General features: G+C 69.9%; 99 protein-coding genes, 2 tRNA genes and 3 pseudogenes (2 of these 104 running past the window's edge). 58 read left to right on the top strand and 46 right to left on the bottom strand.

All coding sequences use genetic code 11. The annotated features are described in order from the left end of the window. From EG812_RS20100 to EG812_RS20090, 3 genes are all read left to right on the top strand, one after another. Positions 1 to 526, top strand: the 3' end of a protein-coding gene (locus tag EG812_RS20100; protein ID WP_126712457.1) for a UvrD-helicase domain-containing protein. 2,669 nt of this gene lie to the left of the window's left edge; only the last 526 of its 3,195 coding nucleotides appear in the window; the start codon falls outside the window, past its left edge; its stop codon occupies positions 524 to 526. Between the two features lie 399 nt (positions 527 to 925). Further along, positions 926 to 1,420 carry an LppU/SCO3897 family protein gene (locus tag EG812_RS30325; RefSeq protein WP_043726118.1) on the top strand — a complete coding sequence of 165 codons (495 nt, stop codon included), beginning with the start codon at positions 926 to 928 and terminating at the stop codon, positions 1,418 to 1,420. Positions 1,421 to 1,599: 179 nt separating this feature from the next. Beyond that, on the top strand, positions 1,600 to 2,841 hold the full coding sequence (locus EG812_RS20090; protein ID WP_126712456.1) for an ATP-binding protein: 1,242 nt from the start codon (positions 1,600 to 1,602) through the stop codon (positions 2,839 to 2,841). A 27-nt stretch (positions 2,842 to 2,868) separates the two neighbouring features. Here the strand turns inward: EG812_RS20090 and EG812_RS20085 are convergent, their stop codons facing one another. Both EG812_RS20085 and EG812_RS20080 read right to left on the bottom strand, forming a co-directional pair. Continuing rightward, entirely contained in the window at positions 2,869 to 3,063 is a 195-nt protein-coding gene (locus EG812_RS20085; protein WP_126712455.1) for a DUF397 domain-containing protein, read from the bottom strand. Further along, a complete protein-coding gene (locus EG812_RS20080; protein ID WP_126712454.1) occupies positions 3,060 to 3,827 on the bottom strand; it encodes a DUF5753 domain-containing protein in 768 nt (255 codons plus the stop codon). Before EG812_RS20080 ends, EG812_RS20085 begins: the two co-directional genes overlap by 4 nt. A 229-nt stretch (positions 3,828 to 4,056) precedes the next feature. Between EG812_RS20080 and EG812_RS20075 the strand changes: the two genes are divergently transcribed. Continuing rightward, the gene (locus tag EG812_RS20075; RefSeq protein ID WP_043722403.1) at positions 4,057 to 4,347 is read left to right on the top strand and encodes a hypothetical protein; all 291 of its coding nucleotides are present in this window, start codon (positions 4,057 to 4,059) and stop codon (positions 4,345 to 4,347) included. 20 nt (positions 4,348 to 4,367) lie between these two features. Here EG812_RS20075 and EG812_RS20070 read toward each other — a convergent pair whose 3' ends face one another. After that, positions 4,368 to 4,913 (bottom strand): GNAT family N-acetyltransferase, encoded by a 546-nt coding sequence (locus EG812_RS20070; protein ID WP_013736560.1) that lies wholly within the window; start codon positions 4,911 to 4,913, stop codon positions 4,368 to 4,370. Between the two features lie 134 nt (positions 4,914 to 5,047). Between EG812_RS20070 and EG812_RS20065 the strand changes: the two genes are divergently transcribed. Both EG812_RS20065 and EG812_RS20060 read left to right on the top strand, forming a co-directional pair. Further along, the gene (locus EG812_RS20065; RefSeq protein ID WP_126712453.1) at positions 5,048 to 5,593 is read left to right on the top strand and encodes a DoxX family protein; all 546 of its coding nucleotides are present in this window, start codon (positions 5,048 to 5,050) and stop codon (positions 5,591 to 5,593) included. A 204-nt stretch (positions 5,594 to 5,797) separates the two neighbouring features. Beyond that, on the top strand, positions 5,798 to 7,240 hold the full coding sequence (locus EG812_RS20060) for a glycosyltransferase 87 family protein (RefSeq protein ID WP_043722408.1): 1,443 nt from the start codon (positions 5,798 to 5,800) through the stop codon (positions 7,238 to 7,240). Positions 7,241 to 7,244: 4 nt separating this feature from the next. On the opposite strand, the gene EG812_RS20055 is transcribed toward EG812_RS20060, so the two are convergent. The 5 genes from EG812_RS20055 to EG812_RS20035 all read right to left on the bottom strand — a co-directional run bounded on the left by EG812_RS20055 (position 7,245) and on the right by EG812_RS20035 (position 13,197). Beyond that, complete coding sequence (locus EG812_RS20055) at positions 7,245 to 7,664, bottom strand: molybdenum cofactor biosynthesis protein MoaE (RefSeq protein ID WP_013736563.1); 420 nt, start codon at positions 7,662 to 7,664, stop codon at positions 7,245 to 7,247. Then, complete coding sequence (locus EG812_RS20050) at positions 7,658 to 8,866, bottom strand: molybdopterin molybdotransferase MoeA (RefSeq protein WP_126712496.1); 1,209 nt, start codon at positions 8,864 to 8,866, stop codon at positions 7,658 to 7,660. The genes EG812_RS20055 and EG812_RS20050 overlap by 7 nt, the downstream gene beginning before the upstream one ends. Positions 8,867 to 8,927: 61 nt before the next feature. Further along, positions 8,928 to 9,398, bottom strand: a complete 471-nt coding sequence (locus tag EG812_RS20045) for a MogA/MoaB family molybdenum cofactor biosynthesis protein (protein ID WP_013736565.1) — start codon at positions 9,396 to 9,398, stop codon at positions 8,928 to 8,930. Beyond that, entirely contained in the window at positions 9,395 to 9,886 is a 492-nt protein-coding gene (gene moaC / locus EG812_RS20040; RefSeq protein WP_013736566.1) for a cyclic pyranopterin monophosphate synthase MoaC, read from the bottom strand. Before moaC ends, EG812_RS20045 begins: the two co-directional genes overlap by 4 nt. A gap of 260 nt (positions 9,887 to 10,146) precedes the next feature. After that, positions 10,147 to 13,197: an AfsR/SARP family transcriptional regulator gene (locus EG812_RS20035; RefSeq protein WP_126712452.1), complete on the bottom strand. Its 3,051-nt coding sequence runs from the start codon at positions 13,195 to 13,197 to the stop codon at positions 10,147 to 10,149. Between the two features lie 443 nt (positions 13,198 to 13,640). On the opposite strand from EG812_RS20035, the gene EG812_RS20030 reads away from it, so the two are divergent. The 4 genes from EG812_RS20030 to EG812_RS20015 are packed head-to-tail and all read left to right on the top strand — an operon-like array spanning position 13,641 to position 18,516. Next, positions 13,641 to 16,151 (top strand): putative bifunctional diguanylate cyclase/phosphodiesterase, encoded by a 2,511-nt coding sequence (locus tag EG812_RS20030; protein WP_126712451.1) that lies wholly within the window; start codon positions 13,641 to 13,643, stop codon positions 16,149 to 16,151. Positions 16,152 to 16,164: 13 nt separating this feature from the next. Then, the gene (locus EG812_RS20025; RefSeq protein ID WP_126712450.1) at positions 16,165 to 17,484 is read left to right on the top strand and encodes a glycosyltransferase 87 family protein; all 1,320 of its coding nucleotides are present in this window, start codon (positions 16,165 to 16,167) and stop codon (positions 17,482 to 17,484) included. Further along, entirely contained in the window at positions 17,481 to 18,113 is a 633-nt protein-coding gene (locus EG812_RS20020) for a phosphoribosyltransferase (protein WP_126712449.1), read from the top strand. Before EG812_RS20025 ends, EG812_RS20020 begins: the two co-directional genes overlap by 4 nt. Before the next feature lie 19 nt (positions 18,114 to 18,132). Continuing rightward, a complete protein-coding gene (locus EG812_RS20015; protein WP_126712448.1) occupies positions 18,133 to 18,516 on the top strand; it encodes a TFIIB-type zinc ribbon-containing protein in 384 nt (127 codons plus the stop codon). A gap of 79 nt (positions 18,517 to 18,595) precedes the next feature. Here EG812_RS20015 and dnaB read toward each other — a convergent pair whose 3' ends face one another. Further along, positions 18,596 to 21,508, bottom strand: coding sequence for a replicative DNA helicase (gene dnaB / locus EG812_RS20010; RefSeq protein WP_353505308.1), 2,913 nt, complete (start codon positions 21,506 to 21,508; stop codon positions 18,596 to 18,598). Positions 21,509 to 23,137: 1,629 nt separating this feature from the next. Between dnaB and EG812_RS29695 the strand changes: the two genes are divergently transcribed. Continuing rightward, a complete protein-coding gene (locus EG812_RS29695; RefSeq protein WP_232510872.1) occupies positions 23,138 to 23,569 on the top strand; it encodes a hypothetical protein in 432 nt (143 codons plus the stop codon). A gap of 203 nt (positions 23,570 to 23,772) precedes the next feature. On the opposite strand, the gene rplI is transcribed toward EG812_RS29695, so the two are convergent. The 4 genes from rplI to rpsF form a co-directional block, all read right to left on the bottom strand. Next, entirely contained in the window at positions 23,773 to 24,219 is a 447-nt protein-coding gene (rplI, locus tag EG812_RS20000) for a 50S ribosomal protein L9 (RefSeq protein ID WP_013736574.1), read from the bottom strand. A 14-nt stretch (positions 24,220 to 24,233) separates the two neighbouring features. After that, on the bottom strand, positions 24,234 to 24,473 hold the full coding sequence (gene rpsR, locus EG812_RS19995; protein WP_007073789.1) for a 30S ribosomal protein S18: 240 nt from the start codon (positions 24,471 to 24,473) through the stop codon (positions 24,234 to 24,236). Positions 24,474 to 24,514: 41 nt separating this feature from the next. Next, the gene (locus EG812_RS19990; protein ID WP_013736575.1) at positions 24,515 to 25,045 is read right to left on the bottom strand and encodes a single-stranded DNA-binding protein; all 531 of its coding nucleotides are present in this window, start codon (positions 25,043 to 25,045) and stop codon (positions 24,515 to 24,517) included. Between the two features lie 79 nt (positions 25,046 to 25,124). Continuing rightward, positions 25,125 to 25,415: a 30S ribosomal protein S6 gene (gene rpsF / locus EG812_RS19985; protein WP_013736576.1), complete on the bottom strand. Its 291-nt coding sequence runs from the start codon at positions 25,413 to 25,415 to the stop codon at positions 25,125 to 25,127. Positions 25,416 to 25,913: 498 nt separating this feature from the next. On the opposite strand from rpsF, the gene EG812_RS19980 reads away from it, so the two are divergent. Together EG812_RS19980 and EG812_RS19975 are read left to right on the top strand one after the other, a co-directional pair. Then, the gene (locus EG812_RS19980) at positions 25,914 to 26,705 is read left to right on the top strand and encodes a deoxyribonuclease IV (protein WP_126712446.1); all 792 of its coding nucleotides are present in this window, start codon (positions 25,914 to 25,916) and stop codon (positions 26,703 to 26,705) included. Beyond that, the gene (locus tag EG812_RS19975) at positions 26,702 to 28,864 is read left to right on the top strand and encodes a putative glycosyltransferase family protein (protein WP_126712445.1); all 2,163 of its coding nucleotides are present in this window, start codon (positions 26,702 to 26,704) and stop codon (positions 28,862 to 28,864) included. The genes EG812_RS19980 and EG812_RS19975 overlap by 4 nt, the downstream gene beginning before the upstream one ends. 35 nt (positions 28,865 to 28,899) lie before the next feature. Here EG812_RS19975 and EG812_RS19970 read toward each other — a convergent pair whose 3' ends face one another. The 3 genes from EG812_RS19970 to EG812_RS19960 all read right to left on the bottom strand — a co-directional run bounded on the left by EG812_RS19970 (position 28,900) and on the right by EG812_RS19960 (position 34,135). Then, positions 28,900 to 30,423, bottom strand: coding sequence for a glycosyltransferase family 87 protein (locus EG812_RS19970; RefSeq protein ID WP_013736579.1), 1,524 nt, complete (start codon positions 30,421 to 30,423; stop codon positions 28,900 to 28,902). A gap of 150 nt (positions 30,424 to 30,573) precedes the next feature. Next, on the bottom strand, positions 30,574 to 33,480 hold the full coding sequence (locus EG812_RS19965) for a transglycosylase domain-containing protein (protein ID WP_081476223.1): 2,907 nt from the start codon (positions 33,478 to 33,480) through the stop codon (positions 30,574 to 30,576). 196 nt (positions 33,481 to 33,676) lie between these two features. Then, positions 33,677 to 34,135, bottom strand: coding sequence for a DUF5318 family protein (locus tag EG812_RS19960; protein WP_013736581.1), 459 nt, complete (start codon positions 34,133 to 34,135; stop codon positions 33,677 to 33,679). 190 nt (positions 34,136 to 34,325) lie between these two features. On the opposite strand from EG812_RS19960, the gene EG812_RS19955 reads away from it, so the two are divergent. From EG812_RS19955 to EG812_RS19945, 3 genes are all read left to right on the top strand, one after another. Next, positions 34,326 to 34,964, top strand: coding sequence for a PadR family transcriptional regulator (locus EG812_RS19955; protein ID WP_013736582.1), 639 nt, complete (start codon positions 34,326 to 34,328; stop codon positions 34,962 to 34,964). Between the two features lie 23 nt (positions 34,965 to 34,987). Continuing rightward, entirely contained in the window at positions 34,988 to 36,067 is a 1,080-nt protein-coding gene (locus EG812_RS19950) for an inositol-3-phosphate synthase (RefSeq protein WP_013736583.1), read from the top strand. Between the two features lie 294 nt (positions 36,068 to 36,361). Next, positions 36,362 to 36,973 (top strand): hypothetical protein, encoded by a 612-nt coding sequence (locus EG812_RS19945; protein WP_126712444.1) that lies wholly within the window; start codon positions 36,362 to 36,364, stop codon positions 36,971 to 36,973. Positions 36,974 to 37,111: 138 nt separating this feature from the next. Here the strand turns inward: EG812_RS19945 and EG812_RS19940 are convergent, their stop codons facing one another. The 3 genes from EG812_RS19940 to EG812_RS19930 form a co-directional block, all read right to left on the bottom strand. After that, positions 37,112 to 37,591, bottom strand: a complete 480-nt coding sequence (locus EG812_RS19940; RefSeq protein WP_126712443.1) for a methylated-DNA--[protein]-cysteine S-methyltransferase — start codon at positions 37,589 to 37,591, stop codon at positions 37,112 to 37,114. A gap of 380 nt (positions 37,592 to 37,971) precedes the next feature. Then, the gene (locus EG812_RS19935; RefSeq protein ID WP_126712442.1) at positions 37,972 to 40,053 is read right to left on the bottom strand and encodes a S8 family serine peptidase; all 2,082 of its coding nucleotides are present in this window, start codon (positions 40,051 to 40,053) and stop codon (positions 37,972 to 37,974) included. Between the two features lie 210 nt (positions 40,054 to 40,263). Next, positions 40,264 to 41,724 carry a CCA tRNA nucleotidyltransferase gene (locus tag EG812_RS19930; protein WP_013736587.1) on the bottom strand — a complete coding sequence of 487 codons (1,461 nt, stop codon included), beginning with the start codon at positions 41,722 to 41,724 and terminating at the stop codon, positions 40,264 to 40,266. 126 nt (positions 41,725 to 41,850) lie between these two features. Here EG812_RS19930 and murJ point away from each other — a divergent pair, with 126 nt between their 5' ends. The 7 genes from murJ to EG812_RS19895 all read left to right on the top strand — a co-directional run bounded on the left by murJ (position 41,851) and on the right by EG812_RS19895 (position 50,291). Next, positions 41,851 to 43,596, top strand: a complete 1,746-nt coding sequence (gene murJ / locus EG812_RS19925; protein ID WP_013736588.1) for a murein biosynthesis integral membrane protein MurJ — start codon at positions 41,851 to 41,853, stop codon at positions 43,594 to 43,596. A gap of 428 nt (positions 43,597 to 44,024) precedes the next feature. Further along, a complete protein-coding gene (locus EG812_RS19920; RefSeq protein WP_013736589.1) occupies positions 44,025 to 45,626 on the top strand; it encodes a protein kinase family protein in 1,602 nt (533 codons plus the stop codon). A gap of 40 nt (positions 45,627 to 45,666) precedes the next feature. Further along, a complete protein-coding gene (gene sigM, locus EG812_RS19915; protein WP_502697204.1) occupies positions 45,667 to 46,404 on the top strand; it encodes an RNA polymerase sigma factor SigM in 738 nt (245 codons plus the stop codon). After that, entirely contained in the window at positions 46,401 to 47,447 is a 1,047-nt protein-coding gene (locus EG812_RS19910; protein WP_126712440.1) for an RsmA family anti-sigma factor, read from the top strand. The genes sigM and EG812_RS19910 overlap by 4 nt, the downstream gene beginning before the upstream one ends. A 174-nt stretch (positions 47,448 to 47,621) precedes the next feature. Then, positions 47,622 to 48,572, top strand: a complete 951-nt coding sequence (gene trxB / locus EG812_RS19905) for a thioredoxin-disulfide reductase (RefSeq protein ID WP_013736592.1) — start codon at positions 47,622 to 47,624, stop codon at positions 48,570 to 48,572. 32 nt (positions 48,573 to 48,604) lie between these two features. After that, the gene (gene trxA / locus EG812_RS19900) at positions 48,605 to 48,928 is read left to right on the top strand and encodes a thioredoxin (RefSeq protein ID WP_126712439.1); all 324 of its coding nucleotides are present in this window, start codon (positions 48,605 to 48,607) and stop codon (positions 48,926 to 48,928) included. Between the two features lie 196 nt (positions 48,929 to 49,124). Further along, positions 49,125 to 50,291, top strand: a complete 1,167-nt coding sequence (locus EG812_RS19895; RefSeq protein WP_013736594.1) for an N-acetylmuramoyl-L-alanine amidase — start codon at positions 49,125 to 49,127, stop codon at positions 50,289 to 50,291. Between the two features lie 47 nt (positions 50,292 to 50,338). On the opposite strand, the gene EG812_RS19890 is transcribed toward EG812_RS19895, so the two are convergent. Then, the gene (locus tag EG812_RS19890) at positions 50,339 to 51,004 is read right to left on the bottom strand and encodes a GNAT family N-acetyltransferase (RefSeq protein WP_013736595.1); all 666 of its coding nucleotides are present in this window, start codon (positions 51,002 to 51,004) and stop codon (positions 50,339 to 50,341) included. Positions 51,005 to 51,296: 292 nt separating this feature from the next. Between EG812_RS19890 and EG812_RS19885 the strand changes: the two genes are divergently transcribed. Together EG812_RS19885 and EG812_RS19880 are read left to right on the top strand one after the other, a co-directional pair. Further along, complete coding sequence (locus tag EG812_RS19885) at positions 51,297 to 52,610, top strand: aminotransferase-like domain-containing protein (RefSeq protein WP_126712438.1); 1,314 nt, start codon at positions 51,297 to 51,299, stop codon at positions 52,608 to 52,610. Between the two features lie 8 nt (positions 52,611 to 52,618). After that, a complete protein-coding gene (locus EG812_RS19880) occupies positions 52,619 to 53,611 on the top strand; it encodes a D-alanine--D-alanine ligase family protein (protein ID WP_043722426.1) in 993 nt (330 codons plus the stop codon). On the opposite strand, the gene EG812_RS19875 is transcribed toward EG812_RS19880, so the two are convergent. From EG812_RS19875 to rpmH, 9 genes are all read right to left on the bottom strand, one after another. Continuing rightward, the gene (locus tag EG812_RS19875; RefSeq protein ID WP_126712437.1) at positions 53,598 to 54,557 is read right to left on the bottom strand and encodes a hypothetical protein; all 960 of its coding nucleotides are present in this window, start codon (positions 54,555 to 54,557) and stop codon (positions 53,598 to 53,600) included. The two genes, EG812_RS19880 and EG812_RS19875, sit on opposite strands and share 14 nt — an antisense overlap. 1,226 nt (positions 54,558 to 55,783) lie before the next feature. Beyond that, the gene (locus EG812_RS19870) at positions 55,784 to 56,794 is read right to left on the bottom strand and encodes a ParB/RepB/Spo0J family partition protein (protein ID WP_126712436.1); all 1,011 of its coding nucleotides are present in this window, start codon (positions 56,792 to 56,794) and stop codon (positions 55,784 to 55,786) included. A 27-nt stretch (positions 56,795 to 56,821) separates the two neighbouring features. Then, positions 56,822 to 58,096 (bottom strand): ParA family protein, encoded by a 1,275-nt coding sequence (locus EG812_RS29335; protein WP_126712435.1) that lies wholly within the window; start codon positions 58,094 to 58,096, stop codon positions 56,822 to 56,824. A 245-nt stretch (positions 58,097 to 58,341) separates the two neighbouring features. Next, positions 58,342 to 59,052 carry a 16S rRNA (guanine(527)-N(7))-methyltransferase RsmG gene (gene rsmG, locus EG812_RS19860; protein ID WP_126712434.1) on the bottom strand — a complete coding sequence of 237 codons (711 nt, stop codon included), beginning with the start codon at positions 59,050 to 59,052 and terminating at the stop codon, positions 58,342 to 58,344. 100 nt (positions 59,053 to 59,152) lie between these two features. Further along, positions 59,153 to 59,725: a Jag family protein gene (locus EG812_RS19855; RefSeq protein WP_013736602.1), complete on the bottom strand. Its 573-nt coding sequence runs from the start codon at positions 59,723 to 59,725 to the stop codon at positions 59,153 to 59,155. A 213-nt stretch (positions 59,726 to 59,938) separates the two neighbouring features. Then, positions 59,939 to 60,916, bottom strand: coding sequence for a membrane protein insertase YidC (gene yidC / locus EG812_RS19850; protein WP_013736603.1), 978 nt, complete (start codon positions 60,914 to 60,916; stop codon positions 59,939 to 59,941). Continuing rightward, positions 60,917 to 61,156, bottom strand: coding sequence for a membrane protein insertion efficiency factor YidD (gene yidD, locus EG812_RS19845; RefSeq protein WP_204292969.1), 240 nt, complete (start codon positions 61,154 to 61,156; stop codon positions 60,917 to 60,919). 44 nt (positions 61,157 to 61,200) lie between these two features. After that, entirely contained in the window at positions 61,201 to 61,614 is a 414-nt protein-coding gene (gene rnpA, locus EG812_RS19840; protein WP_013736605.1) for a ribonuclease P protein component, read from the bottom strand. A gap of 34 nt (positions 61,615 to 61,648) precedes the next feature. Continuing rightward, positions 61,649 to 61,786, bottom strand: coding sequence for a 50S ribosomal protein L34 (gene rpmH, locus EG812_RS19835; RefSeq protein ID WP_013736606.1), 138 nt, complete (start codon positions 61,784 to 61,786; stop codon positions 61,649 to 61,651). A 645-nt stretch (positions 61,787 to 62,431) separates the two neighbouring features. Between rpmH and EG812_RS30320 the strand changes: the two are divergent. The 6 genes and pseudogenes from EG812_RS30320 to EG812_RS19810 all read left to right on the top strand — a co-directional run. Then, positions 62,432 to 62,744: pseudogene (locus tag EG812_RS30320) on the top strand (DnaA N-terminal domain-containing protein); the annotation flags it as partial. Between the two features lie 317 nt (positions 62,745 to 63,061). Continuing rightward, a pseudogene (dnaA, locus tag EG812_RS19830) lies at positions 63,062 to 64,255 on the top strand (chromosomal replication initiator protein DnaA); the annotation flags it as partial. Between the two features lie 765 nt (positions 64,256 to 65,020). Beyond that, positions 65,021 to 66,154 carry a DNA polymerase III subunit beta gene (gene dnaN / locus EG812_RS19825; protein ID WP_043722439.1) on the top strand — a complete coding sequence of 378 codons (1,134 nt, stop codon included), beginning with the start codon at positions 65,021 to 65,023 and terminating at the stop codon, positions 66,152 to 66,154. Positions 66,155 to 66,192: 38 nt separating this feature from the next. Next, positions 66,193 to 67,065, top strand: coding sequence for a phosphogluconate dehydrogenase (NAD(+)-dependent, decarboxylating) (gene gnd / locus EG812_RS19820; protein WP_013736609.1), 873 nt, complete (start codon positions 66,193 to 66,195; stop codon positions 67,063 to 67,065). A 16-nt stretch (positions 67,066 to 67,081) separates the two neighbouring features. After that, on the top strand, positions 67,082 to 68,215 hold the full coding sequence (gene recF / locus EG812_RS19815; protein WP_013736610.1) for a DNA replication/repair protein RecF: 1,134 nt from the start codon (positions 67,082 to 67,084) through the stop codon (positions 68,213 to 68,215). Beyond that, entirely contained in the window at positions 68,205 to 68,807 is a 603-nt protein-coding gene (locus tag EG812_RS19810; RefSeq protein WP_126712433.1) for a DciA family protein, read from the top strand. Before recF ends, EG812_RS19810 begins: the two co-directional genes overlap by 11 nt. A 14-nt stretch (positions 68,808 to 68,821) precedes the next feature. Here the strand turns inward: EG812_RS19810 and EG812_RS19805 are convergent, their stop codons facing one another. Further along, positions 68,822 to 69,403 carry a hypothetical protein gene (locus EG812_RS19805; protein ID WP_013736612.1) on the bottom strand — a complete coding sequence of 194 codons (582 nt, stop codon included), beginning with the start codon at positions 69,401 to 69,403 and terminating at the stop codon, positions 68,822 to 68,824. Positions 69,404 to 69,944: 541 nt separating this feature from the next. On the opposite strand from EG812_RS19805, the gene gyrB reads away from it, so the two are divergent. The 6 genes from gyrB to EG812_RS19780 all read left to right on the top strand — a co-directional run bounded on the left by gyrB (position 69,945) and on the right by EG812_RS19780 (position 76,131). Further along, positions 69,945 to 71,891, top strand: coding sequence for a DNA topoisomerase (ATP-hydrolyzing) subunit B (gene gyrB / locus EG812_RS19800; RefSeq protein ID WP_013736613.1), 1,947 nt, complete (start codon positions 69,945 to 69,947; stop codon positions 71,889 to 71,891). A gap of 129 nt (positions 71,892 to 72,020) precedes the next feature. After that, entirely contained in the window at positions 72,021 to 74,540 is a 2,520-nt protein-coding gene (gyrA, locus tag EG812_RS19795) for a DNA gyrase subunit A (protein ID WP_013730701.1), read from the top strand. Positions 74,541 to 74,544: 4 nt separating this feature from the next. Then, entirely contained in the window at positions 74,545 to 75,450 is a 906-nt protein-coding gene (locus EG812_RS19790; RefSeq protein ID WP_013730702.1) for a DUF3566 domain-containing protein, read from the top strand. 319 nt (positions 75,451 to 75,769) lie between these two features. Next, a tRNA-Ile gene (locus EG812_RS19785) sits at positions 75,770 to 75,843 on the top strand. A 45-nt stretch (positions 75,844 to 75,888) separates the two neighbouring features. Beyond that, positions 75,889 to 76,017 (top strand): DLW-39 family protein, encoded by a 129-nt coding sequence (locus EG812_RS29690; protein ID WP_013730703.1) that lies wholly within the window; start codon positions 75,889 to 75,891, stop codon positions 76,015 to 76,017. A 38-nt stretch (positions 76,018 to 76,055) separates the two neighbouring features. After that, positions 76,056 to 76,131 (top strand) — tRNA-Ala (locus EG812_RS19780). A gap of 297 nt (positions 76,132 to 76,428) precedes the next feature. Here EG812_RS19780 and EG812_RS19770 read toward each other — a convergent pair. Next, positions 76,429 to 77,343, bottom strand: coding sequence for a MerR family transcriptional regulator (locus EG812_RS19770; RefSeq protein ID WP_043719161.1), 915 nt, complete (start codon positions 77,341 to 77,343; stop codon positions 76,429 to 76,431). Positions 77,344 to 77,435: 92 nt separating this feature from the next. Here EG812_RS19770 and EG812_RS19765 point away from each other — a divergent pair, with 92 nt between their 5' ends. Then, positions 77,436 to 78,200 carry a class I SAM-dependent methyltransferase gene (locus EG812_RS19765; protein ID WP_126712432.1) on the top strand — a complete coding sequence of 255 codons (765 nt, stop codon included), beginning with the start codon at positions 77,436 to 77,438 and terminating at the stop codon, positions 78,198 to 78,200. Positions 78,201 to 78,253: 53 nt separating this feature from the next. On the opposite strand, the gene EG812_RS19760 is transcribed toward EG812_RS19765, so the two are convergent. Continuing rightward, positions 78,254 to 82,711 (bottom strand): cation-translocating P-type ATPase, encoded by a 4,458-nt coding sequence (locus tag EG812_RS19760; RefSeq protein ID WP_126712431.1) that lies wholly within the window; start codon positions 82,709 to 82,711, stop codon positions 78,254 to 78,256. Positions 82,712 to 82,963: 252 nt separating this feature from the next. Between EG812_RS19760 and EG812_RS19755 the strand changes: the two genes are divergently transcribed. The 3 genes from EG812_RS19755 to EG812_RS19745 all read left to right on the top strand — a co-directional run bounded on the left by EG812_RS19755 (position 82,964) and on the right by EG812_RS19745 (position 84,511). Continuing rightward, on the top strand, positions 82,964 to 83,599 hold the full coding sequence (locus EG812_RS19755; protein WP_233579553.1) for a GAP family protein: 636 nt from the start codon (positions 82,964 to 82,966) through the stop codon (positions 83,597 to 83,599). Positions 83,600 to 83,674: 75 nt separating this feature from the next. Next, positions 83,675 to 83,872 carry a hypothetical protein gene (locus EG812_RS19750; protein WP_013730726.1) on the top strand — a complete coding sequence of 66 codons (198 nt, stop codon included), beginning with the start codon at positions 83,675 to 83,677 and terminating at the stop codon, positions 83,870 to 83,872. 90 nt (positions 83,873 to 83,962) lie between these two features. Further along, positions 83,963 to 84,511, top strand: a complete 549-nt coding sequence (locus EG812_RS19745) for a YbaK/EbsC family protein (protein ID WP_013730727.1) — start codon at positions 83,963 to 83,965, stop codon at positions 84,509 to 84,511. 47 nt (positions 84,512 to 84,558) lie between these two features. On the opposite strand, the gene EG812_RS19740 is transcribed toward EG812_RS19745, so the two are convergent. From EG812_RS19740 to EG812_RS19715, 6 genes are all read right to left on the bottom strand, one after another. Next, entirely contained in the window at positions 84,559 to 85,194 is a 636-nt protein-coding gene (locus EG812_RS19740; RefSeq protein WP_126712430.1) for a DsbA family oxidoreductase, read from the bottom strand. 8 nt (positions 85,195 to 85,202) lie between these two features. Further along, on the bottom strand, positions 85,203 to 85,643 hold the full coding sequence (locus EG812_RS19735) for a SufE family protein (protein ID WP_126712429.1): 441 nt from the start codon (positions 85,641 to 85,643) through the stop codon (positions 85,203 to 85,205). Between the two features lie 26 nt (positions 85,644 to 85,669). Then, positions 85,670 to 86,095, bottom strand: a complete 426-nt coding sequence (locus tag EG812_RS19730) for a CBS domain-containing protein (protein ID WP_013730730.1) — start codon at positions 86,093 to 86,095, stop codon at positions 85,670 to 85,672. 80 nt (positions 86,096 to 86,175) lie between these two features. Continuing rightward, a complete protein-coding gene (locus EG812_RS19725) occupies positions 86,176 to 87,927 on the bottom strand; it encodes a proline--tRNA ligase (RefSeq protein ID WP_126712428.1) in 1,752 nt (583 codons plus the stop codon). Between the two features lie 48 nt (positions 87,928 to 87,975). Continuing rightward, positions 87,976 to 88,641: a response regulator gene (locus tag EG812_RS19720; RefSeq protein ID WP_013730732.1), complete on the bottom strand. Its 666-nt coding sequence runs from the start codon at positions 88,639 to 88,641 to the stop codon at positions 87,976 to 87,978. Then, a complete protein-coding gene (locus EG812_RS19715) occupies positions 88,638 to 89,813 on the bottom strand; it encodes a sensor histidine kinase (protein WP_126712427.1) in 1,176 nt (391 codons plus the stop codon). The genes EG812_RS19720 and EG812_RS19715 overlap by 4 nt, the downstream gene beginning before the upstream one ends. 177 nt (positions 89,814 to 89,990) lie before the next feature. Between EG812_RS19715 and EG812_RS19710 the strand changes: the two genes are divergently transcribed. Next, a complete protein-coding gene (locus tag EG812_RS19710) occupies positions 89,991 to 90,440 on the top strand; it encodes a hypothetical protein (RefSeq protein ID WP_126712426.1) in 450 nt (149 codons plus the stop codon). 69 nt (positions 90,441 to 90,509) lie between these two features. On the opposite strand, the gene EG812_RS19705 is transcribed toward EG812_RS19710, so the two are convergent. After that, complete coding sequence (locus tag EG812_RS19705) at positions 90,510 to 91,112, bottom strand: hypothetical protein (RefSeq protein ID WP_126712425.1); 603 nt, start codon at positions 91,110 to 91,112, stop codon at positions 90,510 to 90,512. Positions 91,113 to 91,186: 74 nt separating this feature from the next. Beyond that, positions 91,187 to 91,825, bottom strand: coding sequence for a formylglycine-generating enzyme family protein (locus EG812_RS19700; protein ID WP_126712494.1), 639 nt, complete (start codon positions 91,823 to 91,825; stop codon positions 91,187 to 91,189). A gap of 188 nt (positions 91,826 to 92,013) precedes the next feature. Here EG812_RS19700 and EG812_RS19695 point away from each other — a divergent pair, with 188 nt between their 5' ends. After that, positions 92,014 to 92,793, top strand: a complete 780-nt coding sequence (locus EG812_RS19695; protein WP_043722454.1) for an SGNH/GDSL hydrolase family protein — start codon at positions 92,014 to 92,016, stop codon at positions 92,791 to 92,793. A gap of 54 nt (positions 92,794 to 92,847) precedes the next feature. On the opposite strand, the gene EG812_RS19690 is transcribed toward EG812_RS19695, so the two are convergent. Continuing rightward, positions 92,848 to 94,065, bottom strand: a complete 1,218-nt coding sequence (locus EG812_RS19690; RefSeq protein ID WP_158632525.1) for an LPXTG cell wall anchor domain-containing protein — start codon at positions 94,063 to 94,065, stop codon at positions 92,848 to 92,850. Between the two features lie 122 nt (positions 94,066 to 94,187). Between EG812_RS19690 and EG812_RS19685 the strand changes: the two genes are divergently transcribed. The 7 genes and pseudogenes from EG812_RS19685 to EG812_RS19655 all read left to right on the top strand — a co-directional run. Further along, positions 94,188 to 95,078, top strand: coding sequence for a sulfurtransferase (locus EG812_RS19685; protein ID WP_126712423.1), 891 nt, complete (start codon positions 94,188 to 94,190; stop codon positions 95,076 to 95,078). Positions 95,079 to 95,325: 247 nt separating this feature from the next. After that, the gene (locus EG812_RS19680; protein WP_013730740.1) at positions 95,326 to 95,952 is read left to right on the top strand and encodes a TetR/AcrR family transcriptional regulator; all 627 of its coding nucleotides are present in this window, start codon (positions 95,326 to 95,328) and stop codon (positions 95,950 to 95,952) included. A 256-nt stretch (positions 95,953 to 96,208) separates the two neighbouring features. Then, positions 96,209 to 97,546, top strand: a complete 1,338-nt coding sequence (locus EG812_RS19675; protein ID WP_126712422.1) for an acetyl-CoA carboxylase biotin carboxylase subunit — start codon at positions 96,209 to 96,211, stop codon at positions 97,544 to 97,546. A gap of 86 nt (positions 97,547 to 97,632) precedes the next feature. Continuing rightward, positions 97,633 to 98,541, top strand: coding sequence for a hydroxymethylglutaryl-CoA lyase (locus EG812_RS19670; protein ID WP_199743916.1), 909 nt, complete (start codon positions 97,633 to 97,635; stop codon positions 98,539 to 98,541). Between the two features lie 217 nt (positions 98,542 to 98,758). Next, positions 98,759 to 100,291: an acyl-CoA carboxylase subunit beta gene (locus EG812_RS19665; RefSeq protein WP_043722467.1), complete on the top strand. Its 1,533-nt coding sequence runs from the start codon at positions 98,759 to 98,761 to the stop codon at positions 100,289 to 100,291. An 86-nt stretch (positions 100,292 to 100,377) separates the two neighbouring features. After that, entirely contained in the window at positions 100,378 to 101,526 is a 1,149-nt protein-coding gene (locus EG812_RS19660) for an acyl-CoA dehydrogenase family protein (protein ID WP_126712420.1), read from the top strand. A 112-nt stretch (positions 101,527 to 101,638) separates the two neighbouring features. Next, positions 101,639 to 103,378: pseudogene (locus EG812_RS19655) on the top strand (ATP-binding protein); the annotation flags it as partial. Positions 103,379 to 103,650: 272 nt separating this feature from the next. On the opposite strand, the gene EG812_RS19650 reads toward EG812_RS19655, so the two are convergent. Next, entirely contained in the window at positions 103,651 to 104,163 is a 513-nt protein-coding gene (locus tag EG812_RS19650; RefSeq protein WP_013730746.1) for a MarR family winged helix-turn-helix transcriptional regulator, read from the bottom strand. Between the two features lie 103 nt (positions 104,164 to 104,266). Between EG812_RS19650 and EG812_RS19645 the strand changes: the two genes are divergently transcribed. Both EG812_RS19645 and EG812_RS19640 read left to right on the top strand, forming a co-directional pair. After that, positions 104,267 to 104,848, top strand: a complete 582-nt coding sequence (locus EG812_RS19645) for a YceI family protein (RefSeq protein WP_013730747.1) — start codon at positions 104,267 to 104,269, stop codon at positions 104,846 to 104,848. 338 nt (positions 104,849 to 105,186) lie between these two features. Then, a complete protein-coding gene (locus EG812_RS19640) occupies positions 105,187 to 106,665 on the top strand; it encodes a glutamate-cysteine ligase family protein (protein WP_126712418.1) in 1,479 nt (492 codons plus the stop codon). Positions 106,666 to 106,669: 4 nt separating this feature from the next. On the opposite strand, the gene EG812_RS19635 is transcribed toward EG812_RS19640, so the two are convergent. Beyond that, on the bottom strand, positions 106,670 to 108,061 hold the full coding sequence (locus EG812_RS19635) for a hypothetical protein (RefSeq protein WP_126712417.1): 1,392 nt from the start codon (positions 108,059 to 108,061) through the stop codon (positions 106,670 to 106,672). A gap of 121 nt (positions 108,062 to 108,182) precedes the next feature. Between EG812_RS19635 and EG812_RS19630 the strand changes: the two genes are divergently transcribed. Beyond that, positions 108,183 to 108,857, top strand: coding sequence for a PASTA domain-containing protein (locus EG812_RS19630; RefSeq protein WP_158632524.1), 675 nt, complete (start codon positions 108,183 to 108,185; stop codon positions 108,855 to 108,857). 72 nt (positions 108,858 to 108,929) lie between these two features. Then, on the top strand, positions 108,930 to 109,682 hold the full coding sequence (locus EG812_RS19625) for a PASTA domain-containing protein (protein WP_126712415.1): 753 nt from the start codon (positions 108,930 to 108,932) through the stop codon (positions 109,680 to 109,682). A gap of 8 nt (positions 109,683 to 109,690) precedes the next feature. On the opposite strand, the gene EG812_RS19620 is transcribed toward EG812_RS19625, so the two are convergent. Then, the gene (locus EG812_RS19620) at positions 109,691 to 110,158 is read right to left on the bottom strand and encodes a hypothetical protein (RefSeq protein ID WP_043722481.1); all 468 of its coding nucleotides are present in this window, start codon (positions 110,156 to 110,158) and stop codon (positions 109,691 to 109,693) included. A gap of 102 nt (positions 110,159 to 110,260) precedes the next feature. Next, positions 110,261 to 110,548 carry a hypothetical protein gene (locus EG812_RS19615; RefSeq protein ID WP_013730753.1) on the bottom strand — a complete coding sequence of 96 codons (288 nt, stop codon included), beginning with the start codon at positions 110,546 to 110,548 and terminating at the stop codon, positions 110,261 to 110,263. 565 nt (positions 110,549 to 111,113) lie between these two features. Here EG812_RS19615 and EG812_RS19610 point away from each other — a divergent pair. The 3 genes from EG812_RS19610 (at position 111,114) to EG812_RS19600 (ending at position 112,790) form a co-directional block, all read left to right on the top strand. Then, a complete protein-coding gene (locus tag EG812_RS19610) occupies positions 111,114 to 111,995 on the top strand; it encodes a helix-turn-helix domain-containing protein (protein WP_013730754.1) in 882 nt (293 codons plus the stop codon). Beyond that, positions 111,965 to 112,186 (top strand): DUF397 domain-containing protein, encoded by a 222-nt coding sequence (locus tag EG812_RS19605; protein WP_043719173.1) that lies wholly within the window; start codon positions 111,965 to 111,967, stop codon positions 112,184 to 112,186. Before EG812_RS19610 ends, EG812_RS19605 begins: the two co-directional genes overlap by 31 nt. 199 nt (positions 112,187 to 112,385) lie before the next feature. Further along, a complete protein-coding gene (locus EG812_RS19600) occupies positions 112,386 to 112,790 on the top strand; it encodes a hypothetical protein (RefSeq protein WP_013730756.1) in 405 nt (134 codons plus the stop codon). Here EG812_RS19600 and EG812_RS19595 read toward each other — a convergent pair. Then, entirely contained in the window at positions 112,758 to 113,360 is a 603-nt protein-coding gene (locus EG812_RS19595) for a hypothetical protein (RefSeq protein ID WP_013730757.1), read from the bottom strand. The genes EG812_RS19600 and EG812_RS19595 overlap by 33 nt on opposite strands. Before the next feature lie 219 nt (positions 113,361 to 113,579). Between EG812_RS19595 and EG812_RS19590 the strand changes: the two genes are divergently transcribed. Next, positions 113,580 to 115,343, top strand: the 5' portion of a protein-coding gene (locus tag EG812_RS19590) for a S8 family peptidase (protein ID WP_043719178.1). The gene runs 111 nt beyond the window's last position; only the first 1,764 of its 1,875 coding nucleotides appear in the window; its start codon is at positions 113,580 to 113,582; its stop codon lies off the right edge, out of view.

The following is a 115,343-nucleotide window of genomic DNA, read 5'->3' as shown; positions in this document are numbered from 1 at the left end:
CGGGCAGGTCCTCGCCGAACGCTTCGCCATCCCCACCCTGGACGGTTCCGGCGGGGTCCGCCCGGAGGACGTGCGGACCGCCGTCGACCTGCTCACGCCGCTGGCCCGCCGGTGCGGCGACGACCTGGAGACGTTCCTGTCCCAGCTCGCCACCGGCGCGGAGGTGGACGCCCTCGATCCGCGCGCCGAGGCGGTCACCCTGCTGACCCTGCACGCCGCGAAGGGCCTGGAGTTCCCGGTGGTCTTCCTGGTCGGTGCCGAGGACGGGCTGCTGCCGCTGCGCTGGCCGGGCTCGACGCCCGACGACGACGCGGTCGCCGAGGAACGCCGGTTGTTCTTCGTCGGCCTGACCCGGGCGCAGGATCGGCTCTACGTCAGCCACGCGGCCCGTCGGGTCCGGCACGGCTCGGAGCACGACTGCCGACCGTCGCCGTTCCTTGATGTGATCGATCCGGGTCTGTTCGAGCGACTCGGCGACAGTGACGCACCTCGCCGGCCGAAGGACCGCCAACTACGGCTCATCTGACCCACCTGCGAAGAGTTGACCGGCTGCCTTCCGGGCCGAGCCGAAGCGGCGCACGCGCTACCGTGACGTGGGTGACGGAGGAGGGCGTGCATGGCGAACTACGGACCACCGGGCGGCGGCCCGCAACCGTGGCACGAGCCGCGACCCGGCGAGGTGCAGGGCCAGGTGTACGGCTCCGGCCAGACCTACGAACCCGGCCAGGCGTACGACTCCGGCCACGTCTACGGCTCCGGTCAGATGTACGGCTCCGGCCAGGGCGGCTACGAGGCTGGGCAGAGTTACGGCGCTGGGCAGAGTTACGGCGCTGGGCAGGGCTATGAGGCTGGGCAGGGCTATGAGGCTGGGCAGGGCTACGGCGGGTATCCGCAGGGCGGCCGGGCCTTCCAGAATGACGCGGGGGTGGCCGCGTACGCCGGGCAACCCACGCCACCGCCGGAGCGTCGGCGCGGTCGTACGCCGATGATCGCCGCACTGGTGTCGGTGCTGGTGCTGGCCGCCGGCGGGGTGGCGTTCTACCTGCTCGGGCAGGACGAGTCGACTCCCACTGCGGTGGCCGCGCCGACCCAGGATCCGGTGCCTACCGCCGATCCGACAGGCGACGAGGAAGACCCCGGGGCAGGCGTCCCGACCGCCAACTCGTCCACCGATCCCCGGTTCGTCGAGCAGGGACAGTGCGTGCGCAACGACGCGCCGACCGGCGGCAAGCCCAAGCTGCTGATCACCGACTGCGGCCCCTCGGCGTACGAGGTGTTGCAGCGCTTCGACGGCAAGACCAGCGGGGAGAAGGACGCCGAGGCGAAGTGCGCCAAGGTCGACGGCTACACGAACTGGTACTTCTACGACAGCGAGTTGGACTCGCTCGACTTCGTCCTCTGCCTGAAGCAGCGCGGCTGAAGCAGCGCGGGCTGAAGCGGCGCGGTCGGATCAGCCGCGGCTGAGTCGACGATCGGTAAAACTAGTGCTGTCTAGCGTGGATGCTAGACAGCACTAGTTTTATGTCGACGGTCGACACGCCGTAGCCTGCTCTACCGATGTCTAGCTCCTCGGCTAGACGGCCCGATACTCTGCGATTCGTGGATCCGGTCCGCAACCCGTACGCTCCGGGCGCCGGTCAGCGCCCGCCCGAACTCGCCGGGCGGGGGCGGGAACTGGACGTCTTCGACATCGTCCTGGAACGGATCGCGCGCGGCCGACCGGAACGCAGCCTGATGCTCACCGGCCTGCGGGGCGTCGGCAAGACCGTACTGCTCAACACGCTTCGATCGCAGGCCATCAACCGGCTCTGGGGCAGCGGCAAGATCGAGGCCCGGCCGGATCAGTCGCTGCGCCGACCGATCGCCGCCGCCCTGCACATGGCCGTCCGGGAACTCGCCCCCCGGCACCGGGCACCGGACCGCATCGACGCCTTCCTCGGGGTACTCAAAGCCTTCGCCCAACGGGGTGCCCCGACCGGCCGGGGCGGTGCCACCCCCAAGCTGCGGGACCGCTGGCAGCCCGGCATCGACGTACCGGCGGCCAGCGGGCGCGCCGACTCCGGCGACATCGAGATCGACCTGGTGGAGTTGCTCACCGACGCCGCCTCGGTCGCCAGCGACGTCGGCACCGGCGTGGCCATCTTCATCGACGAGATGCAGGATCTCGGGCCGGAGGAGGTCTCCGCGCTCTGCGCCGCCTGCCACGAGCTGTCCCAACTCGGCGCGCCGCTGATCGTGGTCGGCGCAGGCCTGCCGCACCTGCCGGCGGTGCTGAGCGCGGCCAAGTCGTACTCCGAGCGGCTGTTCCGCTACCAACGCATCGACCGGCTCGACCGGATCGCCGCCGACCAGGCACTCTGCGCCCCGGCCGAGCGCGAGGACGTGGAGTACGAGGCGAAGGCGCTCGACCTGCTCTACGAGAAGTCCGGCGGCTACCCGTACTTCGTCCAGGCGTACGGCAAGGCGACCTGGGATCACGCGCCCCGATCACCGATCACCGCCGCCGACGTACGGGTGGCCGCTCCGGAGGCCGAGGCGGAGTTGGCGGTGGGCTTCTTCGGCTCCCGCTTCGAGCGGGCCACCCCGGCGGAACGGGAGTACATGCGGGCGATGGCCGCCCTCTCCCTGGTCGAGGGGGCAGCGGACGGCGGCGGACGGGACGACATGGACGCGGCGGTGCCGACCGCCGAGATCGCCCGTGCCCTCGGTCGTAAGCCCGCCAGCCTCTCCCCGGCCCGCGACGCCCTGATCAAGAAGGGCCTGATCTACTCCGGAGAACGCGGCACTGTCGCCTTCACCGTCCCCCACTTCGGCCGCTACCTGCGCACCCAACCCGCCTGACTGTCGGCCGGCTTCGGTTGAAGGGTGTCAGGCGGTCGGGCTGCCGGCCTTGGCCAGCTCGACGAAGCAGTGCCAGGCCGCTGGCTCGAAGGCGAGCGTCCCGCCGTCGCGGTCCTTGCTGTCCCGGACGAGGACGACGCCGGGGAGGTTGTCGGCGACCTCGACGCAGGCACCGCCGTTGTTGCCGCTCTTGCTGCTCTTACGCCACTGGGCGCCGGTCATGTCCATGATGCTGCCGCTTCCCTGATCAGCTCCAGGGACTGCGTCCGCGACAGGGCCTCGCCACGGATGCGTTCCCACCTGCGGCCCAGGGTAGCAACGTCCGCAGGGTTATCGATGATCTTCGCCTCGGTCTGACTGTCGGCATGGCCGAGCACGCTGCCGTCGTCCAGTTCGGCGAGGATGAAGGGTCCGCCCAGACCGGGGTACATGCCGACCGACGCGGGCACGACGTGGATCGTCGTGGTGGGGTGGCTGCCGCACGCCACCAGGTGCTCACACTGTTCCCGCATCAGGGCCCGGTCACCGTAGGCGGACCGACGCAGCACCAACTCGTCGAGCACCACGACCAGCATCGGTGGGTTGTCCCGCCGCAGGATGGCCTGCCGCTGAAGGCGGGCCTCCACTAATCGTCCGACATCGTCGGTGGTCAGCTTCTCCCCGGCCAGCGTCGCCCGCGCGTACGCCTCGGTCTGGAGCAGACCCGGCACCCAGGTCAGCTCGAACCAGCGCAGCGCCACCGCCTCGCGCTCGATGTCCACCCACCGCCGGAACCACGCCGGCTCGCGCCGCTTGAGAACGTCTGGCCACAGCTCGGTCACCTCGCGACCGAGGACCGCGGCGACCCTCCTGCGTGTCTGCGGACGCGGGATGCGTCCATGGCTCGCCCACCGCGCGGCGGTCTTCGGGTCGACACCGACCTGCGCCGCGAGGGTGTCGGCGGTCTCGCCCGCCTCGGTCATGGCTGCTACAACGGCACGGTTCACTCTGCGGTCCCTCCTGGACGTCCCGGGACACTCAGTCTCCACTCCGATACGGGGTGTATGGGGCAGGCAATCGCCGGAAAGGTGGAAATCAGGACGGCGCTGCCAGTGGAGGACCCGAACCCGCTGGTCGCGCTGTCGGGGCCGCCCCGACCCGGCGAGCACCTCCGGGGCGGCCCCTTCCATCTCTGTTGGCAGCCGAGGAGGCACCCGTGTCCGACCGCGATGCCCGGTGACCGGCCGTCGGGAGGACGGGACTCCGCGGGTGAGCCCCGGCGTCTACCTGCTGAACCGGGACGCGTCTCCGCAGTTCCACGTGCCGATCCTGGTCCGCGTGATCCGCGAACTGACCGACCGCCACCCGCCGTACGGCTGGACGTGGATCGACTGCTACCAGCTCGACCGGCACGGAGACGCGACCGAGAAGCGCCAGTTGTTCGTGATGCCGGAGGGGATCCGCCCGGTGCGCGTCGCACCGGTCCCGTACCCCGCTCGACGCGCTCCGGCGCGGACCAGCCGGTGAGGTGTCCGCACGGGGAACGGTCAGACCTTGGACCAGGGTGGCGGGAAAACGACTTCGCCCTGCGGCGGGGCGGGCTCGCCACTCGTCGACGGCGGCAGCACCAGGGCCTGCCACGGCTCACCCAGCCCCGACCAGGGGCTGGTCAGACCCATCCGGTCGGCCCGGCTGAACCCGAAACGCCGGTAGTACGCCGGGTCACCGAGCACCACGACCAGTCGCTCACCGAGTTCCGTGGCCGCCTCCAGGCCGGCCTGCACCACGGAGGTGCCGAGCCCGATCCGCTGACGGTGCGGTGCCACCGCCACCGGGCCGAGGGCCAGCGCCGGGGCGGTGTGCTCGTCCGCGGACACGACGACCCGGGTGAACAAGGCGTAGCCGACGATCTCACCGCCGTACTCGGCGACCATCGCCAACTCCGGCAGCCAGGCGTCGCCGTCGCGCAACTCCTCGACGAGGCGTACCTCTGGCGGGGTTGCCACGTCCGGCCGGGCGAAGGCCGCAGCCAGCACCCGCCGGACCGCGCCGGTGTCGGCCGGCTCCTCGGGTCGTAGCCGCAGCGTCGTCACGCCGCGAGGTTACCGCCTGTGGCCCGTCCATCCGAGATGGTCGTTGGAATCGGCGCGCCGTCCGGCATCACCCGGTCGATCGAGATCGGCCGTTGTGGCGAGTGACCACGGCCCGAAGAGGGTATGACTGGTCCATGACGCCCGTACGGTTCATCGCCCGCGCCATGCTCAGCGGCATCTTCGTGGCCAGCGGCGCTCGCAATTTCACCCACCCGGAGCGCCTGGTACCCGTAGCCAAGCCCATCACCGATCGAATGACGCCCCTGCTGCAGCGGGCTGATCCTCGCATCCCCACCGACACCACGACGCTGATCCGCGCCAACGCCGCCGTTCAGGTCGGTGCCGGCCTGATGCTCGCCACCGGGCGGTTCACCCGGCCGGCGGCGCTGGTCCTGGCGGGCACCCTGGTCCCGGTGACCCTGGCCGGGCACCCCTTCTGGCGTCAGGAGGACCCGGCACAGCGCCACAACCACCAGACCCACTTCCTGAAGAACGTCGGTCTCTTCGGTGGGTTGCTGCTCGCCGCCGCCGACACTCAGGGAAAGCCAGGGCTGCGCTGGCGAGCCGGGCACCGCATCGACCACTCTCGACGGTCGGTGAGTCGCGCCGTGCGTACCGCCCGCCGCGAGGCCCGCATCGCCGCCCTCTCCGCAGCCACCGCCCGTCGGCTTCCCGGCTGACCTGCGATTACCGGCCCCCACCCCCCGCTAAGGCCGCGAATCACCTGAACCGCCCGCGAGGCGTTAACGCGGTGGAAATGTCAAAAGAATGTGTGGGATCGGACACGGTCGCATAACGCGGGAGGCACTGACGTGAGGCGCCGTTCTAGGCTCCCTACCGGACCTGGACGGGTAGGACGACCTTGGTACGGGGGTGGCCACGCCATGCCGACGAATGTCGGTAGAAGGCTGGACCGCCTCGCCGCAGTCCGTCGCGTAACGCGTGGGATCGATCGAAGAACAGTCGTACGGACCGGCATCGTGGCCGCCGTCGCCTATGCCGCTTGGCTTGCCATCGGCGCATTCGGGCGGCCGTACAACTTCTTCGACATGAAGATCTACCACGGTGCGGTGGTCTGGTGGGCGAGCGGTCATGAGCTGTACGAGTTTGTCGCACCCGACACCACATTGGGCTTCACCTATCCACCGTTCGCGGGGCTGGCCATGCTGCCCATGGCGCACCTGCCGGTGACCATGGCCGGTCTGGTGAACGCGCTGATGAGCATCGCCGCCCTGGCCGTGGTACTGGCCGCGCTGCTGCGCCCGATCGTCGACCGGATGGGCTGGCCACTGTGGTACACGGTGGCCATCGCCACGCCGCTGGCCACCGCCATCGAGCCGGTCCGGGAGACCCTCGGCTACGGGCAGGTCAACCTGCTGCTGTTCGCCCTGATCATGGCGGACATGGTGGCCCTGCGCTGGCGGTCCCGTCGCGGTACGCACCAGGCCGACACCGACGGCCCACTGCTGCGGTTCATCTACAGCGGCGCCTGGGCCGGCGTGGGCATCGGCCTGGCCACGGCGGTCAAGCTGACCCCGGCGCTGTTCATCTTCTATCTGATCATCACTCGACAGTGGCGGGTGGCCTGGACGGCCATCGGCACCACGGTCGGCGTCACCATCGGCAGCTTCGGCATCGTCGGGGCCGAGTCCCGGGCCTACTTCGGCAGCGTGCTCTGGCAGACCGAGCGGGTGGGTGCCGCCGACATGACGCCCAACCAGTCGCTGGCCGGGCTCCTGGCCCGACTCTACGACTCGATCGAGACCCCCGGCCTGCTCTGGCTCGCGTTCGCCGTACTGGTGCTCACCCTCGGTCTGTCCCGGGCCGCCAACGCGCACTCCGACGGCGACGAACTGACCGCCTTCACCCTGGTCGGGTTGACCGCCAACGTGATCAGCCCGATCTCCTGGACGCACCACCTCGTCTGGGTGATTCCGGCGATCATCGTGCTGGCCGACGCGGCGATCCGCCGCCGCGACGCGAGTCGGGGACTTGTCGCCCGAGCCACGGCAGGGCCGTACGGCGGCCCTCCGGCAGTGGCCGCGCTACGCCCGCCGATCTGGTACCCGACGTTGACCGGGATCCGGCACGGCATCGCCGCCGTCGGGCTCTACCTGCTCTTCCTGATCTCGCCGATCTGGCCGTACGAACACCAACTGCCGGAGGTCTCGCACTACGCCGACGGCCTGTTCGGTGCCGTGATGGAGAACTCCCTGATCCTGGCTCTGATCGTGCTGGTCGCCGCACTGCCGTGGCGGCCGGGTGCCGAGCCGGCCTTCCTGACCGACCGGATGGCCCGCAACGCCATCCTGTACGGCCGGCGGTAGGGCGTCAGGGGCAGTTCACCCACTCCTCGGTGCCGTCGGTGAAGACCTGCCGCTTCCAGATCGGCAGGCGGGCCTTCACCTCGTCCACCAGACGGGCGCAGGCGGCGAACGCAGCGGCCCGGTGCGCGGTGCTGACCGCCGCCACCAGGGCCGCGTCACCGATGGCCAGTGGGCCGATCCGGTGCGACACCGCCACCGCGTACACCTCGGGGTCCGCGGCGATCTCGGCGGCCACCTCCCGCAGCACCCGCTCGGCGCTCGGATGGCCCTCGTACTCCAGGCTGGCCACCGCCCGCCCGTGGTCGTGGTCGCGGACCACCCCGGCGAACGAGACCACCGCGCCGGCCCGATGGTCGGCCACCGCGGCCTCGTGCGCGGCAAGATCCAACGGCTGTTCGGTGACGGCTCCGATCAGGATCACCATGTCCGCTCCCCGGGCAGCAACGGCAACGGTACGACAGGCACCCGATCCCCGGCCGCTCCGGAGCTGCCGGGCGCGATCACCGCGAACCCGTCGGCCCCGGACAGCCCCCGCAACATCGCCGAACCGACGTGCCGCACCGGATGCGCGGTCCCGGCCACCCGGTCGAGCCGGACCAGGGCCAGGTGGGTGTGGTTGCCCCGACCCGGAATCGGCTCGGCGAGCATGGCGTGCGGAAGCACCGGCATCGGCCGGCCGGCGAGACCCGCCAGCAACGGCGCGACGAGCGAGACGAGGGCGATGACGGCGGACTGCGGATTGCCCGGCAGGCCCGCCACGAATCGACTCCGCCCGTCAGGGCCGGTCACCCGGGCCAGCAGCATGGGAAAGCCGGGCCGCACCGCGACGGTGTTGACCACGTAGTCCGCGCCGAGTGCCGCCAGCGCCGGGTGCAGGTGGTCGACCGGGCCGTGCATGGTGCCGCCGGTGGTGCAGACGAGGTCGACCTCGACCAACGCGCTGCGCAGCGCCGCCTCATGGGCGGGCAGCGTGTCGGCGACCGGCCCGACCACATCGGTCGTACGCACCTGGCAGCCGTACCGCCGCAGCCAGCCCGGCACGGCCGGGCCGAGCGCGTCGCGGATCCGGCCGTCGGCGGGCGGACCGGCGGTCAGCAGCTCGTCGCCGAAGACCAGCAGCGCGGCCCGAGGCTGCGCACGTACCCGCAGGGTGTCGTGCCCGCAGGAGGCGGCGAGACCGATCACCGACGGATCGACCGGGGTCCCGACCCGCAGCAGCTCCTCGCCGGCGGCAGCCTCCTCGCCGGGCAGCCGCCACTCCGGCGCCGGTCGCGGCACACCGTCGACAAACCCCTCAGGCGTACGCGTCGACTCCTCCACCCGCAGCACCGCCGACGCCCCCGGAGGCACCATCGCCCCCGTCGCGATCTCGACGGTCGTCCCGTCCTCGGTCAACGGCGCCGGCGTCGTGCCGGCCAGCACCCGCCCGACGATCCGCCACGGGCCGGGGCCGCGTACCGCCCAGCCGTCCACACTGGACGTGGTGAACGCCGGCAGATCGGTCCGGGGCGCCAACGGCTCGGCGAGAGTGTGCCCGTCGGCGTCGGCGAGCAGTACGTCGACGGTGGGAAGCGCGGCGGCCAGGCCGACCGCGTACGCCCGCGACCGCGCCTGTGCCCAGCCCATCGGCCCGGACCCGGCGGCGTCTGCGGTTCTCGTGCTCACCAGCGAGAGCCTATCGGTTCGGTCAGTGGTCGCCACCGCGCAACTGTTCGACCGCGTGCGTGAGGATCGGCCCCAGCACGGCGAGGCCGTCCCGCGCTCCGCCGGTCGAGCCGGGCAGGTTCACCACGAGCGTTCGACCCGCCACCCCGGCCACCGCCCGGGACAGCGCCGCCGTGGGCACCTTGTCGCGGCTGTGGGCGCGGATCGCCTCGGCGATGCCGGGAATCTCGTAGTCGAGCAGCGCCCGGGTCACGTCCGGGGTCCGGTCGGTCGGGGTGATTCCCGTCCCGCCGCTTGTCAACACCACGTCGACGGCATCCGCCACGGCCTGTCGGATCGCCAGACCGACCGGCTCGCCGTCGGGCACCACCACCGGTTCGTCCACCGCGCAGCCCCACTCGCGCAGTCCCGCGACGAGCAGCGGACCACTCGTGTCCGCGTAGACACCGGAGGCGGCCCGGTTGGACGCCACCACCACCCGGGCCCGGATCACGGTCGGTCCTGCGGACGCTGCCACAGGCCGGTCTTGCCGCCCTCCTTGCGCAGCACCCGTACCGCCTCGACACTTGCCGCCGGATCCACCGCCTTGACCATGTCGACCAGGGCCAACCCGGCGACGGCGACCGCGGTCAACGCCTCCATCTCGACGCCGGTACGGTCGGCGGTGCGAGCGGTCGCGGTGATCTCCACCGTGTCCGTGGTCAGGGACAGGTCGACCGTGACGCCGTGCAGCGCGATCGGATGGCACAGCGGAATCAGGTCCGGCGTACGTTTCGCGCCCATGATCCCGGCCAACCGCCCGACCGCCAGCGCATCCCCCTTGGGCAGCCCGTCGCGGCGCAACAACTCGATCACCTCAGCGGTGGTACGCAACCGACCGGCGGCAACCGCCAGGCGGCCGGTGACCTCCTTGGCGGAGACATCGACCATGCGGGCCGCGCCGGTCTCGTCGACATGGCTGAGTTCGGCGGGTTGGGTCACGCTGGCGAGCCTATCTGTGCGCGTCGTCCCTGCGCTGAGGGAAGGGGCGGCACCCACAGAGCCGCCCCCTCCTCACCGGCCCGCCGTCAGGTAGCTGGGGTCACCTGACGGCGGTGGTCGCGACAAGATCCTGCGTCAGCGGAATCTCCCCCGTCGCCGAACAGTCGGACGCTATCGAACTAGGCGATAAAAATTCGATAAGAACCTTTCCCGGGGGATCGTGGGCCGGAACGCCGCTCGCATCGACGCACCCGGACGGTTCAGCTCCCCTGATCCGTCTGGGCCAGCCGGCGTTCCACCTCCGACTGCTCCGGCACTCCCATCCGCCGGAAGATCGCCAGTGCCCGCTCCCAGTGCCGGCGCGCCTCCGCCGGATCGGTGGCCAGCAGATGCTCCGCCAACCCAGCCAACGCCCGCCCCTGCTCGTACGGGCTGTCGATCTGGATCGCTCGGGCGAGCGCTCGCTGGTGTGCCTGCTGCGCCAGACTGTCGTCGCCCCCGGCAGCCAACGTCAGGCCAAGTTCATTCCACGCCGCGGCTTCCGCTTGTCGTTCCGCCGAGTCAGCAATGAACTCCAAGGCGAGTTCGTGCTGTTGTCGCGCCTCCGCGAGCATGCCCGCATTGCGATACGCAATTCCCATCACGTTCCGCGCGTCGGCCTCGCCGTAGCGATGACCGGTCCGCTTGTACAGCACCATGGCGGATCTCAGCAAGCGCAGGGCCTGTTGGTGCATCCCTTGGCGCACACGGACTGCGGCGATATGACTGAAGGCGTTCGCCACGTGGTAGGGGTCGCCCTCCAGACGAGCCCAGAAGAGGTGGGCCCGATGCGCGCGCAGTGCTTCTTTGTAACGACCCATGGAGGCCAGGGCAAGGCCGATGTTCGGCAGGTGTATCCGTACTCGACTCATGTATTTGAGCGGCAGGTCGCGTAACGCGACCTCGCCCAGCTCCGCAGCACGCGCAAAGTCACCCTTCGCCCAGTAGACGACGCTGAGATTTCCTCTCAGCTTGGCCACCTCGCTCCTGTTGTTCTGCTTTTCAGCAAGCATCAGGGACGCTTCAAGGCATCTGATCGCCCGGCGATAGGAGCCCGTTTTGGTCAACGCAGAGGCCAGGTAGTTGTTCATGGAACTGATCGCTGACATGCTTCCGGCCCGCTCGGCGGCAGACAACCCCAATTCATGTGTTCGCAGAATGTCCTCGAAGTACCCACGAACATAGAAGAAGCGCCACAGCACCCGGGCAATTCGCCAGGTGTAGTCGTCGAATCCATTCTCTGCGGCCATCTCGATCAGCAGAATCAGGTTGCTGCGCTCCCGCTCCAACCAATCGACATCGACTGGGTCAACACCCTCGACGAGGTCCGGGCGTTCAGGTGCCGCACTGCCGATGTCATCTCGGACGTCCACGAGCCGGTTCAGTGTCTCCGCAGCTCTGATCGATCGATGCAGCACAAGATCAAACAAGCCGGCCAGGGCAGTGTGACGCGCCGGGGCCCGGTCGGTCTCCAGGCATCGCTCCCGCGCATACTGCCGCACCAGGTCATGCATGCGGTACCGACCGCTCTCCGCCTCTTCGACAAGATTCCGATCGACCAGGTCGTCGAGGATCTGTCCGGCAGTGGCGTACGGCAGCCCGGCCATGGCGGCGACCATTGCCACGTCGTAGTAGCCGGCGTGCATGCCGAGCAGCCGGAACACCCGCTTGGCCACGTCGTTCAACGGCTCGTACGAGGCACCGAACGCCGAAACGACGCTGCGATCGCCCATCCCGAAGGTCACCAGGCCCGGCTCCGTCACTGCCAACTGTTGCGCCAACTCGCTCAGACGGCGACTACGCCGATGGGCCAGGCGCGAGCCGACCAACCGGATCGCCAGCGGCAGGTAGCCACAACGCCGGACTATCTCCGCCGCCGACTCCGGCTCGGCACGCACCCGCTCTGCACCAGCACTGGCTGCGAGCAGGCACAGCCCTTCCTCGGGTGACAGGACGGCCAACGACTCCGGCGGCCCGACGTCCAGATCAACAAGCCGCCGTCGGGAGGTGACCAGCACCACCGCACTGGAGGCGACAGGTAGCAGGGGGATCACCTGCTGGCTGTCTGCCGCGTTGTCGAGCACGATCACGACCCGCCGGGCGGCCAGTTCACGCCGCCACAGGCCGCGGCGCTCATCCACATCGATCGGAATTCGACCAGCCGGTACGCCGAGTTGGCGCAGCAGGACCACAAGTGCGGTGGCCGAGTCCACGAGATTGTCCTGGTGCCCCCGAAGGTCGATGAAGAGTTGACCGTCCGGGTACGCCCCCAGCAGTTGTCGAGCCACATGGACCGCGAGGGTGGTCTTGCCGCTGCCCGGCATCCCGTCGATCAGTTGGATCACCGGCTGCCGCTCGCCGGCCGCCCGAATCTTGGCAATCATCCGGTTCACCACGTCGTTGCGACCGACGAAGTCCGGGACCGGCCTGGGCAACCAGTCCCACTGCGGCTCATCACCAGGCGTTGCGCTGGCCGACAGTACGTCCGCAGGCGTGTCCGTCCGGCTCACCCGATGTCCTGTCGATGCGAGCTGCTGATCAGTCATCTCGTGGTAGAGCTCGCGCAGCTCCGCTCCGGGATCGACTCCGAGCTCTGCCCGCATCGAGCGCGCAGCATGGCGGTAGACGGCGATCGCCCCTGCGGCATCACCGCGCTGGCGCAACGCCCGCATCAGCAGGAGCAACGCCGGCTCACGCAACGGGTGAGCCGCGACCGTGCTACGCAACAAGGGAACAGCTTCGTCAGCCCGGCCCGTCTCCAAGGCGATGGCAGCGGAAAGCTCGACGGCCATCAGGTGCTGCTCCTCGGCGGCTGCGACCTGGGCACTCAGGGACGGACCCAGCAGAACGCCGGCCAGTGGCGGTCCAAGCCACCGCGACATCGCCCGGTTAAGCAGCGATCGCACCATTTCGGCCTGGCCGCGGGGAGCCAGTTGTCGGGCCTGCTCGATCTCCTCGAGAGATCTGAACAGGTCCACCTGTCGCGCGGTCACATCCAGCCGGTAGCCGTTGCCCTGTCGAACAAGGAGACCTCTCCCGGTTTCATGAGCCTCAAAGGCACGTCTCAAGTTGGCGGCATATGTCCGAACGTTCGGCACCGCCGAGCGGGGAGGACTATCCGGCCAGATCTCGTCGACCAACTCATCCATGCCGACCGTGCGTCCTGGACGCATTGCCAGCACGGCCAGAACGGTTCGCTGCTTCGGCGTTCCCAGATCGACCGCTGATGCCTGCGACGACACCCGTAGGCCGCCAAGCATCTCAATCTTCACGTCGGTCGCGCTCCCCCGTCAGGAACATTTGTGTGTTCGGGACTTAACAATGTGCAGCCAACCGTCAGCCTCGCAACAAACGCGAGGCTGGCGGTAGCCTCACCCAGACTCCAGTACGCGATTCGCAGTATGCCCCTGCAGTGAATCCCGGATACCCGGCAGGCACGCCAGGTTCGATGCACTCCGCATGACCACCATAACGGAAAGTCATGAATCGTCATCCAATTGGCTAATTCTGCGTAATGTCACATTTATTCTGGATGACCCAGACTGCTGCGCTTTATCGTCTTTCTCGTCATCAAACAAGATCTCCTCGGGCTGGGGCTTGAGATTTCAAGGAGGGCTTGGCATGCGCGGCAACGACTGGACCTGATCTGTGTCTCGGGGCTTCGCCTCAGACGACGCTAGGCTGTCACCACGGTGCGGCAGCCGTCAGGAGTGGCATGATCCACGTCTGGAAACGAGACAATGAGACCGATCGGCGGCTGACGCTGCTAGTCGGTCTCGTCGTCGTGTGCGCGGCGATAGCAGTGATCGTCTCTACCCTTGTCGCGTCCGCGTCGTCACTGACGAGCCCACTCAACGACCTGTCCGTGCTGGCAATGTTGATCTTCATGAGCGCGGTCGGCACTCTGGCCCAAACGCCGATTCGGATCAGATCGACGGGACACTCGATCAGCTGGAACGAAACCGCGGTCGTCATCTCCCTCGCGCTCGCGCCAACGTCATGGGTGGTGTTGTGCACCGCCGCAGGAGTTGCGCTGGCCTCACTGCAACGCCCGCCGATCAAGCTCATCTTCGGCGTAGGAAAGAACGTCCTGATGGCGGTTGGCGCCGGCGCCGCCCTCGAGATGGCCGGTTGGGACGGCCTCGCGGGTCACCCGGGACAGCTCATTCCGCCACTGGCGGTCGCCTACCTCGTCGCGGTCCTGCTCGACGAAGTCCTGGCAATACCCGTGATCGCCCTGGCTTCGGGGACCCCCATCGCCGCGCGCTTCCGGGCCAACCTCGACCTGCGGATCGCGGGTTACCTCGTACGCTTCTGCGTCGCCCTGGCCAGCCTGCTCATCCTTGAGGCAGATCCCCGGCTCCTGCTCGCCGTACCGCCGCTCGTGCTCAGCCTGCACCTCGCCTACTCCACCAGAATCCGCGAACGCACGGAGCAGCAGGCGTGGCAGCGGCTCGCCCAGACCACCGACGCGCTAAACGTCGTCGAGCTGGACGAGGTCCTCACCACCGCCGTCACCCGGGCCGCCGAACTCTTCTCCGCCGACGAGGTGGAGGTGGAACTGCGCGACGCCGCCCGGCTCGTCCGGGGCAACTCCGACGGCATCAGCTACGACGGCCCCACCGCCGAGGCCCCCGACGCGACAGGCGCGGTCGTGCCCGCGCCCCTGGAGGGGCACGACCGATCCATCGACGTGGGCGTACTGCGGCTGCGCTTCCGAGGGTCGGTCCAGCTCAACGAACGGGAGCGGTACACCCTGCGTACCTTTGCCTCGGCGCTGTGCACGGCGGTGCGCAACGCCCAGGCGTACGCCGAACTCGCCCGGGTGGCGCAGGCCCACGCCCACGCCGCCGCCCACGACGCGCTCACCGGGCTGGCCAACCGGCGGCACCTGCTCGACGAAGGCAACGAGCAACTGCACAAACGACACGCCGACGGGGTCACCGCGCTGGTGCTCATCGACCTCAACCATTTCAAGGAAGTCAACGACACCCTCGGGCACGCCGCCGGCGACCAGATGCTGATCCGGGTTGCCGAACGGCTCCGCGCCGCAGCCCGCACCGACGACCTGGTTGCCCGGCTCGGCGGCGACGAGTTCGCCGTACTGTTGCGCGCCCTGCCTGCCCCCGCGGTGGCCGCGCACCGGGCCGAGACCCTGCTGGCGGCGCTGCACGAGCCGTTCGACATCGAAGGCATGCAGATAAGCGTCGAGGCCAGCGGAGGTATCGCCATCGCGCCGGCCGCCGGCGGGATGGTCGAGCTGCTGCGCCGCGCCGACGTGGCGATGTACCAGGCCAAACGGGCCGGGCAACGGGTCGCCACGTACGCACCCGCCCGGGACACCGCCGACCTCGGCCGACTCGCCCTCGGAGGTGAACTGCCCCGCGCCGTCGCCGACCAGGAATTCGTCGTCAACTTCCAGCCAATCGTCGACCTCGGCACCGGCGAGGTGATCGCCGCCGAGGCGTTGGCCCGCTGGCGTCACCCCACCCACGGCATGATCGACCCACTCCGGTTCCTGGAGACCGTCGAACGGTCCGGCCTGCTCCCCGCATTCGCCGAGGCGATCCTCGACCAGGCACTGATCGCCGCCAGCACCTGGCGCGACGCCGGATTCGACGTACCGGTGGCGGTGAACGTCTCCCCCCGCAGCCTGCTCGACGCCCGCTTCCCCGGCGCCGTCCTGGCCCGGCTGCGCGCCCACGACCTACCGCCCGACCGGCTGATGCTGGAACTCACCGAGACCCTCACCCTCAGCCAACTCGACGTGGTCGACCAGGTGCTCACTCGACTCCGCGACTCCGGCGTCCGGCTCGCGCTGGACGACTTCGGCACCGGCTACTCCTCGCTCTCGCTGCTCTCCCGAATCCCGGTGCACGAACTGAAGATCGACCGCAGCTTCGTCACCGCCATGGAGTCCTCCGCCGAAGCCGCCGCCATTGTCCGATCCACTCTCGACCTCGGCCGGAGTCTCGATCTCGCCGTGGTGGCCGAAGGGGTGGAACGGGACCCGCAGCGCCTCGCCCTCTGGGAACTCGGCTGCGTCGCAGGTCAGGGCCACCTCTTCGCCCGCCCACTGGCCGCCGGCGCCCTGCTCGCGGCGCTGCAACGCGGCACCGCCGGTCGCCCCGGCCACCTCGCGACCGCACTGCACGACGCCGGCGCGGTGGTCCGACTACCACCCGGACGCCGTCAGGGGGGCCGAGGCCGACACCAACCGGCCTGACACACTGACCCGGATGAGCAACGCCGATGCGACCGCCCCCCGCCCCGCATGGTGGCACCGGCTCGACGCCACCGGCGGCGGACTCGGCCTCGACCTCGGCATCTACGCCGGCTCAGCCGCGTTCGCGACGATCACCGCCGCAACCTCCACCCTGGTCACGCACCGCCACTGGGGCAGCCTCGCCGCCGTCGGCTACCTCGCCGCCGCGCTGCTGGTCACCGGTCAACTGCTCATCCGTCGCCGACGTCCCGACTCCGCCCTGAGCGGCGTACCGGCACGCTGGCTGGTCGCCAGCCTCACCTGGTCCACAGTCACCCTGCTGCCACTGACCTGGCAGAGCATCCAGCGGGCAGCCGGGCGAAACGACCGGGCACAGGAGGAGGTGCTTGTCGTCGAGGATTCGGGCCGCCGCCTGCTGGAGACCGGCACCCCGTACCTCGCCCCCGACGCGATCGCCGCCCTGCCAGCGGGCGAGCAGTTGCTCGGCTACACCCCGTACCAGCCGGGGATGGCCCTGTTCGGGCTGCCCCGCGCCGTGCACGACAGCTGGTGGACCGACGCCCGGGTCTGGTTCGCCGTCGGCACCGCCCTGGCCCTCGTCCTGGCCGCGCGCCTCCTGCGCCCGACCCCCGGACTGCCGGCCCGGAACCGGGCCACCCTGCTCCGCGGCATGCAGGCCGCCACCGTACTCCCGGTCTGTGCACTGACCCTCGCCACCGGCGGGGACGACCTGCCCGTACTCGCGCTCTGCCTGCTGGCGCTCGCCTGCGCCGGCACCGCACGACCCGGCTGGGCCGGCATCGCCGTTGGCGTGGCCGGCGCGCTCAAGCTGTTCGCCTGGCCGGTCGCGATGGTGCTGGTCATCTGGGGCTTTACCCGACGCGCCGGCCTGCGGGTCGCCGCCGGAGCGTTCGGAATCCCCGCCCTCGCTCTGCTGCCCGTCCTGCTTGTCGACCACGAAGCCCTCGTGGAGAACGTGCTGCGGTTCCCGCTCGGACACGGCCTGGTCGCCAGCCCCGCCCAGTCGCCGTTCCCCGGCTACCTGATCGCGGCCAACCTACCGGCCGGCCGCGCCGTCGCCGCCGCGCTGCTCGTCGCGGCCGGGCTGGCCATCGCCGTCCGACTCGCCCGCCGACCGCCCCGCACCGCCCGGACCATCAGCCTGATCTGCGCGTACGGGCTACTCGCGGCCATCCTGCTGATGCCCACCACCCGCTTCGGTTACCTGCTGTACCCGATCGCGTTTCTCGTCTGGGCCCCCGCGCTCGACCTTCCCCGGATCGGGCAACCGGCGGGCGAAGAGGCCCGGCAAGGCGTACACCTGAGGGCATGACCACCTACCGCGATCGCAGCGAGGCCGGCCGGGCACTCGCCGACCGGCTCGCTGCCCTGAGCGGCCGACCGGACGTCACCGTGCTCGGCCTGGTACGCGGCGGAGTGCCCGTCGCCAAGGTCGTCGCCGACCGGCTCGGCGCACCGCTGGACGTGCTCGTGGTCCGGAAACTCGGCATGCCCTGGGCACCCGAGGTGGCGTTCGGCGCCCTCGGTCCCGGCGGCGTACGCGTACTCAACGACCTGGTCGCCGGCCAACTCGATGCCGACGACATCACCGAGGTCCAGCGCCGGGAGCAGGCAGAACTCGACCGACGGGAACAGCTCTACCGGGCCGGCCGCCCACCGCTGGACCTGACCGGTCGTACCGCCCTGATCGTCGACGACGGCCTGGCCACCGGCGCGACCGCCCGAGCCGCCGTCCAGGTCGCCCGGCACCTCGGCGCTCGCCGCGTCGTGCTCGCCGTGCCGGTCGGCGCGCAGGAGGCCTGCGAGATGCTGGCCGCCGAGGCCGACGAGGCGATCTGCGCCCAACGGCCTGCCAACTTCGGCGCGGTGGGGGCCTACTACGACGACTTCCACGAGGTCTCCGACGACGAGGTCACCGAGGCGCTGACCGCCACCGCGTGAATCGACCAGGTACCTTCGGATGATGAGCCTGACCTGTCCCAAGTGTCACGGAGAGATGCGCCAGTACGAGCGCAGTGGCGTCGTCATCGACCAGTGCGGCGAATGCCGGGGCATCTTCCTCGACCGCGGTGAGCTGGAGAAGCTGTTCGAGGCGGAAGCCAACTGGAACGCCAAGCAGACCCCGCCGGCCCCGCAGCCGCCCCAGCACGTCGCCCAGCCGGGCGGCTACCCGCCGCCCGCGCCCGCCCCGCACCAGCCGGGCTACGGCGCAGTGCCGCCGCCCCCGCCGCCCGGCTACCCCGCGCCGGCACCGGCGTACGGCCACGGGCAGCAGCACTACGGCTACCACGGGCACTACCGGCGCAAGAAGCGCAAGAGCTTTCTCGACGACATGTTCGGCTGAGCCTGTGCGGTCTCCGCTCCGGCGTCGGATCAGACCGCGCCGGAGCGGGGAAACCGTGCCACAGTCGACGGCCCTCGGGTCAGACGATGGCCATGTCCACGAAGCGCGACAGGTGCAACTGAGCCGCCACGGTCACCGTGTCGGTCGGCCCATTTCTGTGCTTGGCCACGATGAAATCCGCCTCCCCCGCCCGTGGCGACTCCTTGTCGTAGTAGTCGTCACGATGCAGCAGGATGACAACGTCGGCATCTTGCTCAATTGAGCCAGATTCGCGCAGATCTGACAGCTGTGGCCGCTTGTCGGTACGTTGCTCCGGGCCACGGTTCAGCTGACTCACCGCGATGACCGGGCACTCGACCTCCTTGGCCAGCAGCTTGAGCCCTCGGGACAGGTCCGCGACCTCCTGCTGCCGGCTCTCGGTGCGTTTGGGTGAGGTCATCAGCTGGAGGTAGTCGACCACGATCAGCTTGAGGTCGTGTCGCTGCTTGAGGCGGCGGGCCTTGGCCCGGATCTCCATCAGGTTCATGCTCGGCGTGTCGTCCACGAACAGCGGTGCCTCACTGATCTCGCCCATGCAGCGGGCCAGCTTGGTCCAGTCGTCGTCGGAGAGCTGCCCGCTGCGCAGCACGTGCAGGGGTACGCGCGCCTCGGCCGAGAGCAGTCGCATGACGATCTCGACCTTGCTCATTTCCAGCGAGAAGATGGCCGCCGCCTGATTGGCCCTGATTGCCGCATTCCGGGCAAAGTCCATGCTCGCAGTGCTGTTGTGCGTCGGGATCATCGACCGACCGGCCAGGTACAGGTGGTCATCGTTGTCGACGGTCACGCAGCGGACCGGGACACTGGGCACCGGCCGGACCGCAACGATGTACCGGTGGCCAGTGCGGACGGCCGTCCCGTCATGCCGCCGCTGCGCGTGGGCCTGACGCTTGCGGGCCAACCGGAACACGTCGTCGGCTGTGCTGAAGTTGAGGTTGTACGCCACCGACGACTCCGGGCGGCGGCCCTTGACCGACCTGCGGGAGATGGAGCACCGATACCCGAGGCTGACGACGAGTTCGTTCACGTCGTCGGCTAGACGGGCCGACGTGGTTGTGAACTGGACGCTGCCACCGTTGGTGACGGTGCCGTCAGTGTCAAGAAGGCCGGCCAGCAACGCCCGCCGCTGGTCCTCGGATGCACGCAGGTACATCGGTGGGATGTGCTTGTTCCCAAGGACGCCTGCGGACCTCAGTAGGCCAGTGAATGACCCACGTGCCGAATGGCAGGCTTGGCAACTCCGAGATGAACCTGACATGTACTTGAACGCCCTGCCGCAGAACGAACAGCGGGCGCGGGCTGCGGCGTCCACCAGACCTCTTGACTTTCCGCCGCACGACCTTCCGCATGCCCAAATGCCAGAGCCCTTGGGTGTGAACCGGGTGCCGCAGACGACGCACTCGCGGTCGGTCAGCGGCGGAGCCTTCGGAAGTTTGAGGGCGTAACGGAAGCGTGCTGCCGACGACTCCACGACATAGCCATCCGACTCGATGAGCGCCAGGAGTTCGGGGTCTGCTGTGGTGAAGGAAGACCCAGCAGAGGTTCCGTCCCCCAGCCACGCACCCAGCGTATACGGCTCTACCGGCAGGTCTCGTGTCGGCAGCACCAGCGCACGGGTGTTCTCGACGGCATGGTTGAGCCGCCCGTCGGCCGGGTGGCGCAGCGTCGCTGCGATGTGTTCCGTGGTCACCGCCCCGTCATGGTTGGCGGTCGTTTCGGTGTTCATCTGCCGGTTCACCCGGTCGAGCAGGGCGCCGAACAGCATGTGAGTCGAGTAGGCGTCGATGGTGCGATGCCACGGCTGGCCGCGCCTGACGTACTCCCGCCGGACCTTCCCTGATACGCCAACCCGATGGCCGACGGCGTGCAGGACGTAACGAAATCGGTCGCCCGCTATCTCGACCGCCTCCCGGTAGGTCATTAGCCGATCGGGGGCGGCCATGACCGCCCGGTGTGCAGCGGCAGCAGCGGCTCGCGCGTCCTCGGCCCATTGGTAAGACGATCGTGCCTCCGCGCGCTGCCGGCGTGAGGCGCGGGTGGTGGTCTTCCACAGATGCTCAGCGTCAGCAACGATGACGGAGCCGTCGGAGAACTCGACCTCGTAGCAGGGGCGACCGTGGCGGACCTCGAAGGCGTGCGTGACGGTGGTGGGTCGGCCGTCCGCACCGATCAGCTGATCGCCTACCTGCACCTCGCCCATCGTCGTCCAGCCGGTCGGGGTGGGCAGGGGGGTGTCGAGCGCGAGTGCCTTACCGAGACCGGGTCGGCCCGCCACGATGATCAATTGGCCGGCGTGCAGGCCGTTGAGCAGCCGGTCCAGGTCGGTGAAGCCGGTGGGCACGCCGGTCATCACCCCGCCCTGGGCGCCGACCGCCTCGATCTCGTCCAGGGTCGGTTGGAGCATGTCGGCGAGGACGGCGAAGTCCTCGCTGACCCGACGCTCGGTGACGTCGTAGACGGCCTGCTGTGCCAGGTCGACGATGTCGTCGACGTCGCGGCTGCCGCCGCTCGCGGTGCCGTAGCCGAGCTGGACGATCCTGGTGCCGGCCTCGACCAGTCGCCGCAGCACGGCACGCTCGCTGACGATTCGCGCGTAGTAGGCGGCGTTCGCGGCCGTGGGCACGCTCGCGATCAGCGTGTGCAGGTACGGGGCGCCACCGACGCGGGCCAGGTCACCGGAGTCCGCCAGGGCCGCCGCCACGGTGATCGCGTCGGCCGGCTCGCCTCGGCCGTAGATCTCCAGGATGGTGTCGAAGATGGTGGCGTGCATCGGCCGGTAGAAGTCGTTGGTCTTGAGGATCTCGACCACGTCGGCGATGGCGTCCTTGGACAGCAACATGCCGCCCAGGACGCACTGCTCGGCGGCGATGTCCTGCGGCGGAGTCTTGTCGAACTGGCCGTCGCGGGGCGGCGGGCCGGAGGACGGCCCACTCGGATACGGCTCTGTCCGCATGTCGTCGGTGACCGACACGGGCCCCCCTCCACTGCGTCGGCGCGGCTCCGGGCACGGATCCGCCCGGGTACCACCAGGTTGACCGTCCACGCGATCGGGGGCCATCGGCGGGCGGCTGGGGCAACCATACGGAACACGAGCTCAGGCCCTCAACCACAGCGGTGGACGAGCCTCGGGACAACCTGTGGACACCGGTGGGCAGAGGTGTGCGCAGTGTGTGCACATGGTGTGGATAACTCTTGGGGATCTCCCGGCATTATCGCTCTGACCTGCGAAAACTTCATCCACAGCCTGTGGGTGAGAATTTCCGGGTAGGGCTTTGTCCCGATACTCCCGTAGGATCGGTGGCCTACGGCTACACCTGGACAGCGGATTGCACTTTCGGTTGAGAAGGGTCACGCTCCGGCCGTGAGTTACCGGGACTGGGCACGCGGGGAGGATGGCCCGCGTGAGCGACGGCCGGCCGCTTCGTGGGCCGATCCCGTCGAGGGCGATCCGGGCGACCGTTACGACTCCGCCGTCGAGCGTTACCGCACCCCCAGCCGTCGCCGCGCGATCGAACGTGGGCAGGACGAGCCGGCTGAGCCGTACCTGCCGCGGTGGGCCCTGGAGTCGGGCGTACGCAGTGTCGACGGCGGCGGCCGGCATGCCGCTCCGGACGACGATGACGATGACGACCGGACGCGTTATGCGGGGAGTCGTCGTGCGCCGGAGGTCACCCAGGGCCGGCGGGCCGCCGCTTCGACGGAGCGGGACTCTTCGTTCTCTGCCGCCGAGTCCTCGTCCGATCACATTCGGGAGTGGAGGTTCGAGCGTCCTCAGGACGGCGGTTATGTCGGCAGTCGGCGGGCTGCTGACGACGACCCGGTCTCGGGTGTGACGCCGCAGAGCCGACCGCGGCGTGCGCAGTCTCGTCACCGTCAGGTGACCTGGTCGGGCCTGGCCGAGGAGGGCGAGCAGTCGGCCGCTTCGGAGCCGACTGCGGAGCCCTCGACGCGGCGGCGGCGCGGGGTCGAGTCCGCTGCCGGTTCGGCGGTGGAGCCGTGGGAACGGGCGGCGGAGCCGTGGGAGCGTAGGGCGGCGCCGGAGTCCGTTCGGCCTGCGGTGGATCCGTGGGACGCTTCGGGTCTGCACGCCTGGCAGGAGCCGGCTGAGATCCGCGACCGGGGTGCGGCGGGCCCCGCCGACCCTTGGGACGCCGACAGCACCAGTCAGTGGCTCCGGACGTCCGCCTCGGATCAGTGGCTTGAGCCGGATCAGACCGGTCAGTGGCTTCAGCCTGACACCACGGGTCAGTGGGAGCGTCCCGCGGAGGTCGACCGGTGGGATCGGCGGCGCGGCGAGGACCGGTGGGACGGCTATTCCGGACCTGACCGGTGGGACCGTACGCAGCCGCCCGGTTCGGGTGCCACGTCGGGTGCCGGCCAGTGGGCGTGGGCTGAGCCGGCCGCACCGGAGCCGGCACCGGAGCGTTTCTGGCCGGGAACCAGGTTGGCCGGGGACGATCCACGGTGGGTGGAGGCGAGCGCGTCGGCGCCGAGGTCACCGGTGGTCGGGTACACCGCGCCCCGTCCGCGTTCGGCGACCCGGCGGCGGCCCGCGGCGGTGCCTGCGCCGCGGCAGACCGGCATGGAGTCGGTACGGCGACGCATCGAGGCGGTCGGCACCGGCGGGTGGAGTCGGCGGCTGGAAGACGACCTGCTGGATCCGGATCCCGGGGCGCCCTGGCTGCCGCTGCTCTACACGGCGGCCTGCTATCTGCTGCCCGCGGTGGTGATCTTCTTCTGGCTTCTCACCTTGGACGGTGCGCCACCGACGGGCTGTGTGACCGACATCAGCGGCGGTGGTTGCGAGTCGCCGCGGGCCCGCGCCTTCGGGGCCACAGTGGGTGGGATACCGCGTTTCGGGTTGGCGTTGGTGAGCAGCCTGGTGGTCGCCACGCTGTTGCGGCGGGTCGGCACCTCCTGGAAGCCGACCACGGTGGCACTCGCGGCGGCGGTGGTCGGTGGCGGTCTGTCGACTGTCATGATCAGCGCCGTGACCGGTGAGCCCATCGGCTGAGCGCCGGTACCGCAGCGTCTCCGGCTTCCGCATTGCGGGTCTGCGGCAAGGTGTCGGCGGCGGCGGCGAGCAGCAGCCATGACGGCGGTTGCCACCTGGCGCGGGGCGGCGGTGGCGTTCTGCCGGCGATTGGCGGGGAGGAACGTGACAGGGCCTGCACCATCTGGTGATGGTGCAGGCCCTGTCAGTGCCGTCTTGCGGGGTCAGCCCTGCACGACGTTGAGGTTGAACGTGGCGGTCACCTCGGGGTGCAGCTTGATCCGCACCGGGTGCGATCCGATCGACTTGATGTGACCGGACACCTCCAGCCGACGTCGGTCGAGCGACGGGCCGCCGGCCGCCTTGACAGCATCGACGATCTCGGCCGGGGTGACCGAGCCGAAGAGCCGACCGCCCTCGCCGGCGCGGGCCTTGAGGTTGACCTTGAGGGCCTCGAGCTGGCCCTTGACCTCGTTGGCGTGGCCGAGGTCGCGGATCTCCCGGGCCGAGCGGGCCCGCTTGATCAGGGTGACCTGCTTCTCCGCGCCCTTGGTCCAGGCGATCGCGAAGCCCTGCGGGAGGAGGTAGTTACGGCCGTAGCCGTTCTTGACCTCCACGATGTCGCCCGGGGCGCCGAGCCCGGACACTTCCTGAGTCAGGATGATCTTCATGTCGGCACCTCCTCTCAGCGGGCCGTCGCCGTGTACGGCAGCAACGCCATCTCACGGGCGTTCTTGACCGCGCGGGCGATCTGCCGCTGCTGCTGCGAGGTGACGCCGGTCACCCGCCGAGCGCGGATCTTGCCGCGGTCGGAGATGAACTTGCGCAGCAGCGCGGTGTCCTTGTAATCGATGTAGGTGATCCCGTCCTTGTCGAGCGGGTTCACCTTCTTCTTCGGCTTGCGCAGTGCCGCAGCCTTCGCCATTGCTCTTGCTCCTGGTTTACGATCACGGGCGCTCGGGGCCATTAGAACGGTGGCTCCTCATCGAAGTTGCCGCCACCCGAACGTGAGGGTGCCGGTGCGGCTGAAGCCCAGGGGTCGTCGAAGTTGCCTCCGCCGCCGCCCTGGCCACCACCACCGCCGCCGCCGAAGCCGCCGCCACTGCCGCCCGAGCGGGACATCTTCTGCACCTTCGCCGTGGCGTAGCGCAGCGACGGGCCGATCTCGTCGACCTCCAGCTCGATGACGGTGCGCTTCTCGCCCTCGCGGGTCTCGTAGGACCGCTGACGCAGCCGGCCCGACACGATCACGCGAGCGCCGCGCTGGAGCGACTCCGCCACGTGCTCCGCGGCCTGTCGCCAGACGGTGCACGCGAGGAACAGCGGCTCGCCGTCCTTCCACTCGCCGGATGCCTTGTCCATGAACCGGGGCGTCGAAGCGACCCGGAACTTGGCGACCGCGGCCCCGGAGGGGGTGAACCGCAACTCGGGGTCATCGGTCAGGTTGCCGATGACCGTGATGGTGGTGTCTCCTGCCATGACCATCTCCTCGCGCACTCATGCGTTTGCCGTACAGGTTCTCAGAACCCTCCGACAGCACGATGAGGCTGTCCGGGTGGGGGGCTGGGTGGAATGCTTAGCGCATCTCCGGCCGGATGACCTTGGTGCGCAGCACGGACTCGTTGAGCCGAAGCTGGCGGTCCAGCTCGGCCACAGCCTCCGGCGTTGCCTGGAGGTCGACGACGGCGTAGATGCCCTCGGCCTTCTTGTTGATCTCGTACGCGAGGCGCCTGCGGCCCCACACGTCGGTCTTCTCCACCGAGCCACCCGCGGTCCTGATCACGTTCAGGTACGTGTCGAGCGACGGGGCGACGGTGCGCTCCTCGAGGCTGGGGTCGAGGATCACCATGATTTCGTAATGACGCAAGACTTACTCACCTCCTGTGGGCTAAGCGGCCACGGTCCTTCCGTGGCAGGAGGTCTGCGTCGTGGCCCGCCCTGATCCGGGGGGACCCGGTCGGGAGCGGACAACCTGACCAGGATACCCGGCCATGACGATCACCAGCATCGAGGTGACCGACACAGCGAACCGGGGGTCCGCGCCGACGTCGCTGTCGGCGTGGACCCCCGGTCACGTGACCGCAGGGCGTCTCGTCCGCATTCCTTGGGTGGGACCTGGGGAGGAACGACCACACCGATGAGGTTGGACCGGAGACGCCCTGCGGAGCTTTATCATGTTGTTACCTGACGTTATCGCTGAAGTCGGCGCTTCGCGGGGCAAATCCTAAAATTACCGACAATTTTTTGGGCCATCGTCAGGGTCAGCTGTCGCATCCACCGGTATCAACGACTCCGGCCAGCTGCGGTGACGCGACTCGGCGGTGGGTCACCACCACTGTCGGGCACGCGACGTAGGCTCGCCTGCATGCGTATCGGAGCCCACGTCGATCCGACCGACCCGTTGGCGGAGGCGGCTGCTCGTGAAGCCGACGCCGTGCAGTTCTTCCTCGCCGATCCCCAGGGTTGGAAGGCGCCACAGCCCCGCGCGGACACGGAACAGCTACGCACCGCGAATGTCGACATCTACGTGCACGCGCCGTACGTCGTCAACGTCGCCACCGGCAACAACCGCATCCGAATTCCCAGCCGCAAGCTGCTGCTCGCCCACGCGAAGGCCGCAGCGGCCATCGGCGCGAAGGGGCTGATCGTCCACGGTGGGCACGTCAACGCCGGCGACGATCCGCAGACCGGCTTCGACAACTGGCGTAAGGCCCTGACCTACGCGCAGGAAGCGGGCGGCTTCGGTCTGCCGGTGCTGATCGAGAACACCGCCGGTGGCGAGAACGCCTGCGCCCGCCGCCTCGACGCGCTCGCCCGACTGTGGGACGCCGTCGGTGATCACGAAGTCGGCTTCTGCCTCGACACCTGCCACGCACACGCCGGCGGCGAGGAACTGCTCGGCCTGGTCGACCGGGTGAAGGCCATCACCGGGCGGATCGACCTGGTGCACGCGAACAACTCCAAGGACGCGTTCGGGTCCGGTCGCGACCGCCACGACAACCTGCGCGGCGGGACCATCGACCCGGAACTCCTGGTGACGGTGATCAGAGCAGCCGGGGCCCCGGCCATCGTCGAGACCCCGGGCGGCACCACCGGGCAGGGTGACGACATCGCCTTCCTGCGCGCGCAACTCGAGGCGGAGACGGCGGTGCGATGACGACCGATCAGTCTCCCTCGGGCGGCCCCCGACCGACCACGCGCGGTCGCCGGGACACCCGAATCCAGGCTGCCGCCGGCGGGCGGGCCGACGCCGACGGCACCGACGACCAGGCCAGGAAGCCGACGGGCGGCGTGGACCCGACGGGCGGCAAGGCCGAGGCCCAGACCGATGCTGCCGGCAAGACCAAGGCTCCGGGGAACGAGACCAGAACCCCGACAGACGAGGCCAAGGCCGAAACTCCGCGGGACGAGGCCAAGCCCAAGACCCCAGGGGACGAGGCCGAGACCCCGGCATCCGATAAGGACAAGAAGTCCGCAGCCGGGGACGGTAAGGACGGGGACGGTAAGGACGGGGACGGTAAGGACAAGGGCGACGTCGAGAAGAAGGATCCGTGGGCGGCGTTCGGGCCCGCACCCGAGCCGGTGCCGCGATGGTACGGCCGACTCGCCCGCAGGACCGGTCGGCTGCTGATCCACGAGTGGACCCTGGCCGCTCTCGGGTCCCTGGTGTTGGCCGTGCTGATGACCTGGCCGGCCCTGCGCTACCCCCGGCACACGTTGCCCCACGACTACTGGGATCCGAGCCTGCAAGCCTGGCAGATGGCCTGGTCCGGGCACGCCCTACGGACCGACCCGGCCCAACTGTGGCACTCCAACGCCTTCTTCCCGGAGCGGTGGAGCTTCGCCTTCTCCGACACGTTGCTCGGCTACGCGCCGGCCGGCCTGATCGGTAGCGGCCCGCAGGACGCCCTCCTCCGCTACAACATCATGTTCGTGCTGGCCCACGCGCTGGCCACCTTCGGGGCGTACGTGCTGGCTCGGCAGCTCGGTGCGAGCCGGATCGGCTCCGCGGTGGCGGGGGTCAGCTACGCCTACGCACCCTGGCTGTTGTCCCAGGCGGGGCACCTGCACGTGATCTCCAACGGGGGCATTCCGCTGGCCCTGGCCATGCTCGCCCGGGGCCATGGTTGGTCGCTACGGCACGGCTATCGCCCCGAACGTCGACACGACGGCTGGGTCTACACCGGCTGGTTGGTCGCCGCCTGGCAGCTGAGCCTGGGCTTCGGCATCGGCCTGCCGTTCGCGTACGTCCTGGCCGGTACGGTCGTCGTGGCCATGCTGATCTGGTTCGCGAAGCGGATCTTCTGGCGGGTGAAGCGGCCCTTCGGTCAGCGGCTGTTCGTCGCCGACCTGATCGGCGGGCTGATCTTCGCCGGGGTGGGGGTGCTGATGGCCATCCCCTACTTCACCGTTGCGCAACTGCACCCGCAGGCGGAGCGGAGCATCAGGGACATTGCCGCGTTCTCGCCACCCGCCAACAGCTTCGTCACCGCTCCGGCGGAGTCCCGGATCTGGGGCGGGCTGCACGAAGGTGCCCGCTCCGTACTGCCGTGGCATCCGGAGATGACGCTGCTGCCCGGCTTCGCGCTCTACGCGCTGGCTCTCGGCGGCCTGTTCTTCTCGATCTGGACCATCCGTCAACGGCTGTTCCTGCTCGCCGGGGTGCTGGTCGCGATGACGCTGTCGATGGGCACCAGGTTCTTCGGCGGCGACTTCACCTACGTGCCGCTCTTCGATCACCTGCCCGGTTGGAACGGCATCCGTACGCCCGGGCGGCTCATGATCTGGGCCACCCTGCTGCTCGGGCTGCTCGCGGCGGGCGCGGTCAGTGCGTTCTCCGAGCGGGTGCGGGAGGTTTCCGCCCAGCGGATCCCGTCCTGGCCCAGCCCGTGGTTGCGGCTGGCCACCCTGCTGCCGCTGCTGCTGGTCATCGTCGAGGGCACGAACACCACACCGCATCCGGTGGTGCCACCACAGCCGGCCGCCATGCGGACGGTCGGCGGTCCGCTGCTGGTGCTGCCCAGCGGTCAGAACCACGATCAGCCGGTGATGCTCTGGTCCACCACCCGGTTCCAGGACATCGTCAACGGTGGCAGTGGATTCACCCCTCGCCAACTCGCCGACGTACGTCAGGTGACCATGACGTTCCCCGACCAGACAAGCGTCGACTACCTGCGTACCCTCGGCGTGCGCAACGTGCTGGTGCTGCGCGACGAGATCGCCGGCACCCCGTGGGAGGTCAGCGTCGACGCACCGCTTGACGGCCTGGACATCACCCGCGAGGAGATGGGCTCCGTCCTCCTCTTCCGGCTCTGAGAGTCCGGGGCACCTCTGCGGAGGTGCCCCGGCAATCAGGCGGTCGGTACGGGAGTGGGTGTCGGGGCGGGTCGACGGTTGCGGAAGCGGTCGAGCCAGGGGGCGTCCGGGGTGCCGTCGAGTAGGCCGCCGTCGGGGTCGTCGGCGTAGTTGCGGCGTACCGCGTCCTGTTCGGGGTGCAGAATCTCCCGGACGACCAGCACGCAGAGCGTCACCACGGTGGCCAGGCGCAGGCTCGCGGCCAGCACGAACACGCCCTCCGGGATGACCGAGGTGCTGGTCGCGGCGCCCAGCAGCTCGGCGTAGAAGGCGACGAAGTAGCCCACCTCGGCGATCTGCCAGGCCAGGAACGCTCCCCACTTGGGCCGGGCGAGCACCACCAGCGGCAGCATCCAGAGCACGAACTGCTGCGACCAGACCTTGCTGAAGATGAGGAACGCCGCGACCACGAGGAACGCGAGTTGCGCGAGGCGCGGACGGCGCGGCGCTAGCAACGCGAGCGCGCCGATGGCGAGGCAGGCCAGCCCGAACAGGGCGTACGACAGGTAGTTCAGGGTGGGGATGTTCGCGTCGAGCCATTGGAACGGGCCGATGGAGGCCGGGTCGCCGAACTTGCCGTCCAGGTATCGACCGATGTACCAGAGGGTTCCCCAGTCGATCGGGCGCTCGGTGTTGAGTTCGAAGAACCGGTTCCAGTTGTCCCGGTACGGAATCGCCACCGGAAGGTTGACCAGCACCACCGTCACCGCGGCGGCGATGATCGACAGCACGGCGGCCCGCACCCGGTTGGCGCGGATCGCAAGCACCAGGATCGGACCGAGGAGGAACAGCGGCCACATCTTGGCCGCGCCGCCGAGCCCGAGCAGCACTCCGGACAGGATCGCGAGTGTCAGTCCTGTCCGGTCGTCGCGGGTACGCGCCCAGACCAGCAGGCCGAGCGCGGCCAGGCCGATGGCGAGGAAGTCCCAGTTGACGGTGGCGGTGAGCAGCAACGCGGGGGAGAGCGCGAACATCGCCGCGTCCCAGGGTCGTCGACGGCGCAGCGACAGCAGCACCATCACCGTGGCCAACGCCAACGCGCCGAGCACGAGCGCGTTGAGGTTGTAGAACCACTGCCCCTGGTTGATGTCCGGGTTACCCTCACCGGCGGAGTGCACCGGCAGCCCGAGGGCTCCCATGAAGTACCCGGTCAGCACCGGGTACTCCACCGGATGGTCCCGGTACGGCACGGCGCCCTCGTTGAGCCGCTCGGCGTAGTAGAGCGCCAGCACGTCGGTGTAGCAGAACCGGGTGTACTGCTGGTTGTTGACCCAGGCGCCGTCCTGGCAGGGCGACTTCTGCACCCAGTGCAGGGTGAGAGTGAGGCAGGTCAACGCCAGGACGATCCGCACAGCCGTCCAGAACCGTCCTCGCCCGCCGCTCGGGCGGTCGCGGGTGACGGCGTGGTCGCCGAGCGGGCCACCGATCAGCCCGGACAGCCCACGGACGAAGCCGTCGGAGCGGGACGGATGGTCGATGGCACCAGATTCATCGATGCCCGGCGTCGACTTCGTGCTCATGACCGTGCATCCTGCCGTATCAGTTGCCCGGGTAGAAGTCGAAACCGCGACGACACCGCGGATCCCTCACGGACGGTTGGCGCAGGGTCGTCCGACAGACACGCCGTGGGCGGCCGGACCTGGTGTCCGGCCGCCCACGGGTCGACGCGTCTACTCCTGATCTGTTGATCGCGGTGGCAGCAGTCCGCCACCGCCACCGCCGCCCGGCGGTGAGTCCCGACCGGGGGGCAGCGGGTTGGTCGGGATGGTGCCGCCGCCGTTGTTGTCCCGGCCACCGCCCCGGTTGTCACCGCCGTCGTTGCGACCGCCACCCAGCCGGCAGAGGAAGTCCGTCGGCTCGCACTCGGGCTGCTCCGGCGGCGGCGGAGCCGGCGGTACGCCGTTGCCGGCCTCCGCGTCCCCGATCCCGGAGACGTTGGGCAGGTCGGAGGGGTCGTAACCCTTGAGCGCCTGCTCCATGTACCGCTTCCACAGCTGGCCTGGCAGACCGCCACCGCCGATGTTGCTGCCGCCTCGGTCGATGATGGCCCGCTTCTTGACGTCGCGGCTACCGATCCACACCGCCGTGGCGATGTTCTTGTCGTAGCCGACCATCCAGGCGTCCTGGTTCTTGCCGGTGTCGCCGAGCTGCCAGGTACCGGTCTTGGCGGCCACCTGACGGTTCGGCACGCTTGCGTTGTTCTTACCCGGGATCTCCTTGAGCACGGCGGTCACCTCGTCGGCGACCTCCGGACGGATCACCTGCTGCGGCTTGAGCTTCTCGCCGGTGCCAGGGACCTTGTCCCACTTACCAGTTGCCTTGTTCAGCTTCTCCACGGTCCGCACGAAGTGCGCCTTGTTGTACTTGCCGCCGTTGGCGAACGTGGCCATGCCGTTGGCGTGGTCGAGCACGGTGATCGGGTACTGCCCGTAGGCGGCCACCCGGTCGAACTGTCCCGGCGCAAGATCCTCCGGCTTGTTCTTCAGGAGGTCGAACGCCTTCTGCTTGTCGTTCCACATGGTGCGGACCCCGGCCCGGCGAGCCATGTCGATCACCTTGTCCGTGCCGATCTGCTCTGCGATGTGGAAGAACGGCACGTTGTACGACAGCACGGTCGACTCCTGCAGGGTGCAGGACTTGTTGCAACTCTGCCGCACGTCGCGACCGGCGTTCACGATCGGATCCTTGAAGCCCTCCGGTTTGAACGGAGTGGCGTCCCAGTACGACTTCACCGAGATGCCGGCGTCGATGGCCGCGGCCAGGGTGTAGACCTTGAACGTCGAGCCCGGCGGGTGGCCGCCCACGAGGTTGCCGTTCTGGTCGGTGTTCAGGCCCGCGTAGTCGAAGTCCGCGCCACTGTTGCCGCCGTAGTAGGCCAGTACGCGGCCGGTCTTCGCCTCGACGGAGACCACAGCCGGCATCAGGTTCTTCGGCTGGTCCGCCAGGAACACCCCCTTGCGGCCTACCTGGGCGATCTCCTCCAGCGCCTTCTGCATCTTCGGATCGAGGGTGGTGGTGATCCGGTAGCCGCCTTCGCGCAACTCGTTCACACAGCTCGGCTTGCCCGGCTCACCGCTCTCAGTGCAGATGCCCCAATCGGCCATCTCCTTGCGGACGTAGTTGATCACGTTGCCGCGCGGGGAGGCCACGCCGAAGCCGTTGTCCTTCTTGATCTTCTGGACCTTCGGGTACTCGGTCGGACGCTCGGGCTTGCCCGGCGCACCCAGCCAGCCCTCCTCGACCATGCCGTTGATCACGTACTCCCAACGGATCTTGGCTTCGGTCGGGTTGGTCTCCGGGTCGTACCCCTGGTGGGTCGCGCTGGCGTCCGGCTGCTTGATCATCGCGGCGAGGACCGCGCCCTGCGCCACGTTCAGCTTCTTGGCACTGACGCCGAAGAACGTCTGCGCCGCCGCCTCGATTCCGTACGCCCCGCGACCGAAATAGATCACGTTGAGGTAGTTCTCCATGATCTCGTCTTTGGTGAACTGGTCGTTCAGCTTGGAGGCGAGGATCGCCTCCTTCACCTTCCGGGAGTAGCTGACGTCCTGGAGGTTCTCGTAGGCGTTGCGGGCGTACTGCTGGGTGATGGTCGAGGCACCCTGCTTGTCGCCGCCGGAGAGGTTGTTCCAGGCGGCCCGGGCGATGCCCTTGTAGTCCACACCCGAGTGCCGGTAGAAGTTGCGGTCCTCGGCGGCGGCGACGGCGTCGCGCACGTGCTGGGGGATGTTCTCGATGGTGACGAAGGTGCGGTTCTCGTTGCCGAGCTTGGCCACCAGCGTCTTGCCGTCCTTGGCGTAGACGGTGGTGGACAGCGGCAGCGGGATCTCCTTGGGCAGCACCACGTTCGTCGAGTAGTAGGTGAACCCGACGACGCCGATGCCGGCAAGCATGATGAAGACGGCGAAGCTGGCGATCAGCAGGTTCATCCGCTTGCGCCTACGGGCCCGGGCTACCGCTTTCGGGTCACGCCCGCCCCGCCCGGGACCAACTGGTCCGCCCGGGCCACCGGGACCACCCGGTCCACCTGGCCCTCCGGGGCCACCGACGCTGGCCCGCGCCACGGCGGCTCGACCGCCGGCACCACCCACCGAAGCCGAACCGACACTCGCCCGGCCGGCCGAGGCCGCCCCGACGGCAGCCGCACCGACCGTAGCCCGACCCGCCGGTCCGCCGGGAGCCGGGGAGACCGGCACCGACGCACGACCGGCAAGGCCGGCTGCGGGCGACACCGGCACCGAGGCCCGACCGCCGGAGGCAGGTGAGACCGGTACCGACGCACGACCACCGGGTGCCGGAGAGACCGGTACCGACGCACGACCCGGACCGGCGCGACCGACCGAGGCCGAGCCGGCGGATCGACCCGGCGTCGGCACGCTCGCCGAACCACCGACCGAGGCCCGCCCACCGACCGAGGCACGAGCCGACGGGGCCGCGCCCTCAGGTCCGGTCGTCCAGTTGACTCCGCGCGGGTCACCACTCGGGCTGCGGTACGCGTCGTCCGCCTGCCCCGGGTCGTCCTGGCCCGGTATCCGGGCCCGGCCGCGCGAGGAGCTGGGATCACCGTACGAGTTCATTCCTCACACCCTGCCGTCGCGGTGGGGCGCTGTCGCGCCGCCACCGGTTTGCCGTGAGATGCGACACCCGCGCGCACGGCACGGGGGTGCCGTGGTGCCGGCATCAGATACGAATCTTTCGGACTATTCGCACTTACGAGCCGTCGGTCGCCCCGGCCAGGTACGTCACGGCCAGGGCTGGCCGATCGCGCTCGAATCACCGTTGGGCCTCTCGCCTTCGCTGAGCGTTGGCTCCCGCAGCAGCGGCGGCTACCCCGCCGGCCGCTTCATGCTCCGCCTCGCTCTCGGTCAGTCCGTCCCGCCCGAGCAGATACTGCTCCACCAGATGGTTCCAGTCACAGCCGAGGCACACCTCCACCACGAACACCTGGAACTCACGCAGCGTCATCGCCAGCATCGACAACTCGGCCACCGTACGGGCCTGGCCGGCGGACTGCTTGAGTTCGTCGCCGTAAATGTAGTGGACGTGGGTGAGGTTTTCGCTCCGGCAGATCGGACACCGCTGGTCGGTGGGCTCGCCGTGGAACCGAGCCGCGTTCTTCAGGTACGGAGACGCGTCACACAGGTCATAGGTGCCGACCCGACCGGCGACGAGTTCACGCAGCAGCGCTCGCCTCCGAAGCGAGTAGTCGACGACCTGGCGCTGCGTACGCATGCGGCAAAGGGTACGCGGTCTCGCCAGACGAGGCGACCACCGTCACGATCTGTAACGAGCAGACCTCGGACCGAGGGTTTAACAGGAGGGGGTTTGCCCCGATCGGAGCTAGCCGCTACGGTGCGATGTATCGGTCCGATACATCGTGGTGGTTAGCGATCCACGCACAGGGTAATGGGGAGGTTGGCCGATGCTTGAGCTGGCCATCCTCGGCCTGCTGCAGGAGGCTCCGATGCACGGCTACGAGCTGCGCAAGGAGCTCACCGCCAAGCTCGGAGCGATCCGGGCGGCGATCAGCTACGGCTCTCTCTACCCGACCCTGCGTCGCCTCCAGGCGGCGGGTTGGATCACCGAGGCCGCCGACACACCCGCGACCGCCGAGGAGGTTCCCGCGCTGACCAGCCGACGAGGTCGGGTGGTCTACACCATCACCGCGGAGGGCAAGGAACGCTTCGCCCAGCTCATCGCGCAGACCGGGCCGGAGACGTACGGCGACACCGGTTTCGGCGTGCACTTCGCGTTCTTTTCCCGAACCGACCAGGCGACCCGACTGCGAATCCTGGAAGGTCGCCGTCGCACGATCGAGGAACGTCGTGAAGGACTTCGCGACATGCTGGGCCGAGCGGCCGAGCGCCTCGACGCGTACACGCTGGAGCTGCAACGCCACGGCCTGGAGGCCTGTGAGCGTGAGGTCCGCTGGCTGGAGGAGCTCATCGCCAACGAGCGCTCCGGCCGTGCCCCGACGGTCCCGAACGACGGGACGGCCGGCGGCCGACGAGAAGACAACAGCCCGCCTCCGCCTGGAGAGTCCAGGAAAGAGCGGCCGTGACAGAAAAGAAGGAGGCACACGCGATGGGCTCCGTCCGCGTCGCCATCGTCGGTGTGGGTAACTGCGCCTCGTCCCTCGTGCAGGGCGTCGAGTACTACCGGAACGCCGACCCGAACGACCGCGTCCCGGGTCTCATGCACGTCACCTTCGGCGACTACCACGTCTCGGACGTGCAGTTCGTCGCGGCGTTCGATGTCGACGCCAAGAAGGTGGGCATGGACCTCGCAGAGGCGATCGTCGCCAGCGAGAACAACACCATCAAGCTCTGTGACGTACCGCCGACCGGCGTGACCGTCCAGCGCGGCCCGACCTTCGACGGCCTCGGCCAGTACTACCGCGAGATCGTCGAGGAATCCGACGCCGCACCGGTCGACGTGGTCAAGGCGCTGCGTGACGCCCAGGTCGACGTCGTCGTCTCGTACCTGCCGGTGGGCTCGGAGCAGGCCGACAAGTTCTACGCCCAGGCCGCCATCGACGCCGGCTGCGCGTTCGTCAACGCCCTGCCGGTCTTCATCGCCTCCGACCCGGAGTGGGCGCAGAAGTTCACCGACGCCGGTCTGCCGATCGTCGGTGACGACATCAAGAGCCAGGTCGGGGCGACCATCGTGCACCGGGCCCTGGCGAAGCTCTTCGAGGACCGCGGTGTCGAGCTGCTGCGCACGTACCAGCTCAACTTCGGCGGCAACATGGACTTCATGAACATGCTGGAGCGCAACCGCCTGGTCTCGAAGAAGATCTCGAAGACCCAGTCGGTGACCTCCCAGGTGCCGCACGAGATGGCCAAGAGCGACGTGCACATCGGCCCGTCCGACCACGTGCCGTGGCTGGACGACCGCAAGTGGGCCTACATCCGCCTGGAGGGCCGCTCGTTCGGCGACACCCCGCTCAACGCCGAGCTCAAGCTCGAGGTGTGGGACTCCCCGAACTCGGCCGGCGTCATCATCGACGCGGTCCGCGCCGCCAAGATCGCCCTGGACCGGAAGATCGGCGGCCCGATCCTGTCGGCCTCGTCGTACTTCATGAAGTCCCCGCCGGTGCAGTACGCCGACCACGACGCGCACGCCGCCGTCGAGGCGTTCATCGCCGGCGAGGTCGAGCGCTGACGCAGCCACACCGCTGAGGGCCGGGTCCGCACGGACCCGGCCCTCCCCGCTACCCACCCCCACCGCAAGGCGGCGGTACGGAAGTACGTTTTCGTACCGCGAGAGCGGGTTAGGCTGACCGGCGTGCTGTCCATTGACGAGTGTCGGTCGTTCCGGCGACTGCGGCATGGCGGCGGGCCATGGCCGATGCGGAGGCGATCGTTTCGTTTCTCCCGGCTTGCCAACCGCACGGCGGCCACCTGCCCGACCGGCATCTGGAGTTCCTCGGCCGGCATCGTCAGGTCGCGGCATCGGGTGGGCGGCGCAGTCGCGGGCGTCCTGCTCGTGTCCGCCCTGACCGCCTGCGCACCGCCCGGCAGCGCCCCGTCGAGCGGGCCGACATCAGCGGCCGTCCCGGCGACACCGATCGTCGAGGCCCGCTGCGCGGCTGCGGCCGGTACGCCGCCAGAGGTGGTGGCGAAGCCCAGCGGGACGGTCACCTCCCCGGGCACCCCGGAGGCGGTCGGCAGCGGACATCCGATGACCGATGAGCAGCTGCGCCAGGAGGAATTCCTGCGCCAGCAGGCGGCCAACAAGGCCTTCCGACAGCGCGGCACCCTCGACCCGGCGGCAACCGGTGGCGCCCACGCCTGCGCGGCGGAGGTGCAACGCGTCCTCAACCTGCTGACCGTCGGCGGTCAAGACGCGCCCGAGGAGGAAGCCGTACGGCAGGCGGTGGCCGACACCGGGCTGCTGGACGTGGTCGTCCGACCGCCGGGTCGACTCGACCTTGGCCCCGGCGACGGGCTGGTCTTCTCCGGCTGGACCGGTCGGGCATGCGTCTTCGGCAGCGTCCGTCAGGACGACATCACCGTGGAATTCGGTACCCGCATCGCCGACGGCGGCTGCCTCCCCGCCCCAGGCTGACCAGACCCCGATCCGGGCTGGGAGCGGGGTGGCACCGCCGTTTCGCCGAAACGGCGGGTTTTGGGGCGGTCGGACACCGCCGTCTCGGCGAAACGGAGTCGATCACCGCGCTGGCCGCGGCGGTCTGCAGGGTTGCCGTCAGGACCAGGCTTGTTGCAGGGCGACCCGGGCTTCCAACTCCAGCAGCTTGACCTTGCGGTCCAGGCCACCGCCGAAGCCGACCAGCTTGCCGCCGGCACCGATGATGCGGTGGCAGGGCACGATGACCGGGATCGGGTTGCGGTTGCAGGCCACCCCGACGGCCCGTGCCGCACCGGGGTCACCCACCAGCCGAGCCACCTGCCCGTAGGTCAGCGTCTCCCCGTACGGGATGCGGGTCATCTCCCGCCACACCGCCCGCTCGAAGTCGGAGCCGCGCGGCACCGTCACCGGGATGTCGAACTCGGTCAACTCCCCGGCGAAGTAGGCCCGCAACTCCGCCACCGCCCGGCGGGACGTCTCGTCGGCCGGTACCTCGGTCGCGGTCTCGACCGGGCCGAAACGAGTCCCGCACACGCTGCCACCCTCGGTGGCCACGGAGAAGATCCCGATCGGCGAGTCGAGCAGCGTCCAACGCATCCCGCCATTCTCCCCGACGCCCGACTCCGCAACCACGACCCCGCCGCACCCATCCACGAATCCACCACCCCGCCCAACTGACACCCGCCCGCCAACCAACCACCCCGCCCGACTGACACCCGCCCGCCAACCAACCACCCTGCCCGACCGGCACTCGATCGGGGATCGAGTGGTCTCCCGAGCCGGGGAAGCCACTCGATCCCAGATCGAGCATGATCTTCGTCGGACGGTGGTGGAGGCCCACAGACCCGCGCCACAGGGCGCGCGCCGAACACCCAGCTGGAGCGGCCTGAGTGTGCGGGTGGCTCAACGGGCGACGCCCGCCGGAGCGGCCCGGGTGTCCCGGGTGCTCCGACGGGCGTCGGGTGGTGCGTGGGGTGTTAGGCGGCCGAGACGGTGAACTTCTCGCCCTTGCCGAGCCCCAACTCGAAATCGAACCACTTGATGTTCTTGTTTGAGATCAGCTGCTTGGTGCCGGCCGATCCGGCGGAGACCGCCTGGTTGTCGCTGGCCCGGAAGAAGACCGTGCCGTCGCCGTTGTAGTCGAGGAAGTCGAAGCTCTCCCACACGCCGCGCGACTTGGCGCTGGCGATCAGCGGCTTGGTGCCCTTGCTCGCGGCGGTCACGTACTTGCCGTTGGCGAGGGCCTTGAGGCCGAAGAAGCCGTCACCGATGTTGACGATCTGGAACTTCGCCGACTTGGTGACCTTGCTGCTGCTGGCGATCAGCGGCTTGCTGCCGGCCACGACGTACTTGCCGCTGGCCTTCGACTTGATGCTGATCACCGGAGCCGGCGCTTCGATGTTGAACTTCTCCGACGAGCCGATGCTGGTCTTGCTCGCCTTCAACGTCGAGGTACCCGACTTCGGCGCGGTGACGTACTTGCCGTTGATCTTGGACTTGAGGCTGACCGTACCGTCGGCGTGGTTGATGATCTGGAACTTCGCCGACTTGACGATCGTCTTGTGGCTGGCGATCAGCGGCTTGGTGCCGTTGCTCGGCGCCACCACGTACCGGCCGGTGCTCTTGGAGCGCAGCGCGATCAGGCCGCTGCCGGCGTTGACGAAGTCGTAGCGCTGCGCGGTGCCCAGGCTCTTGCCGTTGTTGACAAGCGCCTTCTTGGTGCTGGCGGCGGTGACGAACTTGCCGTTGGACTTGGCCTTGAAGCCGAAGCCGCTGCGGGTGGGGGTGATCGAACCGACCGTCAACATCCGGTCGATCGAGCCCTTCGTGTCGTAGACCGCGCCCGCGACGCCGGTGGTGACGATGCGGTCGCGGACCTGCTTCGGCTTCCAGGTCGGGTTGGCGTGCAGCAGCAGCGCCGCCGCACCCGCCACGTGCGGAGCGGCCATGGACGTGCCGCTGTAGCCGACGCTGCCGGTGTTGCTGTCGTGCCGCGCCGAGACGATGCTGACGCCCGGCGCGAACACGTCGAGGCACTTGCCGTAGTTCGAGAACCAGGCCCGCATGTCGACCCGGTCCGTCGCACCGACGGTGATCGCGTCCGGCACCCGGGCGGGGGACGTCTTGCAGGCGTCCATCATCGAGTTGCCGGCGGCGAGCGAGTAGGTGATGCCCGAGGCGATCGAGCGCTTCACCGCCTCGTCGAGCGACGGGATGGTGACGACGTCACCGAGGCTCATGTTGGCCACGGCCGGCTTCTGCGCGTTCGCGGTCACCCAGTCGACACCGGCGATGACCTGCTCGGTCGTGCCGTAGCCGTCACAGTCGAGCACCCGTACGCCGACCAGCTTGACGCCCTTGGCGACACCGTACTTGGTGCCGCCGACGGTGCCCGCCACGTGCGTGCCGTGACCGTTGCAGTCCCCGTTCGCGTTGGCCTGGACGCCGCCTGCCGGCGGGTCGGTGGGCTCGGGGTCGGGCGTGGGCGCCGGCGGGTCGATGGCGTCGTACCCCATGGTGGCCCGGCCGCCGAAGTCCTGGTGCTTGACGTTGATGCCGGTGTCCAGGATGTACGCGGTGACCTTGCTACCGGTGTTCGGGTACTTGTAGGTCTTGTTCAGCTTCGCCGTGTACTGGTCGAGCCGGTCCAGACCCCACGGCGGGCTGCTCTGCGTGCCGTTGGCCGACAGCCGGCGCACCGGCTCGACGTAGTCCACGGCGGGATGGGCGGCGAGCCTGTCGGCCTGCCGCTGGTCCATCGTGGCCGAGTAGCCGACGAGAGCAGAGTCGAACACCTGACGGACGGTGCCGCCATGCTGCTTGACGAAGGTCGAGGCGAGCGCCCGGACGCTGCTGTAGGTGGCCTGCTTGTCCTTGAGGACGACGATGTAACGGCCCGGCACGACGCCGGTGCCCTCGCTGCCGCGGACCTCGGCGCGGGCCGAGTCGGCGGGAGCAGCCATCCCGGCGCCGCCGGTGGCGACGGTCAGGATGGACGAGGCGGTGGCGAGGGCGAGCCCCGCTACCGCCGTGCGGCGCAGTACGCCACGTCGTTTCACTAGGCGATCTCCCCGTTTGTCGTCGGCAGCCAGCGGCGGCCGGACGGGCAATGGAATGTCCTACTGCGGCAGATGACACGAGCAGGACGCCTCAACATCATGAATGAACTGCGCAAGGCAGGGCTCAACCGTTTGGTCGGAACGTGGGCGTTTCGTCGTAGCGACCGTCGCGGCAGGACGCCCGTGGATAACGTGAAGACCGGCCGGCGCTCAGCTACCGATGCCCTGCTCGCGGGCCCAGCGCAGCAGTTCGGCCTCGGCCGTGTCACGGTCCAGCGGCCCACGTTCCAGGCGTAGGTCCTTCAGGTACTTCCAGGCCTGCCCGACGATGGGCCCCGGCGGTACGCCGAGCAGCTCCATGATCGCGTTACCGTCCAGATCGGGACGGACCCGGGCCAGGTCCTCCTCGGCGGCGATCCGGGCGATCCGCTCCTCCAGGGCGTCGTAGTCCGCCGCCAACTGAGCCGCCTTGCGCCGGTTCCGGGTGGTGCAGTCCGACCGGGTCAGCTTGTGCAGTCGGGACAGCAGGTCACCGGCGTCGGTGACGTACCGGCGAACCGCCGAGTCGGTCCACTCGCCCCGGCCGTACCCGTAGAAGCGCAGGTGCAGCGCGACCAGGGCGGTGACCTTGGCGGTGATGTCCTTCGGGTAGCGCAGCGCCTTCATCCGCGCCTTGGTCAGCCGGGCCCCGACCACCTCGTGGTGGTGGAAGCTGACCCGGCCGTCCGACCCGACCGCCTTGGTCGCCGGCTTGCCGACGTCGTGCATCAGGGCGGCCATCCGCAGGATGAAGTCGGGCCCGTCCTGCTCGTACGAGATCGCGTTGCGCACCACGGTGAGGGTGTGCTCGTAGACGTCCTTGTGCTGGGCGTGCTCGTCGATCTCCAGCTTCAGGCCGGTCAACTCCGGCAGGAAGCGTTCGGCCAGCCCGGTGTCGACCAGCAGGCGCAGCCCGGTGATCGGGTCGGCGGCACAGAGCAGCTTGGTGAACTCGTCCCGGATCCGCTCGGCGGTGATCCGGTCCAGGTCGGCCGCCATCCGGGTCATCGCCGCGTACACGTCCGGGTGGACCGCGAAGCGCAGTTGCGCCGCGAAGCGGGCGGCCCGCAGCATCCGCAGCGGGTCGTCGCCGAACGACTCGGCGGGGGTGCCCGGGGTACGCACCACCTTCGCGGCCAGGTCCGCCAGGCCGCCGTACGGGTCGGTGAAGCGGTGATCCGGCAGGCTCACCGCCATCGCGTTGATGGTGAAGTCCCGCCGCCGCAGGTCCTCGGTCAGGTTGGTGCCGTACTCGACCACCGGGTTCCGGCTCACCTGGTCGTACGACTCGGCGCGGAAGGTGGTGATCTCCAGTCGCAGACCGTCGCGCTGGCAGCCGATGGTGCCGAACTCGCGTCCGGTCTCCCAGATCGCCTCGGCCCAGCCGCGCACGATGCCGAGCGTTTGATCCGGGTGCGCGTCGGTGCAGAAGTCGAGATCCTCGCCGAGCCGGCCGAGCAGCGCGTCGCGTACCGAACCGCCCACGAGATGCAGTTCGTGACCGGCGGCGGCGAATCGGCGGCCCAACTCGTCGGCGACCGGGGAGACCCGGAGCAGTTCGGCGACGGCGTTGCGCTGCGCGGCGCTCAGTTCGCGGCGGTCGGTGGCGTGGGATGCGGCGGCGTCGGACATCGGATCAGCAGCCTATCGGTCCTGACTGGCATCTCCTCCGCCGGGCGCGGGTAACGGGCCGGGGTTGACTAAGGTCTGTGGCGTGCGGGCCGATGCCGGTTCCGGCCTATCCCTTTGGAGGCGCAGATGAGCGGCGGGCTCTACCGCAGCGCGAACGCCCAGCAGGGCGGCGCGCCCGGCGGCCGGCCCGGTGACGGTGCCACGTTCATCTCCGCCGACCCGCTCAACCAGCCCGCCGCCGAGTCGGTCGCCCCACCGCAGGAGCAGGTCGCGGAGAGCAGCGCCGCGACCAACAGCGCGGTGATGGCCATCGGCAGCCTGGTCAGCCGAGGTACGGGTTTCCTGCGCACCCTGGCGATCACCGCCGCGCTCGGCTCGGCCATCGGTGACGCGTACACCACCGCCCAGATCCTGCCCGGGATGGTGTACGAGTTCCTGCTCGGCGGCATTCTCACCAGCGTGCTGATCCCGGTGCTGGTGCGGCGACGCAAGTTCGACCAGGACGGCGGTCAGGCGTACACCCAGCGGTTGCTCACCCTGGCGGTGGTCGCGCTCGGCGCGGCGGCGTTGCTCGCCGTCGCCATGGCACCGGTGCTCACCTGGCTGTACGCCAGCGACGAGGCACCTGCCGACTACCGGTCCCTGGTCACCTCGCTGGCCCGGCTGATGCTGCCGATGATCTTCTTCACCGGCCTGAGCGCGCTGATCAGCGCGGTGCTCAACACCCGGGGGCACTTCGCCGCCCCGATGTGGGCGCCGATCCTGAACAACATCGTGGTGATCGCCACCGCCGGCCTCTACATCGCGATCTTCAGCACCGACATCCTCGCCCCGGACGAGATGACCACCGGCCGGATCCTGCTGATCGGCGGCGGCACCCTGCTCGGTGTGGCCATCCAGGCCGCCGGGCTGCTGCCCGCGCTGCGCAAGGTCGGCTTCCGGTGGCGGTTCCGGTTCGACTTCCGCGCGCTCGGCCTGGGCGAGCTGGGTCGGCTGGGCGCCTGGATGTTCTGTTACGTGGCGGTCAGCCAGGTCGGCCTGATCGTGGTCTTCAACCTGCTCAGCCGCACCAGTGGGCAGGCCGCCGGTGCGTTGATCTACAACAACGTGTTCCTGCTGCTGATGATGGCGCACGGCATCATCGCCGTCTCGATCATCACCGCGCTGATGCCCCGGATGAGCGCCGCCGCCGCCGACGGCCGGTACGCCGATCTGGCGGCCGACCTGTCCCGCGGCACCCGCACCGTCTCGGCGGTGCTCGCACCGATCGCCGTCTGCTACGCCGTGCTGGCCACCCCGATCGCCTTCACGCTGTTCCGCTGGGGGGCGTTCACCGACGAAGGCGCGAAGGCGACCGCCCCGGTGCTGTTGTTCGCGGCGGTGGCGTTGGTGCCGTTCGCGGTGAGTCAACTGTTCACCTTCGCCTTCTACGCGCTGCCGGACACCCGCACCCCGGCTCTGATCAACATCCCGGTGGTGGCGCTGCGGGCGCTGGTGCAGATCGGGCTGTTCGCGGCCTTCTCGGCGAGCTTCGCGGCGTCCGGAATGATGATCGGCAACACGATCTCGTACCTCGCTGCCGCCATCGCCTCCGCCTGGCTGCTGCGTCCGAGGGTGGGCCGGATCGGGCTGGGCACCATCCTGCGTACCCTGGGCCGGGTGGCGGTGGCCGCGCTCGGCGCCGCACTCGTCGGCCTGCTGGTGGTGGCGGTGCTGCCCGGCGACGACACGCCCACCCGACTGCAGGCCCTCGTGCAGCTGGTGGTCGGCGGTGCGGTGATCGGCGGTGCGTACCTCGGTCTGGCGATGCTGCTCCGGATCTCCGAGATCACCGAGGTGGTCGGCATGGTCCGTCGCCGACTCGGCCGCTGATCTCCACGAATTCACCGAGTGTGATCGAGGATCACCAGGCTGGGGATGTGCCTGTGGATAACTCAGCGCGTCGCCGCTCACCTGCCGGATCAGCCTGTGGATAACCAACCGGAAGGCCGAGTGTGGTCGGCCGATCGACGGGAACCCCGCTGGCACCTGATCCACCGCGTACAGCCAGCACCGCCCCGGCGACAGCTCGTTGTAGGCGGCCTCTAGATTGGCTGGTACATGTACCAGCAACGTGGCTGACATCGGTCGTAACCGGACGAGTGCGCCCGAGTGCGAACACCCCTGTTGGTCACGGCGGGAAGATGACATGTCGGGGAGACGGCCATCCCAGGTAAGGTCGCTCTCGACGGGTACGGCAGGCACCGGCTCGCGTCGGAACCGGTCGCCCCGTGCCAGACGAATGCGGAGCGGGAAGTCACATGCCCAGCAGCGCGGGTCCATCGATCGACAAGATCACCGAGGGAGGACGGGTGACCCAGGTCGGCGAGGGTCAGGACGCGGACGAGACCACTCCGCCGGTCATGACCTTCGGTGCTCCGACGGCCGGTGAGGTCCTCGCCGAGCGTTACGAACTGGTCGAGCACATCAACAACGACAGCGCCGGCCGGTTGGTCTGGCGTGGTGTCGATGTCGTACTGCGTCGGCCGGTGGCGGTCGTGATGCGTTACCCGGGTGGCGACTCCGCCACCGAGATGCTCCAGGCCGCGGTCGCGGCCAGCCGGGTCATCCACCCCAACCTGGTGGGCGTCTACGACGCCATCGACGAGGCCGAGCGGGCCTACGTGGTACGCGAGTGGGTCGACGGACATTCGCTGCGGGAACTGGTTTCCGAGGGACCCTTGGACGCCGCCCGGGCCACCGCCGTCGGCAACGCGGTCGCCAGCGCCCTGGCGGCCGTACACGCCACCGGCATGGTGCACGGCAACGTGCACCCGGGCACGGTGATGATCAGCGACGACGGTCGGGTGGTGCTGGCCGATGCCCGTACCGACGGTGCCGACAGCCAGGAGAACGACGTCCGAGCCGTCGGCGGCCTCCTCTACTTCGCGCTGACCGGCTACTGGCCGCACGCCGAGGCCCCACTGCACGGCGCCACCGCAGGGCACGGCCGGGCGGCCATTCCTGACGCCGTACGCGACGCCAACGGTGCGGCGGCGGCACCCCGTCAGGTCCGGGCCGGTGTGCCGGCGTACCTGGACGACCTCACGATGGACCTGCTCGACGCCGACATCGCGCCGCCGTCCTCGGACGTTCTGGCGGCCGAACTGGCCCGACTCGACGTGCCCGAGGACGACTACCTCGACACGAACGGTCCGTTGCGCTTCGCCGCCGAGACCGGCGAGGAGCCCTCGCCGCTGGCCGCCGCCGGTGGCCGCAAGGTCGCCCTGGGCATCGCGGGCCTGCTCGCGCTCGCCCTGGTGGGCCTGCTGATCGGCATCAGCACCCTCGGTGGTGACGAGAACGAGCCGCAGAAGAATCCGGTCGCCGCGCCCACCTCCAGCGCGCCGGTGAGCGAGGAGCCGGCGGCACCGGCGGTCCGGAACCTGAAGATCAGCGCCGCCCGGATCATCGACCCGGACAGCCGGGACCGGGCCGAGGTCCGCGACGCCGAGAAGGTCTTCGACGGCGACAAGGACGACGGCTGGTCCACGCAGACCTACCGGGGGGCCAGCAACTTCGGCAACTACAAGCGGGGCATGGGCGTCTGGATCGACCTGGGTGGCGAGCACACCATCAAGTCGGTGCAGGTGAACCTCTCCGACACGGGTGCCTCCGCCGAGCTGCTCACCGGCACCATCGACCAGCCCTCGACCAACAAGGGCGACGACGAGATTCTCAAGGCGTACAAGAAGAACCCGATCGGTCAGCCGTTCGAGGCGCACGACGGCACGACGATGACCTTCAACGGCTTCGACGCCGACCAGAAGTACCGGTACCTGCTGTTCTGGATCACCGACCTGCCGCCGAACGGGAGTGGCTACAAGGTCGGGGTCAACGAGATCACGGTCCAGGGGTCATGAGCCGAGCCCGGCCGAACTGGTGCCCCGACCGAGCCTGACAATGGGGGCAGCGACGGGTGACGCCGGTTCCGGCCGGACGGGTGGAGCAGCGGTGAGCGAGACGGGCAGTGACCTCGACCTGCTGCACGCCCACGTGGCCGGTGACCGGCATGCCTTCGGTGAGCTGTTCCAGCGGCACCGGGACCGGCTCTGGGCGGTTGCCCTGCGTACGCTCGGCGACCGCGAGGAGGCCGCCGACGCCCTCCAGGACGCCATGTTGTCGGCGCACCGGGCTGCCGCCCGGTTCCGTGGCGACGCGGCCGTCACCACCTGGCTGCACCGGATCGTGGTGAACGCCTGCCTCGACCGGATCCGCCGACGCCAGGCCCATCCCACCGTGCCACTGCCCGACGGGGTTCGGGAGCCGAGCGACGGTCACGGCACCGGCGGGGTCGAGCCCGCCGCACCGGTACGCGACCACGACACCGCGCTCGTCGTCCGGGATGCCCTGGCCACCCTGCCGATCGAGCAGCGGGCCGCGCTGGTGCTGGTGGACGTGCAGGGCTACCCGGTCGCCGAGGTAGCCCGGATCCTCGGCGTGGCCGAAGGGACGGTCAAGAGCCGGTGTGCCCGGGGTCGAGCCCGGCTCGCCGTACTGCTCGGTCACCTGCGGACCGGCAGTGACGAGGCACTTTCGGAAGTGCCGGCGGTCACCCCAGGGAACCCGGGCGCCCGGCGGGACGTCCGATCGGGGTCGGGACGGTCCTGGAGGCCGGATGTCAACCAGGAGGAAACGTGACTGCCGGGGAGTTCAGCGAGGTCGACCACGACCTGCTCGCCGACTACCTCGGCGGTGCCCTGGAGGGCACCCCGGAGCAGGCCGAGGTAGCCCGGTTGATCGCCCAGGATCCGTCCTGGGCACAGGCGCACGCGCTGCTCGCCCCGGCCGTCGCCGAGGTGCGCACCGATCTGCTCGGCTGGGGCGGCTCCGCGGTGGAGATGCCACCCGAGGTCGCCGACCGGATCCGCGCCGCACTCGACACCGCTGACCTCTCCGACGTCCTGCCCGACAGCGACGACACCGATCTGGACTCGGACATCCCGGCAACGGCTTCGGACCACAGCGACGATCGGGTTTCCACCGGGCGACCGTCCCGGGTTCCGGCGCAGCCGCTCGGTGGCCGCCGCCCGCAAGCCGCGCCGCCGTCCGGTCCCGACCGCAACGCCACCCGGCCTGGTCGGCGGAGCCGCCGCTGGGCCCGCATCGCAGGGCCGGTCGCCCTCGCTGCCGCGCTTGTCGTCGGGTTGGGGTCCCTGCAGCTGGTCCGGCCGAATCAGGGCGGCGACACGACAGCGGGCACCGCGCTGAGCGATCCGGTCGCCACCCCGCACGTGCAGGAAGGCCAGGCCGGTCCCGAGCGGGCCGCGGTCAACGCCTCGCCCCAGCGGCTCCCGGTCACCGAAGGCACCCCGCAGCGGCACACCGGGAGGGACTACACCCCGCAGGAACTGGCGACGGAGCCGGAAACCAAGATCAGCGCCTACTCCAGCACCGAAACACCTGATGCCGGTGGCGACGTCGATCGCATGGCCGGCCCCGCGGACCTGGCCCGGCTCGACGACCAGGTGGCGCTGACCGCCTGCCTCGCGGACATCGGCACCGAACACGGCGCACAGCCGCTGGTCTTCGAGGACATCGAGTATGCCCGCTTCCAGGGACACCCGGCGCTGGTGGTGCGCTTCACCGACGCCGCCGGCACCCGATGGGCGTGGGTCAGCGGCCCTGAATGTGGTATCCCCGGATCCGGCTCGGACAGCCGTCACCGTACGCGGGTAGGGTGAGTCGTCAGGCGCCGGACGTTTGGCCGTCCACGTGACCTGACCCACCGGATGACCGGCTCGGGAATCCCCGGTTCCTACGATGATGTTCTGGAAGTCAGTTGCCGCCGCGTCGGCACTCGGTTCGGCATCGGCGCTTCACCGATGTCGGCAAGTCAACACGATTGGGAGACGGCAGTGGACGAGGTCCGCAACCTGATCATCATCGGCTCCGGGCCGGCCGGTTACACCGCGGCGGTCTACGCGGCCCGCGCCAACCTCAAGCCCCTGATCATCGAAGGCGTACAGTCCGGCGGCGCGTTGATGACCACCACCGAGGTGGAGAACTTTCCCGGCTTCGCCGACGGCATCCTCGGCCCCGAGCTGATGGACAACATGCGCAAGCAGGCCGAGCGGTTCGGCGCGGAGTTCCTGACCGATGACGTCACCCGGGTGGAGTTGACCGACACGGCCAGCCCCGGCGCGTACAGCACCGTCTGGGTCGGCGAGAGCGCCTACCGGGCCAGGGCCGTCATCCTCGCCACCGGCTCCGCGTGGCGTCCGCTGGGCGTACCCGGTGAGCAGGAGTACCTGGGCCACGGCGTCTCCTCCTGCGCCACCTGCGACGGCTTCTTCTTCCGCAACCACCACATCGTGGTCGTCGGTGGCGGTGACTCGGCGATGGAGGAGGCCAGCTTCCTGACCCGCTTCGCCGAGTCGGTGACCATCATCCATCGTCGGGACTCGTTCCGGGCGAGCAAGATCATGGCCGAGCGGGCGCTGAGCAACGACAAGATCAAGGTCGAGTGGAACTCCGTGGTGGAGGAGATCCTCGGCGCGGACGGCAAGGTCTCCGGGGCTCGGATCCGCAACGTGCACACCGGCGAGACCAAGGTGCTCGACGTCACCGGCGTCTTCGTGGCGATCGGCCATGACCCGCGCAGCGAGTTGTTCCGCGGGCAGGTGGAGCTCGACGACGAGGGGTACGTGAAGGTCGAGGCCCCCAGCACCCGGACCAGCATCCCCGGTGTGTTCGCCGCCGGTGACCTGGTCGACCACACCTACCGGCAGGCCATCACCGCCGCCGGCACCGGCTGTGCCGCCGCACTCGACGCGGAACGCTTCATCGCCACGCTGGCAACGGACTGAACGAGACACACCGATGCAGGAGGGACCAAACAGTGGGAGCAACCAAGTCGGTCACCGACGCTAGTTTCGCCGTCGACGTACTCAAGTCCGACAAGCCGGTTCTGGTGGATTTCTGGGCTGAGTGGTGCGGACCGTGCCGCAAGGTGTCACCTCTGCTGGAGGAGATCGCCCGCGAGATGGGTGACCAGGTCAGCATCGTCAAGCTGAACATCGACGAGAACCCGGAGACGGCCCGCGCCTACCGGGTGATGTCGGTACCAACCCTCACCGTGTTCAAGAACGGTGAGCCGGTGCAGTCGATCGCGGGCGCCAAGCCCAAGGGTGAGCTGGTCAAGCTGATCCAGTCGGCTCTCTGAGCCCCGCAGCACCGCCATTTCGACCCCGTGACCGGCTCGCCGGCACGGGGTCGAGGCGTTTTCCAACCCTGCGGATCGCCAGCGCATAACCTCGAACCGGGGGCCGCCGGACGCCGGTGACCACCTGGTCCTCGTCCGCGGTGCACGTGCCGCCGACGGGCCTGGCCAGCCACCGACCGTACAGAGGGGGTCGTGCGTGCGTCCGATCCGTTCCGGTGACCGCGGACCTGCGGTAGCCGAGATCCGTGCGGTACTGACCAGCCTGGACCTCCTCTCGAAAGCCACCGGCCCGTACGACGACGAGTTCGACACCGCCACCGAGCGGGCGGTACGGGCGTTCCAGCAGTCCCGTGGCCTCAGCGTCGACGGCCGCGTCGGCGCCGAGACGTGGCGGGCGCTCGACGCCGCCCGTTGGCGACTCGGTGCCCGCACCCTTTACCACGCGGTACCGGTGCCGCTCACTGGCGAAGACGTCCGGTCGTTGCAGGAACGGCTCCTGGAGATGGGGTACGACACCGGTCGAGCCGACGCGATCTACGGCATCCGAACGTCTCGGGCAGTGGCCCAGTTCCAGCGTGAGGTGGGGCTGACCCCCGACGGCACCTGTGGACCGCACACCATGGGGGCGCTGCGCCGGCTCGGCCGCAAGGTGGTCGGCGGTCGACCGCAGTGGCTGCGCGAGTCCGACGCCATCCGGCAGTCCGGTCCCACCCTGGTCGGGCGGACGGTGGTCATCGACCCGGGCCATGGTGGCACCGAGCCCGGTGTGGTCGTACCCGACGGGCCGCTGCGGTGGACCGAGGCGGATCTGATGCACGACCTGGCCAGCCGGCTGGAGGGTCGGCTCGCCGCGTCGGGCGTACGGGTGCAGCTCACCCGGGGACCGGCGCCGGAGACGTGCCTGCCCGACATCGACCGGGCGCACCTGGCGAACTCGCTCGGCGCGGACGTGTTCATCTCCCTGCACACCGACGGGCACGCCAATCCGGCTGCCGAAGGGGTCGCGACGTACCACTACGGCACCGACAACGGTGTCACCTCGGCAACCGGGGAACGACTGGCCGGGCTGGTACAGCGGGAGATCGTGGCGCGCACCGGGCTGCGCGACTGTCGTACCCACGCCAAGGCCTGGGACCTGCTCAGACTCACCCGCATGCCGGCGGTACGCATCGAGGTCGGTTACCTCACCTCGCCGACGGACCGCGGCAGGCTGATCGAGCCCCGGTTCCGGGACAAGCTCGTCGAGGCCATCGTGGCGGCGGTGCAACGGATGTACCTGCCGGACGAACGCGACGTGCCGACCGGTTCGCTTGACGTCAGCGAGTTGCGGGCTGCCGTCGCCGCCGGAAACGTGGTCGACTGAGCGAGGCCGACCCGGCGTCTGCTCGGACGCCGAACCGCGCTTCGCGCTCAGCCGGTGGTGGACCGGGTGGCCGGGGTGGGACGCACCGGACGCAGCAGCGACTCCGGGCTCATCGAGCCGAGCAGCTTCTCCAACGCGTACTCGACGTCCGATTTCCAGCTCAGCGCCGTCCGTAGTTCCAGGCGCAGCCGGGGGTAGCGGGGGTGCGGCCGGACGGTCTTGAAGCCGACCGAGAGGAAGAAGTCGGCGGGTGCGACACAGGCACCCGCCGGGTCGGCCGCGTCACCGAACTTCGCGTCGCCGAACGCCTCGATCGCCTTGATCCCCCGCTTGGTGAGGTCACGGGCGACCCCCTGCACCAGCATCCGGCCCAGCCCGCCGCCGGCGAAGGCCGGCACCACGTTCGCCGTCATCAGCAGGGCGGCGTCCGCGGAGACCGGGGAGGTGGGGAACGCCATCGAGCGGGGCACGTACGCCGGTGGGGCGTACATGACGAACCCGGCCGGCATGCCGTCGACGTAGATCAGCTTGCCGCAGGAACCCCACTCCAGCAGGGTCTGCGAGACCCACGCCTCCTTCTCGAGACCGGGGTCACCGGCCGCGCAGGCACGGTCGGCGGAAACCGGATCAAGCTCCCAGTAGACGCATTGCCGGCACGGACGGGGCAGGTCCTCCAGGGTGTCCAGGGTCAGACTGACCAGTCGTCGCGACATCGCGTGCTTCCCCACACTAGGCTCGGCAGTGGGACCGGCTCGGACGCCACCCGCCGCATTCCTGCCCCGACGAGCGATCGTACGCCGCCGATCGGCGGCGCGGGAGAGGACGCGCAAACGCCCACCTCAGGACGGTCAGCGACCGGTCCGGTATGTGGACGGGCGCGGAATCACACACGCCGTCGGCGTCGTTCGGCGGCTAGGATCGGCACTCGGCGTGCCGTGCCGCCATGGTCGCCGGTGTCCCGGGTATCCGGGGCAGGAGCCGTCCGCGCAGCATCGAGGTGATGTCATGACCGGCACAACGCTCGACGACTACACCGATCGGTACGCCCGCCGGGTGCGGGGGATGACCGCCTCGGAGATCCGGGCCTTGTTCGCGGTCGCCAGCCGGCCGGAGGTCGTCTCCCTGGCCGGTGGCGCACCGTACATCGCCGCGCTGCCGCTGGACGCGGTGGGCGAGATGCTGGGTCGGCTCAGCAGCGAGCACGGGACCACCACCCTCCAGTACGGCATCGGCCAGGGCACCCTGGAGCTGCGCGAGCGAATCTGCGAGGTGATGTCTCTCTCCGGCATCGACGCCTCCTGCGGCGCGTCACCGGACGACGTGGTGGTGACCGTCGGCGGGCAGCAGGCCCTCGACCTGGTGGCGCGACTCTTCCTCGACCCGGGTGACGTGGTACTCGCCGAGGGCCCGACCTACGTCGGTGCTCTCGGGGTCTTCCAGGCCGCCCAGGCGCAGGTCGTGCACGTGCCGATGGACGAGGACGGCCTGATCCCGGAGGCGCTGGAAACGGCCATCGCGGAGCAGGCCCGGGCCGGTCGGCGGGTGAAGTTCCTCTACACCATCCCGACGTACCAGAATCCGGCCGGCGTGACGCTGACCGAGGAGCGCCGGGAACGGGTGCTGGACATCTGCGAACGCGCCGGTCTGCTGGTGGTCGAGGACGACCCGTACGGCCAGTTGGGTTTCGAGAAGGAAGCGCCCGCTCCGCTGCGGGCCCGACGCCGGCACGGGGTCTTCTACCTCAGCACCTTCTCCAAGACGTTCGCCCCCGGCCTGCGCGTCGGCTGGATCCTCGCCCCGCACGCCGTACGCGACAAGTTGGTCATCGCCAGCGAGGCGCAGATCCTCTGCCCCAGCGCGTACGCGCAGTCGGCCGTCAGCACGTACCTGACCACCATGCCCTGGCGTGAGCAGCTGAAGGTCTACCGGGAGGTCTACCGGGAGCGACGGGACGCGATGCTCACCGCGCTGGCGGATCTGATGCCAGCGGGGACCAGGTGGACCAACCCGGGTGGCGGTCTCTTCGTCTGGGCGACCCTGCCCGAAGGGCTCGACTCGAAGGCGATGATGCCTCGGGCCATCGCCGCCCGGGTCGCCTACGTGCCGGGCACCGGCTTCTACGCCGACGGCAGCGGGGCCGGCAACATCCGGCTCAACTTCTCCTTCCCCCCGCCGGAGCGGATCCGGGAGGGGGTGCGCCGGCTGGCCGGTGTGATGGAGCAGGACATCGCCACGCGGCGGGTGTTCGGTGCGGTCGGCGGGCCGGGCACACGGCGCGGCCAGGCCGGTTCCGACACCCCCGGTCCTGACTTGGCATGATGCCCGGCATGGGTTCTGCCGCTGCCGAAGAAACGCCTGTGTCCGGTCCCACCGCCGATGACCTGCACGTGGTCGTGCTCGCCGGTGGCCTGTCGTACGAACGGGACGTATCGCTGCGCTCGGGCCGCCGGGTGCTCGACGCGCTGCGATCGGTCGGGGTGGAGGCGGAGCTACGCGACGCCGACGTGGCTCTGCTGCCGGCGCTGGCCGCCGACCCGCCGGACGCCGTGGTGATCGCGCTGCACGGTGCCACCGGCGAGGACGGCTCGCTGCGTGGCGTACTCGACCTCTGCGGCGTACCGTACGTCGGCTGTGACGCGCGGGCCTCCCGGCTGGCCTGGGACAAGCCGTCGGCGAAGGCGGTGCTTCGGGAAGCGGGCATCGCCACTCCCGACTGGGTCGCGCTGCCGCACGACCGGTTCAGCGAGCTGGGCGCGGTTGCGGTGCTGGATCGCATCGTGGACCGGCTGGGGCTGCCGCTGATGGTGAAGCCTGCCCAGGGTGGTTCCGGTCTCGGCGCCGCCGTGGTCCGGGACGCGGCGGCGCTGCCGGCCGCCATGGTCGGTTGTTTCGCGTACGACCCGACGGCGCTTGTGGAACGGTACGTCTCCGGCATGGACGTCGCGGTCTCCGTCATCGACCTGGGCGACGGCCCCCAGGCGCTGCCGCCGGTCGAGATCGTGCCCCGCAACGGCGTCTACGACTACGCGGCGCGCTACACCGCGGGCCGGACCACCTGGCACACGCCGGCGCGCCTGGAACCGGCGGTCGCCGAGAAAGTGGGCGAGGTCGCGCTCGCCGCCCACACCGCGCTCGGTCTCCGCGACCTCAGCCGAGTGGACCTCATCGTCGACTCGGCCGGGCTGCCGCATGTCCTGGAGGTCAACGTCTCCCCGGGCATGACCGAGACCTCGCTGCTGCCGCTGGCGGTGCAGGCCGCCGGGCTGGACTTCGGCCGGGTGATCGGCTCCCTGGTCGCCCGCGCCGTCACCCGCCGGTGACCGCCTGAGGCGGTACGCCCTCCTGCTTCTCAGCCACCTCGCTCGCCTGCGGAGGCCCCGCAGTGGCCTCGCCGCTCGGCGCCTCGATGCCCGACGCTTCGCCGCTCGGCTCGTCCTGCTGTGCCGGGGGGTCGTCGGCGTGGTCGCCCTCCTGCTCGGCAATGCTGCGTCCCGGCGGCGTCGACGACTCGGCCGGGGCCGTGGCGGTCTGCGCCGTGGAAGCTGCCTCATCGTCGGCGGGGGCCGCCGGAACGCCGCCCGGCGCGTCGGGTGGGTCGGCTGTCTCTCCGATCGCGTCCAGCAGCGACCCGCCCTCGGTCGGTTCGTTCTCGGTCGACGCTGACTGCGCGGCGAGGCTGGACGGGGCCTGCCACTGGATGCGGGGCGGCTCGGCGAGCGGGCGTCCACCGAACTCGGCCAGCCAGGCCGCCACCAGGGCCAGATTCTCCCGCCACTTCGCCTCCGAGATCGGCGGCAGGATCGAGTCCCACAGGGAGAGGAAGGTGCCTCGCAACTGAAGCCGTCCGTACGGCCGGGCGAGGAACCACATGTGCAGATGAGCCGACCCATCACCCCAGCGGTTGACGTGCACCCGGGCCACCCCGTCCAACGACCGGATGGCGCGTTCCAGTCGTACGGTCATCACGCCCAGCTCGGCGGCGAGCAGGTTGGGTAGGTCGCCGAGATCCAGGTGCGACCGGGATTCCAGGATGAGAACCATCGGCAGGCCGGTGGGACGATCCATCGCACGTACGCGCCACCGCTCACCAACCCAGATGTAGGCGTCATCCGGCGCCTGACAGGCGGTGCATTCGCGGTGCGCTTCGCCCTTGCGGGGCGGCTCGACCGGGACCGGGTCGTCGAGGTGTTTGACCCGCAGGTCACCCTCGAAGGGAAAAGACGGCCACTGGGTGAAGTCCGGGACTGAGGGAGGGGTGTCGGGCACGAGGCTGACCCTAACCGAGTCCGGCACCGCTGTCCCTACCCGAATCGAGTTCGCCTCAGCGGGCGAAGATCAGGCCGAACCAACGGTTGTCCCCAGGGATATCCACAGGCTCTCCGACACTCCGGTCATACCTGCGAGCCCTGCTTCGACAAGGGATTTCGGTCCGTGTTCCACGTGAAACAACGACGGGCTGTGGATAACGGGTGTGGATAACATCTAGGCCTTCGACTGGCTGTGGACATCGGGTCCGGGCGGCCCGCGAGGCGGCGACGTTTCACGTGAAACCGTGCCTCCTTCGAACCACGCTCAGCGCGGCCCGGTGACGGATGAGACGCGTGGCATCGCTGTCCCCGCCGATCTCGGAAACCGCTCTGTGGCTCGAAGTCTTCGACCACCGGTGAACGCTGATCCGAGTTACCTGGACTGGACAAGCGCCAGCAGGAGGACGAAACCACCGGGGGTGAGGTCGGCAGCTCAGCTTTCCCCGCTGCCACACAACTCCGTCGCTGTCGTGGGGGCCCGGCCGGCGACTCGGCAGTTGTGGGTGTCTCCGTGTCCCAGCCGAGGCGGACGCCGGGATCGTCATCGGTCGGATCTTGGCCGGTGACGGCAGCCGGACCAGCAACTGCTTGCACCTCCACTTGGGCAGCGCGGAAGCCGAGCTACAGCCGGGCTGGTGTCCGGTCGTCAGGCGGCAGTTGCCTCCTTGACGCTAAACGCCGGCCGGCCACGAACGCCTGCGCCCCGCCGCATCCCCCTTCATAGCCGTTCCGCCCTCTGTAGTCGATGCGGCGGCGTCAGGATCATCCGCCCCAGCCTCGGGGTGTCCTCGGGCTTCTCCAGGGCACAGCGGGGTCCAGAGGGCGTAGAACCGTCTGGTGGCGCGCTTTCAGCCGGAAGGGCCAGGCTTGTAGGGCAACAACAGAAATGCATCCGGCCGCACCAGGAGCCACGGCCGCTGCCCCGGCATACCCGCCGAGGCGCCGGGGGCGGTGCGCAGCGAAGCGGGAACCGATGCGGGCGCGACACCGATCACCCTCCACGCGTCGCCCGCCGCGTTGATCAAGTGACTCCGGCCGAATCCAGACGCAAACCTCCTGACCAACTGTGTCGGTGGTGAAGGCAGGCGGCATCCCGTTTCACGTGAAACGCAGGCATCCAATGCAAACGGCCGCACCTTCCGAAGAAGCGTGCGGCCGTTGCACATGGAGACTGGAGTTGAGCGGTCAGCCCTCCGCCTGCTCCCGGTTGACTCCGATGAGGTCGACGATCCGCTCCAAGTCGTCCACCGTGGCGAACTCGATGGTGATCTTGCCCTTGCTCCGCCCGATGTCGACCTTGACGCGGGTGTCGAAGCGGTCGGAGAGCCGATCGGCGAGGTCGTTGAGGCCAGGTGCGTGCGGCTTGGCCCGGCGCTTCGCCGTCTCCTTCTTGCCCGCCCCCTCGCTCAGCGAGAGCGCGACGATTTCTTCTGTCGCTCGTACCGACAGACCTTCGGCCACGATCCGCAGCGCAAGCTGCTCCTGGGCCTGCGGGTCTTCCAGACTCAGGAGCGCCCGCGCGTGTCCCGCCGAGAGCACCCCGGCGGCGACCCGCCGTTGCACCTGGGCCGGCAGGTTCAGCAGTCTGATGGTGTTGGAGATCTGCGGCCGGCTGCGGCCGATCCGGCGAGCCAACTCCTCGTGGGTCGCCCCGAACTCCTCCAGCAGCTGCTGGTAGGCCGCAGCCTCCTCCAGCGGGTTCAGGTTGGCCCGGTGGATGTTCTCCAGCAGGGCGTCGCGGAGCATCGCGTCGTCGCGGGTGTCCCGGACGATCGCCGGGATGGTCTCCCGTTCGACCGCCTGGGCGGCTCGCCACCGCCGCTCGCCCATGACGAGTTCGAACTTCTCGTCGTCGAGCTGGCGCACCACGATCGGTTGGAGGAAGCCGACCTCCCGGATCGAGGTCTTGAGTTCCTCCAGCGCCTCCTCGTCGAATACCTGCCGAGGCTGCTTCGGGTTGGGCACGATCGAGTCGACCGGAATCTCGGCGAAGCGTGCGCCGGGCACCGGGCTCAGGATCGGATCAGGCGTGATCGCCGGCGCCGGCACTGACACCGTGGGTGGCGCGTCGACGGCAGGTGCCACGCTCGGCGCGGTCGGGATCGCGGCGGAGCCGGCACCAGCATCCGGTGCCGGTCCGGTCGGGATCAACGCACCCAGGCCCCGTCCCAGACCGCCCCTAGGACGGTTCTTCATGCCACCCCTCCCAGCGCCTCATCCGCACTACGCATTCCGGCTCACCGGCTCCTTGACGCCCCGTTCGGCGATCTCCTGGGCGGCTTCGAAGTAGCTCGTCGCCCCCCGCGATCCGGGATCGTAGGTCATCACCGACTGGCCGTAGCTAGGTGCCTCGGAGACCCGGACGTTACGCGGAATCACCGCCTGGAGCACCTTGTCGCCGAAGTGGTTCCGCACGTCCTGCTCGACCGCGTCGGCGAGCCGGGTACGCCGGTCGTACATGGTGAGCAGGATCGTGGAGACCTCAAGCCGCGGGTTGAGGTGCTGGCGGACCAGGTTGATGTTGTTGATCAGCTGGTTCAGCCCTTCCAGCGCGTAGTACTCGCACTGGATGGGGATGAGGACCTCCTGGGCGGCCACCAACGCGTTCACCGTCAGCAGGCCCAGCGACGGCGGGCAGTCGATGAAGACGTAGTCGAAGTGCCCGGGATAGGCGGCGATGGCACGGGCCAGTCGCGACTCACGGGCCACCACGGAGACCAGTTCGATCTCGGCGCCGGCCAGGTCGATCGTGGCCGGTACGCACCAGAGGTTCGGGATGCCCTCGACCGCCTGGGCCACCTCTTCCAGGGGCACGCTGTTGATCAGGCAGTCGTACACGTCCGGGACGCCGGTGTGGTGCGGCACGTTGAGCCCGGTGGAGGCATTGCCCTGCGGGTCGAGGTCCACCACCAGTACCCGGTTGCCGTGCAGGGCGAGTGCCACCGCAAGGTTCACCGTGGTCGTGGTCTTACCCACGCCGCCCTTCTGGTTGGCGACACACATGACCCGGGTCCGCTCCGGCCGAGGCATGGTCACCTCGCCACTGGGATTCAGGATCTGCACGGCGCGCATCGCCTCCATAGCCAACGGTGGGTCATCCTCTTCGCGCGTCGGGGTTTCACGTGAAACGTACGCGGCCTCGGGGGTTGCCGGCTCGTAGGGCCCGGCGGGCGTGTCGGACGCAGGCCGCGGATCCGGCATCTGTTGGTGCGGCGATGCCGGCTCGAAGGGTGCCGACGCCGAACTGTTTCGACGGATCGGAATCACGCGCGCCTCGGGACTCGCATTGCCCGGCCGAGTCCCCGAATCCGAAGCACCCGGGTTCACCGCACCGCCGCGAGGCCACGGGGCGTCCGGTACGGAGGCCTCGCCGCGAGCGGCCGGCGGGTTCTGAGCGCCCTCGGAAGGTCGCCAGCCCGGGTATTCGGTTTCACGTGAAACAGGGTCGCTCGCCGACCCGGTCACGCGCGGATCGTCATACCTACCGTCGTCATGCACCTGTCATCCCTGCCCGCTTCGGATGGTCGGTCCGCACCCGCCAACCGGGCCACTCGCGCTGTCCCGCAGAGGTCTCGCCCGGCAGGAGCGGCAGGCCCGGAAGAAGATCCATCGCCGCCCGCTCCACACTATCGACGCGCGGCCAGCCTACGGCCCATGGGCGTGGCCGGTCCATGTTGGGTTCGTAACCCGCCGGTGCAACACCCACATCCGTGACTGTTTGGACAGAGACGTGAGGCGCACCCTCACCGGCGGCGGGACCTGCTCCCTCGGGACTTCTTGGCCGATCCCCGAGGCGTCGGGCCCACCAGACGATCCCGCACGATCTCCACCACGACGGTGGGCGGTTCGACGATGCCCTCACCGCAGCGGTGCAGCACCGGTTCCGCACCACCGAGGCGATGCACCGCAGGAGCATGCTCGACGATCTCGTCGGCCGCCGAGGCACCCTTGAGAGCCAGCAGTCGACCGCCTGGTGCCGCCAGCGGCAGGCACCAGGCGGCGAGCCGGTCCAGCGGTGCCACCGCGCGGGCGGTCACCACGTCACCCCGTACCGGATCGGGTCCCGCCGCGACCTCCTCGGCCCGCCCGCGCAGCACCTGAACCGAGTCCTCCAGGCCCAGTGCGTCCACTGCCTCGGTCAGGAAGGCGGTACGGCGCGCCAGCGGTTCGAGCAGCGTCACCTGTAGGTCGGGTCGGGCGATGGCGAGCACCAGTCCCGGCAGTCCGGCACCGGATCCCACGTCGATCACGGTGGCGTCGGTCGGGATCAGCTCACCCACCACCGCGCAGTTCAGCAGGTGCCGGTCCCAGATCCGAGGTGCCTCGCGCGGCCCGATCAGGCCGCGCACCACGCCGTCGGTGGCCAGCAGTTCGGCGTACGCGGCAGCCAGGTCGAGGCGGGCACCGAAAAGTCGCCCGGCCGCCTCGGCCAGCTCCGGCGGCAACAGTGCCACAGCCGGATCGGGGTTGTCGGGGCGGACAGCCGGCGGCCCGGGCGGCGTACCACCCGGGCCGGTCGGGACACCACCCCTGAGGTCGTCTCCGTACACCCGCTCAGTCCGCGGGGCGGACGACGATCCGCCGGTTGGGCTCGACACCTTCGGACTCGCTCTCCACCCCGTCGATCGCGTTGACCACGTCGTGCACGCACTTGCGCTCGAACGCGGACATCGGCTCCAGCCGCACCGCTTCGCCGTGCTCCTTGACCTTCTCGACGGCGTTACGCGCCACCGCCGCGAGTTCCTTGCGCCGGCTGGCCCGGTAGCCGCCCACGTCGAGCAGCAGCCGGCTCGGCGAGCCGGTCTGCCGGAACACGGCGAGCCGGGCCAACTCCTGGAGGGCTTCGAGGGTGGCACCCCGCTGGCCGACGAGGTTCTGCAGACGGCCACCGACCACCTCGACCACCGGGCGACCACCCGACACCAACTCGTCGATGTCGCCGTCGTAGTCGAGGATGTCGAGGAGCCCCTCGATGTAGTCGGCTGCGATCTCACTCTGCCGGAAAAGGTCGCCGTCGCCCTTGGCCGGCGCAGTCTCGGTCTCCTCGGGCTCGCCGTCGACCGGAGCCGCCGCAGTCGGCTCGTCGTCCAAGGACTGGTCGGCGCGGGGGATGCTGGTGTCGGTCACGGTGTCATCTCCGTACTCGCTCGGCTGGACCTGCGGTCCGCTGGTTCCCCGGGGCCGGCGGGAGGTCACCGGTGCCCACGGGCACGTCTGTAGGGCAGTTTCGCCCGTTCACCGCGACCTGCGCGGCGCTTCGCGCTTGCGGCGCCGACCTTCCGGCGGCTGCACGCCAATGCGAGGGGCCGTCGCCGGCTTCCCGGCGACGGCCCGGACGGTTCAGCCCTGCCGCTTGGCGGGGCGGCCCTTCTTCGGGTTGGCCGGCTTGGCACCCGGCTTCGGGCCGGCGACCTTCGGCGTGGCCGGCTTGGTCGGTGCCGGCGCGGGCTTGCTACGGCCGAACAGGCCGCTGGTCTTCGCCGGCTGAGCACCGGTGCCCGGCTTGCTGGTGGCGGTCACCGGCGGGGGGAACTTGCGCAGCACCCACTGCTGCTGGCCGAGGGTGAAGAGGTTGTTGGTGACCCAGTAGATGATCACACCGATCGGGAAGATCGCGCCGGAGATCAGCAGCGACAGCGGGATGCCGTAGAGCATCAGGCGCTGGATCATCCGCTGCTGCGGGTCCTCCGCCCAGCCCGTCTTGAGAATCATCTGGCGGCTGGTGAGGTAGGTGGTGCCCATCATCACCAGCACCAGGATGCCGGCCATGACCTTGACGGTGGTGCCGTTCGCGCCAAGCTGGGCCAGCTCCGCCGCGGTCGAACCGAACTTGCTGGCGATCGGGGCGGTGAACAGCGTCGCGTCCGAGGCGCTGTTGAACTGCTCGACCGTCCACCCGTAGATGTCCTTGTTGGCCTTCGCCGGGTCCGGGTTGAGGCGACGCAGCACGTGGAACAGGCCGAGGAACACCGGGATCTGGAGGAACATCGGAAGGCAGCCCATCAACGGGTTGGCCTTTTCCTTCCGATAGAGCTCCATCATTTCCTTCTGGAGCGTCTCCCGGTCACCCTTGTGCTTCTCCTGCAGGGCCTTGACCTGCGGCTGAAGCGCCTGCATCGCCCGCTGCGACTTGATCTGCTTGACGAAGATCGGGAAGAGGATCACCCGAACGGTGACCACCAGGAAGATGATGGCGAGGATCCACGACCAGTTGGTACCGAGGACCGCGGTCTCCGGGACCCCGATGGCGTCCCAGGCCGAATGCCAGGCCAGCAGGATCCACGAGATCGCGTAGTAGATCCAGTCGAGACTAAACACTCAGGCTCCAGTCACGTCGGCAGCTCGGCGGTCGCCCGGCACCGGCACCGGGTCGTATCCACCAGGATTGAATGGATGGCAGCGCGACAGCCGCCGGACCGTCAGACCGGCTCCCCGAAGCGCGCCATGTCGGGTTACCGCCTCCAAGGCGTACGCACTGCACGACGGGTAGAACCGACAGCGGGCCGGCAGCGCCGGACTTATCCACCGACGGTACGCGATAATAGGAAGGGCCAGCATCCGGGCACCGAGGGTAGCCGGACGACCCGTTTTCGGTTCGGTGTTCACCGTCGCCGTCCCCGGCTGGTCCGAGCGGCCCGCAGCGCGTCGCCCAGGTCAGCACCGAGCCGCTGGTACGTGGCCTCGGCGGCAGCCGGCAGGGCCCGTACGACGAGGGTGCTTCCGGCCGGCAGCTCCGACAGCCGCTCCCGGACCAGATGCCGCAACCGACGGCGGACCTTGTTCCGGACCACTGCCGGCCCGACGGCCTTGGAAACCACGAAACCGGCACGGGACACCGGCGCGGAGTTCTCCTCCGTGCCGCCCCGCACCGGTTCCGGCGCTACGTCTGGGGTGCCTCCGGTTGTGTCCGGCAGTGTCAGGTGCACGACCACCGTGCCCCGACCAGCCCGACGGCCACTGCGGACCGCTGCGGCGAAGTCGCTGCTGCGCCGCAGTCGCTGCGCGGCTGTCAGCACGACTGCCAGTCCCCGGGAGCGGGCCCGGTCGGCCTCAGGCCGACAGGCGGGCGCGACCCTTGGCGCGACGGGTCGAGATGATGGCGCGGCCGGCCCGGGTGCGCATACGCAGCCGGAAGCCGTGGGTCTTCGCGCGCCGGCGGTTGTTCGGCTGGTAGGTGCGCTTGCTCACGTCAGGCTCTCCGTTGTCGGACGGCCACGGCTTCAACCGCCGAGGTCGTGGTGGTCCAGGCCGCCGCGCTGGCGGCCTCGATCGGTGCTGCCCGGACGGTGCGACGAGCGCACACTCCGCGGCATCTCAAGAACACCGGGAGCCCCCACAGGCAGCGAGCACCCATCACCCTAGCAGAGGGCGTGAGAGCAGCCCCTCCAGCGTAGGTCGGGGTGCAATCACCGTCAAACCGACCTACCCGTACGGTTTACCTGCGGTGAAGTACGACCGAAGCGGTGGATTTCACTGATGCCGACAAGGCACCGGGCGCGTCGACGGTTGATGATGCGGCGACAACGCTGTTACCGTGCCCGATTGCGGTCAGCGTCTCCAGGTCCGGATGTCGCCGGCAGGGCAAGACCGGACACGGTGGTGAATCGTTCGGCACGGTGAACCCCGCTTCAGCACCCGGCCATGGCAGGGGTAGGTCCGACCCATGCCCGGCAGGCGGCCACAATCGGTCGGCACACAGGCTGTGGATAACTTGTGGAGAACGACCGGGTGGGACGACGGGTGGGCTACCGGTCACACCTACCCGGCACTGGACCTCCGGATGGCCGGGGGAACGGCGGCATCCGGGAGCAGAGGCGAGGGGGTGGCACGACGGTGGCCGGTACGACCGACCTTGCCGCGGTGTGGACGGCGACCACGGATGAACTCGCCGACGAGATCATCTCCGCGCAGCAGCGGGCGTACCTGCGGTTGACCCGGTTACGGGCCATCGTCGAGGACACCGTGCTGCTCTCCGTGCCCGACGCGTTCACCCGAGACGTGATCGAATCCCGACTGCGACCGGCCATCACCGAGGCGCTCACCCGCAGACTCGGCCGACCGATCCAGGTAGCGGTCACCGTTCGGCTACCCGAGGACGGCCGTACCGAGGGCACCGTCTACCACAGCGCCGCAGAAACCGGGCCGGCCGTTCACGACGGCGGCCCGGTCGATTACGCAGGCCCGGCCGAGTCGGGGTCGACCACCGACGACCGCCAGCAGCTTCCGCTCATTCCCGAGCAGCACCACCCCCACCGGTTCGACCGACCCGTACCGGAGACTCCGCACGTCGCCGACGGCGGTCCGCGTACCGGCCCGCCCGTGGCCGACGGCCAGGAGACCCTCTTCGGCGCGGCCTTCGTCGAGCCCGGCCGCTCGGGTGGCGAAGCGCGGCGGCAACCCCAGCGACTCGGCTTCGCCGACCAGGCCGGCCAGCTGGATCCGCCGAACCCCGGCCCGCGCGGATTCGCCGGCCGGTACGGCGACGACCCCGGAGTCTCCCCCCGCGACCAGCACGTGATCCGCTCGCTGCCCGGCGACGGCGGGGGCACCGACAGCGGTCCCGGTCGCAGCGGCACGGACCATCGCAGCCGGGACGACCGACGACTGCCCGCCGGCGCGGACAGCGGCGGCAACCGGCTCAACCCGAAGTACATGTTCGAGACGTTCGTCATCGGCTCGTCCAACCGGTTCGCCCATGCCGCCTCCGTCGCGGTGGCCGAGTCACCGGCGAAGGCGTACAACCCGCTGTTCATCTACGGCAGTTCCGGGCTGGGCAAGACCCACCTGCTGCACGCCATCGGGCACTACGCCACCACGCTGGGCAACGCCCGCTCGGTCCGGTACGTCTCGACCGAAGAGTTCACCAACGACTTCATCAACTCGCTGCGGGACGACAAGACAAGCGCCTTCCAGCGCCGCTACCGCGACGTCGACATCCTGCTGATCGACGACATCCAGTTCCTGGAGAACCGCGAGCGGACCCAGGAGGAGTTCTTCCACACCTTCAACACGCTGCACAACGCCAACAAGCAGATCGTGATCACCTCCGACCGCTCGCCGAAGCAGCTCGCCACGCTGGAGGACCGGCTGCGGACCCGCTTCGAGTGGGGTCTGCTGGCCGACATCCAGCCGCCGGATCTGGAGACCCGGATCGCGATCCTGCAGAAGAAGGCGGCGCAGGAGCGGCTGTACGCCCCGCCGGACGTGCTGGAGTTCATCGCCTCGCGGGTGTCGAACTCGATCCGGGAGTTGGAGGGGGCCCTGATCAGGGTCACCGCCTTCGCCAGCCTGACCCGCTCCAGCGTCGAGCTGTCGCTGGCCGAGGAGGTGCTGCGGGACTTCATCCCGGACGGCGCCGGCCCGGAGATCACCGCCGACCAGATCATGGTCTCCACGGCCGACTACTTCGGCGTCAGCCTGGAGGATCTGCGCGGCCACTCCCGCTCCCGGGTGCTCGTCAACGCCCGTCAGGTGGCCATGTACCTGTGTCGCGAGCTGACCGACCTGTCGTTGCCCCGCATCGGTCAGGCGTTCGGTGGCCGGGACCACACCACCGTCATGCACGCCGACCGGAAGATCCGGCAGCAGATGGCCGAGCGGCGCTCGCTCTACAACCAGATCGCCGAGCTGACCAACCGGATCAAGCAGAACACCTGAGGGCGTACGCGCCCGTACGAGCCCGGCTGGGACCACCCGGCCGGGCTTTCTGGTGCCCGGCGGGTTGACTCTCGACGAGGTGTAGACCACAGCATCGAGGCCGTGACCACACAGGTTCCCACTCGTTGTCCACAGCTCGTCACCCACAGCCTGTGGACAACCACGCACTGCATATGGCCGGTTACCCACAGGCTGTGGAGAAAAGCTGGGGACAACGTTGTGGACGCCTGTGGACGCCTGGGGACAACCGTTCGCTCTGTCCACCGCGGACGACCCACCTGTGAGGAAGCTGTTGAAGGTTCTGGGGAAAACCGGCGTCGCGCCGGCCACCCCGATCCACAGGGCTGGGGAGAAAGTCGGTGGATAACCGGTGGATAACCAGTGGACAGCGGTGGACAACTGGGGACACCGAACCCACCTGTGGACCGAGGGCCCAGTTGTACCCCGGGTTCTCCACAGCAAAACCACCGGTGGATAACCCGCTGACCTGGGCAGATGAGGGTTCTCCACAGTTTGCACAGGTGCGATGAAGACGATGAGTTATCTCTTCTGAAAGAACGAAAACCAATCATCACCGTTGGACTTCCTGTGGATCGTTCGATTGCTGCCGAACTCAGTCGTCAGCACCGACACGATCCACGGGGTCGGACGCACAGCCGATACCCACGCGCCCTAAGGTGCGAGGGGTACCGCACGCCAGGCGGGTCGGTGGGCAGCAGCCGGCATGAGAGAGTTGACGACGTCGACGTCGACGCGGAGGCATTGATGAAGTTCCGAGTGGAGCGCGACGCGCTCGCCGAGGCCGTGGCCTGGACCGCAAAGAGCCTGCCCAACCGGCCGTCCGTACCGGTGCTGGCCGGCGTGATGCTCCGTGTCACCGACGGCACCCTGCAGGTGTCCGGCTTCGACTACGAGGTTTCCAGCCAGGTGACGGTGGAGGTGCAGGGCGACGCCGACGGCGCCGCGCTGGTCTCCGGCCGCCTGCTGGCCGAGATCACCAAGGCACTGCCCGGCAAGCCGGTGGACATCGCCGCAGTCGGCGCGCACCTCGAACTGGTCTGCGGCAGCGCCCGGTTCACCCTGCCCACCATGCCGGTGGAGGACTACCCGACCCTGCCGGAGATGCCGGAGAGCGCCGGCACGATCGACGCCGCCGCCTTCGCCGCCGCCGTCGCCCAGGTGGCCGTCGCGGCCAGCCGGGACGAGACGCTGCCGATGATGACCGGCGTACGCGTCGAGCTGTCCGGTGGCACCCTGTCCATGCTCGCCACCGACCGCTACCGCCTCGCCCTGCGCGAGATGGAGTGGAACCCGGACGACCCGGAGATCAGCATCAACGCGCTGGTGCCGGCCCGCACCCTCAACGACACCGCCAAGGCCCTCGGCCCGGTCGGCGGCCAGGTCACCATGGCCCTGTCCCAGGGCGCAGCCGGTGAGGGCATGATCGGATTCTCCGGCGGCACCCGGCGCACCACCAGCCGCCTGCTCGACGGCGCCAACTACCCGCCGGTGCGCTCGCTCTTCCCCGCCAGCCACAACGCCGAGGCCCGGGTGCCGGTCAGCACCCTCATCGAGGTCGTCAAGCGAGTCGCCCTGGTCGCCGAACGCACCACCCCCGTGCTGCTCAGCTTCAGCGCCGACGGGCTGGTCGTCGAGGCTGGCGGCACCGAGGAGGCACGGGCCAGCGAGGCGATGGAGGCCACCTTCACCGGCGAGCCACTCACCATCGGCTTCAACCCGCAATACCTCATCGACGGGCTGGCAAACCTCGGCGCGCAGTTCGCCGTGCTCCAGTTCGTCGACGCCTTCAAGCCTGCGGTCATTTCCCCAGCTGGCGAGGATGGCGAGCTCATCGGTGGGTACCGGTACCTCATCATGCCGATCCGCGTGTCCCGCTGATCGCAGAGAACCAGCACCCCACGAAAGGTAACGACGAGATGCAGCTCGGCCTGGTAGGCCTCGGTCGGATGGGCGGCAACATGCGCGAGCGACTGCGCGCCGCCGGACACGAGGTGGTCGGTCTTGACCACAACGCGGAGCTGAGTGACGTCGCGAACGCGTCGGAACTGGCCGAGAAGTTGGCGGCCCCCCGCGCGGTCTGGGTGATGGTGCCCGCCGCCGTCACCGACGCCACCATCGACGAACTGGCCGAGGTACTCGGCGAAGGCGACATCATCATCGACGGCGGCAACTCGCGCTTCAGCGACGACGCCCCGCGCGCCGAACGGCTCAACGAGCGCGGCATCGGCTACGTCGACGTGGGTGTCTCCGGGGGCGTCTGGGGCCGGCAGAACGGCTACGGCCTGATGGTCGGCGGCTCCCAGGAACACGTCGACCGGCTCATGCCGATCTTCGAGGCGCTCAAGCCCGAGGGCGACTTCGGATTCGTGCACGCCGGCCCGGTCGGCGCCGGCCACTACGCCAAGATGGTGCACAACGGCATCGAGTACGGCCTGATGCACGCCTACGCCGAGGGCTACGAGCTGATGACCGCCTCCGAGCTGGTCACCAACGTGCCCGGCGTGATCAAGTCCTGGCGGGAAGGCACCGTCGTACGATCCTGGCTGCTGGACCTGCTCGACCGCGCGCTCGACGAGGACCCGGAACTGGCCCAGCTGACCGACTACACCGAGGACACCGGCGAAGGCCGCTGGACGGTCGACGAGGCGGTCCGCCTCGCCGTACCGCTGCACGTCATCACCGCCTCGCTGTACGCCCGGTTCGCCTCTCGTCAGGACGAGTCGCCGGCCCTGAAGGCCGTCTCCGCGCTGCGCCAGCAGTTCGGCGGCCACGCCGTCCGCAAGCGCTGACCGGCACCCGGCCCCCGTGTACGTCCGCCGGCTCGAACTTGTCGACTTCCGCTCGTACGAGCGGGTCGGTGTCGACCTCGAACCGGGGCCGAACATCCTCATCGGCGCCAACGGTGTCGGCAAGACCAACCTGGTCGAGGCGCTCGGCTACGTGGCGACCCTGGACTCGCACCGGGTCGCCACCGACGCCCCGCTGGTGCGGATGGGTGCCACCGCAGCGGTGATCCGCTGCGCGGTCGTACACGAGGGCCGGGAACTGCTCGTCGAGTTGGAGATCGTGCCCGGCAAGGCCAACCGGGCCCGACTCGGCCGATCCCCGGCCCGCCGCGCCCGCGACGTGCTCGGCGCGCTACGGCTGGTGCTCTTCGCCCCGGAAGACCTCGAACTCGTCCGGGGCGACCCCGCCGAACGCCGCCGCTACCTCGACGACCTGCTGGTGCTGCGTCAACCCCGCTACGCGGGCGTACGCGCCGACTACGACCGGGTGGTCAAACAACGCAACGCGCTGCTGCGTACCGCGTACCTGGCCCGCAAGACCGGCGGCACCCGCGGCGGTGACCTGTCGACGCTTGCCGTCTGGGACACCCACCTCGCCCGGCACGGCGCCGAACTGCTCGCCGGCCGGCTGGAACTGGTCGCCGCGCTCACCCCGCACGTGGCCAAGGCGTACGACGCGGTTGCCGCCGGGCGCGGCGCGGCCGCGATCGCCTACCGGCCGTCGGTCGAACTCACCGAGCCGACCACCGACCGGGAAACCCTCGCCAAGGTGCTCGCCGCCGCCCTGGAGGAGCAGCGCTCCGCCGAGATCGAACGCGGCACCACGCTGGTCGGCCCGCACCGCGACGACCTCACCCTCAACCTCGGCCCGCTACCCGCCAAGGGGTACGCCAGCCACGGCGAATCCTGGTCGTACGCGCTCGCCCTCCGGCTCGCCGGCTACGACCTGCTCCGCAACGACGGCATCGAACCCGTCCTCGTCCTCGACGACGTCTTCGCCGAGTTGGACGCCGGCCGCCGCGACCGACTCGCCGACCTGGTCGGCGGAGCGAGCCAACTCCTGGTGACCTGCGCGGTCGCCGACGATGTGCCCGACGCCCTCCGCGGTGCCCGGTACGAGGTGTCGGAGGGAACGGTGCGACGTGCCGGATGAGTCGACGAACCCCCGCAACGACGGCGACCGGGCCGCAGCCCGGCGTCCGGCGTCCGGCAATCCGGCCGACGCGAAGACCCCCGACGTACCGGACGGGGTTTCCGGGCCGGAACTGGCGCGCGCGGTGCTGGACGCGGCGAAGGCCAGACGGGCCGCGACCGCACGACCCCGCCGCGCGACCGACGGGACCGGCGGTGAGCGGCGACTCCGCGGCTACTCCGGCCCCGGACCCGACCCCCGCGACCCGCAACCACTCGGCGCGGTGCTCAACCGGCTGGTCAAGGCGCGCGGCTGGCAACAGCCCGCCGCCGAGGCGACCGTCTTCGGTGCCTGGGAGAAGGTCGTCGGGCCGGAGGTGGCCCAGCACAGCCGCCCGGTCAAGCTGGAGAACGGCGAACTGACCGTGGAAGCCCGCTCCACCGCCTGGGCAACCCAACTGCGCCTGCTCGCCGGCTCACTGCTGCAACAGATCGGCCGTGAGATCGGCCACAACGTCGTCCGCAGACTGCACATCCACGGCCCGGCCGCGCCGTCCTGGTCCCGAGGGCCCCGCCGCGTACGCGGTCGAGGCCCCCGCGACACCTACGGCTGACCCGGGCCGCCGAACTACGACTGGGCGGCCCGTCGCGGCGCCGCCGACTCGGCGTACACCGCGAAGCCCCGGTCGGCACAGCGCCGGTAGAAGGCCGCCACCACACTCAGCTCCGCACAGGTGAAGGTCCACTGCGGGGCGGCCCCGCTGTCGTCGCGCAACGCCTCCAGCCGGCTGTCCAGCCAGCGCAGTTGCTGCTCGGCCAGGCGGCCGTCGGACAACAGCGAACGAAGCACCACACCGACCGACTCGAAGCTGACCGCCTCACCGTGCGGCCGGTGCGCGGCGACGAACCGCTCGATGCCGCTGGCGATCCAGGCGCACCCGTCCGGGTCGATCACCGGGTCCTCGTCCTCCGCCGCCGCCTCGGTGGCGTAGAGCACCCCGTCCAGACCGAGGATCAGATCCACCACCTCGGTGTACGCGGTGGCCCGCACGGTGCCGGTCTTCGCGATCAGCTCCGCGAGCGCAGCGGTCGGGGCCGAGATCCCCGGCACATCGACGATTTCGCCGAAGTCGACGAACTCGGCCGGTGCGACCGGGTCGTAGAAGCGGCCGGTCCGCGGCCACTGGACCGCGACGTTGTCCAGCCCCATCTGCTGTCCACCTCTCCACAAGCACAGGTCGAGTCGATCGGGTCGATCGTCCGGTTCCGACCGGAAAAGATCAAGGCCGACCGTTGACCCGTGTGCCGGAAAACGCCCGCCGTGGACGGTACCGGCTCACTCTCGGCGACCGTCGGACCCCCGGCCTGGATCGCCGTCACGCGGCAGATCGGCTGATCATGCCTTGGCGTGTAGGGGGAGTCGCAGACGGCGCGGTTCGGCCCGCTACGTGAATCTGAGCCGCCGCGAAGGGGTGCCGAGTGGTGGTTCTATCGCCCGCGCACAGTAAGATTGGTGTGAGACGAAGACCCGGTGCGGAGCGACGCTTCGTGGGCCCGGTGCGGGCCCCCGAACATTGTCCGACTCGGGTCGAGCCGATCGCGATCCGCGGGCAACCGCGGCGACCGGCGCGTTCGGCCCGTACCCCGGAATTGTGCCAGGTACCGGTCCGCGTGCCGACGTCGCGCCCTGTCCGCCGAACCCGCGCTCGACGTGCCTGACGGCACGCTCGGGTGCGAGAAAGTGGCCGAGGGTGGCAGCGCAGGAAAATCAGCAGTACGGGGCCGAGTCGATCACCGTCCTCGAAGGGCTGGAGGCGGTCCGCAAGCGGCCCGGTATGTACATCGGCTCCACCGGCGAACGCGGTCTGCACCACCTGGTGTGGGAGGTCGTCGACAACGCGGTGGACGAGGCCCTGGCCGGACACTGCGACACCATCGACGTGGTGCTGCTCGCCGACGGCGGAGTCCGGGTCACCGACAACGGCCGTGGCTTCCCCGTCGACCTGCACCCCAAGCTCAAGAAGCCGGGTGTCGAGGTCGCGTTGACCGTGCTGCACGCGGGCGGCAAGTTCGACGGCAAGGCGTACGCCGTCTCCGGCGGCCTGCACGGCGTCGGCGTCTCCGTGGTGAACGCGCTCTCCACCAGGATGGCCGTCGAGATCCACAAGGACGGCTTCGTCTGGCGGCAGCAGTACGACCACTCCAAGCCGAGCACGCTGGAGAAGGGTGAGCCGACCGACCGCACCGGCTCGGCGGTCTCCTTCTGGCCCGACCCGGACGTCTTCGAGACCACCGACTTCGACTTCCAGACCATCTACCGGCGCCTGCAGGAGATGGCCTTCCTCACCCGTGGCCTCACCATCCACCTGCTCGACGAGCGGGTCGCCGAGGGCGAGGACGGCAAGGTTCGCGAGGTCACCTTCAAGTACGACGGCGGCATCGCCGACTTCGTCCGGCACCTCAACGCCTCCAAGAGCCCGATGCACAAGACGGTGATCGAGTTCGGTGCCGAGGAAGAGGGCATGTCGCTCGAGATCGCGATGCAGTGGAACGAGTCGTACGGCGAATCGGTCTACACCTTCGCCAACAACATCAACACCCACGAGGGCGGCACCCACGAGGAGGGCTTCCGGGCCGCGCTGACAAGCGTCGTCAACCGGTACGGCGCCGACAAGAAGCTGCTCAAGGGCGACGAGAAGCTCTCCGGCGAGGACATCCGCGAAGGTCTCGCGGCGATCATCTCGGTCAAGCTGACGAACCCGCAGTTCGAGGGTCAGACCAAGACCAAGCTCGGCAACACCCCGGTCAAGAGCTTCGTCCAGCGGGTCTGCAACGACCGGCTGGTCGACTGGCTGGACCGCAACCCCGCCGAGGCGAAGATCATCATCACCAAGGCGTCCCAGGCCGCCCGCGCCCGCATCGCCGCCCAGCAGGCCCGCAAGCTGGCCCGCCGCAAGTCGCTGCTGGAATCCGGCTCGATGCCCGGCAAGCTGGCCGACTGCCAGTCCACCGACCCGCGCGAATCCGAGGTCTTCATCGTCGAGGGCGACTCGGCCGGCGGCTCGGCCAAGCAGGGCCGCGACCCGCGTACCCAGGCGATCCTGCCGATCCGCGGCAAGATCCTCAACGTGGAGAAGGCCCGCATCGACCGGGTGCTCAAGAACAACGAGGTCCAGGCGCTGATCACCGCGCTGGGCACCGGCATCCACGACGACTTCGACATGGAGAAGCTGCGCTACCACAAGGTGGTGCTGATGGCCGACGCGGACGTCGACGGTCAGCACATCCAGACGCTGCTGCTCACCCTGCTGTTCCGGTTCATGCGCCCGCTCGTCGAGTTGGGCCACGTCTACCTCGCCGCCCCGCCGCTCTACAAGATCAAGTGGAACAAGAAGGGCGACGACGCCCAGTACGCGTACTCCGACCGGGAACGCGACGGGCTGATCGCGCTGCGCCAGCAGAAGAAGCCGAACGCCAAGCCGGACGACATCCAGCGGTTCAAGGGCCTCGGCGAGATGAACTACCCGGAGCTGTGGGAGACCACGATGAACCCGGCCACCCGTACCCTGCGCCAGGTCACTCTGGACGACGCCGCCACCGCCGACGAGTTGTTCAGCGTGCTGATGGGTGAGGATGTCGAGGCTCGCCGCTCGTTCATCCAGCGCAACGCCAAGGACGTCCGCTTCCTGGACATCTGACGGGCCCGGCGGCCGGTGCGGAGCTGATCCGAACCGGCCGCCGGTCCACAGAGTTATCCACAGCTTGGCCGCTATCCACAGCTGTTATCCACAGCACAAAAACGACTCTGAGTCTGATAAGGGTAAACAGTGACCGAATCCCCCGAGTCCACACCCAACGAGCCCGAGGTCCCCGAGGCGCTGGCCGCCGTCGTCTCGCACGACCGGATCGAGCCGGTCGGGCTCGAGGTGGAGATGCAGCGCTCCTACCTCGACTACGCGATGAGCGTGATCGTCGGGCGGGCGCTGCCGGACGTCCGGGACGGGCTCAAGCCGGTCCACCGCAAGATTCTCTACGCCATGTTCGACTCGGGCTACCGGCCCGACCGTGGCTACGTGAAGTGCTCCCGCGTCGTCGGTGACGTGATGGGTCAGTTCCACCCGCACGGCGACTCGGCCATCTACGACGCCCTGGTCCGGATGGCCCAGCCGTGGTCGCTGCGCTACCCCCTGGTCGACGGCAACGGCAACTTCGGTTCGCCCGGTAACGATCCGGCTGCCGCCATGAGGTACACAGAGTGCAAGCTCGACCCGCTGGCGATGGAGATGCTGCGGGACATCGACGAGGACACCGTCGACCTGCAGGACAACTACGACGGCCGGGCCAAGGAGCCCACCATCCTGCCGTCGCGGATCCCGAACCTGCTGATCAACGGTTCCGAGGGCATCGCGGTCGGTATGGCCACCAAGATCCCGCCGCACAACCTGCGGGAGATCGGCGCGGCGGTGCAGTGGTGCCTGGAGCACCCGGAGGCGGACGAGGCCACCACGCTCGAAGCGCTGCTGGAGATCGTCAAGGGCCCGGACTTCCCCACCCACGGTCTGATCGTCGGCCAGTCGGGCATCCAGGACGCGTACCGGACCGGCCGTGGTTCGATCCGGATGCGCGCGGTGGTCGAGGTCGAGGAGGACAAGCGCGGGCGCCCGGCGCTGGTGGTCAGCGAGCTGCCGTACCAGGTGAACCCGGACAACCTGGCCGAGCGGATCGCCGAGCTGATCAAGGAGGGCAAGCTCGCCGGCATCGCCGACATCCGGGACGAGTCCTCCGGGCGTACGGGTATGCGGATCGTGCTGGTGCTCAAGCGCGACGCGGTCGCGAAGGTGGTGCTGAACAACCTCTACAAGCACACCCAGCTTCAGGAGACCTTCGGCGCGAACATGCTGGCGCTTGTCGACGGCGTGCCGCGCACGTTGAACCTGGCGCAGTTCATCCGCTACTACGTCGAGCACCAGATCGAGGTGATCCGGCGGCGGACGGCGTTCCGGCTGCGTAAGGCGGAGGAGCGGGCGCACATCCTGCGCGGTCTGTCCAAGGCGCTGGACGCCCTGGACGAGGTGATCGCGCTGATCCGGCGTTCACCGACGGTGGAGGACGCCCGGCAGGGTCTGATCCGGCTGCTGGAGATCGACGAGATCCAGGCGACCGCGATCCTGGACATGCAGCTGCGCCGGCTGGCGGCGTTGGAACGGCAGCGGATCCTCGACGACCTGGCCAAGCTGGAGCTGGAGATCGCCGACCTGAAGGACATCCTGGCCAAGCCGGAGCGGCAGCGGCGGATCGTCTCGGAGGAGTTGGGCGAGATCGTCGCGAAGTGGGGCGACGAGCGGCGTACGAAGATCATTCCGTTCGACGGCGAGGTCTCGATGGAGGACCTCATCGCCCGCGAGGACGTGGTCGTCACGATCACCCGGACCGGGTACGCCAAGCGGACGAAGGTCGACCTGTACCGCTCGCAGCGGCGCGGCGGCAAGGGTGTGAGCGGTGCGACGCTGCGGCAGGACGACATCGTCAGCCACTTCTTCGTCTGCTCGACGCACGACTGGATCCTGTTCTTCACCAACAAGGGGCGCGTCTACCGGGCCAAGGCGTACGAGCTTCCTGAGGCCAGTAGGGTGGCCAAGGGTCAGCACGTGGCGAACCTGCTCGCCTTCCAACCGGACGAGCAGATCGCGCAGATCATCGAGATTCCGAACTACCAGGTGGCTCCCTATCTGGTCCTGGCGACGAAGAACGGCCTGGTGAAGAAGACGCGGCTTGAGGAGTTCGACTCCAACCGGTCCGGCGGCATCATCGCGATCAACCTGCGCGATGAGGACGAGCTGGTCGGTGCTGCGCTTGTCGGTCCCACCGATGATCTGCTGTTGGTGTCGAAGAACGCCCAGGCGATCCGGTTCAACGCGACCGACGAGGCGTTGCGGCCGATGGGTCGGGCCACCTCGGGTGTGATCGGCATGCGGTTCAGCGATGAGGACGAGTTGCTGGCCATGGAGGTCGTCCGGGAGGGCCTGGACGTTCTGGTGGCCACGAACGGTGGATACGCGAAACGTACCCCGATCGAGGAATACCCGGTGCAGGGCCGGGGAGGTAAGGGTGTGCTGACTGCGAAGATTACCGAGCGGCGCGGTGGTCTGGTCGGCGCTGTGGTGATCGACCCGGACGACGAGCTGTTCGCCATCACCAGCAACGGTGGCGTCATCCGGACTCCGGTGAAGCCTGTACGCCGTACGCGTGACCGGAACACAATGGGGGTCAAGCTGATGGACCTTCCGGATGGCGTGACTATCGTGGCGATTGCTCGCAATGCCGACGAGCCTGACGAACAGGACTAGTTGAATGACGGAGACACAGGCGAAGTCGGGGAACACGGGACCCTCGGCCAACCCGGTCGACGAGGAGGCCGCGCAGAACGGCACGCCAACGACCGGCCGCGCGGCCGTCGGCCGGGCCACGGTCCCCGCCGACGCGCCTGCCCCGAAGTTCACCCGGGCTCCCGGTATGGCTCCGCCGCCTGACAAGCCCGGCGAAGACCAGGCTGCGGAGGCTGCGGAGGAGAAGGCCGGCGGCGAGGCCGCTGGCTCGGCCGCCGCTGCCGGCAAGCCGTCGGTCACCCAGCCGATCGCCACCCGGGCGGGCCAGTCCGCGTCGGGCACCACGGGTGTGCTGCCGACAGTCGGTACGGGCACGACCGGCACCCAGCCGCGGGTGACCGGGTCGGCTCCGAAGCCGGATGGGGCCCGGCCGCTGAACACCGGCCGTCCGGCCAACGGTGGCGGGCTTCCCCCGGGGGTCGGCACAGCCGCCGTGGGCGCGGCGCGCGTGGGCGAGGCGGTACGCGCTGCGCGTACCTCGGTGAGCTCGGCCGCGTCGCGCGGACCGCGCCGGGCCCGGCTGAACCTCAAGCGGATCGACCCGTGGTCCGTGATGAAGTTCGCGTTCGCCGTGTCCGTGGTGCTGTTCATCGTGATCGTGGTCGCGACGTCGGTGCTGTACCTGGCGTTGGACGCGATGGGCGTCTTCACCAGCGTGAACGACAGCCTGAGCGACCTGGTCAACGCCGGTGGTGGTCAGGGCACCAGCGGCTTCCAGATCACCGCGACGGGCGTGATCTTCACCTCGATGCTTATCGGTGCGGTAAACGTCGTGCTGTTCACCGCCCTCGCCACCCTCGGTGCGTTCGTCTACAACGTCTGCGCCGACCTGGTGGGTGGCATCGAGCTGACTCTCGCCGAGCGCGACTGACAGCCCTTTGGACGTCTCAGCCGGGCCGACCTGGGGGTCGGCCCGGCTGACTGTCTCCAGCCGAACCAGGCGCCGAAGTGGGGCGCTGGCCGCCGTTTCGGCGAAACAGCGGGGTACGCAGTGCTGGGAAGCCACCGTTTCGGCGTAACGGAGTCGATCACCCCGCAGCCGTCGGGCCGGACCCGTCGGCACGGGTATCTCGGTGGGCTGGTCGCCTGCTCTCCGGTAGGTTCAGGGGCGACGGCGTTGAGCAGGGTCCAGGCCGACCCCCGATTTGGGGCGGCGTGGGCGGATGGGTTAATGTTGCTCGTCGCTACGCGGGGCTATAGCTCAGTCGGTTAGAGCGCAGAGCTGATAACTCTGAGGTCGCTGGTTCGATTCCAGCTAGCCCCACCGCACATGGTCCGACGGCCACGTCGAGCGTGAGGGGTAGCCCCGATGTTCAAGAAGCTGCTGATCCTGGTCGGTGTCGTCGGTGTGGCCGCCGTGGTGGCCAAGAAGATGAAGGAAGCCAACGACGAGCGCGCGCTCTGGCACGAGGCGACCACCTCGCCGGATCTGCGCTGATCGCGTAGCTCCGACCACCAGGCGGCACCGTCCGCCACGGGGCCCTAGCTCAACTGGCAGAGCACTGCCTTTGCAAGGCAGGGGTTAGGGGTTCGAGTCCCCTGGGCTCCACCACGTAACATGATCTCGCTGTTGACCAGCCCTTCGGGCGATCAGGACGACACGAGCCCTCGCCACCCGGATGCGGAGCTTGCCGTACCCGTTGCTGCCCAGCGCGCCGGTCTGGTCCACCACGTCTCCCCAACGCACCAGGCCCCAGATCACGGCGCTGGCGACAGTGGCACCGGCGAACTGGAAGACCAGCAGTAGCGTGCCGAGAAACTCGGTGGCGTACCGTCGCAGGTCATCCTTGGGGTCAGACTAGGGGCGACCAGCGGCTTGACAAGCGCGAAAGCGGTAGCCGCAGCCAGCTCACCCGCCCGACCTCGCGTCGGGTAGGCGCTTCTTGGTGAGCCAGCGCATGACGTCCAGGGTGTGTGACGCCGGGTAGTGGATCGGGTGGAAGACGTGCTCGATCACGTCGTCGGCGATGACCAGGGTGAGTCGTTCGTACAGTGTCATGTCGCCGGCGGTGAAGGTCGGTAGGCCGAGGGCGGCGGCCAGGCTGAGGCGCGGGTCCGGGATCAGTGGGTACGGCAGTCTCAGCCGGTGTACGAGTTCGCGCTGGTAGCCGGTGGATTGTGCGGACAGGCCGTAGACGCGGTCGGCGCCGGCGGTGCGCAGTTCGGCGTGGTGGTCGCGGAACCAGGTTGGTTGCTCGGTGTCCCGCAGTGCGCCGGCCACCTCCAGAAGGCTGTTCGGCAGGTCGACGCCGGGGCGGCCGGTGAGCGGGTAGACGAAGATGATGGTGCGTCCGGGGCCGAGTGCGGCGAGGTCGACTGGTCGGCCGTCGGTGGCGTAGAAGGCCAGTGCGGGTAGGGGTTTGCCGATCAGGTCGGGTGGGTGGGTGTCGGCGGGTGACTGGCCGGGTGCGACGCGGGTGGCTGCGGCGTCGAGGCGGGCGTTGAGGGCGTCGCGTTGCGCGGTCAGTTTGCCGATGCGCTGCTGCAGGGCGGTGACGGTGCCCCGATACGTGGCCAGCGCGGCGGCGCAGACGTCGGTGTCGTCGGCACCGGCGGCGATGGATTCGACGAACGGGCGGGTCTCCTCGACGCTGAGGCCGAGCGCCATCAGTTCCCGGATCTGGGCGACCAGGCGGACCGCGATGGGGTCGTACTCGCGGTAGCCGTTGCCGAGGCGGCGGGGTACGACCAACCCGACGGACTCGTAGTACCGCAGCGCCCGGATGGTCGTTCCGGTCCGACGTGCCAGCTCACCCACCCGCACGTCCCCGATGCTAAACCCGAACCCTGGGGTACGGGTCAAGGCCGCAACGTCGACTTGACCCGTACCCCGAGGTTCGGGTTTAGCGTGCCCGCATGATTGGCACACCGGTCGGTGACTTCGACTACGAGACAAAAGGCCAGGGGTACGCCTCGCAGCGGCGCCCCGATCCGCGCATCGCAGCGCTGATCCACACGGCGTTGGGCGACGCCCGGACCGTTCTCAATGTGGGTGCGGGGGCGGGCTCCTACGAGCCCACCGACCGGTACGTGGTGGCGCTCGAACCGTCGGCGCGGATGCGTGGCCAGCGGCCCGCGACGGCGGTACCGGCGTTGAACGCCGCTGCCGAGTCCATCCCGTTCGACGACAATGCCTTCGACGCGGTGATGGCGACCGTGACCGTGCACCAGTGGGCGGACACCGCCCGCGGGCTGGCGGAGCTGCGTCGGGTCGCGCGGGGTCCAGTGGTGGTGCTCACCTTCGACGGTGCCGCACTCGATCGCTTCTGGCTGGCCGAGTACGCCCCGGAGCTGATCGCCGTGGAGCGCCGCCGCTATCCGGTGATCAGCACCATCGCGGAGGCCATCGGCACCGAGGTGAGTGTCATCGAGGTGCCGATTCCTGTCGACTGTGTGGACGGTTTCACCGAGGCCTACTACGCCCGCCCGGAACGTCTCCTCGACCCTGCGGTCCGGGCCGCTCAGTCGGCGTGGGGTTTCGTCGACGAGGCGGCGACCGCCCGTGCCGTCGAGCGGCTCCGGGGCGACCTCGACTCGGGTGTCTGGGAAGCGAGACACGGGCACCTGCGCGCCCAGCCGACCTTCAACGGGTCGCTCCGTCTGATCGTCGGCCAGCCGTGAGCACCGTCTTGACCATGGCCGTGCGGGCGGTGCTGTCACGGCCTGAACCGACCTCAGGACGGCGGCTCCGGCGACTGGTGGTCACCGTGGCCAGTGTGGTCGGCGTTCGGGCGGTCGAGTGGGGGTAGTCGGGCCACCAGTCTGGTCATGGCGCCGTTGGCGAGGGTGGCACCGAGGGCGGAGCCGGTCGCGATTGTCCAACCGACCGGGCCGAGCGGGGTGCATCCGAAGAACTGGCTGACCCCGGGCGTCTGCACCACCGCGGCCAGTACGCCGAACGACACGGCGGTGGAGGCGAGCACGGTCGGGCTGGTGCCGCCGGCCAGTACGGTCTGCCCGAGCTGCGTACCGACCAGGGAGACCAGGGCGACGGTGCCGGCGCGTCGGCGGCGGCCGGTGTAGCGGGCCAACGTCCAACCGGCGGTCGCGCCCAGCGTGGTGGCGGCCGCGCGGAGGCCGATCTCCTTGGTCATGGTCTGGCCGAGCGAGCGGTCCGGCCCCTCGCGCAGCATGCCGTCGGCGTGGTCGGCGGCGGGTGGGCGGACGGCGATGGCCATCGCGGGGGCCATGTCGGTGAGCAGGTTGACCAGGAGCAGTTGGCGGCCGTTGAGGGCGGCCTGGCCGGTGGCGGCGGCGGTCAGCACGCTGAAGGCGATCTCGCCGAGGTTGCCGCCGACCAGGATGCTCAGCGCGTGGCGTACCGAGGACCACATCGCGCGGCCTTCGACCAGGGTGGCGATGATGGTTTCCAGCCGGTCGTCGGTGACGACCAGGTCGGCGGCGGCCCGGGCGGCGGGGGTGCCGCGTTGGCCGAGGGCGATGCCCACGTCGGCGAGGCGGATGGCGGGTGCGTCGTTGGCGCCGTCGCCGGTCATCGCCACGGTCCGTCCGCGTTTCTGCAGGGCCTGGATGATACGGACCTTGTGGGTCGGGGTGCAGCGGGCCACCACGTCGGTCGCGGCGAGCCGGTCGGCGAGGGCGTCGTCGTCCAGTTCGTCGAGTTCGGTGGCGGTGACGACGCGCTGGGCTTCGCCGTGGCTGATGGTGGCGGCGATCGCCTCGGCGGTCGCCGGATGGTCACCGGTGATCATGATGGTGTGGACGCCCGCCTGCCGGATCCGGTGGACGGCCGGTGCGGCGCTGTCCCGTACTCCGTCGGCGATGGTGAGGAAGCCGGTGAAGGTCAGGTCGGCCACGTCGTCGTCGGTGATGTCGGGGTCGTCGACGAAGCGTTCGGCGATGGCGAGGACGCGGTGTCCCGCCCCGGCGCGTTCACCGAGCTGCCGGTGCAGGTCGGCGCGGCCGGCGTCGTCGAGCGGTTCGTCGTGGCCGCCGGTGCGGCGGGCGGCGCATCGGGGCAGCACCTTCTCGGGTGCGCCTTTGACGCTCAGCAGCATCCGGCCCTGGGTTTCGCCGACGCTGGCGTGGTAGCCGCGGGAAGGTTCGAAGGGCAGGCCGCCCGCCGCCCGCCAGCCCGGAGCCGCGTCCTGTTCGTGCACCCTGGCGGCGCGTGCGCCGCGCAGCACCGCGCGGTCGGTCTGCATGGACAACTCTTCCGGGTCGTCGGCGGTGGGGGTGGCGCGTAACGCGGCCGCGAGGGTCTGTCGCAGCCGGTCGTCGAGTTGTTCCGTCGAGGCGTACCCGTCCGCGTCGCCGACGCCGGCCAGCAGCAGATGTCCCTCGGTGAGGGTGCCGGTCTTGTCGAAGCAGAGCACGTCGACCCGACCAAGCGCCTCGATGGTGCGCGGGTTGCGGACCAGCGCGCCGTGCCCGGCGAGGCGTCGTGCGGCGGCCAGCTGGGCCGCGCTGACCAGGAACGGAAGTCCCTCGGGCACGGAGGCCACGGCCAGGTTCGCGGCGGTCGCGGCGGTCTGACCCAGGGGTACGCCGCGCAGCAGCCCGGCACCGACCACCGCCACCGCCGAACCGGCGGCCAGGGGGATCGCAGCGCGGGTCAGGTTGCCCAGCCGGGCTTCGACCCCGCTGGCCGGTGGTGCCTGGCGGGCCAGGGCGAGGCTGCGGCCGGCTTCGGTGTCGGCGCCGGTGGCCACCACCACGGCGGTGCCCTGTCCGGCGGCGATCGTGGTGCCCTCGTAGAGCATCGACCGCCGTTCGGCGACGGCTGCGGCCACCACCGGTTGGTCGTTCTTGCTGACCGGCAGCGACTCGCCGGTCAGGGACGATTCGTCGGCTTCCAGGCCGACGGAGTCCAGCACCCGGCAGTCGGCCGGCACGGCGTCGCCGGATTCGAGCACGATCACGTCACCGGGTACGAGGTCGTCGGCGGGCACCATCCGTTCGGTGCCGGATCGGCGAACCCGGGCGGTCACCGCTGAGCGGGACAACAGTTGGGACAGGGCCTTCTCGGTGTTGCGCTGGTGCACGGCGCCGACGAGCGCGGAGCCGCCGACGACTCCACCGACCAGGGCCGCGTCGACCAGGGAACCGAAGCTGGCGGAGAGCGCCGCCCCGGTGACCAGGATCGGGGTGAGCGGGTTGACCAGTTCGTCGGCGAAGGCGCGGAGCAGCCCGCCGCGGCCGCCCGCCTCGCCGGGGCCGCTGGACTGGCGGCGTTCGGCCTCGGTGTCGGTCAGCCCGTCGGGGCTGCTGCCGAGTTGTTGCAGGACGGTCGGCACCGGCATCAGGTGCCAGGCGGTGATGGCCGGGGCGGGTGTTTCGGCGTGCTCCGACAGTCGGGTGGCCCGCCACACGCCGTGACCGAAGGCCAGCGCCGCCGCGCCGTTGACCGCGGCGAGGGTACGGACGGGCAGGACGGCACGGTCGGCGGTGAGTGCGCTCAGTGCGCCGAGACCGGTACCGGCCAGACCGACGCGCATGTTCTGCACGGTCATCCGGCGGGCCACCCCGGCCGCCTCGATGATCAGTGCGGCGATCCGCAGGTCGGTGCCGATGAGCAGGTGGGCACCCCACGGTGGCAGCGCCTCCGGGTCGGCGACGCCCAGGCCGCAGTCCGCGGCGGCGAGTGCGGCCCGGTCGCCGGAGACGAGCATCACCATGGCGCCTTCGCGTTGCAGTACGCGGATCGATGCGGCCAGTTGGTCCTCGCCGGGCAGCAGGGCGTCGGCGAAGGCGTGTCGCTGGGCGTCGCCGCCGGCCACGATGATCCGCAGTCCGGCCTGCCGGGCGACGGCCGGCAGGCTGTCGACGCCCGGTGCGGGTTCCGGATCGACCCGGAGCACGGCGGCCAGGGTGTCGCCCTGGGCGAGGCCGAGCAGGTTTCCGCCACGTTCGCGCAGCCGGCGGCTGTCGTCCGTGTCGCCAGGGTCGCGTACGTCGAGTCGGTCGAGGGGGCCGAGTTGCCAGCCGTCCAGTCGGCGTAGTTCACCCGGCGCGTCCGGATCGAACAGGGCGAAGGCTCGCGCGGCCACCTGGGAGGTGTCGGCGCCGGGCAGCGGGGCCAGGTCGGCCAGTACGCCCCGGTCGGTGCCGAGCACCCGGGTGTCCAGCACCAGGGTGTCGATCCGGTCGAGTTCGCGGAGCACGCTGCGGTCCATGGCGATGACGCCGCGCTTGGCGAGGATCCAGCCGAGCTGGGCGCCGTACCCTTCCCGGCCGCTGCCGGGGGCCTTCGGCAGCGCGGACAGACCCAGCGCGGCGGCGCGTTTCGGGCCGATCACCGGTGCCGCCGCAGCGAAGGCCGCCACCCCGCCGCCGAGCATCCGGGTCTTGTACCGGTCGACGGTGCTGTCCGGCTTCGGGCAGGGCCGCTCACCGTCGGGCGTACGGGCGACGGCGCGCTCCGGTTCCCCGGTGAGTCGAGGTTCCGCCTTCTCCCAGGCGCGCAGCTGGGCCAGCCCTTCGCCCCACTGCACGATCCGCTGGGCCCCGTCGAGCACGATGCCCGTCCAGCCACCGGCGAGGCCCTGCACGACCGCCTCGGCGAGCGGGAACAGCAGGTCGGCGCGGGGGTCGCTGCGGATGCCGAGTCCGGCGAGGGCGTGCAGCCTGGGGTGCAGGTCGACGGCGCCGAGTAGACCGGCGACCTCGGCGGGGATCGGCGTGATGGGCAGGATGCGGGTGGCCGCGGAGATGGTCAGGCCGAGGGCGTCGGAGGCGAGCGCGCCGAGCGTACGGGCGGTTCGTGGCCCTTCCTCGGGTGGTTGCGGCGGGGGGATGTCCGGGTCGGGTTCGTGCGGGCAGGTGCGTTCGGTGCGGGCGATGGTGGCGATGAGTTCGCGGACCTTCGGCCCGGGTGTGTCGACGGCGACGACGACCCGGCCGGAGGGGGCGTTGACGCGGGCCCATTGCACGCCGGGCATTCGTTGCAGCGCCGTTTCGACCTGGCGGGCGAGGACGTCACCGCCGTCCTGGCAGACGCCGTGCACCTCGATGTGGTGGCGTCCCGGTCGGGACCAGACCCGGCGGCTGCTGAGCCCGATCGTGCGGGCCAGCCGGGTGACGGCTGCGCCGGCGTCGCGGGCTACATCGTTCACCAGCGGCACGTCGACCGGTGGCCGGAGGCGGCGGACGAGGCCGCCGAGGGACGTCATCGACGGGTGGCACGGATCGGGTGCCTGGTCAGCTTCCCGCTGCTTCTGCCGTACCGCATCTCGCCTCCTACCGGTCGTGCCCGGCGGCCTGGCTTCCCGCCGGGACGTCCGTTATGCCCTTCCGGGTGGGGGAAGTTTTCCCGTTCGGGTGGGCCTGAGCCGGTTCGGTGGGTGGAATGCCGGATGACGGCGGTACATGGGGAGGGTCGGGATGAGTGCGGGCCGGTCGTGTCCGGCGGTGATCGGCTGCCGATGGCTTTCCTGACGCTGCTGCCGCTGGCGGTGGTCATGGTCGCCGGCACCCAGTTGGTGGCGGCGGTCTTCTTCGCTTCCTCCGATCGGCCGCGGGCCGCGTCGCTGGGCTACCTGGCGGGTGCGGCGATCGTGGTGGGTGGCGGTACGACGGTGGCCTGGTTGGCGCTGCGGCTGTTCCGGATCCGGTTCTCGACCGGCAGTGAACGTGGCGCTGTGGAGCGGAACATCGACTGGCTCGTCCTCGGGGTGCTGGTGGTGCTGGCGATCGTTGTCTACCTGCTTCGCCACCATGGACCGCCCAGCTGGATGGGCCGGCTCCAGCACGCCAGCCCCGGATACGCGTTCCGGGTCGGCCTGCTGCTCTTCCTGGCGAATCCGACCGACGGCCTGACGATGATCGCGGTCGGGGCTGCCGCGGCGCGACGTGACGAGGCCTGGTGGCATCTGCTGCCGTTCGTGCTGCTCACCCTGACCCTGCTGGCCCTACCGTTGCTGGCTCTGCTGCTGCTCGGGCACCGGGCCGAGGTGGTGCTGCCGAGGATCAGGAGGTGGGCGGACACCCACTCGTGGATAGTCAGCGAGGCGGTGATCGCGATCTTCTTCGCGATCACCGTTGTCGACCTGGTGCGATGAGTCGGACGTTCACCCGAATGAGGGACGGTGCCGGAGATGACACGTCTCGCCGTACGCCCGCCCTAGGGTCGAATCATGCTCACGTTCGTCGCCACCAGCATTCTGTACGTCTGCGGGTTCATCTTCCTGTACGGGGTGATCCGGCTCGCCGTCCGGCATGCCCTTGAGGACGTCGAGATGCGGCGCGTGCAGGCCCAGCGGGCCGAGGAGATGGCCGCGGCCCGGGATCGCGCGCTGCTTCAGAAGCACGGCTTCCTCAGCAACAACGGCTGACGGTCCGGCCGCGGTCCGGCCCGGACGGCCGGGTGATTCGGTCGGCTGCCTGCGGTGTGACCTGCGGCGGATGCGACGATTTCAGCTGTGATGGGAACGTTGAAGACCGAGCCTGCCCGTACCCGCCCCGATCTGCTGGCCGCGCCGGTGGCCGCCGCGCTGGCCGCATGGCCGACCGACGCCCCGGTGGAGGTCGACTCGGTGCTTGTCGCGCCGATCGACGCCGACCTCGCCGACACCGCCGAGTTCTGTGCCGCGTACGAGGTGGGGCTGGACGAGTCGGCGAACTGCGTGGTGGTCGCCGGCAAGCGTGAGGGCGTGATCCGCTACGCGGCCTGCCTGGTGCTCGCCACCACCCGGGCCGACGTCAACGGGGTGGCCCGCCGGGCTTTGGATGTCCGTAAGGCCAGCTTCGCGCCGATGACCGACGCGGTCGAGTTGACCGGCATGGAGTACGGCGGGATCACCCCGATCGGTCTGCCGGCGCAGTGGCCGATCCTGATCGACGCGCGCGTGGTCGCCACCCCGTACGTCATCGTCGGATCGGGCGTACGGCACAGCAAGATCGCGCTGCCCGGGGCGGCGTTGGCCGCGCTGCCGAACGCGCGGGTGGTGGAGGACCTGGCCAAGCCGGTCTAGCGGCTGATCACCGTCGATGTTGTTGCACGTGAAACATCGCCGGCGACTCAGCCGTCGGCGGCCTCGCGTCGCTCCACCTCGGCGAGGGCGGCCAGCAGCGTGGCCGGCTCCTGAGCGCCCGCGACCACGTACTTGCCGGCGAACACGAAGGTGGGCACGCTTGTCACCCCGATCTGGTGAGCGGCGGCCAGTTCGTCGGTGAGTTCGGCGACTCCCGCCTCGGAGTCGAGGAACCGGCGGACCTCGGCGCCGTCCAGGCCGACTTCGGCGGCGACGGCGGCGAGCACCTCCGCGGAACCGATGTCGACCCCGTCGGTGAAGTGGGCGCGGTGCAGCGTCTCGACCATCTCAGCGCCGCGACCCCGCTCGTCGGCCCAGCCGATCAGCCGGTGCGCGTCGAAGGTGTTGGCCGCGATCGCCCGCTCGAAGTGGAAATCCAGCCCGATGGTCGCACCGATCTCGGTGACCTGGGAGACCATCGGACCGACGCGACCCGGCCCGCCGAACTTCTCGCCCAGCGCCGTCAACAGCGGCCGGGGCTCGGTCACCGGCGTCGGGTCGAGTTGGAAGGGACGCTGCCGGACGGTGACCTTGCCCTCGTACGAGGCCAGGGCCAGGTCGAGCCGCCGCCGACCGATCCAGCACCAGGGGCAGACCACGTCGGCGTAGATGTCGATCTCCATAACCGGCGTCAACTCGCCGACCCGGCGATCTGTTCCCGCACCTGCCGCTTGAGGCGACCCAGGATGGCGGTGCCGCCACGCACCCGCAGCGGACTGATCGCCTGCGCCAGGCCCATCCGCTGATACAGGTCGTCCGGCACGGCGAGCACCTGCTCAGGGCTGGCCCCGGCCAGCCCTTCGGCGAGGATGCCGGCGAACGCCCGAGTGGTCGGCGCCTCCGGCGGGCAGTCGAACAGGGTGCGTACCGCGCCCTCGGGCGTCACCTCGGCACGCAGGAAGAACGATGTCTGGCACTCCGGCACCTGCTCCATGCCCTCGTGGCCCTCCTGCCCGGCGGGCAGCGGCGGCACCGCGTCGGAGTACTCCAGCAGCATCTCCAGCACCACGTCCCGCGGGGCGGCGGCGAACTCGTCCACGATCTCGGCCAGCTTGCTCGGCATCTCGGGCATCCCGCCAGGCTACCGGCGTGCCGCCCTCACAGCGTGGGGGCTTGCTCGCTGATCTGCCCGAGGGCGGACTGCGGGTCGAACTGCACGGCCAGGTCGCCGAGGGAGACGATGCCGACCAGCTTGCGTTCGGCGTCGCAGACCAGCACCCGGCGTACGCCCCGTTCGCGCATCAGCGCCGCCGCGTCACCGGCCGAGCAGTTCTGCTCGATCATCACCACCTCGCGGGTGGTGATCGAGCCGATCGTCGTACTGGTGGGGTCGCTGTTGGCGGCGACCGCCCGGACCACGATGTCGCGGTCGGTGAGCAGACCGGCGAGGGTGGCGCCTTCGGTGACGACGACGTCACCGATGTCGGCCTCCTTCATCACCCGGGCCGCCTCGTCGAGGGTGGTTTCCGCCGGCAGGTAGATGACCTGTCGGGTCATCACGTCGGCGACGCGGTAGTCGGACATGAGAGCCTCCATGCAACGTTTCGGCCGATCGGAATGCGGTACCCCGTTCTCCGGCGACTACACCCCATTCGGCGCGAGGCTCACCGTTGCGTCGCCGGCGCCAGCTGGGCGAGCAGGTCGGGCAGCGACAGCTCGACGCGCTCGCCGGTGGCCCGATCACGCAGTTCGACGTACCCGTCGGCGAGGCGGCGGCCGACCACGACGGTGCGCGGGATGCCGATCAGCTCGGCGTCGGTGAACTTCACCCCGGCCGAGACGCCGACCCGGTCGTCCACGAGCACCCGCAGGCCGGCCGCGGCCAGTTGCGCGCCGAGGTCCACGGCCGCGTCGAGCTGCGGGCCCTTGCCCGCGGCCACCAGGTGTACGTCGCACGGTGCGACCGACGTCGGCCAGACCAGTCCCCGCTCGTCGTGGTGTTGTTCGGCGATGGCCGCCACCGCCCGGGACACCCCGATGCCGTAGCAGCCCATGGTGAGTCGTACCGGCTTGCCCTGCGGGCCGAGCACGTCGACGGCGAAGGCGTCGGTGTAGCGGCGGCCGAGTTGGAAGATGTGCCCGATCTCGATGCCCCGGCGCATCGTCAGCCGGCCCTGCGCACAGGCCGGGCAGGGGTCGCCGGGACGCACCTCGGCCGCCTCGACCGTGCCGTCGGGGGTGAAGTCCCGACCGCAGACCACGTTTGTGGCATGCCGGCCCGGTTCGTTGGCGCCGGTCAGCCAGGCAGTCCCGGCCACGACCCGGGGATCGACCAGGTAACGGAGACCGAGCTTGTCGAGCACCTGTGGCCCGATGTAGCCACGGACCAGTTCCGGATGGGCGTCCCAGCCGTCGAAGATGTCCACGGTGGCCGGTGACAGTGCGGCGGCCAGCCGCTTCAGGTCCACCTCCCGGTCGCCGGGCACCCCGACGACAAGCAGTTCGGCCTTCTCGACACCCGGGCGGCGTACGGTCAGCACCACGTTCTTCAGGGTGTCGGCGGCCGTCCAGTCGGTCCGACCGCCGAGCGCCCGCTCGTTGGCGAGAGCGACAAGACTGGCGATGGTCGGCGTCTCCGGGGTGTCGTGCACCTCGACGGCCGGTTGCCGAAGCGGATCGCCGGCCGGTGGCACGGGCGTAGTGACCGCCTCGGTGTTGGCCGCATGGTCACAGTCGGTGCAGCCGACGTAGGTGTCCTCCCCGACCGCTGCGGTGGCCAGGAACTCCTCCGACGCGGAACCGCCCATCGCCCCCGACACGGCGTGCACCACCGTGTAGTCCAGGCCGAGCCGGTCGAAGATCTTCTGGTACGCCGCGCGGTGCCGGCCGTACGCCGCCCGCAGACCCTCGTCGTCCAGGTCGAAGGAGTACGCGTCCTTCATCAGGAACTCGCGCCCACGCAGCAGACCGGCGCGGGGACGGGCCTCGTCGCGGAACTTGGTCTGGATCTGGAACAGCGTCACCGGAAGATCCCGGTACGAGGTGAACAGCTCCTTCACCAGCAACGCGGCCATCTCCTCGTGGGTCGGCGCGAGCAGGTGCTCGGCACCGCGCCGGTCGGCCAGGGTGAAGATGTCGTCGCCGTACTCCGTCCACCGCCCGCTGGTGCGGTACGGCTCGGCCGGCAGCAGTGCCGGGAAGTGCACCTCCTGGCCACCGATCGCGGTCATCTCGGCCCGCACGATCTCGCTGACCCGGTCCAGGACCAGCTTGCCCAGTGGCAGCCAGGTGTAGCCGCCCGGCGCGGCCCGCCGCAGGTAGCCGGCGCGCAGCAGCAGCCGATGACTCGGCACCTCCGCGTCGGCCGGGTCGTCGCGCAGGGTCCGGAGCAGCGTGGTGGACATCCGCAACAGCATTGCCGCAGGGTACGACCGCAGGGCCGATGTCGGCGAACGCATTGCGCATCAGCGGTCGTCGGGTGGCTCGCTCAACCCGGCCCGATGCGCGATCACCGCCAGCGCCGTACGGTCCCGGGCGTTCAGCTTGGCCAGCAGTCGACTCACATAGGTGCGCGCGGTCGCGGGACTGATGAACAACGCCCTGCCGATCTCGTCGTTCGTCTCACCCAATCCGACCCGGGCCAGCACGGCCCGCTCCCGCTCGGTCAGGACGGCCAACCGGGGATCGGGACGAGCCGGGCGGGGTGCGGCGGCGAGCCGTTCCATCACCCGGCGGGTGACCGTGGGCGACAACAGGTTCCCGCCCGCCGCAGTGGTCAGCACCGCCCGGCGCAGTTCGTCCGAGGGAGTGTCCTTCAGCAGGTAGCCGGCGGCACCGAGGCTCACCGCCTCGATGATGTCCTCGTCGTCGTCGAACGTGGTGAGGATCAGCACCCGGGTCGCGGCCAGCCCGGCGTCGGCCCGGATCGCGGCGGTCGCGGCCAGGCCGTCCAGCACCGGCATCCGAATGTCCATGAGTACGACATCCGGCCTGTACTGCCGGGCCAGCCGGAGCCCGGACCGGCCGTCGGCAGCCTCCCCGACCACGTCGATCTGCGGATCGGCCGACAGCAGGGTACGGATGCCGGCCCGGACGAGATCCTGGTCGTCGACGATCAGCACGCTGGTCATGCCGGCCCGACCAGCGGAAGTTCGGCGTGAACGGCGAAACCGCCCGGCACCGGGTCGGCGGTGAGTCGACCGCCCAGGCTCTCGGCCCGCTCCCGCATCCCGGCGATGCCGTGCCCGATGCCTGGCGGTCCGGTGCCTGCCTTCGGTGCTTCGAGTTCCGCGTCGGTGCCGCTGTCGATGACCGACAGGATCAGACGGTCCTCGTCCTGGCGGACCCGGATCTCGACCCGGCTGCCGGCGGAGTGCCGTACCACGTTGGTGATCGCCTCCTGCACGATCCGGAACGCGGCGGCCTCGACCGGACCGGGCACGGGCGGGTCGAGGTCGACCCGGACGTCGACGTCGAAGCCGGCCGCGCCGGCCGCCTGGGTGACCGCGTCGAGGTTGGCCAGCGAGACGACCGTGCGGCGTTTGTCGTCCGGCGAGCGCAGCAGCGTCACCGTACGCCGCAGGTCGACCATGCTGCGACCGGCCGCCGACCGGATCAACTCCAGCGCCGAGCGGGCGGTGGCCTCGTCGCGGCCCAACGCCTCCCGCGCGACGTCGGCGTGCAGGGCGATCACCGACACGGTGTGCCCGAGAGAGTCGTGCAGGTCCCGGGCGACAGCCATCCGTTCGTGCTGGACGCGGGTCTGCGCCTCCTGCTGGTAACGCGCGGCGGTCAGTTCGGCGATCCGCCGGGCGTCCGCCTGCGCCGCCCGACGGGACCGCACGCTGTCGCCGAGAGCGATCGCCGCCCCCATCAACAGGACGTGCCCGGCCAACTCGTAGCCGACCACGAAGGCGAAGTCCTGCCCCTCGGCGAGGCGGAAGACCACCGAGACCACGGTGACCACCACGGCGGCGGTGACGGCGGCGGCGAGCCGCCCGTACTCGGCGGCGGAGAAGAGGGCGGCGGCGACCGGCACGGCCAACCCGATCGCCGGGTAGCCGACGGCGTAGTAGGCGAACAGGCCCAGCACCGTCACGGCGAGCACCAGCACCGGGTAGCGGCGACGGGCCAGCATCAGCGCCCCGAGACCGACGGCCCACAGGTACGCGACCCGCTCCGGCCCGTGCCGGCCACCCTCGTTGGCGCTGATCACGATCGAGACGATGACTGTGACACCCACCCCGAGCAGCACATCGACGACCCAGGGGCGGAACGCCTGCTCCCTCGCACGACCGGCCACGAACTCAGCGTACGGCGCTGAACGGGCGCGTCGGGGTCGTCAGAAGGCGACCCGAACAGTCGCCCACCGACGTACCGCCCCTGCCCCCACCCCCGCCACTGTCGAAAGGAAGGGCACCTTGTTAACGCCTCGTGTAGAGGAAGGGCCCCCTATTAACGACGTGAGGGAGTTGCCGCCATGAGCACCGCACAGCCTGTTCCGCAGCGTCGGACGGCACTCGGAATTCCGTGGCCCGCCCTGCTCGGGCTCGCGCTGCTCGGGCTGCCTCGGGTGGTGTTGCACGATCTGGGGTTGGTGCACGAGGGCACCTTCGTCAATCTGCTGCTGGTGGTCGTACCGCCGATGGTCTGGATCGTGACCGCGGTGCTGCGGCGGGTGCCCAACCCCTTCCTCACCCTGCTCGTCCTCGGCCTGATCTACGGCGTGCTGCTGGCGCTGACCCACCAGGTGCTCTGGGACGCTGCGTTCGACGCGCCGCCGACTCTCGGCGGCAATCTCAGCGATCTCGCCCCTGGCACGCAGGCAGTCGTCATCCGGGTCTTCGCGGCCATCAGCAGCGTCTTCACCGGCGTCCTGGTCGGCGCGGTGAGCGGCCTGATCGCCTGGTCCCTGGCCCGCCGCGGGTAGTGATCGCCAGACGTTGTCACCCGGTGGTCCCTGGTCGGAGTCGCCGGGTGACAACGTGATGCTGCGTCGCTATGCGTGCGGCAGTCGGGTGCGGCGTCGGGCCAGGAGCAGCAGGATGCCGCCAACCGTCAGCATGGCGAGACCGGCGCCGGTGATCAGCCCGGCCTGCGGACCGGTGACCGGCAGGCCACCTCCACCCCCGCCATCGTCCTTGGGGAATGCGGCGACCAGGACGGCGAAACCGTCCTGGTTGTCGCTGACGTCCACATCGGCTGCCGGTACGGCGACGGCGTTCGCCGGCAGTCGGGTCCGCTTGGCAGCCGAATAGATATGGCACCCCCAGGCTCCCCAGTCACCGTCGCATTCGCCGGTTCCACCCGCCCACTCCACGGTGGCCATGAGGCCTCCCACATCGGGGAAGTACCACTCTGGCCCGAAGCCGCCGACAGAAAAGGAGATCACATTCGGTGCTTCATCGGTCAGGTTGGTCATCCTGAGGGAGATCTCCTTTTTCAAGGTTCCCAGCGAGACCGTCGTGCTGGACAGATCGAAGGTGAATTTCGCGCCCGGCTCGACCGCCGAGGCGGGACTCGCGGGAACAGCCAGCCCGGAAAGGAGGAGCAGTGTGGCGGCGGCTGCCCGAGACAGCCATCGACGAAGATCAGAGGCCACAGCAGAACCCTTCGGGTAGCGGACAGCGTGGCTGGAGACACTATTCGTGCCGAATTCGCGGCGCTATCCCTCGATCATCCGGAGCGTGCGACCCGGAAACCCACATCGTCGACCGTAAACGTCGGATGGCTGCGACGGCGTACCGAGGCGCGGCAACTCCACTGCTCGTCGAACCAGCCGCCGCCACGCAGCACCCGGTAACTGCCGTACACCTCGGCGTCGTAGACGTCCCAGCACCAGTTCCACACGTTGCCCAACATGTCGTACAGGCCCCAGGTGTTGGGCTGCTTGCCACCGACCTCGTGGATCCGCTCGGCGGAGTTGCCGCGATACCAGGCGATCTCGTCCAACGGCCCGTATCGGGGGCCGGTCGTGCCGGCGCGGCAGGCGTACTCCCACTCGGCCTCGGTCGGCAGTCGGTACCCGTCGGCGTCGACATTCCAGCCGACCTGGTCGCCGTCGAGCCGGTACGCCGCCGTCAGGCCGTCCCGCTGGGACAGGGCGTTGCAGAAGCGGATCGCATCCCACCAGGAGACGCTCTCCACGGGAAGCCGATCGCCGGTCGCCGCGCTGGGGCGCTCGCCGGTGACCTGCGCGTACTGCTCCTGGGTGACCGGAACCGCGGCGATGTCGTACGGCTGGAGTCGCACCGACCAGCGCCGCTGGGTACGCCGGTCCGACAGCGTCACCTGCCCGGCCGAGATGGAGATCATGGCAAGTTCCGCCGTCACGAACAGCGAGCGTACTCGAATTGGTCAGGCGATGACCTCCGCCACGATCCAGCCTCAGGGGCAGCCGGGGATGCCTGCCTGGTGCCAGACTCTCCGACGTTAAGAAGGGGCCCTTCCTATACCGCAGGCGTTAAGAAGGGGCCCTTCCTTACTCCTCTGAAGGAGCAGTGGTGCGCTGGCGTAGTTACGTCGCGGTCGGGGACAGCTTCACCGAAGGTCTGGACGACCCCTATCCGGACGGCAGCTTCCGGGGCTGGGCCGATCTGGTCGCCACCCGGCTCGCCGCCGAGGCCGGTCCCGATTTCCAGTACGCCAATCTCGCCATCCGGGGACGTACGTTTCCGAACGTGGTGGCCGAGCAGGTGCCCATGGCGTTGGCGATGAAGCCCGATCTGATCAGCTTCGCCGCCGGTGGCAACGACGTGCTGCGTCGTACCTTCGACCCGGATGCCCTGGCCGCGCGCTTCGACCAGGTGGTGGGCCGGCTGCGCGCGGACGGGGCCGACGTGGTGCTGTTCCGGTTCGCCGACGTGACGCCCCGGCTGCCCGGACAGCGGCTCATCGGGCCCCGGCTCGCCGTGGTCAACCGCGCGGTCGGCGAGACCGCCGAGCGGCACGGCGCGATCCTGGTCGACCTGTACGCCGACGACACCTACCTGAACTCGACGCTGTGGAGCACCGACCGGTTGCACCTGTCTGCGGCCGGTCACCGCCGGGTCGCCGGCCAGGTGCTCGCCGCCCTCGGCGTCGGCTGCGACGAACAGTGGCTGCTCGTACCGCCGCACCCCGAACCGACGCCCTGGTTGTCGGCCCGCGCGGCCGACCTGCGCTGGGCCGGACAGCACCTGGCCCCCTGGATCAAGCGCCGGATCACCGGCCGCTCGTCCGGCGACACCCTGACCGCCAAACGCCCCCTGCTCGGCCCGCTCCCACCACAACCGCCTCGCTGACCAGGAAGCCGCCAACACGACGACTTCCTGGTCAGGCGGGTGACGCGAGGGCCGCTAGGCGTGCGGCAGGCGCTGCCGACGTCGGGCGAGCAGCAGCATCAGGCCGCCACCTGCCAGCAGGACGACACCGATTCCGGCGATCAGCGTGGTCGGCGACCCGGTGATCGGCAGCTCACCACCGCCACCGTTGCCACCGTCGTCGTCCCCGCCGCTGCGGGGCGCGACGACCACGACGGAGAAGCCGTCCTGGTTGTCGCTGGCATCCACATCCGCCGCCGGTACGGCGACAGCGTTCGCCGGCAGCTTGGTACGCACCAGGTCGGACTTGGCGACGACCTCCTCGGTCAGGCCCTCGACCTGCACGGTCCCGCCCTGCAACGTGACGGGTGCCTTGGTGTCGGCCGGCACGGTCACCAGGTTGTGCACCTCGACGGCGGAGTGAACGTCGTCCCTGGGGTCGGTGTCCTCAGCGGCCGGTACGAGTGCGAGCGTGTCGTAGGTGCAGACCGCCGAGCGTCCGTCGGCGCCGATCGCGCACTCCTCGGGCGGCGCGGTGAAGGTGACGCCCTCGGGTAGGCCCAGCGTGACCTTGACCCCGCTGACCGCCTTCCGGCCCTGGTTGACGATCTGGTAGCGCACAGCGGCCGTCTCGCCCGGGTTCAGCGGCCCGGTCGCTTCGAGCTTGCCGTCCGCATCCACCTGCACCGACTGCTTCACGTCCGGGGCGAGTACCGACAGATCAGCCTCGGCCTCGTCGACGATCGTCAGCGGGAAGGTCTTCTCGACGTCGGGTGACCGCTCGCCCGCCCAGTACGCGTGCACGGTGACCACGAAGCTGCCCTCGTACGGCTCGTCCTGCACGCGGACACGGATGTCGAGCGGGATCTCCGTAGTCTCGCCGGGTCCCGGTATCAACCCCTCATGCGCAGGGGCAGCGATGTGGCAGTAGAAGTGTTCGGGCTCACCGTCGCACTCGCCGATGTCGGTGCCCGGGCCGGGCCACTGGACGGCGGCCTTCTCCCAGGAGTCCGGATCGGTGGGGCGGACGTTGAACTGCCACGCGGTCGGGGTCTCGTCAGTCGTCAGGTTGGTGAATCTCAGATGGATTCTCTTCGTTTCGACTCCCAGCGGAGCCGTCGTGCTGGTCAGATCGAAGGCGAACTTCGGCTCCGGGTCGACCGCAGCGGCGGGACCAGCGGGGAGAGCCGTACCGGCAAGGACGAGCAACGTGGCGGCCACCGTACGTGACAGCCAGCGACGACCAACAGCCACAGCGAAACCTTCCGAGGGAACGGCCAATGTTTGTTGTCGACGATATTCGTGGTGGCCTCGTCGCGCTGTCCCGTCAGCGGAGCGTGCCACCCGGCAGCCCGCGACTGGGTACCTTGGGGATCATGCCTGTGCCGAGTGATCCCGATCCCCGACTCCAGTCCTACGCCGACCCGCAGCGGCTGGTCACCACCGAGTGGCTGGCCGAGCACCTGCACGACGAGGGTCTGGTCGTCGTCGAATCCGACGAGGACGTGCTGCTCTACGACACCGGGCACATTCCCGGTGCGGTGAAGGTCGACTGGCACCTGGAGTTGAACGACCAGGTGACCCGCGACTATCTGGACGCCGAACGGTTCGCCGAACTCTGCGCCGCCAAGGGCATCGGCCGGGACGACACGGTCGTCTTCTACGGCGACAACTTCAACTGGTGGGCCGCGTACGCCCTCTGGGTCTTCACGCTTTTCGGTCACGCCGACGTGCGCCTGCTCGACGGCGGGCGGCAGAAGTGGATCGCCGAGGGCCGGGAGCTGACCCGCGACAGGCCCGACCGACCGCGGGCGCAGTACCCGGTGCCGCAGCGCGACGACGCACCGGTGCGGGCGTTCCGCGAGGAGGTGGCGGCGCACGTCGCGGCGGGCCGCCCGCTGGTCGACGTGCGTTCGCCGGGTGAGTACACCGGCGACATGCTGCACATGCCGGATTACCCGCAGGAGGGTGCGCTGCGCGGTGGGCACATCCCGGGTGCGGTGAGCAAGCCGTGGAAGTCCGCCGCCAACGACGACGGCACCTTCAAGTCGGCCGAGGAACTGCGCGCCATCTACGCCGACCAGCTCGGGCTGAGCCCCGACGACGACGTGATCGCGTACTGCCGGATCGGGGAGCGGTCCAGCCACACCTGGTTCGTGCTGCGCCACCTGCTCGGCTACCCGCAGGTCCGCAACTACGACGGCTCCTGGACGGAATGGGGCAACCTGGTCCGCGCTCCCGTCGTGAAGGGCCCGAACCCGACCTGATCCGTCGAGTCGATCATGGAGTTGCCGGACGCAGGCAACTTCATGATCGATCGGCGGTCGGCTGTCCGGTAGCGCCGGGCGGTGGGGGCCGGACGTGCCCGCCGGGGGTGGATTTGTCCTCTGGGCTGGTGCGGCGTGTCGCCCTGGGAGGGTTTTCGACAGCGCTGCCGGGCGGGCGTTCCCGGCAGGCGGACTGGCGGGTAACCGAGCCTGCCCCCCGTCATCGGCCTGGGTCTACGCTTGCCCGGTGACGGTGGAGCAGCGGGCCCGCGGCGCGAACAGCGGGGCCACGGGAACGGGGCGGCGCCGGTCCCGCAAGGACGAGATCCTGGAGATCGCGGTGGGGCTGTTCGCCTCGCGCGGTTACCACGGTGTGTCGATGGACGACATCGGCGCGGCGGCCGGGGTGACCGGCCCGGCGCTCTACCACCACTTCGCCGGCAAGGAAGCGATGCTTGTCGCCGCGCTGGTGCCGGTGAGCGAAGGGCTGCTCGACGGCGGTCGGCAGCGCGCCGCCGCCCACCCGGGCGATCCCCGCGCCGTGCTGGAGTCGTTGATCGACTTTCACGTCGACTTCGCACTGGCCAATCCCGCTGTCATCGCGTTGCACCTGCACGAGCTGGACCGGCTGCCCGAGGAGCCCCGACGGCGCATCCGGCGTCTTCAGCGGCTCTACGTGGAGGAGTGGGTCACCGTGCTGACCGCCCTGCACGCCGGGCTGCCCGACGGCGAGGCGCGGGTGCTGGCCCACGCCGCGTTCGGCCTGATGAACTCCACCCCGTTCCTCGGCGGCGAGGTCGACCGCCGCCGCCGGGCCGAGTTGCTGCGCGCCGCCACCCTCGCCGCACTTCTCGCCCCCACCGACCCCGCCTGAGCCTCCCGCGCCGCAACCGGCCTCGCCTGGGTCTCCCGCGCCGCAACCGGCTCTGTCTGCGACTCCCGCGCCCCGACCGGAACAGTCTGAGCCTCCTGGCCCGCATCGGCATGCACCTGCCCCGACATGCCGGTCCACCTGCGCCGACGCGCCGCTTCGGCAGCACTGTCGCGGGCGGAGAGTGACCCGCTTCCTTGCTCCACGGCGGTACGCCTGCCTAGCATGCTGTCCCACCATCTGGACGCTCGGAGGACTCATGATCGAGTCGTTGCTGGTCGCCAACCGGGGCGAGATCGCCCGCCGGATCATCCGTACCGCGCGGCGGCTCGGCGTACGCGCGATCGCGGTGCACTCGGAGGTCGACGCCGATCTGCCGTTCGTGCGCGAGGCCGACGAGGCGGTCTGCGTCGGGCCGGCCAACCCGGCGCAGAGCTACCGCAACACCGAGGCGATCCTCGCCGCCGCCGAGTCGACCGGTGCGCAGGCCATCCACCCCGGCTACGGCTTCCTGTCCGAGAACGCCGACTTCGCCCGTACCGTCGAGGCCAGTGGCCTGATCTGGGTTGGACCTGGCGCGGACGCGATAAGCGCGATGGGCGACAAGATCAATGCGCGGAACCTGATGGCCGCCGCCGGGGTTCCGGTGGCACCCGGGACCACCGAGCCGGCCGCCGACCTGACGGCGGCGCTGGCTGCGGCGGGCGAGATCGGCTACCCGGTCATGGTGAAGGCCGCCGCCGGCGGTGGCGGCATGGGCATGGGCGTGGCCGCCGACGAAGACGCGCTGCGTACCGAGTACGACAAGGTGCGCGCGTTCGCCGAGCGGATGTTCGGCGACGGTTCGGTGTTGATCGAGCGCTACTTCCCCCGGGTACGGCACGTCGAGGTGCAGATCCTCGGCCTCGCCGACGGTCGGGTGGTCGCCCTCGGTGAGCGGGAGTGTTCGGTGCAGCGCCGCAACCAGAAGCTGGTCGAGGAGTCGCCCTCTCCGGCGGTCTCCCCAAAGCTGCGGGAACGCCTGCTCGCGGCGGCGGTACGGGCCGGCGAGGCGGTCGACTACCGCAACGCGGGCACGGTGGAATGCCTGCTGGTCCCGGGCACCGACGAGTTCTTCTTCCTGGAGATGAACACCCGGCTCCAGGTGGAGCACCCGGTCACCGAGCTGGTCTACGGCCTGGATCTGGTCGAGGAGCAACTGCGGGTGGCCGCCGGCCTGGCCCCCACCTTCGACCCGGACGCGCTCAGCCCGCGCGGCCACGCCATCGAGCTGCGGATCAACGCCGAGGACCCGAAGCGGTTCCTGCCCGGCCCCGGAGTGATCAAGACCTGGGTGGAGCCCACCGGCGAGGGCGTACGCGTCGACTCCGGCTACGTCGAGGGCAACACCGTGACCCCGTTCTACGACAGCCTGATGGCCAAGCTCGTCGTCTACGCCGACACCCGCCCCGAGGCGATCGCCCGCGCCCGCACCGCCGTGGCCGACTTCGCCCTGGCCGGCCCCAAGAACAACCTTCCCTTCTTCACCGAACTCCTGGACAACCAGGAGTTCACCGCCGGCACCTACGACACCACCCTGATAACCCGCATGCGCTGACCCCATCCGCATGCGGGTGGGGGTGCCATGCTCGGAGAGGACGAGGAGAGGTTGAGGTGCACAGTGAGGTGGCCGGGATGAGGGAACTGCCGGGGGTCGTGTCCATCCGGGAGGTTGGGCCGCGTGACGGGCTGCAGAACGAGGAGCCGATCCCGACCGAGGCGAAGGTGCGGCTGCTCGACGCGCTGTCCCGCACCGGCGTACGGCGGATCGAGGCCGTGTCGTTCGTGCACCCCAAGGCGATCCCGCAGATGGCCGACGCCGACGAGGTGTGGCAACGGGCCACGAAGGTCGACGGAGTTCGCTACTCGGCGCTGGTGCCGAACACGCGAGGCGCGCAGCGGGCCCTGGCCGCCGGGTTCACCGAGATCGAGGTGGTCGTCTCCGCCAGCGATACGCACAACCGGCGCAACGTCAACCGTTCCACCGCCGAGTCGCTCGACGACATCGCCGAACTGATCGACCTGCTGCACGGTGCCGGCGCGCAGGCCGAGGTGATCATCGCGACCAGCTTCGGCTGCCCGTACGAGGGGGACATCGATCCGGCCCGGGTCGCGGCCATCGTGGAACGGGTGGTCGCCGACGGCACCGACCGCGTGGCCTTCGGCGACACCACCGGCATGGGTACGCCCCGACGGGTCCGTGACCTGCTCACCGCCGTACGCGACCGCAACGCGGACATCCCGGTGCTGCTGCACTTCCACAACACCCGGGGCACCGCCCTGGCGAACCTGTTGACCGCGTTGGAGTTCGGGGTGACCGAGTTCGACGCCAGCGTCGGCGGTCTCGGCGGCTGCCCGTACGCGCCGGGTGCCAGCGGAAACCTGGCCACCGAGGAGGCGGTGCACATGCTGCACGACATGGGCATCGACACCGGCATCGACCTCGACGCCCTGATCGACGCCGCCAAACTCGCCGAGGACCTCACCGCCCGCCGCCTCCCCTCCGGCGTCCTCCGCGCCGGCCCCCGCACCGCCCTGACCCCCCTCCCCTGAACCCCCTCCCCTGAACCCCACACGCCCCACCCCTCCCCGCGCCGCCCCATTCACCCGCGATCTTGCAGTTTTTGTCGCCCATATGCGCTCCTTATGTCGATATGTGGCGACGAGAAGTGCAAGATCGCGGGCAGGAGGGGTGGGTGTGGCGTGGTGAGGGTGGGCGTGGGTGGGGTAGATTAACGATCGTTCAGGCTGGGCGTGGTGGGGAGCCGTGGTGACTGTTGACGGTGGGGCGCTGGAGCAGCTCGGTAAGCGCGTTCGGGCCGGTGGCGCGGAGAAGTATCACGCGGCGAACGCGGCCAAGGGAAAGCTGTTCGCCCGGGAGCGGGTCGCGCTGCTGGTCGACGAGGGATCGTTCGTCGAGGACGGGCTCTACGCCAACGCGCTCGCCGACGGGCTGCCCGCCGACGGGGTGGTGACCGGCACCGCCACCATCGACGGTCGCCAGGTCTGCCTGATGGCCAACGATTCCACGGTCAAGGCCGGCAGCTGGGGTGCGCGTACCGTCGAGAAGATCATCCGAATCATCGAGCGGGCGTACGACACCGGCGTGCCGATGGTCTACCTGGTCGACTCGGCCGGGGCGCGGATCACCGACCAGGTCGAGCTGTTCCCGGGTCGCCGCGGTGCCGGCAAGATCTTCTGGAATCAGGTACGCGCATCCGGCTCTATCCCCCAGGTCTGCGCGCTGTTCGGGCCGAGCGCGGCCGGTGGCGCGTACATCCCGGCGTTCTGCGACGTGGTGGCCATGGTGGACGGCAACGCCAGCATGTACCTCGGCTCCGACCGGATGGTCGAGATGGTCACCGGGGAGAAGACCACTCTGGAGGCCATGGGCGGGGCGAAGGTCCACTGCGCCGAGTCGGGCGTCGGGCACTTCCTCTGCAAGACCGAGGCCGAGGCGCTCGACGTGGTCAAGCGCTACCTGTCGTACCTGCCGGCGAACTGGACCCAGCAGCCGCCGACCGCCGAGGCGGTCGCCGCACCCGCCAAGGCGGACCTGGCCGCGCTGGTGCCGGCCAGCGAGCGGCAGGCCTTCGACATGCGACGGTACGTCAAGGGCCTGCTCGACGAGGATTCGTTCTTCGAGATCCAGGCGCTCTGGGCCAAGGAGTTGACCATCGGGTTCGGCCGGCTGAACGGCGAGGTCGTCGGCGTGGTCGGCAACAACTCGATGTTCAAGGGCGGGGTGCTCTTCGTCGACTCGGCCGACAAGGCGAGCCGGTTCGTGCAACTCTGCGACGCGTTCAACGTGCCGCTGCTGTTCCTCTCCGACGTGCCCGGCTTCATGGTCGGCAGCGCGGTGGAGAAGCAGGGCATCATCCGGCACGGCGCCAAGATGATCACCGCGATCTCCGAGGCGACCGTACCCAAGATCTGTGTGGTGGTGCGCAAGGCGTACGGGGCAGGCCTCTACGCCATGGCCGGTCCCGGCTTCGAGCCGGACGCGACAATCGCGCTGCCCACCGCGAAGATCGCGGTGATGGGCGCGGAGGCCGCGGTCAACGCGGTGTACGCGAACAAGATCGCCGCGATCGAGGACGAGGCCGAACGGGCCGCCTTCGTCGCCGCCAAGCGCGCCGAGTACGAGCAGGACATCGACATCGTCCGGCTGGCCAGCGAACTTGTCATCGACGCGATCGTCGAGCCGCACGAACTGCGCGCCGAACTGATCCGCCGCTTCACCGCCGCCCGGAGCAAGGACCGGCACTTCTCCCGTCGTCGGCACGGCGTCACCCCCGTCTGAACCGGCGTCACCGTACGCATCAGCCAGCACCGGCACCGTCGAGGCGTCACGAGCGCTCGTCGGCCGTCCACACAGGAGGAACCCCGATGGACTTCCGGCTCTCCGAGGAGCACCAGGCGCTGCGCGACAGCGTGCGGGACTTCGCCCGCGAGGTGGTCGCGCCGGTCATCGCCGAGCACTACGAGCAGCACACCTTCCCGTACGAGGTCATCCGGCAGATGGGCAAGATGGGCCTGTTCGGGCTGCCCTTCGCCGAGCAGTACGGCGGCATGGGTGGCGACTACTTCGCCCTCTGCCTGGCGTTGGAGGAGTTGGCCCGGGTCGACTCCAGCGTGGCGATCACCCTGGAGGCGGCGGTCTCGCTCGGCGCGATGCCGATCTACCGGTTCGGCACCGAGGAGCAGAAGGCCCGGTGGCTGCCGAAGCTGCTCAGCGGCGAGGCGCTGGCCGGGTTCGGGCTCACCGAGCCGGGCACCGGGTCGGACGCCGGGGGCACCGAGACCCGGGCCGTGCTGGACGGCGACGAGTGGGTGATCAACGGTTCGAAGGCGTTCATCACCAACTCGGGCACCGACATCACCGCCCTGGTCACCGTCACCGCCGTCACCGGCACCCGGCCGGACGGCGCGAAGGAACTGTCCACCATCATCGTGCCGAGCGGTACGCCGGGCTTCATCGTGGCGCCCGGCTACTCCAAGGTCGGCTGGACCGCCTCGGACACCCACGAGTTGACCTTCGACGACTGCCGGGTGCCGGCGGAGAACCTGCTCGGCGAGCGCGGTCGCGGCTTCGCCCAGTTCCTGCGCATCCTCGACGAGGGCCGGATCGCCATCGCCGCGCTGGCCGTGGGCCTCGCCCAGGGCTGCGTCGACGAGTCGATCAAGTACGCCCGCGAGCGGCACGCCTTCGGCCAGCCGATCGGCACCTACCAGGCGATCCAGTTCAAGGTCGCGGACATGGAGATGAAGGCGCACACGGCCCGGCTGGCGTACTACGACGCGGCGGCCCGGATGCTTGCCGGCGAGCCGTTCAAGCGGCAGGCGGCGATCGCCAAGCTGCACGCCAGCACGATCGCGGTGGACAACGCCCGGGAGGCGACGCAGATCCACGGCGGGTACGGCTTCATGAACGAGTACCCGGTGGCCCGGTTCTGGCGGGACTCCAAGATCCTGGAGATCGGCGAGGGCACGTCCGAGGTGCAGCGCATGATCATCGCGCGTGACCTGGGGATGTGACCGGGGTCCGGTGACCGGGTGCGCCGGTCGCCTGTCGGGTTTCGGCATCGACCGGTCGGGTGGTTGACGCTCGCCTGCCGGATGTCGGGCCTGGCCCGTAATGTCCCGGACCATGACTTCGAGTCATGATCGTTCATCCGGGTGGATCGGGTCGTCCGGCCTTGCGGATCTGCTGCGGGGGCATCGCCGGGCCGCCGGCCTCACCCAGGCCGAACTCGCGACTCGTGCCGGCGTCGGCGTACGGACGGTTCGTGACCTGGAACGGGGACGCTCCTCGCGCCCGCAGCGCACCACCGTCGATCTGCTCGCCGATGCGCTCGACCTGTCCGGTGCCGCCCGTACGGCCTTCGTGGCCGCGGCTCGCAGAGCCGATGGCGGCACCGCCCGGGCCACTGCGGGTGAGCCGACACCCGTCCCGCCACCGCCCGAGCTGATCGGGCGGGAACGGGATCTGGCCGAGTTGGTCACCCTGCTGACCGAGCCGCGCGGACCTCGGGTGATCAGCCTGGTGGGGGTGGCGGGTGTCGGCAAGACCGCCCTCGCGCTGGCCGCCTGCCACGCCGTCGCCGCCGCTCGACGAGCGAGCCCGGTCGGGCCGCCGTCGGAGTCCGGTCGTCCGGGCGGTGTCAGCGGGCTGCACGTCGACGTCGGGTCGGACGTCGCCGACGTGTTCGCGGCCGCGCTGGGCGCCTTCGGAGTGTCCCGGACGACCGAGTTGACCGCCCGGATCGGCGACCCGACGCTGCTGGTGGACGCGGCCGACCGGGCCCCCGATCCGGTGGCCGGTGCGGTGCAGCGTCTCGTCGACGCCGTGCCCACGCTGCGGGTACTTGTCACCGGTCGGCATCCGGTGGGGCTGCCGGACGAGTGGGTCCGACCGGTGTTGCCACTGGAGGCGCCGGCATCGGGAGACATCGAGCCGTCGGCGCTCGCCGCCTCCCCGGCGGTGGCGCTGTTCACCGCTCGGCTGGCGCAGGTCCGCCGGGAGCCACCGACCGAGACCGAACTTCCGGCGCTGGCCGCGCTGGTGCGGCGACTGGGCGGGCTTCCGCTGGCCATCGAACTGATGGCGGCACGCGGTCGGCTGCTCAGCCTGACCGAACTGCTCGACCGCTACGGCGATCGGGTGCTGGACCTGGACATGGCGACCCGCAGCGGTTGGCCGACCGGTCAACTGCGGCCGGACGACACCCGGGCGGCGGTGGCGGGGACGCTGCGCGACGCGGTGGCGACGAGCTACCGGCTGCTCGACGACGAGGAGCGTGCGGCGCTGCGCCGGTTCTCCGCGTTCGACAACCGGTGGTCGATCGAACTGGCCGAGGAGATGCTCACCGGCACGGCCATCACCGCCGACCCCGTACGGCTGCTCAACCGGTTCATCGAACTGGGACTGCTGCACGTACGCGGGGATGGGCCGTTTCGCTTCCGACTGCTCGACGCGGTACGCGACTACGCCGTCGAACGGGTTTCCGGCGCCGGTGAGGCGGCGGTGATCCAGCGTCGGCACGCGCGAGTGATCACGTGGTTCGTGGAGCGCACCGCACCGGGCCTGACCGGGGCCGACGCCACCGGTGCGGCGCGTCGACTCGACGAGGTGTCCGGGGACATCAGTGCCGCGCTGGCGTACGCCGCGGTGGACGACCCATTGACCGCGTTGCGCCTGGCGGCCGGCCTGCCGCTCTGGTGGCGGCTTCGCGGGCGCGCCGGCGCCGGGCGGCAGTGGCTGCTGCGGCTGCTGGCCGACCCACGTACCGCCGAGGCCGACGGGGAACTGCGCCTGCGCGCGTCGCGCGGGGCGGCATCGCTCGCCGACGGGCAGGCCGCTGTGGTGGAGGAGTTGCCGAAGGCCCGCGATCGGTCACGACAACGGGGGGTGGTGGCGCGGGCGAGGAAGCCCCCTGTTGCCACCCCTCGCTCATCGCCCGCGCCGGCACCCCCCATTGCGCCCCCGGTGACCCGAGACTAGCGAGACGGCGAAAGGCGACCTGTCGCATTTGGTGACCTATCGCCGTTTGTTCGATCGGTTCTGCCGCTCTTTCTGCCGCTGACGTCACCCTCGGCTGCTGGGCCGACCACCGATAGTTCGGCGGCGGGGGTTGAAAACGCGGCACCTGCGAACGACGATCAACAGGCGGTGGACTTGGCGTGCTCCGGTCCGGTGGCCGGGTCACCACTGCCGGCCGTGGCGCAGGGATGCACCGCGTCCCGCACCCGGCGCAGGCCGTCGAGCAGGGCGTTCAGGGCGGTCGGATCCAGTTGGCCGGTGAACCAGTCCTCGATGAGTTGGAGGTGACCGGGCAGGCACTCATCGAGCCGGCGCAGGCCGGCCGGCGTCACCACGGCGAACGAACTGCGCCGGTCGGACGCGCAGGCACGTCTGACGATCAGGCCGTCGCGTTCCATCCGGTCGACCACCCGGGTCACGCCGCTGGTGGACAGCGAGGTCTGGGCCGCGAGGTCGGTCATTCTCAGTTGGTTGTCGGGCGAGCGGGTGAGCCGGGTCAGCACCTCGAACTCGACCGGGGACAGCCCGTGTTCTTCCATCTGCGCGGCGAACCGGGCGGACAGCCCGGCATGTACCTCGAAGAGGAGGCCGACAGCCGTGATGCGAGAGTCATCGAACACGTTCGGGTTCACCAGGCCATCCTAGCAGTCCTTGACACGTGGAATATTGTCGAGGGTATAGTTGCTTGGTCAGTCGTTGACCAAGCCAACATTCTCTACCGGAGGGCAGTCTCTCATGACCAGCAGCACCGAGTCGGTTACCCGCGAGTGGAACGGCCTGACCATCCCGGCGGCTGGCACCTACCTGCTGGACGCCGCGCACAAGCGGGTCGGCTTCATGGCCCGGCACATGATGGTGGCGAAGGTTCGCGGTGAGTTCACCGAGGCCAGCGCGACCATCACGATCGCCGAGGAGCCGCTGGAGTCCACGGTCAGCGCGACCATCCAGGCGGCCAGCATCACCACCGCCCAGGCCGACCGGGACACCCACCTGCGCAGCGGCGACTTCCTCGACGTGGAGAAGTTCCCCACGCTGGAGTACCGCAGCACCGGCGTGAAGTCCCACAGCGGTAACGAGTTCGTCCTCGCCGGCGAACTCACCATCAAGGACGTGACCCGCCCGGTCGACCTCACGGTCGAGTTCGAGGGTGTCGGCCGCAGCCCCTTCGGCACCGACATCTTCGGCTTCTCGGCGAGCGCCGAGATCGACCGTGAGGAGTTCGGCCTGACCTGGAACGTCGCCCTGGAGTCGGGTGGCGTCCTGGTCGGCAAGAAGATCAAGATCGAGATCGAGGGCGAGGCCGTCCGCCAGGCCTGACCTCTCGTACGCCCGACAGGCCCGCGCTTCACCGCGCGGGCCTGTCGGCTGTTCACCACCCCTGTGCCCTGGCCCCACCGTCCCAGGGCGCTGCCGTCGGTGCCAAATGTCACAGATTGTTCGTCAAGCTGTTCGTAGGCCACGACACCGGCGCTGGGTAGGACTTCTTCCGGCGTGTCCGAACTGGCCCGTCGCTGGTCAGAGCGGCGCTGCTCTGCGGGGGGACTGCGGCAATGGACCGATCTTCGGGACGGCCAGGTTCGGCGCGTCGGCGAGTAAGGTTCACACTGCGCTGCGGAACGGCACCGTTCCGTCGCGTCGCGCGCCGGGAGGAACACATGGGCAGGGACGTCGATCGGGCCGCATTCTCCCGCGAGGACCGGGTCCTCTACCGGCAGAAGGTCCGCCGTTGCCTGGACGTCTTCGCCCTGATGCTTGACGACTTCGGCTTCGACGCCGACCGGCCGATGACCGGGCTGGAGATCGAGCTCAACCTGGTCGACCCCGCAGCCGAACCCGCGATGCGCAACGAGGAGATCCTCGCCGCCATCGCCGATCCGCTGTTCCAGACCGAGCTGGGACAGTTCAACCTGGAGCTGAACGCCAACCCTCGACTGATCTCCGGTGCGGGCTTCACCGACTACGAACGCGGCCTGCTCGGCAGCCTCAACCGGGCGAGTGAGCGGGCGGCCCGGTCGGACACCCGGATCGTCCTGGTCGGCATCCTGCCCACGCTGACCGAGCGTCACCTGGTCGCCGACAACCTGTCGACGAACGAACGGTACCGGGTGCTCAACGACCAGATCGTCGGTGCCCGGGGCGAGGACATCGAACTCGACATCCGTGGTGTCGAACGGCTGCGTACGCACACCGACTCGATCGCGCCCGAGGCGGCCTGCACCAGCCTCCAGTTCCACCTCCAGGTCGCGCCGGACAGCTTCGCCGACTACTGGAACGCCTCCCAGGCGATCGCCGGAGCGCAGGTCGCGGTGGGTGCCAATTCACCCTTCCTGTACGGCCGGCAGCTCTGGGCGGAAACCAGGATCGCCCTGTTCGAACAGGCCACCGACACCCGCCCGGACGAGCTGAAGGCGCAGGGCGTACGACCCCGGGTGTGGTTCGGCGAACGATGGATCACCTCGATCTTCGACCTCTTCGAGGAGAACGTCCGCTACTTCCCGCCGCTGCTGCCGATCTGTGAGAGCGAGGACCCGGTCGAGGTCCTGCATGCCGGCGGTGTGCCCGAGTTGGCCGAGCTGCGACTGCACAACGGCACCGTCTACCGCTGGAACCGCCCGGTCTACGACATCATGAACGGGCGTCCGCACCTGCGGGTCGAGAACCGGGTGCTGCCGGCCGGCCCGACCGTGGTCGACATGCTGGCCAACGCCGCCTTCTACTTCGGGCTGGTCCGCGGCCTGGCCGAAGCCGACCGTCCGATCTGGAGTCAGCTCACCTTCAGCTCCGCCGAGGAGAACTTCCACGTCGCCGCCCGACGGGGCATGGACGCCGTCCTGCACTGGCCCCGGCTCGGCGAGGTGCCGGTGACCAGGTTGGTGCTGGACGTGCTGTTGCCCATCGCATCCGCCGGGCTCGACGCCTTCGGGGTGGCCCCGGCCGAACGCGACCGGCTCCTCGGCATCATCGAGCAGCGCTGTCGTACCGGCCGTAACGGGGCGGTCTGGCAGACGGCGACGGTGTGGGCCGCACAGCGGCAGCGGGGCCTGGACCGACCGGCCGCGCTGCACCACATGCTCCAGCGCTACGCCGAGCTGCAGGGCAGCAACGAGCCGGTGCACACCTGGCCCGTCGACTGACCCGTCAGCGGGCGCGACGCGGTGGTCGGGCCCGTCGGCTCGAAGCCTCCGGCCCGGCAGTGGCGCCGGTTGCCGGCTCGGCGTCCGTACCCGCCTCCGAGCCGCCGCCGGCCTCGGCGCGGCTCGCCCCCGAACGGTCCCGGGCCTCGGCGGAGATGACCTCGGACGGCTGCCCCGCCGACGGCTCGGAGGTGCTGCGTCGGGTCGGTTCACCGCTGCCGCCCTGATTGCCGCTGGCCGGTGTGCCCGCGCTGTCGCGGTTGCCGCTGTCCGGTGGGTAGGCGCCACCGTGGTCACCGGTGGTCGGTATGTCCGTGCTGTCGCGGTCACCGCTGGTCGGGACGCCCGTGGCGCCGGGGTCACCGTTCGTCGGTGCGTCCGTGCTGTCGTGGGTGCCGGGACGCTGTCGAGGCACCTGCGGGGTGGATGCCGCGTCGGTGGCCGGCTGCATCGACCTGCGCCGGGCGGACCGCTGGGCGAGCGCCGCGACGAGGACGGAACCGCCGACACCGACTATTGCCGCGTACGGGGCGATGAGGTGGGCGGACACCTGCTCCGGGTTGATCGCGGTCAACCTCGGTACGGCCAGGAAGTAGGCGACTGCCACCAGCAGCGGACCGGCCGCACCGGAGGCGGTGGCACCCACCCGGCGGTCGGCGTCGCGGACGCCTCGGCGGGCGGCCAGCGCGCCGATCACCAACGCCGATCCGAGGGAGAGAATCGCCCCGGGCCAGTAGAAGTAGTCCCGGATCCAGAACTGGTCGCTGTCGGAACTGAGCTGCCAGATGCCCAACTGGGCGGTGGTCAGGCCCCGACCGGCGAGCACCGAGTCGAGTACGGCGACGACCGCGAGCAGCCACAACCAACCGGCGGTGGCGATTACGTTGGTGGCCGCCGCCCGGCAGCGCAGTGACCAGAGGGCCACCAGCGCGCCGACCAGCACACCGACCGCGGCGTACCCGGCGGCCATGTCCCGCGGCGAGGGAGTGTCCGGTACCACCGCGACCCGGGCGGGTACGGCGACAAGCAACACGGTGATCAGCGCGCCCAGTGCGGCGGCACCGGCCAACGCGATGAACCACAGGCTGTCACCACCGCGCCCGTCAGTTGCCGGCAGTCGACCCGGGTCAGCTGCCGACTCGACGTCGGGTGTGGACAGCGCCGGACGCCGGTCCCGGAGCCGCTGGGCGCAGACCGCACCGAAGACGGTCGAGGTGGCGGCGATCCAGGTGGCCCAGATCAGGCTGGCCACCCAGGCGGCCGTGCCGGCGGTCGGTTCGGCCGGCGCCCAGTTCAGAATGCCCAGGCCGTAGCCGAATCCCAGTTGGGCGGCACCGGCACCAGCTGCCACGCCGACCGCGGTGGCGATCGATCCTCCCCAGCCCTGTCTGGCCATGCCGGGCAGCGTAACCTCCTGTGCCCGGCGCGGCGAGTCGTGCGCCGTACCGGGCGATCAAGGTGACGGACGGTGTTTGTCGTCGATGGGTACGGTCGCCGGTGATGAGGCGGTGGGCGCAATGACGGGTGAGGTGACGGACGGCCGGACGACGCGGGCCGACACCGGTCCCGATCGGAAGACGATGGTGGTTGGTGGTGGCGTCGCGGCGGTGCTGCTCGCGGTCATCGGAGCCGCCGGTGGCTGGGTGCTCGCGGGCGACGAACAGCGGCAGCCGGAGACGCCCGTCGCTGCGAGGGGAAGCCGTAGCCCGAGCGCGCCGGCCCCGTCGACACCGCGCGAGCGGCCCGCGTCCACCTCCGCCCCGACCAGTGCCGCCGCACCGAGTCCGACCGGGCTGACCGTGCCGGATCTCGTCGGCATGGACCTCGAAGAGGCCCGGAACGAGGTGCGAAAGCGCGGGCTGGAATGGAAGTTCATCTTCGGCACCGGCGACAACCAGAGCGTACGGAGCACTGATCCGGTCGCCGGTACGCCGGTGAAGCACGGCAGCACGATTTCGATCACCGTGGCCGGGGCGGCCCCACTGAACGAGATGCCGCAGGTGGTCGGGGAAGACTGCCGGGAGGCGGCGGCCGAACTCTTCGACAAGGGCTTTTCGCCGCACTATCCGTCCGGGCTGACCGGAAAGGTCACCGAACAGGAGCCCGCCGCCGGCACCGTTGGACGATGGGACGACATCGTGTACATCTTCTGCGGGATTCGGTCGTCGGATGACGAGTTCCTTCGGCAGTGACAGGCACCCGACACGCTGATTCCGGCCGATGGCGGGCGGAACCGCTAGGTTGACCAGCGTGGGGATGCCGACATGAGCGAGCGGGGCGAGGAACAGCCGGACGACCGGACACGTCCGTTGCCTCCGCCCGCCGGAGATCCCGACGACACCGCTGTGCTGGGTGGTACGCCGCCCGAAGGCACCGAGCCGGACGCGACAGTGGTGGTGCCGCCGACGCCCCGACCCCAGCTGTGGTCGGGGCGGGCGGAGGTGCGGCCACCGGGCCCGGGTGACGACCGTGAGTTGACCGCCGGCGAGTGGTACGGCGACGAGCAGGCCGGTCGGCGTTGGTGGCTGCCGATTCTCTGGGGAATCGTCCTGCTGCTGTTGCTCGGCGCGCTCGGAGTGGGGTTGTGGCTGGCACGCCAGGCGGTGGACGAGGACGACTCCCCGCCGCCGTCGCCCCAGCCGACCTCGACGGCGCCGACGAGCGCGTCGGCTTCACCAACCCGTTCGCCCTCGGCGGCACCGACGACAAGCGCTGCGCCGACGGGGTTGCCGATGCCGCCCCTGGTAGGGCTCTCCGAGGATGCGGCCCGAGCCCGGCTGGAAGCACTCGATCTCGAACCCGAGGTCGTGTACCGCCCGTCGGACCAGCCGGCCGGCACCGTGATCGCCACCGATCCGGGCCAGGGTGAGCCCGTCCAGCCCGGCGACGTGGTCAGGCTGGTGGTCGCCACCCCCAGCCCGTCGACGACGGCACCGACCACCGCGCCGACGACCACCGACCCGACGACGACCGGGCCGACCACCGACCCGACGGCCACGGCGAGCCCCACCGGGTGATCGGCTGCTCACCACATCCGTCGTCTGGTGCTGACCAGCCCGAGCCCGGCGAGGGAGATGGCGAGCCCGAACACCCCTGACCAGAACAGCGACCGGCTGAGTGCATCGGAGCTGTGCCGGTCGCCGGTTCGGTCGGACGTCGCCGCCCGGTGCGCACTGTCGGCGGACGATTCGGAGTCGCCGGGCATCGCGGCCGAGCCGTCAGGCAGAGCAGCCGAGTCGTTGGGCGTCAGTGGTGCCGTGCGGTCGTCGTCGAACTCGTCCCAGGCGGGCGGTGAGCCTCCCGACCCGGTCGGCGGCGTGGCTTCCACCACCGTGATCTCGGGTGCGGGAACCGGCTCGGCCAGCCGGGTGGAGGACAGAGCGGGATCCCGGACCAGCACCATCAGGGTGATGGCGGCACCGAACAGTGCCAGGATTCCGAAGGCGTGGGCGATACGGGACCGATGGGGCCGCCGCGCGGACAGATTGACCATGGCCATCCCAGGTTCGGGGTCCTGGAGGCGCGGTGGAGACGTGCCGGGGTGGGCACACCGATTCTATGGCGTCGGTGTGCCCGTCGGCGGCGTTTCGAATGCTCAGCCCACCCGGACCGGGGTCCGGGTGACGGGCCGACGGGCCGAGCGGACGGTGTGCGGTCGCGGCTGCGGCGCGGCCTGCACCAGGTGCAGCCCGGCCCGCTGGACGAAGATCGATCGACGGTTGACCGCGTCCCCCGCCGTGTTCAACTCGTAACCTTCGAGCCAGAGCCAACCGTCATAGGTCGGGCGGTCCAGCACCCGGATCACCCGGAAGTGAATCGGTCTGATGAACTGGACACTCGCCGCGCTTGTCACGTTCAGTACGTCACCGGAGCGGGGAAGCACATGGGCTCCTGAAAGGTCGGCCGGCGGGGAGGCCGGCAAGGCTGATCGGGGGGAAGTGCGGGCTCCGGCGACGAGGTCGTGACTCGGGAACCGGGTTCGTGGCGTCGACGGGCTTCGCTGCGCTGGTGGCGTACTCGGCCCGCCGTGTCTGGGCTGTCAGGGAAGGTGTCTGGGGCCACCGCCGCCGTCGCGCGTCGGCGACCGGCCACCGGATTCGCGGGGCCGGTCGCCGATCGACCGGGTCACCCGGTCGTCGTCTCCGTCGGCACCGCGGTGATCACAGGGGGAGACTGGATCAGAACGGTGCGTAGCCCGCGTCATACGGACAGAGTGCATCAGCGTCGTGCTTCATGCAAGTTGCACGTCGACTTTTGCCGATACGTGAGCGGCTCGCGCGAAACGGCGCTTGAACGTGCCGCCACCCGGACGGCACACTGAGGACCGGTTTCGCCCGTCGCGGCCGGTCGAGGACCGGCTCCACCCCTTGCCGCGAAACGCCCGCCGCCTTATGGTCGCGCCCCAGGCGGGCGGCAGACAGCGGCGCGTCGAGGCGGAAGGTGACACCGTGAGCGAGCGGCGCAGTCCGACCATCCGCCGGCGTCGCCTGGGCGCGGAACTGCGCCGTCAGCGCGAGACGGCCGGGATCACCATCGAGGCGGTGGCCGAGCAACTGGAGTGTTCGGCGTCGAAGATCTCCCGGATCGAGACCGGTCACACCACCGCGACGCCCCGGGACGTCCGGGACATGCTCCGGATCTACGGGGTGGTCGGTGCTGAGAGCGACGAGCTGGTGCAGATCGCTCGGGAGGCGCGGCAGAAGGGTTGGTGGCACCCGTACAGCACGGTGCTGGTCGGGGCGTACGTGGGCCTGGAGGCCGCAGCCAGTTCGATCCGGGCGTACGAGCAGCAGGTGGTTCCGGGTCTGCTGGAGACCGAGGATTACGCCGGCGCGATGATTCGCGCGGCCCGCCCTGATTTCACTGCGGAACAGGTGCGACAACGAGTGCGTGTCCGACTCGGTCGCCAGTCGTTATTGACCCAGGACGATCCGGTCGATCTGTGGGTGGTGCTCGATGAGGCGGTGATGAGCCGTCCGGTGGGCGGGGACACGGTCATGCGTGACCAGCTCAATCGGTTGGTGGAGGTAGCCCAGCTGCCGAATGTGACGTTGCAGGTCCTGCCCTTCGAGGTTGGGGCACATGCTGGCATGGACGGCACCTTCACGATCCTGAGCTTCCCCGAACCAGGTGATCCGGATGTCGTGTACGCGGAGAACGCCACGGGTGGGCTCTTCTTGGAGAAGAGCGACGAACTGCAGAAGTACAGCTTCATCTTCGATCACATTCGAGCAGCGGCCATGCGTCCGGAGGAGTCCGTCGGGTACATCGCAAAATTGGCAGAGGAGCCGCTGTGGAAATGGCGACGCAAGGATTCCCCGTGGACCTGACGCAGGCGCACTGGTTCAAGAGCTCGAAGAGCGGGCCGAACTGTGACAACTGCGTCGAGGTGGCGTATGTGACCGGGGCGGTCGGCGTCCGGGATTCGAAGGACAAGGCCGGACCGGCCCTCGTCTTCGCTCCGGGTGACTGGCACGCCTTCGTCGCCGGCACACGGGGCGGCGTCTTCGGACGGGGTTGATCCCGTAGCAACGACCTGGTCCCCGATCGGCACGTCCGGTCGGGGACCACGTCGTCCGCCGCGCTCGGCGGTCCCTCCGTGGGGCCCGGCCCGGTCGGCTGCCGTCGCCACTTCCCACCCGTCTCGTTGTACCTCTCGGTACGCGCTGGTCGACATCCCCCCGAGCAGGGCGGGTAACCGAGCGAGGCAGGCGAGACGAATGACGAGTATCGGATCGGACAACCTCACCAACAGCCCGGGCAAGCCGGAAAGGTTCGGCGGCAAATATCGCGGGGCTCGGCGGGACACCGTGTTGACCGAGGTGGTGTCCACGGACACCGAACACTCCGGGCGGGACACCACGGCACCGAGCGAGCAGGCCACGTCGCCGCTCACCCTGCCGTCGCTGGACCCGAACCCGCTCACCGAACCGTCGTTCCCGGCGACCGGATGGTCGAGCGTGGACGACGGCTCCCTTGCGGATCATCCGCTGCTGCGCGGCCTGCTGATGGAGTTGCCGCCGAGGGGCAGTGTGCCGCCGCCGGGTTGGCTCGACCGCTGGTTCGAGGCGACGCGGGCGATCCTGGAGCTGCTATACGTGCAGGGCGCGGGCCGGGCTCGGTGAGGTCGCGGACCGCTGCGGCATGGCTCGCTCGGCGAGCCGGTTGTGGCGCAGCGCGTGGCGGACCCCGATGGCCCCGACGCCCAGCACCCCGATGGTGACCGCCGGCCCGGTGATGCCCGGCCCGAAGAACTCGGCGGCACCGCTGGCCGTGATCAGCGCGGGCAGCAGGGCCAGGCCGGTCACCTGCAGCGGCAGCCCGATCAGTGGGTGGGCGGCGGCGGCCCTTAGCCCGTGTGGTGCCGGCGTCCGGGCGGCGGCGGCCAGTGCGCCCGCTCCGGCCCGGAGCCGACGCACCCGGCGTACGGTGCAGAGCGCCACCACCAGCGCCGGTAGCGCGGCGAGCGCCAGCCCAGCGGCGGCCCGGTCGGCCAGGGTCGCCCCGGCGGTGGTCAGACCGGCGATCGGCAGAGCCACCGTCAGGCTGAGCCCGACCAGCGTGAGCCCGAGCAGCCAGCCGGCATGTCGACGAAGCTCGCGCGCGTGCGTCATCCGGGGCAACCCCTCCGCGAGGTAGCCGGCGGCCCACCAGACGACGGCGACCGGGAGCAGGAGGACGAGGTGGTTCTGCATGCCTGTCAGCCTTGCCCGTTTTCCGGCTCGCCGAATCCGGGACCGCCCCCCGTTCGTCCCGTAGCCGCCCCCCGTAGGGGAACCATCGTTTCATGTTATGAGGGATCCGACATGTTTATCTGTGTCCATGTCTCGAACTACCCTCTCCTTGATCGGCAGCCATCGATCAGTGGGCCATGAGCAATGCGACGAGGGCTGCCGACAGAGGGAGGTAGGAAGATGGTTCTTCGACAGAGGTCCGTTTTCGTCGGACTGGCCGCGTTGGCCATGGTGGCGGCAGCGACGCCAGCCATGGCCGCCGAGCCGGTCGGCACGATCCGAAGCGCCGGCGGCGCCACCGCCGTCAAAGACAGCTACATCGTGGTGTTCAAGGACAGCGAGGTCGGCCGTGCCGCGGTCGGCTCCTCTGTGGACCGGCTGCTGCGGCGGCACGGTGGAGCGGCGGCGCGCACGTACAGCGCGGCCATCCGCGGCGCCGAGCTGCGACTCAGCGCCAAGGCTGCGGCCCGGATCGCGGCCGATCCGGCAGTGGCCTACGTCGAGCAGAACCACACGGTGCAACTCGCCGCCACCCAGACGAACCCCCCGTCCTGGGGTCTGGACCGGATCGACCAGCGCAACCTGCCGCTGAACAGCTCCTACACGTACCCCAACACGGCCTCGAACGTGACGTCGTACATCATCGACACCGGCATCCGGACGTCCCATTCGGACTTCGGTGGCCGGGCGACCTGGGGCACCAACGCGGTCGACTCCAACAACACCGACTGCAACGGCCACGGCACCCACGTCGCCGGTACGGTCGGCGGCACCGCGTACGGCGTCGCCAAGGCGACCCGACTGGTGGCCGTCAAGGTGCTCAACTGCTCCGGCAGCGGCACCAACGCCGGTGTCATCGCCGGCGTCGACTGGGTCACCGCGAACGCGGTCAAGCCTGCCGTGGCCAACATGAGCCTCGGTGGCGGGGCGAACACCACGCTCGACAACGCGGTGATCAACTCGATCAACTCGGGTGTCACCTTCGTGGTGGCCGCCGGTAACGGCAACAGCCTCGGTGTCCGGCAGAACGCCTGCAACTACTCCCCGGCCCGGACCGCGCCGGCGATCACCGTCGGTGCCACCCAGAACAACGACGCCGCCGCGAGCTTCTCCAACTTCGGCACCTGCGTCGACATCCTGGCGCCCGGCGTGAGCATCACGGCCCCGTGGATCACCAACGACACCTCGACGAACACCATCAGCGGTACCTCGATGGCCTCGCCGCACGTCGCCGGTGCCGCCGCCCTGGTGCTCTCGGCCAACCCGTCCTGGAGCAACCAGCAGGTGCGGGACTACCTGGTCAACAACTCCACGCCGAACGTGATCAGCAATGTCGGCACCGGTACCCCCAACCAGCTGCTCTACGTGGTCAACGGCAGCACCCCGCCGCCGACCAACGACTTCTCGGTCTCGGTGTCGCCGACCTCTGGTTCGGTCGCGCCGGGCGGTTCGGCGACCGCCACGGTGTCCACCGCCACCACCAACGGCTCCGCCCAGTCGGTCAGCCTCTCGGCCAGCGGCCTGCCGTCCGGGGCGTCCGCCTCGTTCAGCCCGGCCACGGTCACCTCGGGTGGGTCCTCGGCGCTGACCATCAGCACCTCGGCCAGCACCCCGGCCGGCACGTACCCGGTGACCATCACCGGTAGCGCGGCCTCCGGCACCAAGACCGCCACCTACACGTTGACGGTCACCGGCAGCGGTAGCGGCAGCTGCTCCGGCACCAACGGCACCGACGTCTCGATCCCGGACGCCGGCTCGGCGGTGACCAGCTCGATCACCATCTCCGGCTGCAACCGGAACGCCTCGTCGAGCTCGACCGTGGCGGTGAACATCGTGCACACCTACCGTGGCGACCTGGTCATCGACCTGCTCGCCCCGGACGGCTCGTCCTACCGGCTGAAGAACAGCAACATCAGCGACAGCGCGGACCACGTGAACACCACC

Origin of the sequence: Verrucosispora sp. FIM060022, assembly GCF_003977705.1 — a bacterium.
Lineage (GTDB): Bacteria > Actinomycetota > Actinomycetes > Mycobacteriales > Micromonosporaceae > Micromonospora > Micromonospora gifhornensis.
The sequence above is the reverse complement of the archived record's forward strand: the minus strand, read 5'-3'. Positions and strand labels throughout refer to the sequence as shown.

Bases quoted from the DNA above. Each gene is read 5' to 3' on its own strand.
- EG812_RS19640 (WP_126712418.1), top strand. From the start codon at position 105,187: ATGGGCAGGGACGTCGATCGGGCCGCATTCTCCCGCGAGGACCGGGTC.
- EG812_RS19760 (WP_126712431.1), bottom strand. From the start codon at position 82,711: ATGACGTCCCTCGGCGGCCTCGTCCGCCGCCTCCGGCCACCGGTCGAC.
- EG812_RS19625 (WP_126712415.1), top strand. From the start codon at position 108,930: ATGAGCGAGCGGGGCGAGGAACAGCCGGACGACCGGACACGTCCGTTG.
- EG812_RS19725 (WP_126712428.1), bottom strand. From the start codon at position 87,927: ATGCTGTTGCGGATGTCCACCACGCTGCTCCGGACCCTGCGCGACGAC.
- EG812_RS19605 (WP_043719173.1), top strand. From the start codon at position 111,965: ATGGCGACGCAAGGATTCCCCGTGGACCTGACGCAGGCGCACTGGTTC.
- EG812_RS19620 (WP_043722481.1), bottom strand. From the start codon at position 110,158: ATGGTCAATCTGTCCGCGCGGCGGCCCCATCGGTCCCGTATCGCCCAC.
- EG812_RS19600 (WP_013730756.1), top strand. From the start codon at position 112,386: ATGACGAGTATCGGATCGGACAACCTCACCAACAGCCCGGGCAAGCCG.
- EG812_RS19595 (WP_013730757.1), bottom strand. From the start codon at position 113,360: ATGCAGAACCACCTCGTCCTCCTGCTCCCGGTCGCCGTCGTCTGGTGG.
- sigM (WP_502697204.1), top strand. From the start codon at position 45,667: ATGGGGGCAGCGACGGGTGACGCCGGTTCCGGCCGGACGGGTGGAGCA.
- EG812_RS19980 (WP_126712446.1), top strand. From the start codon at position 25,914: ATGCGTATCGGAGCCCACGTCGATCCGACCGACCCGTTGGCGGAGGCG.
- EG812_RS19940 (WP_126712443.1), bottom strand. From the start codon at position 37,591: ATGCGTTGGACGCTGCTCGACTCGCCGATCGGGATCTTCTCCGTGGCC.
- EG812_RS19790 (WP_013730702.1), top strand. From the start codon at position 74,545: ATGACGGAGACACAGGCGAAGTCGGGGAACACGGGACCCTCGGCCAAC.
- EG812_RS19685 (WP_126712423.1), top strand. From the start codon at position 94,188: ATGCCTGTGCCGAGTGATCCCGATCCCCGACTCCAGTCCTACGCCGAC.
- EG812_RS19735 (WP_126712429.1), bottom strand. From the start codon at position 85,643: ATGCCCGAGATGCCGAGCAAGCTGGCCGAGATCGTGGACGAGTTCGCC.
- EG812_RS19965 (WP_081476223.1), bottom strand. From the start codon at position 33,480: ATGAACTCGTACGGTGATCCCAGCTCCTCGCGCGGCCGGGCCCGGATA.
- gnd (WP_013736609.1), top strand. From the start codon at position 66,193: ATGCAGCTCGGCCTGGTAGGCCTCGGTCGGATGGGCGGCAACATGCGC.
- EG812_RS19740 (WP_126712430.1), bottom strand. From the start codon at position 85,194: ATGGAGATCGACATCTACGCCGACGTGGTCTGCCCCTGGTGCTGGATC.
- EG812_RS19950 (WP_013736583.1), top strand. From the start codon at position 34,988: ATGGGCTCCGTCCGCGTCGCCATCGTCGGTGTGGGTAACTGCGCCTCG.
- EG812_RS19805 (WP_013736612.1), bottom strand. From the start codon at position 69,403: ATGGGGCTGGACAACGTCGCGGTCCAGTGGCCGCGGACCGGCCGCTTC.
- EG812_RS29695 (WP_232510872.1), top strand. From the start codon at position 23,138: ATGGAGTCGGTACGGCGACGCATCGAGGCGGTCGGCACCGGCGGGTGG.
- EG812_RS19720 (WP_013730732.1), bottom strand. From the start codon at position 88,641: ATGACCAGCGTGCTGATCGTCGACGACCAGGATCTCGTCCGGGCCGGC.
- EG812_RS19960 (WP_013736581.1), bottom strand. From the start codon at position 34,135: ATGCGTACGCAGCGCCAGGTCGTCGACTACTCGCTTCGGAGGCGAGCG.
- EG812_RS19765 (WP_126712432.1), top strand. From the start codon at position 77,436: ATGATTGGCACACCGGTCGGTGACTTCGACTACGAGACAAAAGGCCAG.
- EG812_RS20030 (WP_126712451.1), top strand. From the start codon at position 13,641: ATGATCCACGTCTGGAAACGAGACAATGAGACCGATCGGCGGCTGACG.
- EG812_RS19710 (WP_126712426.1), top strand. From the start codon at position 89,991: ATGAGCACCGCACAGCCTGTTCCGCAGCGTCGGACGGCACTCGGAATT.
- EG812_RS19970 (WP_013736579.1), bottom strand. From the start codon at position 30,423: ATGAGCACGAAGTCGACGCCGGGCATCGATGAATCTGGTGCCATCGAC.
- dnaN (WP_043722439.1), top strand. From the start codon at position 65,021: ATGAAGTTCCGAGTGGAGCGCGACGCGCTCGCCGAGGCCGTGGCCTGG.
- EG812_RS20085 (WP_126712455.1), bottom strand. From the start codon at position 3,063: ATGACCGGCGCCCAGTGGCGTAAGAGCAGCAAGAGCGGCAACAACGGC.
- EG812_RS20015 (WP_126712448.1), top strand. From the start codon at position 18,133: ATGATGAGCCTGACCTGTCCCAAGTGTCACGGAGAGATGCGCCAGTAC.
- EG812_RS29690 (WP_013730703.1), top strand. From the start codon at position 75,889: ATGTTCAAGAAGCTGCTGATCCTGGTCGGTGTCGTCGGTGTGGCCGCC.
- EG812_RS20065 (WP_126712453.1), top strand. From the start codon at position 5,048: ATGACGCCCGTACGGTTCATCGCCCGCGCCATGCTCAGCGGCATCTTC.
- EG812_RS20020 (WP_126712449.1), top strand. From the start codon at position 17,481: ATGACCACCTACCGCGATCGCAGCGAGGCCGGCCGGGCACTCGCCGAC.
- EG812_RS19890 (WP_013736595.1), bottom strand. From the start codon at position 51,004: ATGTCGCGACGACTGGTCAGTCTGACCCTGGACACCCTGGAGGACCTG.
- EG812_RS19660 (WP_126712420.1), top strand. From the start codon at position 100,378: ATGGACTTCCGGCTCTCCGAGGAGCACCAGGCGCTGCGCGACAGCGTG.
- EG812_RS19955 (WP_013736582.1), top strand. From the start codon at position 34,326: ATGCTTGAGCTGGCCATCCTCGGCCTGCTGCAGGAGGCTCCGATGCAC.
- dnaB (WP_353505308.1), bottom strand. From the start codon at position 21,508: ATGCGGACAGAGCCGTATCCGAGTGGGCCGTCCTCCGGCCCGCCGCCC.
- rplI (WP_013736574.1), bottom strand. From the start codon at position 24,219: ATGAAGATCATCCTGACTCAGGAAGTGTCCGGGCTCGGCGCCCCGGGC.
- EG812_RS19930 (WP_013736587.1), bottom strand. From the start codon at position 41,724: ATGTCCGACGCCGCCGCATCCCACGCCACCGACCGCCGCGAACTGAGC.
- EG812_RS19750 (WP_013730726.1), top strand. From the start codon at position 83,675: ATGCTCACGTTCGTCGCCACCAGCATTCTGTACGTCTGCGGGTTCATC.
- EG812_RS19920 (WP_013736589.1), top strand. From the start codon at position 44,025: ATGCCCAGCAGCGCGGGTCCATCGATCGACAAGATCACCGAGGGAGGA.
- EG812_RS19880 (WP_043722426.1), top strand. From the start codon at position 52,619: ATGGGTTCTGCCGCTGCCGAAGAAACGCCTGTGTCCGGTCCCACCGCC.
- EG812_RS19675 (WP_126712422.1), top strand. From the start codon at position 96,209: ATGATCGAGTCGTTGCTGGTCGCCAACCGGGGCGAGATCGCCCGCCGG.
- EG812_RS19635 (WP_126712417.1), bottom strand. From the start codon at position 108,061: ATGGCCAGACAGGGCTGGGGAGGATCGATCGCCACCGCGGTCGGCGTG.
- EG812_RS20025 (WP_126712450.1), top strand. From the start codon at position 16,165: ATGAGCAACGCCGATGCGACCGCCCCCCGCCCCGCATGGTGGCACCGG.
- EG812_RS19745 (WP_013730727.1), top strand. From the start codon at position 83,963: ATGGGAACGTTGAAGACCGAGCCTGCCCGTACCCGCCCCGATCTGCTG.
- EG812_RS19755 (WP_233579553.1), top strand. From the start codon at position 82,964: ATGGCTTTCCTGACGCTGCTGCCGCTGGCGGTGGTCATGGTCGCCGGC.
- EG812_RS20055 (WP_013736563.1), bottom strand. From the start codon at position 7,664: ATGGTGATCCTGATCGGAGCCGTCACCGAACAGCCGTTGGATCTTGCC.
- EG812_RS20050 (WP_126712496.1), bottom strand. From the start codon at position 8,866: ATGGGCTGGGCACAGGCGCGGTCGCGGGCGTACGCGGTCGGCCTGGCC.
- yidD (WP_204292969.1), bottom strand. From the start codon at position 61,156: ATGCTGGCCCTTCCTATTATCGCGTACCGTCGGTGGATAAGTCCGGCG.
- EG812_RS19630 (WP_158632524.1), top strand. From the start codon at position 108,183: ATGACGGGTGAGGTGACGGACGGCCGGACGACGCGGGCCGACACCGGT.
- EG812_RS19975 (WP_126712445.1), top strand. From the start codon at position 26,702: ATGACGACCGATCAGTCTCCCTCGGGCGGCCCCCGACCGACCACGCGC.
- EG812_RS19870 (WP_126712436.1), bottom strand. From the start codon at position 56,794: ATGAAGAACCGTCCTAGGGGCGGTCTGGGACGGGGCCTGGGTGCGTTG.
- EG812_RS19645 (WP_013730747.1), top strand. From the start codon at position 104,267: ATGACCAGCAGCACCGAGTCGGTTACCCGCGAGTGGAACGGCCTGACC.
- EG812_RS20060 (WP_043722408.1), top strand. From the start codon at position 5,798: ATGCCGACGAATGTCGGTAGAAGGCTGGACCGCCTCGCCGCAGTCCGT.
- rpsR (WP_007073789.1), bottom strand. From the start codon at position 24,473: ATGGCGAAGGCTGCGGCACTGCGCAAGCCGAAGAAGAAGGTGAACCCG.
- EG812_RS19885 (WP_126712438.1), top strand. From the start codon at position 51,297: ATGACCGGCACAACGCTCGACGACTACACCGATCGGTACGCCCGCCGG.
- EG812_RS19700 (WP_126712494.1), bottom strand. From the start codon at position 91,825: ATGATCTCCATCTCGGCCGGGCAGGTGACGCTGTCGGACCGGCGTACC.
- murJ (WP_013736588.1), top strand. From the start codon at position 41,851: ATGAGCGGCGGGCTCTACCGCAGCGCGAACGCCCAGCAGGGCGGCGCG.
- EG812_RS19730 (WP_013730730.1), bottom strand. From the start codon at position 86,095: ATGTCCGACTACCGCGTCGCCGACGTGATGACCCGACAGGTCATCTAC.